We start from the raw sequence: 115343 nt of genomic DNA, 5'->3' as shown, positions 1-115343 counted from the left end.
GCCGTACCGCCACGGCATCTTCCGTTACGCTCTGGTTCATGGTCACCTGATAGGAAATAGGCTGGATACGGAAGGCAATGTCGCGGGTGATTTTTTTTGTTTGCCCCTGTACCAAAACCTTATAGTTGCCGGCCGGTAACCCTTCCAGTCTGAACCGATATCCATGTTCGCGGCTGTTGGTGAACTGATCGAAAAGTGTCTGATTTTTCTCATTCATCAGCTTGATCGTCAACCGCTCACGGTCCGGATTGCTAAAAATCAGATACAGACACGACCCGTCTTTGGAGCTGAAGGTATTTACATACAGACCAGCCGGCCGCAGCGGTAAGTCCGTTGACGGTTCCTGCACAATAGCCCCTGCTGTCAGGGCCGCCATCTCAGACCCGGCATTGACCTGCTGAGCATAGGCCGAACCTATAACAAGAGAAGCAATCACACCGGCAAGGGAGAGCGCAAGGCGTCGGAACAACAACCGGGCTTCGGCATTTGCGAACCCATGCCCGCTTACGGGCCGGTTTGTTAAGGTCTCCTGCGGAGACTGATTAGCCCGCAATAGACGGGCAGGAGGAAGGTTGAACATGCGTTTCATTGTATTTATGGATTGTGTGGTTATGCTGGTTTGTCGCGCTCAGCTCCCGTTCAGGAAACAGGGGTTTAAAAAAATTTGCTTCCTATAAAGTTTTTCCGAACTTACCTTCCTTTAAAAACCATGTATGGGCTTATTTTCCAGCCAGTTCCCGGACCAGGCTATCATCGACGGAATTAAAGCCGGCGGTACCCGGCGCCGGCAGTGTGAGACCGTGTTGTTTGACCGCTACTACTATTTAGTGCGCGACGGAAGTCGCAAACACAAGCTTTCCGGAGAAGAATGTGCCAGTGCCTATACCGACACCATTCTGTCGGTTATTGATCAGATAATTGCTGACCGCTTTGAAGGCCGCTCAGGCCTTAAAACGTATGTGTATCAGATTTTTAACAATAAATGTGTTGACCTTATCCGAAAAAACGCGACTAATCGAGGGAGTGTTCATAACACGCTTTCGCTGGACGATACCATCCTACAGGTGCCCGACGAAGCCCGCCCTGCTATTCAACGGCTGATGGACCAGTATGAGGCCGAGTTGCTGCAGCAACGAATCCGCCTGCTGAGCGAAAAATGCCGCGAGATGCTACTGGCCTGGGCCGAAGGGTATACCGACGAAGAAATAGCCGGACGCCAGGGCTATAATTCATCGGATGTGGCAAAGACCAGTCGGCTGCGCTGTATGGAACGATTACGTGATTTTTATCGGGGAAAGAAACCATGAACGAACTGGAACGAATAGATGACTATTTTAGCGGCCGGATGACCGCGCCCGAGCGTACGGCGTTTGAAGCCGATCTCCAGTCAGACCCTGGTCTGGCGGATACCACGGCCTTCTATCTGATGACCCGGCGGGCCGCCAACGCCGAAAGCCGGGAGCAACGCCGGGCCGAATGGGTTACCCGCCAAAATACGACCCCCACCCCTACCCGGCGTCTGGGAATCTGGGCCTATGCGTCTGCAGCGGCCGCCTGCCTGCTGCTCATTCTGGGCATAGGCTGGTATATCCGGCAACAGAATAGCCAACCAACCGCCACCGCCCTGGCCGAAGCCTACATCAATCGGAATTTTAGTGACCTGGGGCAGGCAATGGGCGGCACCTCAGACAGCTTGTCGATGGGTAAGGCAGCCTACAATGCCGGGAAGTTTGCCGAAGCCGGTGCCCTGTTTACAGCGGTCCTGCAACGCGAGCCTGACAATCCGGATGCGTTGACATTTGCCGGCATCGTTTCCCTGCGGACTGAAAAATACGACCAGGCTATCGGCTACTTCAATCGGCTGAGCCTACTGCCGGTTTACCCCAACACCGGGACCTTTTACGAAGCGCTGGCGCATTTGAAGCGCAATCAACCGATGGATAAAAACCAGGCTGAAAAATTGCTGCAGACGGTGATCGACAAGAACTTAGCGGGAAAGAAAGAAGCCGAAGAATTGATTAATGCCTTATAGTCTCTTAAACTTTATAACCGAACAATCATGGCAACTCCCAAACAGTATAACCCTGGAGACGGCAAAGGAGGCAAAAAGCCTGCTGATGGGAAACCCCAGGACCCTGCCGAATTTATGAACGAAATCCGGAAGGTGGTTCCGGAAGACGAAAGAGATTATCTGGCGATCGATATGGCCGGCCGAGTGATCTGCAAGAAGAAATTCATCTTAGCCGAACGACCCGAGAATGGGAAAAGTTTTCTCGATGAATTCTTCGGGAAGGAAAACCAGGAGATTACCAAAACTATAGTCATTGAAGGAGATAAAAAACTAGAAAGAGAAGTAAGGCTTACCGTGCTAAAAGCGGTACAGTGCACCCAGGATGCAAAGCAGTTTGTCTTGCTAGCCTTTGCCGACAATCAGGACATTACCTTTTTTGAACAGGAGCTACTCAGTGGGGGAACAATTCAAACCGGCGATGCGGCCGGCAGCGGAAGACAGCACGGCGACCCCAAAACCTATGGCCAATCGATAATCGGTATTGGCGTTGATAACGGTCAGACCTTGTCGGAGGCAGATAAAGCCAACCTTCAGGCGGTATACGCTCAGGCAACGCAAACCAGTAAAGACCGGAAAATTGCCGTGCTGGATACCGGTATCTGGTTTCAGGATGGTGGTGCTGACCCAACGGGCAATTGCGGGCAGGTTGGAACAGGGTGGAACTTCACCGATAATAACGCTATCCCCAAAGACGATCATCCTGATTTTCACGGAACAAAAATTTGCGCAATTATTCATTCCGTAGCCCCCGATGCCCAGATCATTCCGGTGAAAGTTACGGATCGCTTTGGGGTTGTAGACTATTTTGATACCCTGTGCGGCCTGGAGTATGCCCGCATTCATAAAGCAAGCGTCATTAATGCGAGCTGGACATTCAGCAGTGCTACCAGAAGGGCCGGCAACAACCAGCCAGGGCCATACCGCCTGCTGGATGAAGCAATGACCGAACTGGAGAATGAAGGCATTTACGTAATTGCTGCGGCCGGCAACGCCGTAAACGATACCACCCTGAATTTATCTGACTCTCCGGTATTATTTCCGGTTTGCTATCCGAACGCGAATATTATTGGGGTTACCTCGGTTATTACCAACCCCGGTGGCAGATCGCTTGCCGTTTCGGAGAACTTTTCTTCTACGCACGTAGACATTGGGGTGTTATCCAATACAACGGACAATAGTTCGCCCAGAGGCCGTCGCTCCTTTGTCATTCCTGTATTTAATACGATCGAACCAGGCACCTCATTTGCAACTCCATATGTGGCCGGCAGGGTGGCAAATACTATAACTAATGAGCGTGGGCAACCGCAGAATAGCCAGAATTTGCTTAATCAGCTCGACGGCTATTCGATAAGCAGCGATGTAAAGGACAGAATCAAAGGAGAAGGCCAGTACATTGATCTTAAACAGAAAAAACAGAAGGTAACCGTACCTGTTTTGGCGGCATCCATTCTGTTTGTTTTACTCTGTATTGCCGCCCTGCTCTTCTTCTACTAAGCATACCTGGCTCTCAGAGATACACGCCTTGCATTACCTTCTATGAAAAAGTTCGTAAAAGCATTGTGGCTTGGGTACTGTATAGTTGCTGTGGGCGTCCTTTTTCCGGCCGTTGCCCCTGCGACCTGCCCGGACCGGTCTGAATTAACCCGTTCGTTTAAGGCAAGCCTTGACTTGTCAGCAGCCGAACAGATTCAACGCATCTCTTCTATACTGGCAGGCTGGCAGACATGCGGATACCCCACTGATTCTACCGTTGCCGATATGCTTTTAAAAAGGGCCAAAGCCTATTCCAATGAAAAGATTTATGACAAGGCGATTGCGGATATAAACAACGTAATTTCGTTTTATGCCCGTCCGGGTTCCCATGTCGAATTAAAAAAAGAATCCCTGGTTGAAGCGTATTACCGATTAGGCTATAATCATGGATCGCGATTCGATTTTAAAGAGGCCTCAGACGCATTTAAGAAAGGAGTTGCCGTTGGGGAAACGTTGCCTGGTTGCCGCTGGACATCCTACTGTTACAGCATCTGGGCCTATATTACCAGTGCATCAGGTGAATACCAGCGGGCAACTGAATTGGCGGAACAGGGGATGCTCCGCGGAAAAACTGCGAATGATGTGGATGGGTATCTGGAAAACTGGTACGAAAAAGTACGGGGCTTATGTGAAATCGAAGAAAATAGTACCGCCGAGACTGAAGTGGTAGCCGCCATTGCTTTCGCCAGACAGCAACCCGGGCAGGCCTTCATATTGGCTAAACTTCTTTTATTCCAGGCCCGGCTGAGAAGCCGGCGACAGGATTTGACCGGTGTGCTACGCTGCCTGTACGAAGCCAAACGGCTGAACGAAATGGAGAAGGACACCGAAGCAATCTGTGAAAGCTATCTGAATTTAGGCTTTTACCATTTAAAGTTTAACAAACTAATCGAAGCTGAGCGCTACTCAAAACAAGCACTCAGCTTCGCAGACAATACTTATTTAAGACTTCGCATACAGAATAATCTAGGTTATATCTATCAGCGACAAAATCAGTTCCTAAAAGCTTTGGCGGCTTACCAGGCTGGTTTATCTGGTATTCTGGGCACCGGAGCGGTTTCTGGTATCGACAAGCTGCCGGAGCCACAACTGATCCGGCTTGTCTCCCACAAGGAATTTATTATTTCCATGATTCAGGATAAAGCCGAAACGTGGCTAAACTTTTATAAAACAAGCCGAAATCCGGCTCACCTGCAACAGGCAATGGACACATACCAGCTCGCCGATCGGATGATCGATTACATGCGCTGGGAGCAGACCGGGACTTTATCAAAATTATATTGGCGAAAGAAAACCCGAAAGCTGTATGAGCAGGCGATCGAGGCCTGTTATTTATCCGGCAATTCACAAAAGGCGTTTTACTTTTTTGAAAAAAGCCGGGCAGTTCTTCTCACCGATAAGCTTAACGAATTAAGTGCCCGTTTACAGTTGACCCCGGAACAGGCTACATTTGAGCAGGAGTTACGGGAACGGATAAATTATCTGCAACTAAAACTGTTTAGCGTATCCCCCAAAAGCACTGCTTACCAGAAAACCCGTACCGAGCTTATGGCCAGGCAGACGGAGTTTGAACAGGTAATTAAAACGATAGAGCGTTCAAACCCTCAGTATTACCGCTATAAATACGATAACACACCGCCGTCGCTATCAAAGCTGCAATCGTATCTGACCACGCAGGCGGCCTCGCTGCTTACGTACTTTGTGGGCGACAGTGCCTTGTATGTGATGAAAGTCACCCCAACCGAAACTAAATTAATACGCCGGCCGGTTGACCAATATGCCCAATCCATGCAGCAGTTTTTGCCGCTGCTGGAGAAAAGTTCGATGCAGCTATCCGAATATGATGCATTCCTGAAAGCATCGAATTCGCTGTACCGCCAACTGCTGGAACCCATGCTGCTACCAGGCGGACGAGTCATTGTGTCGCCGGAGGGCTTTTTTTTCCCCTTTGATGCGTTGAGCCGTTCGGCACGCCAACCGCAATTTCTGATTGATTCGTATGCGTTTAGTTATGTGTATTCAGCCAGTCTGCTGCTAAAGCAAAAACCGGTTGCGGTAACCGGTGATCAGGATTTTCTTGGGGTGGCCCCGGTAACATTCGCTTCATCTCTGGGGCAGCCTACCCTGATCGGGTCGGATGTAGCCCTGGAACAGGCTCGCAGGCTGTTCGCGTCGTCTACGCTCCTTACCCAGCAGGCCGCAACCCGGCAGGGCTTCCGCCAGCATGCCCCTACAACCCGCGTTGTTCAGTTGCTAACCCATGCCGATGCCGACAGCAGCGGTCGCGAACCGGTGTTGTACTTTGCCGACTCGTTGCTGCATCTGTCCGAACTACAGGCGGAGCAGGAGTTCCATACGCAATTGCTGGTGCTCTCGGCCTGTAAGACCGGCATCGGCACCAACCAGCAGGGCGAAGGGGTATTCAGCCTGGCCAGGGGGTTCGCGCTGCTGGGTATTCCCAGTATTCTGACTACCCTCTGGAGCGTCGAAAACAAGCCTACCTATGAGATCACCAACCTGTTTTTCAAACACCTGGCCGACGGGCTTCCAAAAGACCTGGCACTCCAAAAAGCCAAACAGGAATTTCTGGCAACGGCCGGCGATGAGCGACAACTTCCCTACCATTGGGCCGGAATCCTGCTAATTGGCAACCCTGAGCCGCTGCATTCGTCCGGGAACTGGATGTATCTGCTGCCAGGATTGGGAATTGTTCTGCTGCTGATGGGGGTCTGGGTGTACAGGAAGCAACGGAAGCAACCCCAACGCCCGCCTGCTCCGGCATATGTTTCGTTTCGTGGCCCGCTCCCAACCCTGGTTTCGGGCTTGCAGACAGCCTTCCAGTCACTGCTTCCGCACATTGGCCGTAGCCGGACTTAGCAGCGGAGTAGCCGGATCGATTACGGCCTGACCACCGTAACCGGGCATGGTGAGTTTGGGGTTCAGCACGGGACCGCTCCGGAAGAGTTTGGCAGCCCCATCCGCCGGCACCGTAAATTCGATCAGATGCGCCGTTGGTCCTGTCAGGGTTACCTCAAACACGGCCCCGTTGAGCGCTCCGCCCGATACCCGGATTCTATCCGTCCGGCGTTCACCGTGACTTTGCGGAAACGAGCCGACAATAACTACCCAGGTTTTGCCGTTGGTGGTCCAGTACCGGAGGCTATAGGCCGGTCGAACGGTTTTGCGGGATTTTCCCTGCCATTTGTACGCCTGTACGCCATCGTAAGCCTCCCAGCTTGTTTTTCCCTGTTCCATCACCTCCGGGTCCTCTACCAGGATCGAGTTGTCGATAAAGCGCTCCAGGTGCTGCATGTCTTCCCGAGCCTGCAAGCGGGCATCTACCCAGTGCAAATGCTGAGTATACCAGGAAAAACTGCCATCGAGCGATACCGTATTAGGTGCATTGAAAAAGTAATTGCCCCCGTACTTGTTCAGAAAGCGGTGCCAGATACCGATAGAGTACTGATAATCAGGCGACAAGGCCAGCTTCGGACGATCCAGGCCCGGCAAAGGAGTAATATCATCAAACGGCAGTCGTCCGTTGGCCACTCGCAGCCAGATACCCTCTTCGCTGACTATGGCAATCGACTCGTTGCCTTCCGCCTGCATCTCGGCCATATGAACAATGGGAATATCCGGATTTAACCCGTTGGCTTTCAGCTTCCGGCGGATCAACTGCCAGCGGGCTTTGATCCAGCCACCCGCGTGTGCCGGTAAGACCTTCGACCAGATATACATATTCGTCTGGGTGCCCGGCTTTTTATGAACAAAGATGTCGTTGTAGTCCGACTCCAGCATATCCACGGTATGCGGGTAGTCATAATCCCAATGGACATCCTCCCCGCTAAACAAATTATCGCCTTTGGGTATTGTCAGCGTCACCGGCTTTCCGTGGGTCGTAAATGCCAGTTTATCATCATTCCGCCCGGTCCAGTGGCGAATATTGGCGCGGGCATCCGTAAAGGGAATGGTTTTATCCGGCACCGATTCGCCGGTTGGTGAGCCCTGGTAAATAGACGTACCCATCGTATATTTCATGCCAGGCACAACGTTTTTGATAACTTCACGGACGAGGATATACCGGTTTATCCAGCGCTGGTGTATTTCGGCAATTTCGAGGCCGGCGTCGCGCAACTGCTGGTAGGTACGCGATTTTCCGTCAATCTCGCATCTGGTCGTTTGGTTCCGGATCGTATTCCAGTCGTTGGCAGGCATACCGGTCCAGGACCATATTCCAATAGTTTCGATATTTGGGATAATCAGCGAAGCCCGAGGGTCGACCTGAGAAAACTCCCAAAGGCGCTGGGCAACCACATCGATAGGGGTGTGAAAATAAGTCCAGTTGCGCAAATCGCCCGGAACTACCAGTTGCTCACCCATCAGGTATGCACATTCCTGCGCTTTTGTTCGACCAGCATCCAGGTCATCATGCACATAGGCAATATCAAAATGGTTATACCCCTGCTTTTTCCAGTCGTCTATGCTGACGCCCGGAATACCGAAGGGAATATAGAAATGGTAATTGGGCGAGTAGTAGCTGTTATCGGGTAACTGGTTGCGGCCAATTTTGCCTTTCCGGTCGGTCATGCGCCGGGTCAGGATACGGGTCATGCCGGATTGCCCGCCGGCGGGTGGCAGGTTGCCGGTTTGAGAGTAGGTCTCCTGTTTTGCCGGGCTGGGCCGCGGGTGCTTTTCGTTATCTGCCGATGTGGCAGCCGTTTGTCTGACTCCTCCGGTTGTGCAGGATAGAAACGCCAGTAGCAAACCAGCCGCCGGCAGCGTTACATTATTGCGCATATACGTGAATTAGTTAGCAGCCCCGAAGGCCCAGCGTAAAAAGTCGGGCATCACCTGAGACCAGGTTTCCGGGTTATGCCGGCCGCCCATTACCTCTACGTAACGAATATCCCGTCCCCAGCGGTATCCTTTCCGCTCCAGTTCGGCAATCAGGTCGAGCGTATCGTCAATGGAATCGATAACCCCATCGTTGTCGCGGTCGTCGGTTTCGTCCAGGGTACCGGTCTGCAGCCAGAACTTAAGTCGTTTATCGGCTTTGCCTTTACGTACCAACTCATGCATGATCCGGTCGGCATCGGTATAGCCCGCGTCCAGACCTTTTTTGCGCCACCAGAAGGAGCCGGAAAAGACACCGGCTTTGCTAAAGTGCTCAGGATGATGCCAGACCAGGTCAAAGGCGGATAGCCCTCCCAGCGAGAAACCGGCAAAGACAGACCGGGCCGGATGGGTGGTTATCCGGTAGTGCTTCCGGATATAGGGCAGCAACTCCGTCAGTATAAAATTGGTATACAAACCGGCCTTGCTGCCGCGCTGCATATAATCGGCCTGCACGGCCGTGCCATACTCCTGAATACGATCACCCGCGTGAATGGCAACTAGCACAAACGAGGGAATTGCCTGCTGCTGATAGAGGGAATCCAAAATTTCAGTCAACCGCAACCGGGGCAAATCCTGACCATCGTTGAGGTACAGCACCGGCAGATCGTCGGGCCCGCTATTATAATCGGGCGGCAGAATAATATCTAGCGTTACCGGGCGATTAAGCGGAACAGACACCAGGGCGGTGTCGCGAACAACCGTAACGGATGGTTTAGAAGGGAATATGGACGAAGAAACAGGCTCAGCCGTCGGATTGTTCATTAGACGAAAAAACAAGATAAACAGGTGGTACATATAGGTTATTGATGCCGCCAAAGGTAAAGTTTGCGTCCTATATACCGACGTACTTTTTGACTTTTTCGAAATTTACCCGTTCATTAGTCCACAGATTTTACCTAATCATACTCATTTTGCACGAAGAATACCGACGATTTTACTCGCATCATCTGGGCCGCGACATCGAACTGCTGGTGTATGGCAACTGGGGCTACCCGGTCCTGCTGTTCCCGACCACGATGGGCCGTTATTACGAATACAAGAACTTTGGGTTCATTGAAACCGCCCGCTGGTTTGTAGAAACCGGCAAAATAAAACTCATTTGCGTCGATAGCATCGACCGGGATAGCTGGTACGCCAAGCACCTGCATCCCGGTGCCCGCATCTGGAACCATGTGCTATACGACCGGTTCCTGTGCGAAGAACTGGTGCCCTCGGTGCAGCGGGAGTGTAACGTCAGCAAGGTTGGCGTAGCCGGGTGCAGCTTCGGCGGCTTTCAGGCACTGAACTTTGCCTTCCGGCACCCCGATCAGGTGGCGTATATGTTCTCGATGGGGGCGGCTTTTGACATCCGTTCCTTTATGAGCGGGTACTACGACACCAATGTGTACCTCAACAATCCGCCCGATTACATTCCGAACGCCCATAACGACCATTTTTACCAGATGAAGATCGTGCTTGGGACCTCGGCCTACGATTTCTGCCGCCCGGAAAACCACCGGATGTCTGAGATTCTGAGCCGGAAACATATTCCGCACTGGCTCGACGTGCGGCCCTGGGGCGAACATGACTGGCCCGTCTGGCGCGAAATGTTTCCCCACTACCTTTCTTTAATCTAACTTGCATCATTAATCAGCTCAATTTAGCTCATAATCACTTCTCACTATGAAGAAAATAGGAATCCTTTTCGGGCAGGAAAACACCTTCCCCCAGGCGTTTGTCGACCGCATCAACGAGAAAAAACAAAAGGATATAATCGCCGAATTTGTTAGCATTCCGCAGGTAGAACAAGCCGTGGCCACGGATTACGCCGTAATCATCGACCGCATTTCGCAGGATGTTCCGTTTTACCGCGCTTACCTGAAAAATGCTGCCATTTGCGGCACCGCCGTCATCAACAATCCGTTCTGGTGGAGCGCCGACGAAAAATTCTTCAATAACGCCGTGGCCGTGCAGGTGGGCGTACCGGTACCCAAAACGGTGCTGCTGCCCTCGAAAGACCGGCCGGACGATACCAATGAAAAATCGTTCCGCAACCTGCAGATGATGAACTGGGACGCTATTTTCCAGCATATCGGTTTTCCGGCATTTATGAAGCCCCATGCCGGCGGAGGCTGGAAACACGTCTATAAACTGCATAATGCCGAGGAATTTTTCCGGGCCTACGGCGAGACCAATCAGTTGGTAATGCTGTTTCAGGAGGCCATTGACTTCGACGATTACTTCCGGTGCTACTGCATCGGCGGCAAAGAGGTCCGGATTATGCCGTATGAGCCCCGCAACCCGCACCACCTTCGCTACGTGTCAGAAACCAAAGCGACCGGACCAGCCGCCAAAAAGCTGCTGGCGACGGTGAAAGATTACGTGATCAAGCTAAACCAGGCGCTCGGCTACGATTTCAACACGGTGGAGTTTGCCGTGCGCGACGGTATTCCGTACGCCATTGACTTCGGCAACCCGGCACCCGATGCCGATGTGTATTCGGTAGGTCAGGAGAACTTCGACTGGGTAGTGGAGACGGCCGCCAACTACGCCATTGAGCGGGCCAGAGCGCATAAACCCGGCCAGAGCAACCTCACCTGGGGTACGTTTATCCGGCACTCGGCGCAGGGGCAGGGCTTAGCACCGGCCGCAACACAGACCAATGCCGCCGACCCGGCCAAACCCAAATCCAAAAAGAAAACAACTGCCTCCTAACCGCTGCCTGTATGCCTGTTTTCACCTTAGGAATTGAAGAGGAGTTTCAGACGATCGACCCGGAGACGCGTGAACTGCGTTCCCATATGTCTAAAATCGTGGAGGGTGGTGAAATCATTCTCCAGGAGCGTGTAAAAGCCGAAATGCACCAGGCCGTAGTGGAGGTCGGCACCAACATCTGCCACAATATTCAGGAAGCCCGTCAGGAGGTGACCTATCTGCGCAAGATGATCCTGGATCTGGCCGATAAACAGAACCTGCAACTTGCGGCCGCCGGTACGCACCCTATCTCCGACTGGCAGGCGCAGCTTATCACCCCCAACGAACGCTACGATAAGCTGATCGACGAGATGCGCGATGTGGCCCGCTCCAACCTGATTTTCGGCCTGCACGTACACGTGGGCATCGAAAGCCGGAACGAGGGCGTTCAGATTATGAATGCCGTGCGGTATTTCCTGCCGCATATTTATGCCTTATCGACCAACTCACCGTTCTGGTGCGGCCGCAATACCGGTTTTAAATCGTACCGCTCCAAAGTATTCGATAAGTTTCCGCGAACGGGTATCCCCGACTTTTTCTCCTCAGCTTCGGAGTATGATGAGTACATCAACCTGCTGGTGAAAACGGGGTGTATCGATAACGGTAAGAAAATCTGGTGGGACATCCGCCTGCACCCGTTCTTCGACACCATCGAGTTCCGGATCTGCGACGTGCCCATGCGGGTCGACGAAACCATCTGCCTGGCCGCGCTGATGCAGGCGCTGGTGGCGAAAATTCACAAGCTGCACCGCCAGAACCTGAACTTCCGCCCCTACCGCCGGATTCTGATCAACGAGAACAAATGGCGGGCTGCCCGCTACGGCATCGAAGCCAAGCTGATCGACTTCGGTAAACAGCAGGAAGTGCCGTACCACCACCTGGCGCAGGAGCTGCTCGATTTTGTGGATGATGTGGTTGATGACCTCGGCAGCCGCGAGGAAGTGGAGTACCTGAACAAGATCCTGGAAATGGGAACGGGGGCCGACCGGCAGCTCAGTGTGTTCAATCAAACGCAGGACCTGACTAAAGTAGTGGACTACATTGTCCAGGAAACTTCTTTCGGACTGAGGTAGTTACCCTTGTATGAAGCCAATAAAAATCGCCGTTCTGGACATGTACAACAACGTTCCCAACGAGGGAATGCGTTGTATTCTGCAACTGATCCGGAGGGTAGAAGGCAAGGGACATTATACCCTGACCTTCCACGTATTTAACGTTCGGGCTAATAACGAGCTGCCCAGTCTGGATTACGACATCTTTATCTCGACGGGCGGACCGGGTAGCCCCCTGCCCTCCGACGAGCCCTGGGAAACCCGGTACTTCGACCTGATCGACCGGATTTTTCACCATAACCGCTGTCACGAGCAGAAAAAATATCTGTTTCTGATTTGCCACTCGTTTCAACTGGTGGCCCGGCATCTGGGTATCGGTACTGTCAGCAAGCGGAAGTCGACCTCGTTCGGTATTTTTCCGATGCACAAGACCGATGAAGGAACTGCGGAGCCTTTTTTCCAGTCGTTGCCGGAGCCGTTCTACGCGGTCGACTCCCGGGATTATCAACTGACAGAGCCTGATTTTGACCGGATCGACGAAATCGGGGCTAAGATTTTATGTCTGGAAAAGATCCGGCCACACGTCAACCTGGAACGAGCCGTGATGGCGGTTCGCTTCTCCGACGAAATCTTCGGTACGCAGTTTCACCCGGAAGCGGATGGCGAGGGTATGCTGCGGTACTTTATGACCGACGAGAAGAAGAATCAGATCATCGAAAACTACAGCGAAGAAAAGTACTACGATATGGTGCATTCGTTGCAGGACCCGAATAAGATTGAACTGACTGAGTCGGTGGTGCTGCCGACATTTTTGCGGCACGCGATTGAAGCGCTGAAAGCCCATCCCGACGAGACCCGCGTGACCCGGATTGAACCCATTATGAAGCTGGAAGACAAGCGGCACTTTGCCTGATTGTCGGTATCATTCATTTGTTACAAGAACATGATTGCAACTGTTCGTGACGCATACAATCAAGCCTTTAGCCCGGAGCAATACCGGGCTTTTTTAAACGCTGTTGAGGCCGACCTGCCTGGCCAGTTGGACTTCCGCCTTGCCGAGACGCCGGTCTTTGTACCCGCTGTGCTGAAGGAAAAACTCCTGGCTGCCTGCGAGGATATTGTGGATGTACTCACCCGCGAGGATTACAGGGAGCTGACGGACCGGGCTATTCCTGCACATCAGTTTGTGCCGAACGAAGACGAGCATCCGGCTTTTCTGGCGATTGACTTTGCCGTCTGCCGCGACGAGAACGGCGAACTTACCCCGCAATTGATCGAACTGCAGGGTTTTCCGTCGCTGTTCGGCTTTCAGCCGTACATCTCAGAAATGTACCGGAAGTTTTTCCCTATTCCGGAAGACTTCACCCACTTATTCAACGTCGACAGTAACCAGACGTACCTGGAGCACCTGCGCCGGCGAATTGTGGGCTTGTGTGATCCGGAGGAGGTTATTCTGCTGGAAATTTATCCGGAGAAACAGAAAACCCGCATCGATTTTGAACTGACGAAGCGATACCTGGGCGTGGAGCCGGTCTGCCTGACCAAAATCCGGAAAAATGGCCGGCAGCTCTACTACGAGAAGGACGGTCGGCAGATTCACATAAAAAAAATATACAACCGGCTGATATTTGACGAACTGGAGCACATGCCGGATTTGCAGACTGATTTTACGCTGACGGATGATGTGGATGTAGAATGGATCGGGCACCCGAACTGGTTTTTCCGCATCAGCAAGTTTACCCTGCCGCTGATCGACAGCCCGTACGCGCCGGCCAGTTATTACCTGCACACGCTCACGGAATACCCGGAAGACCTGAGCCAGTTTGTGCTGAAGCCGCTCTATTCGTTTGCCGGCAGTGGCGTCAAGCTCAACATTACCCCCGCCGACCTGGATGCCATTCCGGAAGCGGAACGGCCTAATTACCTGCTTCAGCGCAAAGTGCAGTATACGCCCGTGGTGCTGGCGACTGACGGCAGCCTGATCAAGTGCGAAATCAGACTGCTGTTTATCTGGCACCGTAGAGACCCCCGCCCATTGCTGCTGACCAACCTCTGCCGCCTGAGCCGGGGCGAAATGATTGGCGTCCGCTTCAACCAGGACTTCGACTGGGTCGGCGGCTCTATCTGCTATTTTGAACCCTAAGATGGAATCACTGACTCATCGACAACTTTTTTTTCAGCATCTCGCCCAGACCTCAGACTTCCCGCTGGCGCTGGAAATTGACCGGGCCGAGGGCGTTTACCTATACGGCACGGATGAGCAGCAATATATTGATCTGATCTCGGGCATTGGCGTCAGCAATGTGGGTCACCGGCATCCCAATGTGGTTGGGGCTATTCAGCAGCAGTTGGACAAATACATGCATCTGATGGTGTACGGCGAATTTGTGCAAAGCCCGCAGGTGCAACTGGCGCATGCCTTAGCGCAGACGCTCCCCTCCACCCTGAGTAATGTTTATTTCACCAACTCCGGAACGGAAGCCATTGAGGGAGCCATGAAACTGGCCAAGCGGTATACCGGCCGCACTGAACTGATTTCCTGTTTCAATTCGTATCACGGCTCTACGCAGGGAGCCCTGTCGCTAGGCAGCAGCGAAGACTTCAAGCGCAACTACCGCCCCCTCCTGCCCGACATCCGGCATATTCAGCACGGTAACCACGAGGATCTGGAACTGATTACCAGTCGTACAGCCGCCGTAATTATGGAAGTTATTCAGGGCGAAGCCGGAGTCCGGGTGCCGGAGACAGCCTACCTGCAGGCGGTTCGCCGGCGGTGTTCAGATGTAGGTGCGTTGCTGATTTTTGACGAAATACAAACCGGATTCGGTCGCACGGGTACCTTCTGGGCGTTTGAGGGATACGGGGTGGTGCCGGATGTGGTGGTCTGCGCCAAAGGCATGGGGGGCGGTATGCCTATCGGGGCCTTTATCAGTTCGCCGGCGGTAATGGGCGTTTTCAGGAACAACCCCCTTCTGGGGCACATCACCACCTTTGGCGGGCATCCGGTGAGTTGTGCCGCTTCACTGGCTACGCTACAGACCATCCAGGAGGAGCATTTGCACGAAGCCGCCGAAGCGAAAGGTCAGTTATTTCGGCAACTGCTGGTTCATCCAGCCATTAAGAACATACGGGGTAAAGGGCTGATGCTGGCAGCAGAATTTGAGTCATTCGAGATACTCAAGCCTATTATCGACCGGGCCATTGATCGGGGGCAGGCCGGCTGCGGGGTCATAACTGACTGGTTTCTGTTCTGCAACAATTCCATGCGCATAGCCCCGCCCTTAATTATTACCGAACCGCAAATACGTCAGGCCTGTGCAGTTATTCTGGAGGCAATTTAAGACGACGTACGTACTTAAACCAAAAGGCCAGACGTTTAAGCCTGGCCTTTTGCATTTATCAGTAACGTATTTTATAACGCAGCTTTCAGTTTCTGCTCCAAAACGGTCTTGGGCACGGCACCAATCACTTTATCGACCATCTGACCGTTCTTAAAAACCATCAACGTTGGGATACTGCGGATGCCAAACTGCATGGGGATACGGGCGTTCTGGTCAACGTCCATTTTAGCAACCACAGCCTGCCCATCGTACTCGTCGGCAAGTTGCTCTACTACCGGGCCAATCATCTTACAGGGACCGCACCATTCGGCCCAGAAGTCTACCAGTACGGGTTTATCGGAATTAATTAAATCGTTGAAGTTCGCGTCGGTTGCTTCAATAGCTCTTGATGCCATAACAAAACAAGTTTAAATGTTGCAGATCAAATTCTCTTCCATAAACCCGTTCGGGCCGATTAAGTTCCAAAACGTATGATGACCTTTTGAAAGGCAAAACCCTGTCTGATTAAACCTGCCGCTTAACGACCTCGACCTTCTCATGCAGGAAGCCCGACATCAGCCGCTGGCTGTCTTTAAAGTTAAAGACCTGCCCTTCGGTCCGGACGGCTTCAATCTTCGTCATGTCGAGGGTATGCGTCAGCCAGCCTTCCATTTGGGGTGTTTCAGCCGTCAGGATTCCCTCTTCCGGTAAATTGCTGTCGGGCGTGCAGTACATGGCCGCAAAGCCGTAGTTGATATCCACCGCCGGTGACCAGAGCGCGTTGCCGACGGTCTGCGAAATAATGGTATAGGCCTGATTTTCCAGCGCTCTGGCTCTGGCACCCACATGCACCCGCGTAGCGCCCCGAATAGTTTCGGTACAACTGGGGGCCAGAATAACCGATGCCCCGGCGGCACTCAAGAGTTGAGACCCCAGTGCAAACTCAATATCGTAACAAATCTGAATGCCAAAGCTGCCCCATTCCGCTTCAAAGACCGACAGTGTTTTGGGTGCACTGCGAATGCCCCACACTTCATCCTCAAACCGGGTCATGAAGAATTTATCCTGGTAGCCTGCCAGCCCTTTCGGCGAAAACACATAGGCTCGGTTAACGATATTCCCCTCTTCAGCAACCGGCAGACTGGGTGCCACAATGATGACACCACACTGCCTGGCCAGTTCAGCAAACACCCCGATGAAATCGGCACGCAGCACGTGCAGTTCCTGCACCTGCCACCGAATATCATCCCGCACCTCAGGCGAAAACAGGCTCACCAGTTCCATCGAACCATATTCCGGAAACAGCAACAATTGTGCCTTCTGATTAACAGCCTCCTCCACCCATTGGGTGATGTGCGTACGCCAGTTGGCGAAACTGGTATGCTCCGTTATAGGATATTGAGCAGTGGCAACGGTTACGTTCATAGCTAATTTAAAGAGTGAATGAGTGAACGAGCGAGGATATCACCGGATCGGCACCACTCTTTCGCTCTTTCGCTCATTCACTCTTTGAGTTTCTTCGTCCAAAATAACATCGACTTCGGCGAAGCCGTATCTTCGCCAATATCCGGCCAGGTCAGCGTAGCTTTTAGGGCTGGTTCTTTGCGGTAGCCCCGTTTCAGCCAGAACCCATCGTTCGGCCGGTAGTTGGCCGGTCTGGCCGGATGATCGTCCGGCCGATCGACCGAACAGAAACACGCCAGGGTGTACGCGTGAAAACTACGGGCGAAGGCTTCCCGTTCATCGAAAAAACGGTGCCCTATTCCCTGCCCGCGAAACTCGGGCAGCAGCAGACTCTCGCCGAAGTAAAAAATGGTAGTGAGATCGTATGGGGCTCGTTCGAACGGTTGCCGAATCTCCAGCATTTCGTCGACCAGCGGGAGGCCCGTGGTAGCCCCGACCATCTGCTGACCGTGATACACGGCAAATAAAAAGGAACGCTCCGACTGCGTATACGGCTTCAGGTAGTCCTTCTCATAGTCGAAAGACCCATCATAGAGATACGGAAAATCACGGAACACCCGAATGCGCAAAGCCGCCAGATCATCCACCACTTGCCCAATCTCTTCCCCGACTTTTGTAAGATAAATTAATGACTCCTGAGGCATTCGTTAGGAAACCCGTTTAATCCAGAGTGGCAGGTTGTAATAGGTGGTCACCCGGCTGATTTTTCCATCCGTCACTTCCAGAAAAGCAGCCGCCGGCAACACATACCGCTGGCCATTTGCTTTGGGCAAGCCCTCTCCCCCTTGCTTATAAACACCATTGACCATAAACTCAACCGCTACTCGTTGGCCAGACGGCTCTATGAAGAACACCATATCTGTTAAAGTCTCTTCGTAGGACTCATCCATATGCCGAAGAAAGTCGGTGAACTTCTCAATGCCGATTCGCGGATCACCCTGGTTCGGTTCATGGCGTACTTCTGAATGCAGCAGGGCCAGCATACCCGACCAGTCTTTGTTGTTAAAAGCACTGTAATACTGTTGGACAAGTTCCAATGACGTCATTTGATTTAAAATCAGCAGGTAAGTTAAAACGTATTTGTAATGACATAGGATCGCTAATAATGCAACGCAAATCAACCGCTTTAGGTTTTCACTTGCTTGCTGCATAGGTTGAAAAACAAAGCCTCCGGAAGCCAGGAGCCGACTTCCGGAGGCAACGATAAGAACTATTTAGTTAGGCCACCTTACAACTTACCCCGTCAATCTGCTCCAATGCCCGCACCAGTTCGTTGGCCGGGCGGACTTTTACCGTGCGTGACAACAGGCTTACTTCCACGCGCTCATCGGGATCGGCAACGGTCAGGATCAGGGTGCAGTTGCCGGGGTAGGCTTTGGTCAGTTCACCCATGCGGGCGACTACCTGCTCATTGAGGTAGCCCAGTTCCAGCGTAACCCGCAGTTCTTTGCAGAATTTATCGCGCATTTCGCTGAGCAGCCGGATGCTGGTCGGCTTAAACTCCAGCGCATCCGAGTTCCAGCGATTCTGGGTCTTGCCCGTTACGTGCAGAAAACGGCCCATTTCGACATATTGCCCCATCCGGACAAAGTCTTCGCCGAACAAGGTCATCTCCAGCGACCCGTTGTAGTCTTCCAGCTTGAAGATCAGGAAAGGGTTACCATTGCGGGCAATTTTATTGATAACCGACGTAACAATACCACCGACCTTAATTTCCGGCGATTTGGATTCGTACACCTGGTCGAGCTGACAGTTGCAGAAGGCGTCCATCTCAATGCGGAACTCATCCAGCGGGTGACCGGTGATGTAAAAGCCGACGACTTCTTTTTCAAACTTCAGCTTTTCAATCTGATTCCACGGCGGTACCGTCGGCGCTTTGGGGCGGGAAATTTCCATGACCCCGCCGACCATCGAGCCAAACAGGGAGTTCTGGGCTGCGGCTTTATCCTGGTGGTAGTTGTTGGCGTAGCGAATCAGCTTTTCCAGGAACGACGAGGTTTCGCCGGCCGGTATATCAAAGTACTGCGCCCGGTGGTACTCATCCAGGGCATCAAACCCACCGGCATAGGCCAGCGATTCGAGCGTTTTCTTGTTTACGGTGCGCAGGTTAACCCGAATCATGAAATCGAAGACATCTTTAAACGGCCCATTACTCGTACGCTCGTCAATAATGGCTTCAACGGCGGCATCACCCGCTCCTTTGATCCCCGCCAGACCGAAGCGGATTTCGCCTTTTTTGTTTACCCCAAACACCCGCTCCGATTCATTCACATCGGGGCCCAGCACCGGAATACCCAGGTTCTTACACTCTTCGAGGAAGAAGGTAATCTTTTCGATGTTGCCCAGGCAGGAGGTCAATACGGCTGCCATGTACTCGGCCGGGTAGTAGGTTTTTAGGTAGGCCGTCTGGTAAGCGACAAACGCGTAGCAGGTCGAGTGCGACTTATTAAAGGCGTACGACGCAAAGGCTTCCCAGTCGGTCCAGACTTTTTCGCAGATTTTCAGGTTCAGCCCGTTGGCTTTGCAGCCATCCATAAACTTTCCCTTCATCTTATCGAGCACGTCTTTCTGCTTCTTACCCATCGCCTTCCGCAGCACGTCGGCATCGCCTTTGGTAAAGTTACCCAGCTTTTGCGACAGTAGCATCAACTGCTCCTGGTAAACCGTAATACCGTAGGTATCAGCCAGGTACTCCTCCATTTCGGGAAGGTCGTACTTTACCTCCTCGCGGCCGTGCTTCCGATTAATAAATGTCGGTATGTACTGAATTGGGCCGGGGCGGTACAAAGCGTTCATCGCAATCAGGTCTTCAAACCGGTCGGGCTTGAGGTCCTTCATGTATTTCTTCATCCCGTCGGATTCAAACTGGAAAATAGCGTTGGTTTCACCCCGCTGAAACAGCTCATACGCCTTCGGATCATCGAGCGGAATATCGTCGATGTCTGTTTCAACCCCGTTGACAAACAGCCCCCCGTGGTTCTGCTTCACCAGCCGCAGGCACTCCTTAATGATGGTGAGGTTTCGCAACCCCAGAAAGTCCATCTTAATAACCCCTGCATCTTCAATTACTTTCCCCTCATACTGGGTGATAATGAGGTTAGTATCTTTGGAGGTTGAAACGGGTACGATATTCGACAGGTCATCGGGGGCGATGATGATACCGGCCGCGTGAACCCCTGTGTTCCGGACGGTACCTTCCAGCCGGCGCGCCTGCTGAAGCACATTCTGCACCTTCTCGGTATCAATCAGCTTCATGGCCCGCCCTACACTCTGATCACCCGCTTCCAGAGCCCGCATTCGTTTCACATTTTCAACCTCTTCGGGCTGAATCAGATTGGACAGACCACCGGGGCCGTCAATGGGATCTTCAAAAATCCGCCGGAGCGTCATGTTGTACGTCGGCTTATCGGGCACAAGTTTGGCGAGTGCATTGGCGTCGTTGAGGGGCAGGTCCATTACCCGCGAGACATCCTTGATCGCCGATTTGGCGGCCATGGTACCGTAGGTCACAATGGCGGCTACCTGCTGTTTACCGTACTTCTGCACCACATAATCAATCACCTTCTGGCGCCCTTCATCGTCGAAGTCCGTATCAATATCGGGCATCGACTTTCGGTCGGGGTTCAGGAATCGTTCAAAGAGCAGGTCGTACTTAATCGGGTCTATATTGGTAATGCCGATGCAGTAGGCTACCGCCGAGCCCGCGGCCGAACCCCGCCCCGGCCCCACCATCACACCCAAATCGCGCCCGGCTTTGATAAAGTCGGCCACGATCAGGAAGTAGCCGGCAAACCCCATGGTTTTTATGGTAAAAAGCTCAAAATCAAGGCGCTCCTGTACGTGTGACTCAATTTCGCCGTACCGTTTCCGGGCTCCCTCAAACGTCAGGTGTTTCAGGTACTCCCACTGATTGGCAACATCGTCGTCGTGAATCTGAAACGCGTTGGGGATGGGGAAGTTAGGCAGCAGAATATCCCGTTTCAGTTTAAGCGTCTCCACCTTATCGACAATCTCGTTGGTATTGTCGATAGCCTGCGGCAGGTCGTGAAACAGGTTGCTCATCTCCTGGGTGTTCTTGAAATAGAACTGATCGGAGAAAAACGCAAACCGGGTATTTTTAGGCATTGCTTCGTCGTCGCTGAATTCCTTCATCGAGGGCGTGCTCTGCTTTTCGCCGGTGTTTACGCACAACAGAATATCGTGGGCCACCCAATCGTCGCGATCCACGTAGTGCGAATCATTCGACGCAATAATTTTTACATTGTACTTGGTAGCAAACTTAACCAGTACTTCGTTAGCTTTAATCTGATCGGGTATTTCGTGCCGCTGGAGTTCTACGTAATAATCGTCTCCAAACCGGTCGAGCCACCATTTAAACTCTTTTTCGCCCTCATCCTCCCCTTTTCTCAGAATCGTTTTGGGCACAATAGCCCCGATACAGCAGGTAGTGGCAATCAGACCCTCTTTGTATTTTTCAATCAGCGCTTTGGTAACCCTGGGGTATTTACCGTAGAGGCCTTCCATATAACCCAGCGAGCAGAGCTTAACCAGGTTTTTGTAGCCGGTTGGGTTCTTGGCGAGTAGCAGTTGGTGGTACCGAATATCTTTCTGCTCCTTGGTAAACTGCTTGCGGGTGTGGTCGTCTACCACGTAAAACTCGCAGCCAACAATGGGCTTGATGCCCTGCTTGGCGGCTTCGGCCACAAACTCAAACACCCCGAACATGTTGCCGTGGTCGGTAATGGCCACGGCGGGCATGTTGTCGGCTTTCGCTTTCTTGATGAGTTTCTTAATATCGGCCTGTCCGTCGAGCAGGGAATATTGGGTGTGGCAGTGGAGGTGGGAGAATTGCATATTCGCGAACTACTATTTACCGGATTAGAAGGATTACAAGGATCGTTCTATGGGTAAAAATAGGGGAATTCCCGGTGGGATGGAAGGGGGCTGGGGAGAAATTTATGTGTGCGTAAGTAAGGTCCTGCTACCCACGCACATACTGTCTGACGGCCAGGAGTACGTGCTGTCGGATTTGCTCCCAGGTTACTTTTCGCAAACTAATAGGATCCTCCTGCAGGTCTGCATCATCAAAATAGGTTAACGAACGAATGACATAACCAATATCGCTGTTAGTGTACTTTGATGAAAACCATTCCAGCATCTGCGCCAATGAAACGTGGTTTAGCAACTCGGCAATATCCCAGAAATCTTTCTTTGCACCCCGGTTACTTACAGCGCCGAGTTTCGTGGCACTGACATCCTCGATTGACCATAGCCTAATTTTATCCTGAATCTGAAATGCCTGAACAATAGGATAACGGTGCGCTATCAAATCTACTTTTACCCCATTAATATACAAACTAAGTGTATTCTGCGCTTCATCAGTTTTGACGAGTGTTGGATAGGCTGTTAAGATTGTTTCGTAAACGGCCGCTGTGTCAAAAGAACGATTCGTGAATAGATCAAGATCAACAGAAAGCCTGTGACCGAAACGTAAAGCCAGACTGGTTCTACCGGCCAATGCAAAGGAGTCTAAGAAAGCTGCTGTAAATATATCAGTAGTTCCAGCGTACCGGGCTGGACTGTTGCCGTGTGTAGCATTTAAACTGTTCAGGTCGTAGGTCAAAAATAGCGCAACAGAACGACAGCGTCTTCTTTTTCAGATAAACAGTTTGTAAAGCTTCCTCTTTGACGCGATCTGGCCCATAAAACCGTAAAAGCTCTTTTATGTCAGTCCATAGCCCGTAATTCAGCACCTTCTCGACTACAAATCGGGCGTTCCGTTCATAATCAATCTGCTGCATGTTAACATCCCAGAAAGGAACAGGCGAAAAAGCTGGAAGTTCTGCCATAATCATTGACTAAGACAATTTACTAAAAGTATTGTATTGGGGACAACAAAAAAATTCCGGTATTTTGGCCTGATGGGACAAGCGGTACATTTCCAGTAATTGTGTAGCTGAGTTAAGGATAGGCTGTTGAATGGGTATCAAAGCAAAACCCGGCAAATCCCGCCTGATCTGACGTAAGTCGGCAGCATTTAATGCTCCCTGTAAGAATTCCATTTAGATGATGGAATTTAAAAACAGATTGCTTTTACCCACAACGGTTACAAACTCAATCACTTCTTGTCGCCGGCGCGAATAATCAATTAGCAGACATGTATCGATAAGTATCATTGCCAGTCAGTATTGCGAAGCTGGCGGACATAATCGGCGGAGTCGTCGATATGCGTGTAAGGCCGAATGTCACTCTCCGGCTCGTGAATGCCATAGTCAATGATCGTGCGGAGTGCCAAAGGATCAAGTTTACCCTGTGTTGTCTTACCCGGTCCCTCAGTATCTTTATACTCTTCAAAGGGTATGTGTAGCTGCTGAAAAAGTTGCTCCAGCATAGTCTTTTGTTCATCTGAAACAGATACAATCAGGGTAGTCATAGGCTAACAATTTGCTTCACAAAGATGAAAAAAGTCCGGTTAACATGTAACCAGCAAAATGATAACTTTATTCCAAAACTGGTCTTTCGCTACTACCTAAACGCCAAACCCCATCTTCTACTCTATAAACTTCTCAAAAACAGAAGTAGCGATATGCCCGCCGAAGCCAAAGGTGTTGCTCATGGCGTAGTTGACCGTTTTCGGTTTGGCTTTTCCGAGGGTCAAGTCCAGTAGTTCAGCAAACTCGGGCTCGGGCTGCGTGGTGTTGATAGTCGGCGGAATGCAGTTTTCCTGAATGGCTTTGATGCAGGCAATCGCTTCGATGGCACCCGCTCCGCCCAGCAGATGGCCGGTCATGGATTTGGTGGCGCTGACGGACACCGGCGAGTTAGCACCAAACACCCGGAGAATGGCCTTTAATTCACTCAGATCACCAGTCGGGGTGGAGGTGGCATGGGCGTTGACGTAGTCGATGTTGGCGGGTGAGATGCCGGCATCCTCTAAGGCCAGTTGCATGCCCAGCACAGCGCCGTCGCCGTCGGGATGGGTGGCGGTCAGGTGGTAGGCATCGGCGGCTAACCCAGCCCCAACGATTTCCGCCAGGATGGGGGCATTGCGCCGGATGGCGTGCTCGTAACTTTCCAGCACCAGCGCCCCGGCTCCTTCACCCAGCACAAATCCATCCCGGTCTGTATCGAACGGACGAGAAGCCGCTGCCGGGCTGTCGTTGCGGGTGGAGAGCGCTTTGGAGGCATTGAAACCGCCAATGGATGATTCGGTGACGGACGCTTCTGAACCACCGGTGATCATCATATCGGCTTTACCCCACCGAATGTAGTTAAAGGCTTCAATGATCGAGGTATTGCTGGCCGAGCAGGCCGAAGCCGTCGTGAAGTTTACGCCCCGCAGTCCATATTTGATAGATATTACCCCGGATGCAATATTGATAATCCGCTTAGGAATAAAGAAGGGGTTAAAGCGGGGCGTACCGTCGCCGGCCTGAAACTCGCTTACCTGCTCTTCGAAGGTAGATACCCCTCCATCGCCCGAGCCCCAGATAACGCCGATGCGGTCGCGGTTCAGTTGATCAAAATGGATACCAGCGCTGGTAATAGCTTCATCGGCGACTGCCAGCGCATACTGCGTAAACAGATCGTATTTTCTGACTTCACCCTTGCTGATGAAAGCGAGCGGATCAAAGTTCTTTACCTCGCAGGCAAACTGGGTTTTAAACTTTGCGGCATCGAATTTGGTAATCGGTGCCGCTCCGCTAACCCCGTTCACCAGCGACTGCCAGAAGGCCGGCACCGTATTCCCGATCGGCGTAAGCGCCCCCACGCCAGTTACAACGACTCGTTTCATCGGTTGGATACGTCTATTTTCATCAGGTTGGAGTAGCCTCTGGCCAGCAGCCGGCTCCGGTCTGCATTCCATACGTCGCACTGCGCATTCACAATCTGTCTGCCTTTTTTCAGCACCGACGTTTCGGCAATAATGGTGTCGTTCAGCCGCGCCGGAGCCAGGTAGTCAATCACATTGTTCACGGTGGTATAGAACCAGGGTTCCCCGTACGAGAACAGGGTAGCGCCAATGGCATCGTCGATAATAGCTGCCGTAATGCCGCCATGCAGCGTGCCGATGGGGTTAGTCATTTCGGGCCGGACGACGTATTGGAAGACCAGTTTACCTTCCTCAACCGACAACAACACCGGGTTGAGCCACCGCATCAGCGGTGATAGTGAATGAGTTGCTTCTTTCCCTAACTGGCGTTCCAGAAATTCAGTCGCAGTATTCATGTTAATGAGTTGTTTGAAGTTCCTCTAAAATGGTGTATTTAACTAACTTAAAGTCATCGTCGCCGGTGAGCCGCGATAGCTGGACAATAGCCATCATATTGGTGATGATGAGTATCGCTTTGGTCCGGACCGGTACGTCGAAGTGGAATATGCCTTGCTCCTGTCCTTCCTGTAGTATATCGGTTACCCAGTCCAGAATCTGACCAGCCAGTGTCTTTAGTTCACCCTGAATGCGTTCATCGACGGTATGCAGGTCAGTTGCCAGGGAGCCGACCAGACACACTTTGTTTTCTTTCTTCAACTGGGCGTAGATCGAGAAAAATCCTCTCAACTTCGTGATCGGATCTTTATCGGCCAGACTTTCCTTCAGGGCTGCAAACCGGTCGATGTGCTGCCGGATAACGGCGATGACCAGATCGGTTTTGGTTGGGAAATGGTAATGAATGGACGCTGTCTTGATGCCGATGGTCCTGGACAGATCATGAAAGCTGAACGCATTGAATCCTTTGTCTTTTATCAGGTGGTCGGCCAGGTTCAGAATGGTATCCCGCGTTGTCATAGTCAGATCGTTTGCGCAAACTTACCTACCAACTAGTAGATAGGCAAATTTTTCAGGTTGTTTTTGAGCAATCGGTCTGGTGATTTAACCAATTTTGGGCTGGCACCTATGCTTACCCACATGCACTCCATTGAAGAGTTGTGGATTTCGGATTTCCAAAGCCTGGTAACCGGTCAGCCGGCCACACTGTACGTCGAAGCCCTGGAAGAAACGGAAGTGCTGGAGATTGAGATAAACGACCTCCAGCAGCTCTTCATCGATATTCCTGAGTTCAACCGCTTCTTTCGCATCAAGCTACAGGGAGCCTTCATTGCCTTTCAGAACCGTATTTTCTCAACTATCAGCCACACCGCCGAGGAGCGGTACCTCGACTTTATTAAACGCTACTCGCGCATAGAGCAGCGGGTGCCCCCATACATGATTGCCTCCTTCCTGGGCTTTACCCCTGAATTTCTCAGCAAGATTCGGAAGGAGTTAGCCGCACGGGGCTAATAAGACGATTGATGAAATTTAACACGTTACACTTACTCCTTATCCGGCGCGTTCCAACCTTCATACAGCTTTTGGTATTCGGCTTCGGTTAGCAGGCTCACCTGGTAGGGCTGGGGAAACCGTTTGCTCCGGGCATTATTATATACGTAGCTGGACAGGGCGTAGACGAAATCCGAAGGCCTATAATTGTTCAGTACCGAATTTCTGACGGGCCGGTCATGAATCCAGATCGCGTATTTTTTACCGTTTTTCAAGGAAGCAAAATAGGCCGGCGAGGGTGACTTTCTGGAGGGGCGTACAGGAATTGGCGCAAACCCCCGCGCCGGTGTTGCATTCGCCTGCTGCTGTTTGGTCATTTTCCGGAAAATTTGATCGGCCACTTCCCGACCTTCGTGCCCCCAGTCATACCCATGACGAGGCAATTGGGCTTGCCGGCCGGCCGGGAGAGGCAGTTTCGCTTCCTTGACAATCCGTTCGTATTCATCCAGTTCGGCGGGTGTTGCGCCCTGACCGACCGACTCCGGTTTACCCACGTTCGTTTCCAGACGCGAAGCCGGCATTGGCTTTTCCTGTGCCTGAATTTGCTCGCTAAACAGAAAACCTACCACGAAAATAAAGGGGATCAACGCCACTTTTTTCAGAAACATAGTTGCCGGGTTGGAGGATTTGGTCATCATGGTCATTCTTTTTTTGATACCTGAGAAGTTAAAACGGCTGATCAGCCTGCCATCGCTTTGGTTACGTAGTTTGTCTACCAATAAAAGCTGATACTGTCCTGGATTTGCGTATGTCCTGTTTACAGCCTCATCAGCCAGAAATTCATGATTTAAACCGATGGCTTTTCGGTAGAGAAACAAGACGGGGTTCAGCCAACCAAAAGCCAGAACCAGTTCCATAAACAGAATATCCAGCGAGTGTTTCTGGCGAATGTGCGCTGCTTCATGCACCAGCAGTTCGTCTTCAATACGGTGATGCCGAAAGTCATTTTCGTTTACAAAAACTGTATCGTAAAACGAATAGATCGGCGTCTCCTCCCGGAGGAGTACCACGCGGGTACCGTTCCACCGGGTAACCGGATTCCGGCTTGTCTTTTTGACCAGAACGGCGAAGTTTCTCCCAAAACGGATCAGAAACCCAGCCGTAATCACGGCATATACCCAATAAAACAGGGTGAGAAAGGGCAACGATTTCCCGGCCTGCGTGGAGACCCAAAGGACCAGATCACGGTTGGCGGCAGGCGATAACGGGACCGTTGACGTTGGTTGACCGGGTTGCGCCACAACCGAATGGTTCAACAGGTCAGGCATGACAGGATTTTTGACGTCAACGGTAAGCAGCGGGACTACACCCGAAAAGACGATGGCGAATAAAAGATAAAACCGGTTGAAGCGGTGCATTTTTTCCCGCTCCAGAAAAAGGAGGTAAACGATCAGGAATACGCCTGAGCAGGCAATCGTTTTGAGCAGGTAAGCCATCATTGCTGCTTCTTTTTAGTAATCTCCTGATCCACAACTTTCCGCAACTCCTCCAGTTCCTCGGCCGTCAGATTGGTATTGGTCGCAAAAAATGAAGCAAACTGCATGGCAGAATTATTGAAGAAGTTTCTGATAATTCCATTGACGTGCCTGGCAAAGTAATCGGCCTTACTGATGAGCGGGTAGTATTGGCGGGAGTTACCGTGTACCTGGTACGCAATAATGCCTTTCTCCTGCATTCGCTTCAGCAGCGTGGCTACTGTCGTCGAAGCCGGTTTAGGATCCGGCAAACACTGCATCAGGTCTTTGAAGTAGAGTCTTTCCTGCTGCCAGATATACTCCATGAGCTGTTCTTCCGATTTAGACAACTGCATAATTCTATGGTTTTAGAATTCTTTCTACAAATGTAGAAGAAAATATCACAATTGCAAACTGGCGTTGAAGACTACGACCACCTTGGTTTTGCGCTGCTATTCAAACACCAGTGTGACTATTATCACCGGGAGTGGGGACCGAAACAGTACACGCCAATCTCGGTGCAGGAGTGGCAGGACAGCCAGATTATCCGGGAGAAATTCTAATACCTCAATTAAGCGTGATCGTCAGGCTTTCCAGCAGGGCAGCAATTGAGACACAGAAAGGGGCAGCCATCGCCAGGGCTGCCCCTTATTTACACGAAGTTTGCTTACTCCACCACCCGCTCGGCGCTGCTGACGGCCGAGCCGCCAAACCAGCCGGTGGCTTTTTTACCGCCCTGCACGGCTTTGATGTTGGAACGCACGTTGGCCGGGGGATTAGCGAACATACCGCCGTTGCGCATCTGCGTCGATAGTTCGGTCAGGAAGGCGTAGGTGTCTTCGGTAATGGAGTGGTTCTCGATCCGGACCTTATCGCCTTTGCGGAACGGCTCTAGGCCCAGATCCAGCCCTTTGAAATAGTTGCCGTCGACGTACCGGTCTTCCAGAAAGATCAGGTCGTGGGGTGAATTCAGCAGGGTATCGTTGCGGTATACCTTCAGGCGGTACGAATCACCCACGCCCAACGGCTCCCGGCCGTAAAACCTCAGGGTATACCCCTCTTTCCGGCCCATCGACTCCTTCTGGTAAACCGTTCCGATGGAATCGATCGGGAAGGTACGGCGAATGGCCGTTTCGGCGGTGTATTCCTCGCTGCCCGTCTTCACCGTCAGCGTGTACTGGTTACCCACTTTCCCCCGCAGCGATTGGGTTTGGTAGACACCCGGTGCCGTTTCTTTCAATACCTCGGTTTGGCCTTGGTTATCGCGGATGGTAACGGTTGCGCCGGTCACGACCGGTGAAGCGCCGTTGCTGAAATACGGAGCGGTGGTCTTCAGGCGGATGGTTTGCGGGCCTGGCTGATCGGTGATCCAGCCGTCGACGACCAGTACCGGTTTGCTTTTTTCGAGTTCGACATCAACGACGTCCTCACAGCTTGAGAGACTTACCCAGAGGCCCAGCAGCAGGGCCAGCACGCTATATGATTTCATGGTGTGTGAATGATTTATAAGGTGTGTATTCGTTTCGGATTAGAACTTGAAGTTGTAGGTAACCGAGGGCAGCACCGAGCCTAAGATGGCCATCCGGACAGCTTCGGTTTGCTGGGGATTGGTTTCATTCTGGCGGAAGTAAACCGAGAAGGCGTTCCGGCGGGCGTAGGCATTGTATACCGAGAACACCCACTCGCCCTGCCAGCGACGCAGCGCATTGTGCTTACCCTGCAGCGTGGCAGCCAGGTCGAGCCGGTGGTAGGCCGGTACGCGGAAGGCATTGCGGTTGCCGGTGGAGTTATACGGTACAACCATACCGTCGATCTCCACGCGGGCGTTCGGGGCGGTGGTGGCAACACCGGTGTTGTAGGTGAAGTTGGCCGACAGGCTCAGCCGCTTGCTGAGGTTGTAGATACCCACCACCGACAGCATATGCCGGCGATCGTACTTGGCCGCGTACCACTGGTTGTTGCTCAGGCCGTCGATCCGTCGCTCCGAGCGCGAGAGGGTGTAGCTTACCCAGCCGTTCAGTTTCCCCGCGTTTTTCTTCACGTACACTTCGGCACCGTAGGCCCGGCCTTCGCCGAAGAGCAGGTCACCTTCCAGGTGGTCGTTAAGCAGCACCTGCGCGCCGTCGCGGTAGTCGATCTGGTTGGTCATGGTCTTGTAGAATCCTTCGATGGAGGCCTCAATGGCGTTGTCTTTCAGGTTTCGGAAATAGCCCAGCGCGAACTGATCGGCCGTTTCGGGTTTGATGTGGTTGGTAGTCGGAAACCAGATGTCCAGGGGCGATGCGGCCGTTGAGCTGGAGATCAGGTGGATGTACTGAGCCGTGCGGTTGTAGCTGGCTTTGAGCGAGCTGTTGTCGTCCAGCGTATAGCGGACCGACGCCCGCGGCTCCACGTTGAAGTAGGTCGATACCGACTCGCCGGCTTTGTAGGTACGCGGGTTTACCGGCAGTTTCTTCTGGTTCGGTTCGCCCTGGTAGTCGTAAACCGTCAGCCCACCCAGGTAATCAAAGGCCGATACCCGTACGCCGTATTGCAGGCTCAGCCGTTTGCCCAGCGTCTGTTCGTTATCGAGGTAGACGGCGTATTCGCGGGCGTTCCGTTCGGTTAGTTTGAAGGCGTTGATAAACGAACCTTCGCCATTGGTACCGACGTTGCCGGGGGTAAAGCGGTGGTGTATGACGTTCCCGCCGAAGCTGATGGTGTTATTGGCGTTGAGGTAGTACGAGAAATCGGCTTTGCCGCTGTAGTTGTAGATGTTCGATTTCCACTCGAAGGCCTGCGCGCCCTGCGGTACCCCAATTTCGTAATCATAATCGCTGTAGACGCCGGTGAAGTTGGCAAACAGGCGGTCGGAAAACAGGTGGTTCCAGCGAACGGTGGCAGTTTTGTTGCCCCAGTTCATCTTAAAATCGCCATCGCCGAAATTCTTGGCGCTGAATACATCCTTACCCAGATAAGCCGACACAAACACCTTGTCTTTGGCGCTCAGCGTCTGGTTTACCTTCGCCGACAGGTCGTAAAAAAACATCTGGTTGTTTTTCAGATCCTCGTTGGGCGACAGCTTCAGAAACAGGTCGGCGTAGGACCGCCGTCCGGCGATGATGAACGAACTTTTGTCCTTTACAATCGGACTCTCCACCGTAAAGCGCGACGATACCGTACCGATTCCTCCCGACAAGGCCAGGCGTTTGGCGTTGCCTTCTTTCATGCGTACGTCGAGCAGCGACGACAACCGGCCGCCGTACTGCGCCGGAATCCCACTTTTCACCAGCTTTACGTCTTTCACCGCATCCGGGTTAAAGACCGAGAAAAAGCCCATCAGGTGCGACGAGTTATACACGGTGGCTTCGTCGAGCAGGATCAGATTCTGGTCGATGTTACCGCCCCGCACGTTGAAGCCCGTAGCGCCCTCGCCGACGGTGGATACGCCCGGCAGCATCTGAATACTGCGAATAACATCGACCTCGCCCAGCAGGGCCGGCATGGCTTTGATTGTCTTCATGTCGAGCTTGCTCACGCCCATCTCCAGGCTGTTGACGTTCTGCTCCGACCGGGTGGCTTTCACAACTACTTCCTGAATCAGCACATTGGCAGATTTTAACTGCATATCCAGTTTCTGGTTGTAGTTCAGCGACACGGCTTTGGTGATGGATTCGTACCCGACGTAGCTGTAGACCAGTTGGTACTCCCCTTTAGGCAGGGTCAGCGAATAAAAGCCGTACTCATTGGTCGCCACGCCGACCGGCTGTCCTTTGACCTGAACCGTGGCCCCGATCAGGCCCTCGCCGTTGGCGGCATCTTTGAGGTAGCCGCTGATCGTAAACCGCTCCTGGGCGATGGCGGCTATCGACAGCCCCAGCAGCAACATGGTGATGGATAATAACTGTTTCATAATGGATAGTGTGAATAGACTGGTGATTGGTTGACGGGACAAAGCTACCACCATCGTCTTACCCAAATCCAATTTTTGTGGATGAAGCCGCCGATACGCCGACGAAGCTGGAAAAATCGCTACCGAACCGGAAAAGTGGTGTTCCTGATCGGTAAAGACAGGACTGAATTTGACACACCAAGACAGCCATAAACCTGATTAATAACGGCTTCGTCACCGGCTTAGGCACTTTCGTCGGCCCGGATGTCGGCTTCAGCTAGATAAAAAATGCACAAACCGGTTGACCGCTGTACCTTTGACCCATCATTCGATAATACAATTTTCTCACACCAAAAAACAACCAAATCATGGAGACACTAAGCAACGTAGTCGAGTACGCAATGGAAGCCAGTGAATTTGCCTGGGAAGTAGCCCCCGGCAAAACCGTTACCGCCTGGGGCCTGAATCAGCAGGTGCCCGGTCCGGTCCTGAAAGCCCGCAAAGGGGATACGCTCGTGGTCAACGTAAAGAACAACCTGCCCGAGCCGACGATCATTCACTGGCACGGCATCCGGCTGCCGGCCTCCATGGACGGCACCGGCGAAGTACAGAAACCCATTGCACCGGGCGAGGCCTTTGAATACCGGTTTGTGGTACCCGATGCCGGCACGTTCTGGTACCATTCGCACGCCAACGAAACCGTGCAGATGGAGCGCGGTATGTACGGTGCCCTGATTGTGGAGGATGAAACCGACCCGGTACTGGATGCCGAGCGGTTACTGATGATCGACGACATGAAGCTGACACCGGCCGGTGAGTTCAAACAGGGCAATTTCTTCGGCCGCTTCACCGAACGGCACGACGGCCGCGAAGGCGATACCTTACTGATTAACGGCAAAGAAGGCTCCGTGCTGGAAATGGCCGCCGGCCAAACCGAGCGGTGGCGGTTTATCAACGCGGCCAGCGCCCGGTATTTTCTATTGTATCTGGGTGGCCGCGAGTTCAAGATCATCGGCACCGACGGTGGCCTGCTGGAAACGCCCCAGACCGTAACGGAAGTCCTGATCACACCGGGCGAACGGGTCGATATTGCAGCCGGGCCATTTGCCGAAGGTGAAAGTTTTGCCATTGAGTCGCTGCCATACAACCGCATGACCTCCTTCAAACCCAAGCGGCAGCAGTTTGCCACCGTCCAGGTGGGTGCGCCTAAGCCATCGGTGGCGTTTCTGCCCGAGCGCCTGCGCACCATTGCCCCGCTGGCTCCGCAGGATGCGCCGGTCACCCGCCAGGTTAAGTTGTCGGTAGGTCCGAGCCTGAAGCACGGACTGGATTTTCTGGTCAACAACGATGTGCATGTCAACGACGAACCGGTCAAAGTGGGTGAGTTGCAGGTGTGGGAGGTGTTCAACGCCAGTCTGATGGATCACCCCTTCCACCTGCACGGGTTCTTCTTTCAGGTGATTGAGGAAAACGGCAACCCACCGGCGTATAGGGCCTGGAAAGACACGTATAACCTGAAACCCAGAACCCGCGTCAAAATCGCCTGGATGCCCGACAACCGCCCCGGCCGATGGATGTACCACTGCCACATTCTGGAACACCATGCCGCCGGTATGATGGCGAATTTTGAGGTAATCGACGGCAGCAAACCCTACATCAAGTCCGAACAAACGCACAGTTGCCATATATAAAGATGTATAGGCAGCCCACTAACTCTCCCGGCTGGTGGATTGATTATACCTGCACTACACGCATTAATCTCTGCAACTCATGCGGAGATTAATGCGTGTAGTGCAGGTATTCACAGCTATATTTAAACCCAAATAGGCTCTGTAGCAGAGACATCAACCATTGGCCTGAGTGGCCCGCCCATTACGATGCGCTGGAAAAAACACAACGCGGAGATCCGGAAATTAACAATTGACTGATCAACCATATAATGGCCAAAACACAAAGAACATCTCGCAAGCGATCAGGTCGTATTCTCGTCATGGACGATAACCATGATATAGTCCTGCTCCTAAACCGCTTCTTTTCTAAACATGGCTACGATGTCGTTGAAGCCTTTACCGGTAAGGAAGGTCTGTAGAGGCTTAAAGAATTAGGGATCAATGTCGTCATCTGCGATTTCAAGCTTCCGGATATATACGGCTCTGAGGTACTCAAAACGATTAAAGTTTCAAATCCGGCTGTCTCGGTCATCATCTTTACCGGATATTCACACATAGAGACGGCCGTTTTATGTATGAAATATGGTGCGATGGAGTATATGACAAAATCGTCAAAACCACGTATTCAGTTGTTGAGAGAGCGTAAAATTTCCTGTTTGTTTGCAGCAAAGTATACCGAGTTTTCGATACACTTCGATAATTCAACTTATGCATCTAAAAAGTCGCTTCTGTCGGTAAACCAAAACCTCACCGGCTCAGAAAATAGGCTTTGAACTCCACCAGTTCCTCTAATTCAGCCCCAACGTACTTCAAAAATAGCTTCTCCCCTACCTGATTGCGCAGAGCGGATATACCAACGTCGATCAGGCGGATTCCCTGGTCGGTCAGCATCACATTGTCGTATTTTTCTCCGCCCTGGTCCGAAGGCCTTTTGATGTCCCGGTGTACAAATCCGGCCTTGTGGAGCTGCCGCAATTCATCGGCAAATACATCGAGCAGTAGCTCACGTTTCGAGATTTCAATGCTGCGGAAATCAAGCGGATAAATTCGTTCCATCACCAGCATATCCCACTCGTTTACCTCGTCGTAATCCAGGCGGATAAACTGCGCCACCAGATGATTGATCTGGTTGGCAAATTTGAGTTTTTCGGCCTCTGAACCTATGTCGGAACGGGTGTCGCCCCGAAATACCTTGGCCACTTCGGTAGCGGATAAGGCCACCACCAGGTTGTTGGCTCCGTACGAGAGTTGGTTGGGGTATCGCTTCGGCATGGCCAAATATACAGACGAACCATTTTGGTTTGGCGATACCTGAAAAAATGGGTACTTTTCGACAATATCGCTTCTATCCATCAGACACGATGCGTTTTCTGCTGCTGCTTTTTATTGCTGTTCTGTTCAGCGGTTTTGGGCTGGCCCAGCCTCCCCAAAAACCGAAACTGGTCGTAACGCCCCTCACCGACCGGGTATTCGTACACACCACCTACGGCATATACCAGAATGCCGCCATTCCCTCCAACGGACTCATCATCAACACTAGTGATGGCGTGGTGCTGGTGGATACCGGCTGGGATACCCCAAAGGATACCGATAACACCCGGCAACTGCTGCAATGGGTAGCCGACAACCTGCACCAGCCCGTGCGGTTCTGCATTGCCACCCATTTTCACGACGACCGCGTGGGCGGCATCAGCGAACTCCAGAAAGCCGGTGTCCGGGTCATTAGTACTCCGCTGACGGCTCAGAAATCGGTGCAAGAGGGGTACCCATCGCCCGACCCTATCTTACCGGCCGATACCACCTTTACGATTGGGCAGGTGCCCATCCGCTGCTATTTCCCCGGCGAAGGTCACACCAGCGACAACATTGTCGTCTGGCTCCCCAGCGAGCAGATTCTGCATGGCGGTTGTTTCGTGAAGAGCGTAGCCGCTTTCGGGATGGGCAATGTGGCCGATGCCAACCTGAACGAATGGGCAAATTCGGTCCGGCGGGTAATCCGGGAGTTTAGCTCGGCTAAAGTAGTGGTGCCGGGGCATGAGGAATGGGGAGATACGAAAGCGCTGGAGCATACCCTGCACTTACTGGCGAAACACGCGGCTGCTCAGCGGAAATAAGGCTCCACAATTAACCTGTTCCTAATTTTCGGCCGGCTAATTACGCCTATCTTTGTCAACCGATACCGGCACAAGCCAATGCAGACTGGTTTTAGCATGGCCGGCCGATTATTTCCTGTATGCGCATCCGTCTCAACAATCCCTGGTTCAGCGATTTCCGGCTGATTTTTAGTGTCTATCTGCTTATTACCCTGTTTGCCAGCATTAAGACCGTTTTTTTGTTTGGGTCCAACAACTACAGCATCTTCTACTATTCGCTTTACCACCTGCTCGATGGCCAGACCCTGTACGATACTTACCCGGCCTTATACAAAGATCATTACCACTACGCGCCTACGTTTGCCGCGCTTTTTGCGCCAATCTTTGCCCTGCCTTACCGGGCAGGCTTGTTTATCTGGCACTTCCTGTTTGCCGGCATATGGCTGTATGCCATTTACCGGATGCCCCTGACCCGCCGGCAGAAAGTATTTGCCTATTGGTTTTCGCTGCAGGAGTTGTTTACCTCGCTGGCCAACAGCCAGACCAATCCGTTGATTGCCGCCCTGTCGCTGTTCACGTTTATCAGCTTTGAAAAGCGACAGGTAGGCTGGGCGGCCTTCTTCATCATTCTGGGTTTTAACATCAAAATTTACAGCCTGGTAGCGGCCGCCCTGTTCCTGCTCTATCCGCAGAAAGGCCGGTTTATGCTGTACATGGTATTGTGGGGAGTGGTGCTGGCCCTGCTGCCGCTGCTGCTTACCTCACCCGCCAAACTGCTCTGGCAGTACGAGCTATGGATTCGGCAGCTGACCATCAAATCGGACGTTGACAAATGGGTGAATACCTCCATTCACCGGCTCGTTCACCAGCTTGTCTCTCCCGACATCTCCTCGTCCGTCATCATTGGCGCGGGTGTGGTGCTGTTCTGCACGGTATATGTTCACCGGCGACGATTCGCGGAACACACGTTCCGGATGCTGCTGCTGGCGTCGGTATTGATCTTCCAGGTGATTTTCAACCCGGTGGCCGAGTCGCCCACCTACATCACCGCCGTAACGGGCGTGCTTTGCTGGTGGTTTGTCTGCCCCCAAACCAGCCTCGACCGCGCCCTGCTCATCAGTTGTTTCATCTTTACCATCCTATCGGCCAGTGACCTGTGTCCGCCGGAGGTGCGTACGCAGCTAATCAAACCCTACGTGCTGAAAGCCCTGCCCTGTGTGTTGATCTGGTTCCGGGTGCTGTACCTGATGCACATTCCGGTGGCCCTGAAGCCGGTCAGGCAGCCGGCCGAAACGTATAGCTAAACAAGGCGTTAGTCAAACGTCTATTTCACCAATCACTTAAGTATTCCGTGGGTATGAGCACGACCTGGCTTGACTTCTGGCAAAATAAAAATGAATTCGACAACTCGATGTCGGCCAATTACGCGTACTTTCTGGACCGGGTCGAGATGTACATCCCCTTATCCAAAACCGCAACCGTATTGGATATTGGTTCGGGGCCGGGCAACCTGGAAGATGCCTGGCACAACCGGGTGGGCGAGATCCACGGCCTGGATATTTCCAGGCGGTACAACGAGATCGGCCGCGCCAAACATGCCCACCACCCAAACGTATTTTTTCATGACCTGCCGGCTGATGATTACCTGAATTTCAGCGCAGTTGCGGGCCAACGGTTCGACATCATTATTGTCATGAGCGTGGTCCAGTACTACCGCAATGCAGCCGAAGTAGAGCAGTTACTGGCAAACATCAGCCAGGTAGCGGCACCGGGCGCCAAAGCCCTGATCTGTGATCTGATCGTAGAGGAAGGGGTACTGAAAGATATGCTGAGTATTCTGGGTCGGTCGCTCCGGCAGGGGCAATTCCTGTCGATGCTTCGGCTCTTGTTCCGCCTGCGATTTTCGGCTTATTATACAGTCCGGCAGAAAAACGGCTTCCTCATCATTCCCCGGCAGGAGTGGCTCTCTATGTGCAAACGGCTTAATCTGAACGCCCGGTTCGTCGACGAACCAATCACCCTGCAGCAGGAGCGCCAAAGCCTGTTGATCCAGTTTTAACGGATTTGACCGATAGGGCTGCGCCTTAAATCTTTCCGGGCCGCTGCAACGCTACAGCGGCCCGGTGCGTATAAGCGCATAGTACTGAGCCATTGTTCAGTACGATTTAGCAATTTACCGAATGGATCGTAAAGAGTTCTTACAGAAAGGATTTGGCAGCCTGCTGGGCATCGCCACCATGGGCTCGATGGCCGCAGCCTGTAGCCGGTCGGACGTAAACCCCACCGGCACCACCACGCCTTCGGGCACCAGCACCTCCACCGGTTCTACCAACGGCAGTTCAGCGGGCAATTGCACCGTAACACCTACGGAAACCGAAGGCCCCTTCCCGACCAAAGTGCCCGCCAATTTTGTGCGCAAAGATATCCGCGACGATCGTAGGGGTATTCCGATGACCATGAACATCACCATCAAAAGCGCCGGCAACGGATGTGCTGCCCTGGCCGGTGCGCTGGTGGATGTCTGGCACTGCGATAAAGATGGCTACTATTCGGAGTACGGCGGCACCGGCATGCAGAGCGCTAATTTTACCAACGTAGACTTTTTGCGCGGCCGGCAAACAACCGACGCCAACGGGCTGGTCAGCTTCACCACCATTTTTCCCGGCTGGTACAGCGGGCGGACAACGCATATCCACGTGCATATCTACAACGCATCGGGCAAGTCGCTGCTGGTCACGCAGATTGCCTTTCCGTACGACATTACCAACCTGGTTTATACCACCGGCCAGTCGTACGGCTACACCAAAGGGGCGCAGGATACCAAAAACGAGCGCGACAATGTGTTCAGCGATGGCTACACTACCGAACTGGCGACCGTGTCGGGGAGTTTGTCGGGCGGCTATACGCTGACGCATACCATCGTCGTAAATGCTTGATGGCAACCTGACCACTGGCAGCCTATAGCATGAACCGGCACACCCAGATATACCTGGCCGACCAGCGCGGCTGCTCCGAAACCGACAGCTTCCGCAGCTACCACACGTTCAACTTCGGTGTCTACCAGCACGAGAGCCGCCGGCCGTTCGGTCCGTTGCACCTGCTGAACGACGACCTGCTGCGGGCTGGTGCCGGGCTGAAGCTGGAGGTCGGGCAAAACACGATCGTTCTGTTGCTTCCGGTGCTGGGAGGCCTGGAATACCGGAGTGATATAGCCTCGGGGTTTCTGGAAGCCGGGCAGTTGGGCGTGCTGTCGCTGCCGGCGGGTACGAGCTACACCATCCACAATCCATACGAAACCGAATACATTCAGTGTATTCAATGCTGGATAGCTTCGCCGGCCAGGGAATTCACTCCCGGTTTCAGCCGGAATTGCTTCGACCTTTCCCGAAAAAATACTCTTGTTCCGTTATGGCAATCAGCCTATTCGGAAACCCCTGGCCGGTGTTTTATTGGGCGGTACGATGGCCGGCAGGAAGGCAGCTTTCACATTCCGGCGGATAGGTCGGGCAGCGGTATTTTTGTCTTTAATCTTCAGGGGGTCTTTGAAGTAGCCAATTGTCTGCTTCACCAAAACGACGGACTGGCCCTGTGGGTAGAATCACCCGACGAACTGGCGTTTGAAGCCCTGGCCAACGAGTCGCTGCTGCTGGTAATCGAACTTCCGCCGACCGCAACCGACAAAGCAGTGATTACGACAGAACAGGCCTCAAAGCCATTTTGTCGGCACCGGCATCCGGCCCCTGAACAGCCTGGAGTTGCGGTATGGCCATTACACCCGAAATACCGGAGCGGGCATGACGGCCAACATCTTTACGCTGCTGGCCAAAATTAAATAAGAAAGTTTCTAATATTTTTTTAATAAACGCTGCAACACAGCTTGTCCGACTTGCGTACTGGTTATCGAACACCCATTTTTATACGATACCAGCTCGCTATGAAAAAGCTTCCTGATCCCGCTAAACTCCCGCTTTCGGTGGTCATAATCACCCTGAACGCCGAACGAACGCTCCTGCAAACCCTTACCTCCGTCATTGACTGGGCCGATGAGGTTGTTATCGTTGATTCAGGCAGCATAGACGCTACGCTGACCATTGCCCGCATAATAGGTTGCCGGATCTACCACCGGACTTTCGACGGTTACGGACCACAGAAGCAATATGCCGTGGAGCAGGCAACGCACGATTGGGTGCTGCTGCTGGATGCCGATGAGGTGGTGGACGATACCCTGCAGCGGGCGATCTGGCGGGTCATGGCGATTCCACCGAACGAAGACCAGGCCTTCAGTGTCTCCCGCCGGCTGGTATTCATGGGGCAGGCCATGCGGTACGTCGGTGAAAGCCGCAGGCCGCTGGTACGTCTTTTCAACAAAAAAACAGCGCAGGTTAGCGCTGCGCTGGTTCATGAACAGGTAACGGTTTCGGGCGATATAGTACCCCTGGCCGGAATGCTGTGGCACTACAGCTACGGCTCCCTGCACGAGTATCTGGAGAAATTAAACCGCTACACCACCCTGGGGGCCGGCGAACTGGCGAAGGCAAACCGCCGACAAACCCGGCTGCTGCTTCCCGTCCGGTTTATCTGGACGTTTTTAGCTACCTATCTGTTCAAAGGCGGCTTTCTGGATGGTTTTGCCGGGTTTATCTGGTCGCTGTTCTCGGCGATATACCCTATTGCCAAGTATGCCAAACTGCACGAATTGCGTACCGGGCAGGCGGCTGTTCACCCCGAAACGCCCAAACCTGTCGTTTCATTAGCGACACCCGATACCAGTATTGCCGCAGTAAAGGTATACTACGGCCGCAAATAGTAGCCGTTACCGGCTATACGCGCTCAGCCTGATGCGGTTGTAACAAGTGAACGAAAACAATTTACTGCACAACGGTTTGTTGCTGAAGGGGCTTCGGGTTGGGACCATACTGATTATCCCGGGGTTCTCCTTCGGTACAGGCCAGGATCAGGTTGTAAATTGGTATCAACAAGAACCAGCCGCTTTTCCCTACATCGTGCATCCGCCTAACCCCTACGGCAATGGAGGGTATGCATAGTTAATTTAGTTATTTTCTACTTTGTATACTTTTCTGGCACAGCTATCTATCAGTAAATAAAGCCGTTACGGTCCGCTATTCCAAATTCGGCTAACTCATTTGAGTAAACGGCAGATCGGGCATTTATTAAAATAATCAGCTCAGTTAGCTTCCGATTCTCTTTGTTTCAAATCAAGTGTATATTCCCGGCATGGTTTACAGAAACAGCTCAGCCTCCTGCCTATACCTGGCCCTTTTCTGGTTGCTGGCAAATGCCGGTTTGGCGCAGACACCCACCCCCTACACCTGGTGGAAACCGGCCGACAGCCCCTTCCCGGTGGTCGACGGGCAGGCCTGGCCCGGCGAAATGCCGGACACCCTACAGCGCTTACCGCCCCGCGCCAAAGCGCTGGTCCGGAAACCGGTCTGGGATTTGTCGCGGCAAACGGCCGGGCTGTCGATCCGGTTCGTGAGTAATGCGCCGGAGATTATTGTTCGCTATCAGGTAACCGGCAATGCCGCCCTGCCGCATATGCCGGCCACGGGGGTCAGTGGGGTGGATCTGTACGGTATCGACAGCGACGGCAGCTGGCATCTGGCATCCGGTAAATACAGCTTTAAAGACACGGTTCAGTATACCTTTGCCCAGCTGCGGCCCACCGATGGTTACCACAAACTCGGTCGGGAGTACCGGTTGTACCTGCCACTGTACAATGGCGTCCGTAACCTGGAAATTGGCGTACCGGCGGGCAGTAGCTTTACGGCGCTGCCGCAGCGGCCGGAGAAGCCCATTGTAGTTTACGGCACCTCCATTGCCCAGGGTGCCTGCGCATCGCGGCCCGGAATGGCCTGGCCTACCATACTGGCCCGGAAACTCGACCGCCCCGTTATCAACCTCGGCTTTTCGGGCAACGGCCGGCTGGAGAAGGAAGTAGTTGATCTGGTCAACGAGATCGACGCCAAGCTCTTTGTGCTCGACTGCCTGCCAAATCTGATTCAAACCGTAGTGGACCGGCCGGAGCTGGAAAAGCGCATCATTGATGCCGTGAGAACCCTCCGCGCCAAACACCCGCAAACGCCCATCCTGCTCACCGAACATGATGGCTACACCGAAGGCTACCTGATGCCGCACCGGCAACCCCTGTTTGAAAATGCCAACCTCGACCTGCGGGAAGCGTTTGCCAAACTTAAGGGCGAAAATATCCAGGGTATTTACCTGCTGCCAATGTCGGAGATTGGGATGGATCTGGATTGCATGGTCGACGGCACTCACCCCAACGACCTCGGCATGATGCGCTACGCCAACGCCTACGAGAAGAAGATCCGGGAGATCCTGCAACAACCCCTCGGCACCCTGACCACCCAGATACCCACCCGACAGAACCGCGAGCCCGGCAGCTACAACTGGGAAGAACGGCATACCGAGATGCTTAAGCTGAACCAGACCGAACCCACCCGAATCGTGTTCATTGGCAACTCCATCACGCACAACTGGGGCGGCAAGCCCTTAAATAACCGGATTGCAGGAGCAGGTTCCTGGGACAAGTACCTCGATCCGCTCCAGGTACGCAATTTCGGTTTCGGCTGGGATCGGGTCGAAAACGTGCTATGGCGGGTTTATAACGATGAACTGGACGATATTGCGCCCGAACAGATCATCCTGAACATCGGCACCAACAACCTCCACCTGAACACCGATGACGAAATTGTTCAGGGCCTGAAACACCTGATACACGCCATCCGGCTCCGGCAGCCTAAAGCCAGGTTAACACTGTTAGGCATTTACCCCCGCCGGGAGCAGGAAACGCGGGTAGCCGGTCTCAACAAAGGCATTCAGGCGCTGGCCCGGTCGGAGAACATTGGGTACCAGGATGTTGGCAAACGGCTGCTGTTGAAAACCGGCAAAATCAACGAACAACTGTTTTCCGACGGCCTCCACCCGAACGCGGCCGGGTATGAGGTGCTGGGAAAAGAATTGGCAACGGTCTTAAAGAGCAAAAGAGCGAAAGAGTGAATCAGCGAATTATGTAGCTGCCTGTAGGAGTGAGAAAATGGCGAAGCCATTCTCTCACTTTTCACGCCACCGCAAGCGGTCTGGACTTCAGTTTGGCATTGAGGTAATTTCGGGCGGGAACCTCCACAAAGCGGTAGGTTACCGACGAAACCAACAGCACCAGCATAACATATACCAGGCATACAATTGGCCCAACAAGCCCATATTCGACGGGTTTGGCAGGAGCCGGCTGCGCCGGTGCGTTGATAAGCTGTACGGCCAGGAACGAGAACAGAATGGGTATATGAACCATATAAATGGAATACGACCAGTCGCCCAGCCGCTGCAACGGACGGGTTTGCAAATAACCGGCAATACGTCCGTTGTTGAAGCTGGCACTCAGGATCAGCAGGGGAAAGAACCAGATGGTGATTGTATCGGGTACTAACAGGTGATAGCTTACAATCAAACAAATACCCAACACAGCGAACGTCCGGCTCCGGCCTATCCATTGCCTGCCCCACGCCCGCGTATAGGCATGGTGGGTTACCATACCCAGCAAAAAGCCGGCCAGGCAACGCAGAAAGCTTTTGGGGAAGGTAATATCGTCGATGGTATCGGGCAAGCGCCAAAGCCAGGGTTTGAGGGGCGCACCGGGCCGTACCGACTGCTCCAGATAAACATAAAGCGCGGCCACTACCAATAACAGGGCGTATCTCCCTACCGATGATAAACGCCGAAACCCAATCATTAAACCCGGAAATACCAGATATAAAAGCCATTCGCTGCCAATAGACCAGGATGGCAGGTTCCAGGTCCCGGACCTGACCGTATTGAAGCCTTGTACCATCAGGACATGCATGGGGATAGCAGACGTATCAAACACAACCTGATCTTGAGGCTTCAATGTGATACCGTATGCCTTGATTAAGCTGTACAGTCCGATAATCCAGAGCAGGGTGACCAGATGCATCGGATAAATCCGGGCGAACCGGGCAGCCATATACCGGCGGAACACCCCTCCTGCCACGCGCTCTTCAAACCAGCTTCCGTACACATAGGTAATGATGAAGCCGCTGAGGATAAAGAAGAAGTCGACCAGCAAGTACCACCGGCGATGTAGCTGGGTAACAGCCGGATCGATAACAGGCATCACCAGCATATTAAAGTGGAATACTACCACCAGCAGAGCAGCTATTCCGCGCAAAGGTGTCAGGGTGATCAGATAAGGACGGCTCATAAGAGGAGATGATGGGTTAATGGACGCAAAACAAATAAGCAGCCCCGACGCCAGAACGCCAACTAGTAGTGTATGTGATTGATTAAACGGCAAATGCCAGCAGGCTAAAACAACCTAACCCATTTTCCGCGAACGGGACTTCTTCTGTCTGGCCACCTCTTCGTCCAATATGGCCGCTTCGATCAGGAAAGGCCTCAGCACGTCGATATCTATATCCTTAAGAGACGCAAAATCCCGGACGTAAACCTGTTTACGCTTGCCTTTATCGAGGTAGCCGGCTTCGTCGGTCAGTTGATTGCCCCGCATGAAACCCAGCCGGACGCCTGTTGTATGCAAACCACCCCAGGGTACCGAACCCGGCCAGAGAAAACAGATCATGCGGTGGCGCGAGTAAACCGGCACATTGTACGACAGCTTCTCCCGGCAGTTGGGTATGCAGGTCAGGATAATTTTCCTGAGCACCTCCATCATCTTCCGCTCGTCGTCGGGCAGGTACTCGAGCAGATCATCCATGGTCCGGAAATCGACGGACTGAAATTTATTCATAGCACAGGTGAGGTTGGTGGCCCAACAAAATACGGAATTTGTGAAACGAAAAAACGCCCGACCTGAGAGCCGGGCGTTTTTTTGTTCACTATTGCTGCTCCCCGCCTTCCATGCCCTTCTTCCCCTACCGCTTCAGCACACGCTGCACGGCCCGCTGCCGGTCGGCTTCGGCGCTCAGCAGGTACACGCCCGTAGCCTGGTTAGCCAGACTGAGGCTGGTCTGTCCCTGTCCTTCCTGTAAGGCCACCGGCCACTCGCCGACTATGCGTTGCAGCACATCGTAGAGCTTCAAAGTTACCGTTTTCAGACTGGCCGGACCGGTTATGGTGACCTGCAACTCATCAGTAGTTGGGTTGGGCTGGACGGCTACGGCCAGACTAACCGGCCCTTCCGTCACCGTAGCCACCACCATCGACTCTACGGCGGCTTCCCGTGTGCCTACCTTTGCACCCCGCACCACCAGATTACCCCCCGCCAGCGTCTTTTCCAGCGTCTTCACGCCGTCCCACTCACTGGCAAACCACAGACCGCCCAACTTGTTCCACACCGTGATGGCAATGGCATCGCTGCTGCCGGGTTCGCCGTTGTCGGTCATCGTCACCTGCAGCGTGGCGTTACCGTCGACCGCCACCACCGCCAGCGGGTTAGTGATGTCCTGAATACTGGCCTTGCCGTTGTAGGCCGCCTTGCCCCCCGCCGTGGTCGGCAGGGTCGACAGCGAGGTCATGGTGTTGCCTTTGATCTGGTAGACGTGCAGCATTCCGTCCGGCTCCATCCGGCGGGTAATCACATTGACGTTGCCCTGCAGGTTGGTGGCGTTCTTGTTGTATTTGACGTTGAAGCCGAAGTTGTTGCGTGTACCGGCATCACCCGCTTTCTGGCCCGCCGACCGGCTCAGGTTGATAAACCCGCCCCCGGAGATGAAGTCATTCTGCGGGGTAGCTACGTTGACCACCACGTTGTCTTCCGGACTGTTGCGGGTGTAGTAGCCCCCCACGATTATGCCGATGGTGTAGGTGCTGTAGCCCTGGTTACTGGTGGGCAGCGAGATGGTGACCGTAGCCGTGCCGATTTTGAGGTCACCGGGGTTGACCAGCCCCACCGGTGCCGTGCCCAGTACCTTGTTGTCATCGTCGCGGTTGACGAAGGTCACCGTGGCGTTGCGAATGTCACCCGGACTGTTGTCGGTACCCGGTTGCACGGCGGTGATGTCCTGGATGGTGGAGCTCAGCGTCACCTGGGCGCTGCCGGCGTTCACACTGGTGGCCGAGGCAAACAAGGCTCCCGTGTAGGTGGCGCGGGAATCTTCGGGCAGAATGCTGAAGACCGCCGTGGTGGAGACCGGCAAGTAGATAGCGTCTCCGGCAAAGAATGCCACCAGCGTATAGGTATCCGGTTTCTGGGTCAGCACCAGATTGGGGGCCGTCACCCCGGCGGCAGTGGTGGTGCCGGTGGTCTGCTGCGCTTTGAGCGTGAAGCTGACGGGCTTGCCGGCCAGTGGAGTGGTGCCGTCGACCTCGGTGAGGAGGCTCTGCAGGGCCACCGGGTCTGAGTACTGCCCGATGTTCAAACCCTGGTAAGCCAGCACGGCCTGGCGTTTGCCGATACTCACCCCGGCGGTGGCCGTGGTGGAGTTGCCGGCGGCATCGGTGGCGGTGACCACTACCGTGTAGCTGCCGGCGGCCGTGAAGTTGGCCGGAGCTACACTGAGCGTGTAGGAGCAGTTATCCGATGCCGTGCTGACGACCTCCTCGGCCGTAATGCCGGCGGTGCCGCCCGTTGAGAGGGTTTTGCTGACGGTTTTGGTCACCAGCGTGGGGGCGGTGTTATCCAGCACCGTCACCTGCACGGTCGCCGTGGTGGAGTTTTTACTCGCATCGGTAGCCGTGACGCTGATGGGCACCGTATCCCTATCGGCGCAGGTGAAGCTGCTGCGGCCCAGACGAACGCTAACCTCCCCGCTGCAGTTATCGCTGGTCTGGATGGCCGTGGGCAGCAGCGTGGCCTGTCCCTGGGCGTTGAGCGTCAGCGAAAGGGTGGTAGTGATAATCGTCGGGCCCTGGGTGTCGGGCGTGTAGGTGAGTTGAATCTGGTTGGTGGCCAGACAGCCCTCGGCGGTGGTCAGTGTCAGCGCGTAAGCGGTGGTACTGGTGGGGCTGACGGTGATGGCGGCCGTTGTCTCTCCGGTGCTCCAGCGGTAGGTGCCCATGCCCGTTGCCGAGAGGCTGGCGGTGGGCGTGGTGCAGTTCAGAGCGGTAGTTGAGGCCGCGATAGTGGCCAGAGCGGGAGGATTGACCGTGAGGCTGAAGGCCGTGGCAGTAAGCGAGTTACAAGCCCCGGCGACCACCACCGAGTAGCTACCCGCATCAGCCACCTGCACGTTGCTCAGTTGCAGCGTAGCTGAGGTCTGGCCCGTGACCACCCCGCCATTCTTGTACCATTGGTAAGTGAGCGGGGCCGTGCCCGTGACACTCACCGCCACCGTTACACTTGCCCCGGTACAGACGGCCGAACTGCTGCTGGGCAGGGCCAGGCTAATGGCGTCGCTGCCGCTGCCACTGGCACAAAAGGCGCTGAAGTCTCCCCCGCCGGGCAAGCCCGCATTGTTCGAAAAATCGACATCAGCCTTCCCACAGAAGACTGAATAGGAAGCTGGAATGCAGCCACTCAACTGGTTGTCGTTCAAAAGAAGGCTTTGCATGTTAGCCAGGGCGCTCCAGCCCGCCGGCAGGCTCCCACCCAACTGATTTTGGAACAGATAAAGCCGTTGCAGCTTGGTCAGGGCACTCCAACTCGCCGGCAGGCTCCCACTTAACTGGTTTTGGCAAAGAAAAAGCTCTTGCAGGTTGGTCAGCGCACTCCAACTCACCGGCAGGCTCTCCGTCAATTGGTTATCGTCCAGCCGAAGGCCTCTCAGGTTGGTCAAGGCACTCCAACTCACCGGCAGGCTCCCGCTCAATTCGTTACCGAACAGCCGAAGCTGTTGCAGGCTGGTCAGGGCACTGAGGCTGCTGGGCAGGGTTCCGCTTAAGCGATTTGTATTTAAGTCTATTTGACTCACGCGGCCATCAGTGCAGGTGATACCGTACCAGCCCCCACTGCAGGGGTCGCAGCCGCTGAGCCAGTTGGTGTTGGTGCTCCAGTTGGGGCCGTTGGTGCTGTTGTAGAGGTCCACCAGCGCCTGATAGTCGGGGTGGGCTATGGTACTGCCCGTCACCGTCGCACTGGCCGTTGCCGTGCAGCCTCCTGTGCTCACCGTCACCGAGTAGGTGCCCGCCACCGTGGCGCTGATGGCATCCGTAGTGGCACCCGTGCTCCACAGGTAGCTGGTGCCGCCCATGGCCGTCAGCGTGGCATTGGGGCTGGTGCAGCTCAGCGTGGCCGTGCTGGGGCTGATGCCGGCCGTAGGGGCCGGGTTGACCGACAGGCTGAAGGCGGCACTGGTGGTACTGCTACAGCCGGTAACCACCAATTGGTAGCTGCCCGCATCAGCGGCCTGCACATTGCCCAGCGACAGCGTAGCCGTGGTCTGACCCGCCACCAATGCCCCGTTTTTGTACCACTGGTAGCTCAGCGGGGCCGTGCCCGTGACACTCACCGCCACCGTTACACTTGCCCCGGTACAGACGGCCGAACTGCTGCTGGGCAGGGCCAGGCTGATGGCGTCGCTGCCGCTGCCACTGGCACAAAAGGCGCTGAAGTCTCCCCCGCCAGGCAAGCCTGCATTGTTCGAAAAATTGACTAACTTGCCACAGAACACCGAATAGGAAGCCGGAATGCAGCCACTCAACTGGTTGTCGAACAGATAAAGAAATTGCAGGTTGGTCAGCGCACTCCAACTCGTCGGCAGGCTCCCACTCAACTGGTTATCATTCAGCCGAAGGTCAAACAGGGTAGTCAGCGCACTCCAACTATCCGGCAGGCTCCCGCTCAACTGGTTGTCATCCAGTCGAAGCAGTTGCAGGTTGGGCAGGGCGCTCCAACTCGCCGGCAGGCTCCCATTCAAATCGTTACCGAACAGCCGAAGCACTTGCAGGCTGGTCAGGGCACTCCAACTCGCCGGCAGGCTCCCGCTCAACTGGTTCTGGAACAGATTAAGAACTCGCAGGCTGGGCAACGCACTCCAACTATCCGGCAGGCTCCCGCTCAACTGGTTGTCGTTCAAATAAAGCTGTTGCAGGTTGGGCAACGCACTCCAACTCGTCGGCAGGCTCCCACTCAACTGGTTACTCTGAGCCCGAAGCAGTTGCAGCTTGGTTAACGCGCTCCAACTCGCCGGCAGGCTCCCGCTCAACTGGTTCCCGACGAGCCAAAGCTCTTGCAGGCTGGCCAGGGCGCTCCAACTTGCGGGCAGGCTCCCATTCAAATTGTTGTTGTCCAGAATAAGCACTTGCAGGTTGGTCAGCGCACTCCAACTATCCGGCAGGCTCCCACTCAACTGGTTACCCTGAGCCCGAAGGTCTCGCAGGTTGGTCAGGGCGCTCCAACTCGCCGGCAGGCTCCCACTCAAATCGTTACCGAACAGCCGAAGCACTTGAAGGCTGGTCAGGGCACTGAGGCTGCTGGGCAGTGTTCCGCTTAAGCGATTGTTCTTTAGGTCTATTAGACTCACGCGGCCATTGGTGCAGGTGATGCCAGACCAGCCCCCGCTACAGGGGTCGCAGCCGCTGAGCCAGTTGGCGTTGTTATACCAGTTGGCCCCGTTGGTGCTGTTGTAGAGGTCCACCAGCGCCTGATAGTCGGGGTGAGGGGCATTACAATCGGCGGTAGACACGGCATTGCCATCCTCGTTGCCGGTGGTGGCCCAGTCGGTGTCGACGGCGTCCGTCGAGGTTTGGGCCAACGCCAACAGGGAGAAACAGACACTCACCAGTAGGAACACAACCAACCGCCACAGAGCAGGCCGGCCCGCCAGGACGCTTGTCCGGCGCAGCGGCCGGGGTAACAAGGTAGGGGTAAATGGTAGATACATAAACACTTGCGAGTTGATTGAAAAAACAGGATTAATCTATGTTGCAAGTGTAGCGGTACGCCTTCAGAAAAAAGGTGGAGTTATGTGCGAAAAGGTGGAGTTATGTTCGGTTCTCATTTTTTTGGCGGAAACTCCCCGGTGTTTCCCCGTATTCTTCCAGAAATACCCGGCTGAAGTACTTCGGGTCCTCAAAGCCAACGGCATAGGCAACTTCCGATACCGTCAGCGCCGTCCGGCTTAGCAGGTCCTGCGCCCGGCGCAGGCGCAGGGTCCGCAGGTAGCGACTCAGCGACATACCCGTCAGCGCCCGCAGCTTGCCGTGCAGGCCAGAGCGGCTCATACCCATGGTTTGACAAATCTCCTCCACTGTAAGCTCAGAATCGCCCAGCCGCACGTCGAGTGTGCTGCGCAGCCGCCGAATAAAGAAGTTTTCGGTCTGCTCACCCGCCAACTCCATGGGGTTGGTGTCGGCCGGCTGTCGAGCAGCGGACAGGGCCGGGGCCAATGCCACCTGGCTGTAGTAGAGCTGCAGCAGACGCCGGGTCTGCAACAGGTTACTCAGCACCACCAGCAACTCCTCGCGCTGGAACGGTTTCACCAAATAATGATCGGCCCCGCGCCGTAATCCGGCAATGCGGTCGCCCACGGCAGCCCGGGCGGTGAGCAGCACAATAGGGATGTGGCTGGTGCGCTCGTCGTTTTTCAGGGTGTCGCAGAGCGCAAAGCCGTCTTTCACCGGCATCATCACATCGCTCACAATCAGATCCGGTATATGCTCCAGGGCGGCATCAATACCGGCCTGCCCGTTTCCGGCATGCATCACCTGATAGTCGGCCTGCACACAGGTCTGGATGTAGGCAGCCACGTCGTCGTTGTCTTCCACCAGCAGCAAGAGGGGCCTGTCGTCGACCTCTTCCGTCACCGTTTCTATCCAGGCGTTGCGGTCGGGGCTTACAACCAACCGTTCAGGATTCTGACGGGTATGTGCGGGCACATTATTTAGGAATACCTCTGGCCCGGCAGATACCCCGGCCTGTCCATCCGTACGGAGCAACGGCAGGCTGACCACAAACACGGAGCCCTCGCCCGGCCGGCTCCATACCGCCAATCCCCCGTGCATCAGGCTTACCAGTTCCCGCACAAACGCCAGCCCAATGCCGGTACCTTCCGCCTGCACTGTCGCCTGATTTTCTCCCGGATGGTCAGACTGCCGATAAAAGCGGTCGAAGATGCGCGGCAGACCAGCCGGCGGAATGCCGGGACCACTGTCGCTCACGCGAAGCTGTAGCCAGGGTCCGTCGAGGTGGGTCGCCGGGGTCAGTTCCTGGTGGTAGCCGGCCGGCAGCAGCGCATTCCGGTCGGGTTCTACCCGGACCTGACAGGTTACCTGACCGCCTTTAGGGGTAAACTTGACGGCGTTGGTCAGCAAATTGGCCAGCACATCCTGCAGCTTGTCTTTATCAATGTCAGCTTCGTAGGTAACCGGTTCCAGCACAGTCTGCAACGATATGCCTTTCTGACGGGCCAGGGAGTGAAACGACTCGACCACGTAAGCCGTAAACGGCACCAGGTCGGTGCGTTCCAGCTTCAGGCCCATCTCCCCCGCTTCGAGTTTCGAGAGGTCCAGAATCTGGTTGATGAGCCGCAGCAGGTTGCGGCCGTTGGACTCGATTAACTCAGCCACCTGCCCCAGCCGCTGGGGCGGCACCTCGCCCTTCAGTTCACCGGCCATGCCCAGAATCACCGTCAGCGGGGTCCGGAACTCATGCGAGATGTTGGCAAAAAACCGCGATTTGGCCTGATCCAGTTCCTGAAGGGCCTCGGCCTGCCGGGCAATGGTTTGCTTATCCTGCTCAATGCGGGCCGTCGCCAGCCTGATCTGGGTTTGCAGCCGTTGCTGTTCCTGCCGGTACACCCAGTTGCGCCGGCGTGCCCAGCCCCAGACGCCCGCTACCGCCAAAGTGCCCAGCAGCATCAGAAACCACGTACGCAGGTAAAACGGCCGCGCCACCGTCAGCGCGAACTGGAGCGTGTTGGCCGACCACTGCCCGTTGGCCGCCTGCGCCCGCACCTGTAGTTGGTAGTCGCCGTAGGGTAGCTTGGTCAATCGCAGCGTCGGTTCCGGCTGCGTCACCCAGCCCTCGTCCAGGCCCACCACCTGGTAGGCGTACACGTTGCGGTTGGCATCGTCGAAGTTCAGAAAGGCCACCTCCAGCACACTGACGGCGTCGCCGGGCGGAATCCGGATGCGGCCCGATTGCTGCACCTCGGCGGTTTTGTCGACCATTTTTCCCTGTGCGGGATCCAGTTGCCGGAAGGCCGTGAGGTACAGCGGAGGGCGCTCCGGCTGCTTTTCGTTCTCGAAATCGCGGGGGTCGAAGCTGGTGATGCCGTTCAGCCCGCCGAAGTAAATCCGCCCGTCGATGTCCTGAAAATGGGCGATGCGGTTAAACTCCACGTTGGTAATGCCTTCTTCGACCAGGTAGGTCCGGGTGGTCTGGCTGCGGGGGTCGAACCGCATAATGCCGTAGTCGCTGCTGAGCCAGAGGTCACCCCGGCGGTCGGCGTACACGGCATAGATGTTGTCGTTGGAGAGACCGTCGGCGCGTCGGATGGTGCGGGATTGTCCGCCGGCGCGGTCCCAGCACACCAGCCCCCGGTTGGCCGTCGCCAGCCAGTACAGCCCGTTGGGGTCTTGGTAAACATGCTGGATATTGTCGGCGGGGAGGTGGTAGGGACCCTTCCCTCCGCTCCAGTAGCGGGCGGTAATGCCCCGCCGGGGGTCGACGGTGTACAGCCCCGTGTTGGCGCAGACCCAGAGGGTACCCTGCCGGTCGGGGGCAATGTGCAGTACATGCGCTTCGGCCAGTTCAGGGAAGGCATTGTAGTGAGTGAAGACCGACAGCCGGCCGGTTCCGGCGTCAATCAGCCGCAGGCCCCGCTCACAACCGCCCAGCAGGTGGGTATCGCTGTAAGCATACAGCGTCCAGAGATTATACTGGTTATCGACGGGGGACAGTCTCACCGAAGACCGACTGCCGGCCGAATCGGCCCGGAGCAGATGCCCGTTGGCACCGGCATACAATCGTCCCTGCCGGTCCTGCGCGAGGGCATACATGGCCGCGTAGTTGGGCCTGGTGTAGATCGGATCGACCTGTTTTCCGGACTTGTCGGCTTTATATAGCCCTTTCCCTTCCTTGTTAACATACAAGTGGTTGCCGATAACCCGAATACCCCGAATGGCCGGTGTCTCTTCCGAATCGCCCGGATTGTAAAACAGCCGCCGGAAACGACTGGGAGCCAGTTTAACCTGACTGACGCCATAATGATTGGCCAGCCAGATTTGGCCGGCACGATCCGTATAAATAGCCCCCCGCCCACCTATCCGGGTATAGCCCTGTTTGGCGAGGTCCAGTACTACCCCCTTCCGGGGATCGATCAGGCGGGCATTCTCCCAAATCAGTCCTGTAGATTCGAGGTAGATGGGTATGGGCACCCGATACTGAGTGGCGTCACCCAGCAGTTCGTTGGCGTATTGGTGGCGGTTACCCTGTTCGTCGATACTGTAGATAGCCCGGAAGGGAAAGGGGGGTGACCCCGGCTTTTCCACGTAAAAAAAGGGGGTCGTGGGGTTGCTGCACCCCATCGTCGACGACAGGAGAATGTCTGGATGGTCGTACTGCCGGCGCACCTGCCCATCGGGCGTCAGCTCCGCCATGAGGTGATCGTCCACGATGGCCCATACCGTGTTGTGGTTGGTTGCATGGACAACGGACAGCGTGTTGGCCCTGGGCAGCACCACCCGCCGGAGACCGGTCCTGGGGTGGTACGACAGCAACACGGCGGGAGTCTCTCCCCCCGACAGGAAGATGGTTCCCTGCGGACTCGCCACCACCTGCAGGCTTTTACTCCATTGTTGTACGGGTAACCGCTGCCCAAACTGCTGCTGGAAGGTCGTAGCCCGCTCGGTCTGCGGATCGAAGATCATCACCTCCCAGGGCGGCTTCTGCATCCCCATTAGCCAAAGCTTTCCGTCGGCATCCTGGGCCATGAACTGAATATCGTCAAAGGCAAAGCCGTTGCGTTCCTGATTATAGGTCGTAAAGGTTTTCCCGTCGAAGCGGCTCAACCCACCTTTCGTGGCAAACCACATAAATCCCTGCCGGTCCTGCAAAATAGCGTTCACCTCACGGTGGGCCAGCCCCTGCTCCACTCCATAACGCTGCACGGAAACCGCGTAAGGCGACCCACCCGGCTGGGCCTGAGCCAACATCCGGCAACAAAGCAGAAGTGTGATAACAAGGACTGAGCGTTTCACAGTTGACTACCTGGTAATTTCTGATTATCTGAAACTTGCAGCAGGCTAAATATAAACAGGAAAAGCGTGTCATGGCCACTCAACTTTAATATGATTGTTTTGTACTATGTATAACTGCTAAACAGGAGGGGTTTCCCGGTCTTCATGCCGGGAAACCCCTCCTGTTATCGCCTGTATGCAGTAGGCTCTGATCAGCGTTGCTTGAGCACCCGCTGTCGGCTGAGCACACCCTCCGCCGTTTCAACCTGCAAGAGGTACAGCCCTTCGGCCAGATGGCTTACCGGGGCCTGCAACTGCCCCACGCCGGCCACCGGCCTGACCACCCACTCACCCCGCATCCGGCCCTGCACATCGTATAGATGCACCGTCGCCGGCTGAGACAGCCCCCGAATGCTGACCCGTAGCAACTCCGTTATCGGGTTGGGATGCACGACCGCCTCCACCACCTCGGCCCAGGCCGCTGCCGGCTCTCGGGTGTTGCAGGCCCGGGGTGTGAAGCTGATTTCCACTTCGGTGTAGCCGCCCGAGCTGAGGTTGCGCTGGCGTGCCCGCAGTTTCAGCTCCCGGCCGATATGATTGCTCTCCAGCACGGAGCTGCCTACGTCTTCCGCTTCTTCTTCCGGGCAGACGGAAAGAGCACGTTGTTGAGGATGAGCCGGTAGCCGGGCGAGTGCGGGTGCAGGTTCAGGTCGGTGGGGTTGCGGAAGTTGCCCCGGATGCCTTCGGGGTCGTGGCCACCGTAGAAGGTCCATTGGCCGTTGCCCATTTCGCCGTAGATGTAGCGGTCGGAAGTTTTGCTGGTACCCATCACCAGCACGTTGGGCTTAACCGTTTGCTTCCGGAAAGCGGTTGTCTGCCCGTGAAACTCCTTGATGATGTTCTCGTGGTTTTGGGTCAGCATGGCCGGGATCACATCCCACTTGGCCGAAAACTCGAACAGGGTGAAGTAGCTGCTAGGTTCGTCGTAGCTCCAGCGGCCGGAGGCACTGTTGATGTCGGAAAAAGACATACCCCGGTAGCCGTTGTCCATGTCCAGCGTAAAATTGTGGAAGGCAAAGGTCTTGCTGAAATCCAGCTTCGACTGCGCGTTGGGGTCAACGCCATCGCCGTCGAACTGACTATCCACAATATCGACGCCCTCGGCGGCCAGGGCAATATCGAAGGTTTCGGCCCCGGAGCACATGGCAAACAGGTAGCCGCCACCGGCGCAGAAGCCTTTGATGCCTTTGGCCACCGCCAGCTTCATCTGCGAGACTTTGGCGTAGCCGAACTTGCGGGCAATATCTTCCTGCGCTTTCAGGTCGGCGGCCGACATGCGCCGGATGCTGCGGCCAAACTGACCGGTAAAATCTTCGTGGTGCAGGTGCAGCCAGTCGTACTTGGCCAGGTCGCCCTTCAGAATTTCTTCGTCGTAGATGACTTCATAAGGAATTTCGGCGTAGTTGAGCACAATTAGCACGGCATCGGTATTCTCAAACTCCGAGGGGCTGACCTTTATGGGGGAGTACACGGCAATTTTAGCGGCTTTGAGCAACTTTACGGCGTCCATATTGGCATCCGGATTGGCAATCTGCCGTAAAATACCGTTCGCGTTTGCGTCGGATATGATTTCGCAGCTAACACCTCTGACCCGGCACTCCCGCTCAAAGGCCTGGTTGTGTTTGAGCATGAAACTACCGCCCCGGTAATTGAGCAGCCAGTCCAGTTCGCCCCCTTCTTTCAAAATATGGTAAGCGATACCATAGGCTTTCAGGTGATTGGCCTGCTGTTCGTCCATCGGGATAAGAATATAATTAGCCCGGCCCACAAGGGCCCATAAGACCAGCAATAGGGTAAGCGTTGCTTTCATAACCCGTTCCGTTTAAGCCGTTTGTGTAATAACCAATAAAGAAAGCATCCTATTGCTTAAATCTATGCAAAAATCGACGGTTCAGGCAAAGAAGTCTTCAGAATGGGAACTTTGGCCGATTAACTGATGGGTTGAGTGGCCCCGGATTGTAAATCCGGGTTGCGATAATCTTCCTGCCGGATTTGCAATCCGGGGTACGGGTGCGCTAATGCATCCGATCCCCCCGCACGGCCAGGGTCGCCATGATTTGGGCTTCGGTGTCGAGGAGTTCTTTCCAGCGGGTTCGGGCGCGTTCTTTGCCGCAGTATTCTTCGGCCAGTTCAATAAAGGTACGGTAGTGGCCGGCTTCGGAGATCATCAGCTCGCGGTAGAATTTCCGCAGGCCTTCATCGGCGATGTACTCCGACAGCAATTTGAACCGCTCGCAGCTCCGGGCCTCGATCAGGGCGTTCAGCAGCAGCTTTTCCATGAGTTGCTCCAGGTGGTTGCCGGACTTACGGATATGCTGTTGCAGGGCATGAACATATTCATCCCTCCGTTTGTGACTGAGTGGAATATTGCGCTTACGCAGCTCCTTCAGCACCCGCTGAAAATGCCCCCACTCCTCGGCCACCACCGGCGTGAGCACCTCTACCAGTTTTTCTTTTTCGGGGTACTGCACAATGAGCGAGATGCACGACGAAGCCGCTTTCTGCTCACAGAAAGCATGGTCGATCAGGATTTCGCCGATGTTCATTTCGGCAATGTTCACCCAGCGCGGGTCGGTGGGCAATTCCAGTCCTAACGTTGTTAAAGACATACCGCTATCGTTCAACAAAACTCAATAGGTCTTCCGCCCAGCGCAGCCGGGATTCCGGGCCGATTTCGTAGCCGCCCACCCAGCGGGGCGTTGGGCGTAACCCGGCGTTCATCTGGCGGATGTACTGCGCCACCGACCAGTCGCCGATTCCATACACCCGGTCCTGTTGCAGAAAGTGCCCGACCAGTTCAGACTCCGTCAGCGACGCTTGGTTTTGGATGGATATTAATTGTCTTTCGATAGCATTCAGGTCGGTCTGTTGAGCCGGAAATCGCCGGAGGTGATTGAGCAGCGCGGCTTTCAGGTAGCGCAGCTTTCCAAAGTCTGTACTCAACAGGTCAATCAGTTTATAAGGATCGGTTCCGGCATACGCCTGCCACACCTGAGCCGCTACGGTCAGTTCATGTGCGGTGAGTGCTTCCGCGCTGGGATAAAGGGCCGCTAATTGCGCACCGGACAGTTGCCCCAACCCTTTAAAATCCGGCACCTCCGGGTGATGGTCGATCGACACCTGCTTCAGCGTTACCGGTCCCAGATCCACCCGTGCAAAGCAGCCCAGCAGAAACACCAGGTTGATCTGGCAGAACAAATCCTGCTCAAACCAGAAAATTACCTCGTCGTAATCGGCGTATTGGCAAATGCGTTCAAACTCCCGCACGACCTTCTCGTCGTAGGTCTCCTCCGCCGGCAAGCGGTCGCCAAACTGCGCCTGAATCCAGTTCCGGCGAATCGACCAAAATTCTTCATCAGACCGCACATCGGCCTTCACCGGTCCTTCCGACAGCATTTCGCGCCAGACCGCTACATCACCCCGCAGCCCGGAATGCCGAAAGCCGTGGAGGGTAGCGTCACCATTAAGAATGTGGAGAATTTTCATACCAGATTAAGTCTTTTATACGGGGACACCCGCTATCTCACTCTTTCACTTCTAGTCAAACAAATACCAATGCACCCCAAAGCCGAAGGTACGGCGCATCTGGAGAAAGCCGGGGGCCACATAATAGCCCGGCACAAACAGGCCCTGGTTGGCGTGCGACATTTTGACGAACAGCCGCACGCGGTTGATGCGAAGGTTAGCAAACACATCGGCCAGCAGGTAACCCTCCACCGCCTGGTCGTTTTGCAAATGAAACTGCTGCATCACCGGCATGTAGGCATCGGCAAAGTACCGTGACTTGTAGTGCAGCTCCACGCCGGTCTGGATAAACAGCACTTTGGCGTACAGGAAATCGTAGGCAATCCGGGCGTTCAGGAACAGCCTCGGCACCCGCAGCAGATCGCCCCGCGAGACCAGCGTATAATACACCTGGGTCAGCGCCTGGAACTTACCCGTCCGGTACTGCGCACCCAGCCCCGCCCGTAGCATACTGAAGGCTCCGGAAAACTGCCGGGCCGTAGCCTGCGTATCGAAATAAATATAATTGTTGATCAGGTAATAATCCAGCGCCGGCTGAAACCGCCACTTCTTCACCCGCAGGTTCAGCATGCCGTAAGCGTGGTTGGTGCCCTGCAGGCCGAAGTTGTTCCGCCAGAAGAAGTTGTTACTCTGGAACCGCTCCTGAATCAGCGTCGGCGAGGAGAAGATGCTGCGGTACCCGGCCGTAAACCAGCGGCTTTCCAACTGCCCCTCCAGCCGGAAATCGCGCCCGAGCAGGTATTCCACCTCCGCCGTCACCCGCGACGTACTATCCGGAAAGTAGTAGCCCAGCCACAGGCCCACAAAGTTTTCGAGCCGCTGTATCCGGTAAGTATTGAACGTATCATCCGGCGAATCGTTGTAGCGGCCGTTCTGGCGGTAAAACCGCTGCCGGTAATAAGCCCGGTAATTGAAGCCCCGGTAAATGCCTTTCAGCCCAAAATTATTTTCAATCTCCCGGTAGCGCACATCCTGAATGGTTTTGGTGCTGTCGTACAGGATGGTCGGATAAAACGGCCGGAGGCCCTCCGCAGCCGACAGCGGCCGGTCGGTGCTGATGTTCTCGTCGGTGAAGCCGTTGATGTGCCGGCGGTAGTCGAGCCGGTGGTATAGCTGAAACCCCTGGTCGAGCACATACTGGTGGTAGAGGTGCCAGTCGTTGCGAATCTCCCGCGTGCCGGCCTGGTTGAGCCGGGCCCGGCCTTCGTAGTCGTACCGGACCCGCACCGTGTCGAAACCCACCAGCTGAATACCCGGCAGCAAACCACCCTGATCGGCGACCTGATGGTTCATGTGGTTAAAGTGCAGCAGCAGGGTGTATTTGTCGTTTTTTGAGCGGTAGTTGGTATGGCCCAGAAAACCCCAGTTCTGGGCCAGCAGCCGGAGCGGATCGCTGGTGCCGCTGGTGCCGAACTGTTTTTGTGAGGTAAACCGCTGCACGTTAAAGCCCACATTCCAGCGGGAGGTAATGTTCTGGGCCATGTCAAAATTGAGCAGGTTCTGATTACGGCCACCCAGCACCAGATACATATTGGTAAACGGCGATTTCGTGTCGTAGTACCGCACCTGTGGGGTCTGGTAGGCATAGGGGGCATACACATAATAGCCGGGCTGGGCCCCAATCTGCGCCGGCTCCTGATAAAACACCGGCCGCATAGGCGTACCCAGAGCCCCCAGATCCTGATAAAGGTTATCGTTCCGCTGCACAAAGTTATACATATGCACACCGTCGAACAGGGTATCTATGGTATACAGCCGCTTCCGGTTGTTGAACACATCCGGTTCCAGAAAAAAACGGGTGGTGGTAGGGCCGTAAATTACTTTGGTCGAGTCGTCGATGCCTCCGCCCGATCCGGAGCTGCCCGGCCGGCCTCCCCCCTGCGGCAGGCGGGGCATATTGGGAAACTGAGCGACAGCCGCTGTAGTGTATCCGAAGCAAAGAAAAAGCAATAAGTATCGCAGGTGAATTTGTTTCATCGGCCCAAAATTAACCCAAAAACGATGGAAAGCCGCCGGGGTTCTGTAACTACGAATTTACCGGCCACCCTATTGCCCTCTTGCACACTATTATGGCCGACCGCCGAAGCTGCGGTTGCCAGGCCGTACCAACTGGTGTCAGAATCGGGCGATAGCCCTGACAACCCCTAATTTTCCTTAGGAGAAATACCAAAATGTAGGTATAGGTTGACCAGTTGCCGGTAAATAATTTTACCAGATGGTCAAATAACCCGCTTACAGCCTGTTTACCCGCCGATTGCCAAAAAAATCCGGGGCGTATCCTGATAACCTTGTGCGTGTAACAGCATCAATGGACGTAAACCAAAAACTCATATGCGATCGATTGTTCTCCTGCTGGTCTGTTGCCTGTGTCTGACGTCGCTGCGGGCGCAGGACAAGCCGCTGTTCCACGTCATTCTGGTGGGTGCCACCGAAGATAAAGTCCTGGCCGGTGCCTGTCAACTGGATATTGTCAACGTCCACGACCAGTTTCGCACCATTGCGGAAAGTATCGGGTACACCTACAAGCCCGGTGCCCTGGTAAAAGAGTATTTCAGCAACGCGTACATTCAGTCGCTGGTGACCGGCCTGAGCTGTGGCCCCGACGATATCATCGTGTTTTATTATACCGGCCACGGCTACAACCTCAGCCAGTATGCGGGTAACTTCCCCATCATGATGGTCGATACCACCGGAGCCGGTAACTTCCCCTTGATGCTCATTCACCAGGAGTTGCTGAAAAAAAAGGCGCGTTTCTGCCTGACTATCGGCGACTGCTGCAACCGGGTTGTCGACGAGAAACTACCGAAAGACCGGTCGCTGGTGAAAGGTGCCGACTGCAATCCGGCAATTTACCGCCAGTTGTTTCTTCAGCAACGCGGGGGCGTCATTGCCAGCAGCAGCAAACGGGGGCAGGTATCGGGCGCGTCGCCGGGTGGCAGCTTTTACACCTGGGCCCTGCTGGAGTCGATGAATTATGCCTGCCATTATAACGAACAGGTTACCTGGGACCAACTGCTCGATGATGCCCAGAACCGGATGCGGAAGAACATTACGGCCGCCCGCCTGAGCAAACAGCAGTCGATTTATGAGCTGAATCTGGCGAACCCGGTTGCGTCGGCCGCTACCCCGGACCGGTTGCAGCCTTCTGCCGCCGATACGAGTGTAGCCGTACAACCCGAAGCCTCCCTGGGACCGCCCCCCAGTGCCGCCATGCAGACTACGGTGGCCTCCTCCGGTCAGGCAGCTACCCCTGCGCCACCAGCCTCGCCCGCAGCCGCGCCAACCCAGCGGCCTGATTTCAGCGACGTAAACAACTTCCTGAATAGCCTCGCCGATGAATCGCTCAGCTATCAGGAACGGACCTCACGGCAAACGCAGGCCAGCAATTTCTTTGTCCACAACGCCAAGGTGAGGGTATACGTCAACACCACCCAGGTTGCGCAAATGCCGCTCGAACAGCTCATGAGTCGCTACTCTTTGCTGGCAACCAGCATCCGGCAGATTAACGTTGTGGAGCGGCTTTCCAAATTAGATCCCTCGGGCCGCTTTTATACCGAAGTAGCCGTCCAGGAAATCTGGCATCCCGTCAAGTAGTCATGTCCGCCATAGCCCTTGTCAATCACGTGCGATAATCAGGAACCAAACCCGATGATACCCATGAAATTTCTGTATATCCCCGTACTGCTCGGCCTGCTCCTTGCCGGCCTTTCAACGCCCACCAGGGCCGGCCATGCGCCCGCTGCACCGGCTGATACACTTAGCCTGGACGAATTAAAAGACTTCGGCGAAGAGGCCAAAACCCGGATCAGAACCTTTGTCGATTACCTGGGCATCATAGCGGATAAAAACCGCCCTTTAACAGAACGGAATGAGGCCATTCGGACTGCCCTACAGATGTTCAAAACAGATGATGTTAAAGTCCAGGTTTCCAACATCAATACAGGGACAGTCAACGTACTACCGCTGCGTCAGTACCTGGAAAAGATTAAATCGCTGACCTACGATAAAGTGGAGATCACCAATTTCGAAAGTGTACGGCTTAGTAAATGGGAACAAAACGCCGATGGGTCCTACCAGGCTACCGGGATTTATTTCCAGGAATTCAAGGCCTGGCGAAATGGCATTCCGGTCTATAACGACAAAACAACCAAAAAGATTGACGCTGATCTGCGGGTCCGGGAAGACCCGTTCTACAATGAAAAAAACTGGATGGTTCTGTTCGGAAACATCACCGTCAACGCCACCGAACGGGTCTACAAATAAGCCTCCCTGACCATGACCTTCTGGTACCTGTTAACGCACCTCACCCTCATGCTGACGACCCGGCCCCTTACGCCCGGAGCCGGCCCCGGCGCCCGGCTCTTTATCCTGGCCGATACGCTGCCGGTGGCTACAGTACCGGACTCGCTCGCCCGAACGGTGGCCGAGCCGGACAGGCAGCCTTACCTGCGGGTAGTTGAACGACCGGCCGAGTCCTTTATGATTCACCGCATCTCGTTTGTGGGCGATTTTCTGGCCCGGCTGAACTACCAGGAAACCCCCACGCAGCAGCCTTTCGATTCGCTGAGCCGGCTGACGTATCCCCGCGACCGGTACATCCGGATGCTTTTCAACGAAGACGATCCGCGGTTGAACCCCCGCTCAGACCGTTACAATCCGACGTACCGACTCCTGGCCGACGAGTTTGTGACGACGGTCACCACCGACACGGCGGCTGTTTTTCTGCCGAAAAATACCGAACAGCTATTCGGTGAGGTAGAGTACGCTGTCCTGTACCGCAACACGCCCCAGAAAGTCCGCTTTTATCTGAAAAGGCACCAGACGGGTTCAACGTACGCCTGGACGCTGATTGACGCCGAAGCGCCTTTTCTGAAGAACGCAAAAACAGATACCCTGCCTGCGGCTTTGCCCAAACGGGATACCACCGCCCGCTACCTCAGCTCCGAAACCCACGAAACACAGTTTCTGACCCTGTATAACGAACTGAGCAGCCGGAAGAACTTATTGACGATTAGCCTGGAAGGGTACCCCGTCAGCAAAACCCTCAGCCGGGTGGCCAGGGCCTTCCGGGACGGCAGCCTTAGCGTGCAGCAGACGCAACAGGTTCATCTGTATCTGGATGTCCGCCAGGGGTGGGTGCTGAAGCTAACCGATTTTCACCGGGAGAAAGACAATGCCGGCTGGCTGATTACCGACCTCTACAATCCGGCCTTCCGCATTTTGCTGCCGGCCCCCATCGACCGGTACCGGCAATGGGCCGTAACCGCTAAAAAGTCAAACTGACCTTGCCGCCATGAAACACCTCATTGCTCTAGCCATTGCCCTTTGCGGCTGCCTGACGGCCACTGCCGGCTGGACAACGCCCCCGCAACCGGAGGGATTATACCAGCTGGATACCGCCGTTGCCAACTGGTTTAAGGCCTGGGAGAGCCGGGTCAATCAGCTAAGCAGCCGCGTGGATCAGGGGGCGACCGGTAGTCGGCAGCAGGCGGCTCTCCAGGGCTTCTTTGTGGCCGATACAGTTCAGGTACCGGATTTAAGCCAGCCGGCCCTTCTTTATCAGCACCTTACCCCCCACACTACTGCCGGGAACTGGATCGGCACGCTGCCGGGCCGGTTTTGGGAAGATGTGTTTGTGTTCCGGGTAAACCCGTACCAGTTGCGGGTGGTAGACCGGAAACGGAACCGTGTACGGCTGGAAGTGACCGCCAAAGTAGCCCTGACCGGGGTTTTCCGGGACAGCCGGCAACAGCACCACCTGCAGGACGATTGGGTGTTTCTGGTCGAAGCCAATGCTCACCAAAAAACCTACACCCAACCGCTGATTCGCAGCATTCGCCGGAGCAATCTACCGGTAGAACTTCCCGGCCTGACCGTAGCCAGAGTAGCCGGCTACCACGATCAGTTGCAGCACTGGCTGGTGCGGTTCCTGGCCGATTCGAGCGGGCGCGACGAAGCCCACACCCGGCTGAGACAGCTCATGCGCTCCGACACGATTCTGATTGCTACAAACCGGGCCATTGATACCCTGACGCTCGACGAACTGCCGGCCCTGCGGCTCCGCCCCGAAGCCCTCGCCTACTTTCGGGTTCAATCGTTCGATATGAGCTATTGCGACGAATACCTGCCCAACCCCGACCGGGTGCTGGTGGGGCGGCAAATTACGCTGGAAGGAATCACCCTCTCCATTGGCAGTCAGCAACTTTACCAACGCCGGCATACCGATGCGGTCCGCTTTCCGGAGCACCAGACCGGCCCCTGGGCGCAGGTATCGAACGTGATTATCAACTGGACCCAACCGGAAAAAACGCGATGAAACAGCTACTCCGCCTAATCGCACTGGCCGGCATTCTGGGGTTAGTTACCCTGCCGGCCCCAGCCCAGCCGACCCGCACCCTCCAGCAGTGGATGGACCTGGCCGACCGCGAAACCGATCCGCAGAAAGCCATCGGGTACTATACCGAAGTGCTGAAACTGCAGCCCGATCACCTCACGGCGGCCGAAGCCTTCAACGGCCTCGCCGTGGTACGGTCGCTGCCCGCCGTCAGAGCCTACCGCGAAGCGATGGATGACGTGAACCAGGCACTGCGCCGGAACGATAAACCCGCCAAATATTACGCCCAGCGGGCATACATCTTTATTCAGTTGAGCGAGTACGACCGGGCTGCCCTAGACTACCAGCAGGCCATTGCCCGTGCCCCCGACAAGGCGGATTACTACAGCGGCCTGAGCTACTGCCAGACCAAGCACGGCCGGTTTGACGAAGCCGAAGCTACGGCCCAGAAAGGCATCGGCCTGGATGCGCAGTCGCCGTATGCGTACCGCAACCGGGGGCGGGCGCGGTTGCGGAAGGGACAGACCGACCTGGCTATTGCCGATTTTCAGACCAGCCTCAACCTGAAACACGGTCAGCCGTTTCGGGTGTACTGCGACCTCGGCGAAGCGTATGAGCAGAAGGGAGATGCGCAGCAGGCCCTGCGCTTTTATCAGCAGGCACTGGACCTCGACTCCGACTACGCCGATGCCCTGGTAGGGAAACGGCAACTGGAGCAGCGACTCAAAATCGGGGGAACAGCCCCCTTGCCGGCCTCCAATTTTACGGGTCGGCGGGTGGCGCTGGTCCTGGGCAACTCCAGCTACCGGTACGTAACCAGCCTGGACGGACAGCCCGCCAACGACGCCAAAGCAATGGAGAAACGCCTGCGCGACCTGGGATTTGAAACCCTGCTGTCCGTTGACCAAACTTACGAAGAGAGCGGTAAAATTCTCCGCCAGTTCTACGAAAAAGCGGCCAAAGCCGACGTAGCCCTGGTGTTTTACGCCGGTCACGGGATTCAGTACCGGGGCGAAAATTACCTGATGCCCGTAGACTGCCGGCTAAAAACTGAAGAAGAAATCAGTTTGCAGGCCTATTCGGTAACCAACCTGATCGACGCCCTGCAACGACAGGAACCCCGGTACTGCATCATCATCATCGACGCCTGCCGCGACGATCCGTTCAGCCAACCGGCCGGCACGCCGGCAACCGGCGGCAAACCCACTGCCGACAAGGTGCAGCATCGGTCGGTGCAACTGCCGGCAGCGGACTGGCAGCCCCGGCCGGCGGTGCCGGGTGTGGCGCGGGGGTTCCGACCCATCCACGTCGAAAACCGGATCAAAAACTGCTACGTAGCCCTGGCTACCGCGCCCGGTGCCACCGCCCGCAATGGTCCGCAGCAGCATGGCTACTATACGGCCGCCCTGCTGGCCCACCTGAAAAAAGGACGCCGGATCGACGATGTATTCCGCGATGTACGCAACGAAGTAATCGAACAGACCCGGAAGATCGGCTTTTCGCAGCAACCCGAATACCTGGATCGTACGGTTGAATCCCTTATTCTATAACCTTAACTCCCCTTACCTATGTCCCGATTTTTAGTTGCTGTTCTGCCTCTCCTGCTCTTCGGATGGATGAACCCGTCCGTTGTTCAGGCCCAGCAGCGATTCACCAAAGGCGACAGCACCGCATTTATTAAACGCTGCCATATTGAGTTGGAAGACTACATCAGCGGTCTGAACGCGGCCGGTTTGTACTGTGGCTCCCAGGGCGAGTTTGTCCAGAAACAGCAAACGCTCATTGCTCAGTCGTTTCTGGACAAAGAAACATTCGTCTACAGCGACCTGGTTGGCGAAGGTTTCCCCGTTCAGCAGTACATCCAGCAGTTCCGGCTTTATCGAGGAGAGGCCACCGTAGATCCGGGTAAGGCCCGGTACCTGCTCAGCCGGAATAAAGCCGGAAAACCGGTGGTGATCGCCTATGTATCGCAAACGACCGAGTATGAAAAACCCGGAACAAGTCGGACCCGGAAAACCACCCCGCTGGCGATCCACTACACGTTCGACCTGGTTGCGGGCTCCACTGGTTTTGAGCCGGAGAACTACAAGATTGTGAAGATTGAAAACGCTCGGGCCATTCCGCCAAAAGCCGAATCCTTTCCGGCCGATGTAGATATCATCGCCCTGCGCGAAAAAGAGCGGAGCCTGAGCTGGACGGCGTATCGGCTGGCCCGCAGCATAGCGGAAAAGCTGCCCAATAAACAGGTGCCGCTGGTGGTCAGAAAATTCTCGTACGACAACAGCCAGTTGACCAATGCCTTCTCTGACCAACTGGCCGACGAGCTGCGGCACCGGCTTAAAAGCGACGGTATCAATGTGATAGCCGATGACCGCCCACAGGGGCAGGGCATCCGGGGGAGTTACCAACAGCGTGGCAATCAGGTGGAAATTACCACTGAACTGTTTGATCTGAGTACCGACAAAAGCATCACCACCCTGGCTCCCAACCGGGATCTGCCGGTCACCTGGGTACTACAGAAAGGGCTGAAGCTGAAGCCGGAAGACAATGATGCTGCCATAACCACCCAGCAAACGATCACGGCCGAAGCCCCGACGGTCTCTCCCGCGGCCTCTACCCCCCTGCAGATTGCCCTGAAGGCATCAGGCCGGGTCCGGAAAAGCCTGGAGTTCTGGGAAGGGGATACCATGACGGTAGGCCTTCGCGTAAACAAGCCCTGCTTTGTGCGGCTGGTCTACGTACAGACCGACGGGGCCGTTGCCTTCCTCGACGAAATGGAAATAAAGGCCGACCAGATCAACAAAGACATTCTGTTGCCCCGGCAGTTTGAGTGTGTTCCGCCGTTTGGTCAGGAAACCCTGCTTGCGGCAGCCTCCACAACCCGGTTCTGCCCCCTGCAAACCCAGGAAAACCAGTTTGGGTCGGCCATTATTGCCGGAACCCTGAAAGATGCGCTGAAAAACACGCGGTGCGTTGACCGGGGTATGCGCAACCTGCCTGAACTGACCGAAACACGCCTTGTTCTGACCACCCGGGGTGCCAAAACACTGGCACAAAAGTAGCCAATACCCGACACCCGATTTTTACGTAACCAGTAAACTTATTTAACTCAATCCTATGGAAACCATACGCAGTATACTCCTGGCAGGTCTGTTCCTGCTGCTGCCGATGACGCTCATCGCCCAGAAGAAAGACAAGAAAAAAAAGGAAGCCGACACACCGGCGGTCGTAGCTCCTAAGCCGCCGGCAGACGACAAGCCCGTCGACGAAGTCGGCCTTGATAAAACTGCCAGGGCGACAATTATCTCGTTTAAGCCCCCTTACCGCTATATGCTGGTGCTGGCGGATAAGGATGAAGAAGGGCGCTTTAGCCACGTTTTCATGACTGACTCCACCCTATTCCCCAAACGGCGGGTGACCTATGCCAAAAACAAACGGAAAGAAGTAAAACCCGGCGACCTGCTGTCTCCTTCTTCTTTCCGGCCCGGCATGGACATCAACTTTCATTTCGACCACTACCAGCGGTCGCTGCGGAACGTAGCCAAGGAAATTTACCTGGATGATGATTATTTCGGCCGGGCCAGAGTCAGTGGTATTCTGGAATTCAGAGACGGCAACCGGGCCGTAATTGATGGACATGAGGTAAAAATGGACGAAGGTGCCGTGGTAAAAGGGCTGGAGGAGTGGAAAAACAAAACGTTTACCTCCTTCAACCAAATGCAACTGGGGGCAGAGCTGACCGTAACCGGCCGCCGGGATACCAGCGGCATTGTATACATCAAACAAGGCACCATGCGACCTATCGAAATTGGAAAAGACGACCTTTTGATGCGTCGGGCCGTCAACAAATCGCTCGTTATGAACAAGGATGTATTGCAGATAGGACAGGATAAGACGTTTCGCTTCGCGACCAATCGCACCGTCTTCGCGTATGTGAATGACCTGGGTCAGAAGCTGATTCCGGCGTACATCAGCTCCCTGGACGAAAATCATCCCGACTACATCAACTTCAAGTTCTATCTGGTGCATGATGAGTCGTTCAATGCCTCTGCATATCCAAACGGCACCGTGATTATTCATACCGGTCTGCTTAAACAACTGGAAAACGAGGCCCAGTTGGCAGCCATTATCAGCCACGAAATCGCCCACGTTACCCAGCGGCACCATACCAAAAGCTACCGGACCGGCAAAGACTGGCAGCTTCTGGCCGATGTCGGCAGCGTACTGACCGGCTACCAGACCGGCAGCGACATACCCGCCCAGGTGATTCAGGCGGTTAAAGATATGTCGTTCAGCAGCTATAACCGGGAACAGGAAACCCAAGCCGACCGGGTAGGGCTCCAGTACATGGTCAAAGGCGGGTACGACCCCCGCGAAGCCGCCAAAGTATGGGAGAAGCTGGCCCGCGATGAAAAGCAGGGCGAAGAAACAGAAGCCGAAGCCGAAGCCCTGCAATACGTATTGAATTCGACCAGCGTGGGCGAACAACGGCAGGATAACCGCGAGCGGGCTACCAACCTGGCGGCTACCGGCTACGCCCTGCGCTATCCAAACTACTCTATGCAGGCATTTCGCAACGTAACCGCCAAAAAAGGAGAATCGGTATATGCTTCGCATCCCCGCTCCCGCGACCGGTTCAACCACGTCAACTTCCTGCTGTCGACTGCCTTTGCGTCTACCAGTTTCGATAACCTGGCCACCAATGAGCAAGAATTCAAGCAGGTGCAGGCCTTGCTGAAAGAAGGAGGCAGCGCCCCGGCAGCTACGCCGGCCGTTGCTCCCAATAGCCCGTCGAACGGAAATGGGCGACCAACTGGTAGAAAACCCACCACCGGCAAAACACCGGTAAAACGAAAATAAACGATTATGAGGCAGTTCGTTCAATGGATCATCCTGCTCAGTTTCATCTGCCTGCCGGCCGTTTCCGTCAGGGGGCAGGCAAAACTGCATTTTATTGTGTTCGCCGACACCGACGATCCGACCCTTAGCGAAGCTAACCGGAAAACGTTCAATTTTCTGACCGGGCGTTTCGGCCCCGATGTTGCCGGTTATGCCGGTCTGTCTTTACAGATGACCGCCTACAGCGGCAGCCAGTGCCAGTCGGCCTTGTTTGACCAGACACTAAACAAGCTGAGCGTTGGCCCCGACGACGTTGTCCTGTTTTATTTTGTAGGACACGGCTGGAACAACCGGCAAAATGAATATCCCTCCCTGATCTTTGGCCGGGCCAATGCCGACCGGGCCACGCTCGAAAGCAATTCCCGGAATCTGCTCACGATTTATGAACAGATTCGGGCAAAACAGCCCCGGCTGACCCTGGTCGTCGGCGAAGCCTGCAACAAAGAACGGAGTGATGATCCGCCAACCACCAGTAACCGCGAGGCTATCCCGATGCATCCGACCAATGCGTCGCCTGCCAAATACAAAGCACTGTTTCGGAACTACGCCGGTGGCCTGCTGCTGAGCAGTTGCCAGCGCAACCAGTTCTCCTTCAGCGATCCCAAAGGCGGCTGGATGGGCACGTCCTGGCAGGAAACCATAAACCAGTTGTTATCCGATAAGACTCCGCAAGTGCCCACCTGGGAAACATTTGTCAAAACGACGGTTCAACTGACGGAACGAGCGGCCCTGGCCAATAACCAGAAGCAGAACCCCCAATACCGGCTGGATGTGCGGCAGGTTACGCCCGGCGGTAATCAGCTGGTGCAACCGGGACCGACAAAACCACCGGGCAACCGGCTCTGCCCACCCCTGGATAGCTACGTCAATGAAACGGCCCTGGCAGGCATCCGGGAGGATCTGCCTTTTCTGAAGAAAATGGATGAGGAAATCAGCACGGATAATGCGGAGGAATTTGCCGAGACCTTCAACCGGTTCTACACCAATCAGAAAAACTTTTACGACTCGCTGGACGACATGCTCTTTTACCGCAAAGCCGACATGCCCGAGGACTGCCGGCAGGTTTTTCAGCAGGAAACCCGCTGGGTTGCCGGCAAAACGGCAGAGATTATCCGGCGCTATAAAATGGTGGTCAAACTTAGCAAGCAGCCCCAGCAACTGGTTGCCCAGGCACGCAGTGAGCTTCCTTCGCTGATTCGGCGCATGGAAGAGATTCTGGAGAAATTAGACAAATAAACAATTCACAATCTTCTTAACTGACATAAAGCATGAAACTACTGTTTACCCTGGCCGGATGGCTGTTTCTGTCTCCCCTGGCGTTTGCCCAGGTATCATCGCAACCTATAGTGAGTGTATTCCCCTTTCGGGGCCATTACAGCGAGCGGGTCACCTCTTCTGTCTTTGCTGGTCTAACGGGTTCTAAACGCGTAAAGATGGTCGACCCAACAATCCTGCATGAGATTCTCCAGCAGCAGAAAGTTGTGCTAAATGAGAACGTCAATCAGGAAACTACCATTCAGATAGGGAAGCTGGCGGGTGCCCAGTTTATGATCAGCGGAGAAGTTACAGCGCTGAACTTCAGCAATCAGCAGCTTGGCAATACGGTGTATCACAATTGCAATGTCGAAGCCAAGCTACAACTGACCGACATCGAATCCGGTACCAGCGAGTTTGTCGCTCTCCAAGGCAGTTCCAGCTCAAGCACCGGCGACCGGGAAAACCTGGTCAACATCGCCATGAATTCGCTGACCAACAAAGCCGAAAACTTCGCCCGGAGAAAATTTCCGGCTGTCATGCAAATCTTGGAGATTCTGGAGCAGAACGACAAAAAAGGGATTGTCTTGTTTCGGGTAGAAGGCGAAGGGCTGACCGCCAAAACATCGGGCGGTAGTGATTTTCTGCCCCTTCCGTTACCTCTCCCCGATTTCAACGGCCGAACGCGTATCATCATTACCAACCAGCGGGTGGTGGTTCGGCCCGACGGCTCCAAACGGATTGTTCAGGAAGAAGTTGCCTTTGCCAAAATTAAGAAAGTCGAAGACGGAGGCACGGCCTTGTGTACGATCACCGAAGGCGGTAAAAAACTGCAGGAATTGTGGGACAGGCAAGCCCGGCTGATGCTGAAAACCACCAATTAAACCATGCTGAGTCGATTAACTGTACGTTGGCTGTTTCTGTGGTGTTTGTGTGTCGGAGCCGGGCCGCTGGTTGGCTTTGCCCAACCCCCGGTGGTGGTGCAGCCAAAAGCATCGGACTACGACCTGACCCCGGCGCTGCCGGTGCTGCAAAGCCTGCTTCGCGAACGGAAACTAACGGTGCTGACGGGTACCCAGGCCGACCAGGCCGGGTGGCGCATCGAAATAAGTTGTGCTACGGACAAATGTCCACTAGACCTAACGGTACCCAGATATACGCTAAAACTGGAAGCTTATGCGGCTGCCCCGGAACCGATTGCGGTGGTCAGGGGTCCGCACTGTAGCCGCCTGCCCGCCGACCAGGCTGTTACGCAGGCGGTGCAGGTAATGTTCAGAGGAAGGGGGGCCTACGAGCGGGATCGTGAGCAATTTTTCCGGCAGATAGCGTTTTACTTTTCCGACCAGCAAGCGACCAAACCAACGGTAGCGGTGCGGGATACAACGGGCCCTGTCATTGACGTCATCAGCCCGTCGCTGCCACCACCGGCGCGGGGCATGCGGCAAGTTAGGGCTAAAAGCGGGGAAGTGACCATTATCGGCCGGGTATCCGACCCGTCAACTGTAGAGCGATTGACCTTAAACGGCCAATCGGTGCCGATTGACGACAAAGGTACGTTTCAGCCGGTGGTGCAGCTCACCGAGCACAGTGAGTATCCCGTGCTGCTCGAAGCGCGGGACGGAGCGGGTAACAGCAGCCGGCTCTCGTTTACGCTCACGCCACAGATGGCCCAGCAGATGGCTGAGAAAAAATCACTGGCCGACAAACGGCTGGCGCTGGTGATCGGGAACGGCAACTACAAAGACGTGCCGGCCCTGGCTAATCCGGTAAACGATGCCGATGCCATGGCCAGTTCGCTGAGCAGCCTGGGTTTTACGGTCATAAAACACACCGATACCGACCGTAAAAAGCTGGTAGATGCTATCAACAATTTCGGTGAGCGGCTCAGGACCGAAAAATACACTGTCGGCATGGTGTATTATGCCGGACACGGTGTACAGCGCCACGGACAAAACTACCTGGTGCCCGTGGAAGTATCCAAACAGAGCGATGTAGAGAGCGAATGCGTGGGGCTTCAGCACATTCTGAACAAAATGGAAGCGGCCAACACCCGCGTCAACATTCTAGTGATGGATGCCTGCCGGAATGATCCGTTCGTCCGGCCCGCTCAGCAGCGGACCCTTGGCGAAGCCGGCGGGCCGGCTTCGGTAAAAGCCCCTACCGGCACGCTGATTGCGTTTGCCACCGCACCCGGCAGCACAGCCGCCGACGGTACCGGCCAGAACGGCACCTATACCGAAAGCCTGCTGAAATATATTCAGACACCCAGCCTCTCCATCGAATCGGTTTTCCGGCTGGTCCGTACCGATGTGATGCAAAAAACAAACAACGAGCAGATTCCCTGGGAGTCGACCTCCTTAACCGGCGAGGAGTTTTACTTCCGGCGCTGAATTAACTAAACATACCTTACCTGACTGACTAATGAACTCAACATTACTGCGCCGGACTGGTACGTTGATTGGGTCGCTGTTTCTGGCCTCAGGCGTAGCCTTGCTAACCTACATCGGCACCGGTATTTCTATGGCGCTGACCCTGCTGGTGGTTGTCCTGCTTTTTGGCACTATCGGCTGGTTAGTTTGGCAGCAATTACCACCTTCCCGCCGAACGTTCCTTAGCCGACGACTTCGGGTGGGCGTATGGACGGGCCTGATAGCCACCCTGGCCTACGATGGTTGCCGCTTTGCGCTGATAACCCTGACGGGCATTCAGTTCTGGCCGTTTGATATTTTCCGGCTATTTGGTCAGGCACTGATCGGGCCTGATCAGCCGGCGATAATCACCGAAATAGCCGGACTGCTTTTTCATCTGCTGAATGGAGTAAGCTTTGCTATCGCGTATACGATCTGGTTTGCCCCGAGTGGCGTGCTGGCCGGTATTGGGTACGCCCTGGTTCTGGAAGCGATCATGGTCACGGTATATCCCGGCTGGCTGGGCCTGAAAGCCCTCGATGAGTTTTTGCAGGTCAGTATTGTCGGCCACCTGGTATACGGCAGTTTAGTTGGCTTTCTCACCAAGCGCTGGACAAAAACACCGGCACCTTATCCAGTATGACGCATCTTTTCTGGTGGTATAGCCTGCCCCGGCTGATGGGCCGTGTAAGCCGGTGGTGGGCGCTGGTCATGACCGACGGGTATTTTCTGATTACGTTACCGGTGACCTTTACCCGCTGGCTGTCGCCGGCCCTGCTGGTAGCCGGTTTTGCCTGCGGATGGTTCCGGCCGGGCTATGTTACAACGCCGGCAGAAGCCCCCCTCCTCTTCTGTTTGTTTCTGATTATTGGTATCCTCAGCGGGCATTTGGGCCTGTTACTGCTCATCGGCTTTGCCGCCGGTGACCTGCTTACCACACAGGTTATCTTCGAAACGACGGATGCCGCTGTCAGGGCGGAGCTGCTGGTGGCAAAAGGCCACGAATACATCATATTTGGGCTGGTGATGGTTCAGATTCCGCTGACGGCCAAACAGCTTACCGGTCTGCTGGTCCACAGCCTTCTGCCGAACGCAGGCAAACGCCTGAGCGGCCCTAACGGCCGGCTTTTGCTGCTCGGCCTCACCTCGCTACTCCAGTTGACGCTGTCGGGCTATCTGGTTTTCCTGTGGGCTCAGGCAATGGTCCTGCTGCTCAGAACCACCTACCTGCATTTCGGCTGGTTATCATCAGATACCATCGGCTTTTTTCAGATTCGGTGGCCCGTACTGGTGTGGGTTGCCGTTTCGGCCACGCTGGTGCGCCTGGCTGGTCAGTGGAGCAGTATCCTGGTACCGTCCGTTGCCCAACTGGCGGCCGCCTACGAAGCCAAGGTGAGGCCGGTGGTGTACCGATTCGGCCGGCTGGAACGGCTTCCAAAGTGGCTAACCGCCGTCTGGAACGGCCTGTTCCTCACCTTTCTGCTTTGGGGCGCTTTTCTGACAACCGGCGATATGTACCTGTTTTTTGTGGTTGCCACCTTGTTTTACGGGTTACGGGCCTACCTCACACAATTTGCTTTCTGGCCCGGCTGGATGCGGAAACTGTGGCTAAAGCCCCCCGTCTGGCGGTTGGTTGGTGCAGTTGTGCTAGCTATTATCCTGATACGACTGCTTATGCCCTACCTTTATCAGCGTGCAGACGGTACCTTTTGGCCCGTTCTGATTCCGTCTCTCCTGTGTATCCTGATTTTCGGTGCGTTACTGCCGGTCTACTCCACCAAACCCAATGCCCCATGAGAAAATGCATAACGCTTTTGTTGCTGCTGCTAATACCCTGCATTGGTCAGGCCGACAACTGTAGTGGGTTCGGCGATTGTTTCGGCACGCTTCAAATGGCGCTGACCACCGCCGTGGGGCTGGCACTCTTTGCGATTCTGACGATTGTCGCCAACGTTGATGCGCTGATTCACTCGGACAGCCTGCAACGGCTACTGGGCATTGTGCCCGCAACAGCCACCGATTCCGGGCTTGACATGGGCAGCCGGGAAGGAGCTTATGCAGGTACGGCGCACTTTCCGCCGGGAACCGTCGGGTATAGCGTACATAACAGTATTGGGTTGATCCAAACGTTGCTGCACGATTATGGACAGGCCCGAATTGGTGAGTTATTTAACAGACCGGATGTACAGGAACTACTCGGCCGGGAAAATACCCTGGAAAATAACCAGCGGGTAGCGCAGCTCGAATACGACTACTGGATGGACATTGTGCTCGACCCTACGCAAACTAGGGAGAACAGGATAGGCGGTTTGCTGGGTGTTACGTTTAATCCGGAAGTACGAACGAACGTGCAGATGCGCGTGGGCGAGGGTGCCGAATGGCTCTCCGACAATTGGAATTACGCGGTTAATTACGTAATTGATCCGGCCATACTGGCGATACAGGATGGTGTTGAGCAGGTAAACGCATTTGCCCAACACCGTATTGACTACCTGAAGCGCGTATTTCCGGCCAATGGGAATTGAGCGATGGAATGCTTTTTCCAACTGGCTAATACACAACGAATAGCAGTCCTTTTGTCAAATACAGAGAATTTAGTAGCTAGAAACATAGCAAAGAGGGCGAGAAAAATAAGGTTGAACCAGCCGCATAAGCTTGTACGTGAACAGTTGGTAACCCCTGATATTGGAAAAACCGATCAGGGGTTACTTTTTTGTTGTTCCTAATCGACCAAACGCCAAAGAAATTTCCCAAAATGCTTTATTCAAAAACAAAGGCGAACGTCGAGGATCCATACACCCATAAATACAATGAAGCACCTTCCTGACTCCAACTTTTAACATTGCCTAACAAAGATTCTAACGACACAACATTTGTCCATATCTGATCGCCTTCCTTATCTGTATAAACATTTAGGTAAGGTGAGCCTTGTGTTCGCCTTTTTTCGCTGGTTACCTGCGAATTAAACGTACAAACCGATGTCACAACATGCTGACCGTCATAGCCATAAACAGATACTTTATATGTATTATCATACACACTACTTATTATGGCATATGCCGCACTGCTCGTCCATTTAACAGGCCAACGCTCCCACGAACTTGAATATGTATTATACTTTATCGTCTTATATCGGATAAAGTTAACCCTTACGCTTTGCGCGCTGGTAGTTTCGCTTATGAAAGCAAAGAATATAACTAAGGCAAAAATTAACTTTTTCATTTGAGATAGTAGTTTAATGGTTTTATTCAACATTATCAGCAGTTTCTACATCCAATACCGATGTTACTTCCCTTCGCCAGTTCATGACGGCTGCTGCAATCAAGGAAAACCAGGATAAGTAAAAACCCAGCCTGAACCTAAAAATCAACGGCATATCACGCACATACCGATACCAGGACTCGCTAAAAAATAAGAGAAAAAACAGACAGAAGGCACCAAGAATAGCCGACCGCTTTGCCCATTTCCGCTTTTTGTCTTCGGTAATGTTCATAAAATAACTACCAAGGCCGGCTAAAGCAGCCAGTAGGGTTAGGGCAGCCCATGAACTCTGTATGGTTATATCATTATTGCGAACAACACCCCTATTCTCCGGTTTCTGAATTTGTTTGCCGACAACCAGATCAAAACCTGAGACTGTACCGATGGGTATTTTTTTGCCGTTGGCGCTACAGCTAATGTCGCAGAATGGCAGAAAAAAGCACAGAATTGATACCACAAACAACCCCGGTCTTTGTATTAACTTTTTCATACGATTGACAATTAAATGGTTTGAAAAATAAGGAACTTATGAACTTCTCTGTTTGGATACAGAAACCGAAAACTTTCTCAATCCTGAGGACAATTAACCCGGTAATTCCAGATGGTCTGGCCGGTTACCCGAACCGTTACAAACTGGCCTTTTACCCGTATTTCCTCCTGCATATATTCCGTTGACCGGCTATCTTTAATTGTACTGCCGTAGTACTGAAATAGTGATTTGGAATCTTCTTTAATATCGTCTTTACAGCCCTCAAATACTTCAATTTCATCAGGAATTCCGTCTGTATAATAATCAAACAGAAACGTTGACCCTGGCTTGCCTAGATCGTACTCCGCCAGCACAATTTTCACCTCGCGACTTTGAAAATTCTGACCATCCTGACCGCCGTTACACGACGCTACCGGAATGTTATCGATTGTTTCCTGGACAGCTTCTTTAAGCCCGGCCTCGGATAGAATCAGGCTTTCCTTTTTTACGAAGTAGTAGTAGGCAATCAGGCCGGCTACCAGCAGGCCCAGCAGCAATAACAACAGCCCCAGGTAGCGAAAGCCCCGCTTGACCGGCTTGAAGGGGTCCGAAATAATAACCGGAATCTGATAGTCTGCCTGCCCGCGTTTATGTTCATGCGTTACCACCAACGGGAGGTTTTTGTCGGCGGTATCGTAGCATTGTACCTGTTGGCCATAATACACATCGTTCAGGGCAAGCCGACCCTGGCTGTCGGCCTGCACGGCCAATTGCCGGTTTTGGTAATCGAGCCGGATGGGGTGACCGGCAACCGGTCGTCCGTGCTGGTCGACAACCGTAAAGGGCATCGGAAAGGGTAAACGCTCCAGGAAAATGTCGTACGGCTCGGCCGGATTCCGCTCGTCGATAAAAACGGTTTGCCGGTTCACCGCCTGGCCATCGGCATTCGTCTGGTACACCGTAACCTCACTCAGGTACGGCACATCTGTTACGGTGATCCGGCCATGCTCATCGGTGGTAAGCGTACCCGAATAGCCGTCAAACTCAATCTGCAACGGCTCGTTGGCGGCCGGTGACCGATCTGCCTTATACCGTGCCTGCAAGATCACCGGCGTTACGCCAAACGGAATGAGGTTCCGGATGATGTTCCGTTCCGGTTTTTCCTTTTCCGACATAAACCCCCAGTTTGTCAGGGTAAACCGAGGCCCATCGGGCGTTTGAAAAACCAGAATATTCTCGACCGAGGGCACTTCCAGGAAGCTCTCGACACTCTGCCGAAGTGTCCGGTAGCCGGCCCGGTCGTACTGCCCCGGTCCTTTTCGAATGTAGCGGATAATGTCGCGGAACAGGTAATTGACCTGATCGTTCAGCACCGGCAGTAAGCGCTGCTGTTCTTCGGGCGAGTGTGCCGGCAATTCGGTTGGCTTTCCCTGATAATCGCTGTACCAGGTAATCTCATCCCGACCGGCACCGGTAACCAGGGGTTCGGCAAACAGCCGGTCGTGGCCGTCGACAAACAAGCCCCGTACCTGCTCGTACCGCTTGACATTTTCGCCGACGTTGAAGAAAACGGGCCGGATGCGCTTTAAGGGGGTAGAGAATAATAGTTGCTTCATAAGAATTAGGATTCTTTCGGAATAGCCGGAGGCTGTATTGGCTCCGGATGCCTATTCATTCCGGGGGTTGGAAAAGGTTATCAACGGAAATTTATCAGGAACGCCGAAGGCTAAACCGGTCGACAAACACCCGTTCGCCTTCCTGGTGAGCCTCCCGCTGCCGCACGTACTGCTCATTGCCGTGCAGCACCGTCACCTCAAACGGAATGGGTGTACCTTTGGGCGACCGGCGTTTGAAGCAGACAACTTCAATGGTGTAAAATCCGGGATGCGCTTTTTCCCAGTAGGCGTTTTCCTGGGGGTCGCTGGTAGCCGTTGCCTCATCAGCATTGGCGTCCAGGTCCAGAATACCCGAACAGTCGTTGTAGGTCACTTCGCGTTGCTGAAAATTCAGGCGATTACCGCCCGGATCGGTCACGTGCAGATCCAGATCGTCGGTGGAGAACCAGCGCAGATTGACACTGAACGCCCCCCGACGCCCACGCAGGCCGGACGGGTTAAGCTCGATAGTATGCGTAGCGGCATCGGCCTCGATTTCAACACGCTCGTCGGCATACGACGGATGCGTCACATAGGCTACTGCTTTCTCCCCGGCCAGCAACAGCACCGCATCGAACGCAACGAGGCCCGCATCGGTCGTAACCTGACTATCATCAGTGTTTTCTGTTGTAAGGCGGACGGTGGCCCCGATCAGGGGTTGTCTGGTTTCCAGATCGATAACCCGCAGGCTAAAGGCTTCCCTGTCGAGCTTCGGCGCTAAGGCCAGAGTGGTGATGAGAGGGTAAAACCCATCAAACAGCAGGTCGCCAACCGTTCGTTCGGCCTTCAGCGTAGTAGCTGCGGTCGCCAGCGACGGGGCCGATGCCTCCACGGAAAACAGAAGCGGATCAACCGGCACCACAGCCTGAAAACTCGCGTTTCCCTCGCTGTTGGTCAGTAGCCGATACGTCTGTCCACCATGCCCCAGCGTTACCGTCGCGTCGGCAACCGGCGCGTGGTCGGCAACCCGCACTACCTTGACATTCACCATCAGGCGGGGAGCCGTAAACTGCTTCATCAGCCGGCGAACCAGACCGTGGGTGGCGCCGAAGTCGCTGCTCAGGAACCCCCACAAAATCAGCACCGGCCGTTTGCCGATCAGGTACAGGTGGGCGTAGTTCGGAACCTCAAAACAGTCGTCGAGCATCCGGCGCAGGTCGTCGGCCTCGTGGTACCGCTCCAGTTGGGTGTACGCCAGATCGGCATAGTAGCTGAGCACTTTTCCGGCTTTCTCCTGCCAGTCGGGCGATAGCTCAGTATAGGGCACAACCCGACCCGGCAGGTCACTAAACCAGCGGATCTGGCCACCGTCGATCACCGGCTCGGCAAATACCGCATGGGCTTCACCACCAGACAGCAGTTCCCGCAGGGTTTGGTACCGTCTCACACTTTCCCCCACGTTGGCACCAAAGACGGGCCGCAGCCCCAGGGTCGTGGTCGTGGCAATCAGTTGCCGGTTCATGGCTGCCGTTTCAGTTTGGCAATTTCCTGTTTCAGGCTGTCGATAGTCAGGGCGCAGGCATTCCTCGGCTCCCGGCGGCAGGCATCCAGGGCCTTATCCAACTGAATGAGCGGCCCTACCGGCCTACTCGTCCGGTCGATAGCCGGAAGGCCGGTACTGACCAGGATGTCGCGGATGCGGTCGGGGGCCAGGTCGGGGCGCAGCGAGCACATCAGCGCCACCCCACCGGCTACGATCGGGGTAGCCATGCTGGTACCGCTCATGTAATCGTAGCCTCCGCCCGGCACCGCATTATAAATCTTCACTCCCGGTGCCGAAACCGTAGCCAGCTCTCCGAAATTGCTGAACGGAGCCCGCTGCGATCGACCGCTCTGACCAGGTAAATCGTCGGCCGACACATTGATGGTATACCGTGTAGCGTTCATCGGATCGAAGCCGGCCGGGATATTCTCATTACCCGTAGCTTTCACAATCACGACCCCGTTCCGACTGGCTTCGCCAAAGATAGTCTCGTACAACTGCCGTTCGGTTTGGTAGGCCGGACTGTTCTGGTAAGCCGCCAGCACGGCATTTTGGTCTGCTTCCGACATGGCCGCCAGTTTTGCCGCTATATCAGGCGGAATGCTGCTGCCCAGGGACAGACTGATTACTTTGGCTCCGTTCTGAATGGCATATTGAAGGCCGAACACAATGGCCAGCGAACTCGGTTTGTCAGAACCTACCTGAACGGTCATTACCCGGCAGTTGGGTGCAATGCCGGACGTGCCGGCCTGGTTATCGGCCCGCCCGGCCACCGTGGCGGCCACGTGGGTGCCATGCCGCCCACCAGCCGGACTCAACACATTGACTTCGCCCGATTCGGAGGTCATGTTGCGCGGCTGCACAATCTGGGTCTGTAGTTCCGGATGGCCGGTATCGAAACCACCGTCCAGCACGGCCACCGTTACCAGAGCGGAGCCGCGGGTAATGTCCCAGGCTTCAAATGCCCGAATGGCCTTAAAATACCAGTTTTTATCCGGGGCGGCCAGATCCGGATCATCCGGAATACTGCCTGTCTGAAAAAGCCGCTCGTCGAAAACCAGGTATACCTCGGGCATTTTCCGGAGCCGGTCCCGCCATATGTCCCGCTGCTCGGCCGGAAACTGAATCTGAAGCGCATTCAGCAGCGTATCGAACGCCGTAATCTGCAAACTGGTATCGGTATATTGTCCTTTGAACTTGTCGGCAAAGGCTACCAGATTCACGTCTTTTTTCAGGAAGATGTTCAGTCGGTTACCCACCAATGGTTGCCGGAGCGAATCGGCCGGATCGGTCACCACCTCGGCAGAATCCACCGGCGCTACCACTCCCTGCGGACGGTCGGGCAGATTCGGGCTGATGGTTCGTCCGGTAGCAGGTATTGCTCCCTGCGCCACGCCGGGTGCCCAGACGAGCCGCCCCCATTGGGTTGGCCAAAACCAGTACAAAAAGCCCAGCAGGAGCAAAAACAGCAGCAACCCCAGCAGCCAGCCGAACCGTTGGTACCCCCCGACCGGCTGAACGACTCCGCCCGGTACCCGGCGCCACCAGACCCAGCGCCACCACCACCGCCGGTCGCCTGTCGGCTCTTTCACCGGCGGAACCACAACGGAGGGGGCTACCGGCTCCGGCCGGGAAACCGGGTTCTCCACGGGCGGGGGTACGGTTGGGGGCGAGGCCACCACCTGGTGTTTGAGGTACTGGCTCACCCGGAAGCGATCCTGACGACTACGGTCCGATTCAAAGCCCCAAAGAACCAGCACGGCCTGATCACCGCTGGTCAGGACACATTCCGGTCCGGGTACTTCGATAGCAAGCCGCAGCAGGGTTCCCAACTGTTGCGTTTCCGACTGCGGAGATCGTTCGAATTCATCGGCCAGCTGCCGAATGGCCGAGAGCTTCTCGTTGAGCAGTTGGCTGACCCGGCCGCGCTCCTGTGCCGGCAGCGCCGGCAAGGGTGTTCCCTGCCTGAAGCGTTCGGTGTACCAGCGGGCCTCGGTTCGCGTCTGTTCGTAAGGCGGAGGAATAAGGGGTTCCGTCAGCAATTGCGCGTAACTGTCGCCCAGTCGGCTGCGGAGTACATCCCGGAGTTCGTGGTAGCGGGTGTACACCGGCTGCGCCAGCCAGATAACCGGCCGGTAGGCAGAAAGCGGGGTACTGAAAATGGGAAATTGAGCGGGCATGGCGTATACGGGCTATCGGACTACCGGCACTGGTAACCCAGTTCTTTGATAATGGCATCGAGTAAGCCGTTGATCCGGGCCTTTTCGGGGTCGGTGAGGTTAGCCTCGCGCAGGACGTTGTATTCAAATGCTTTATCAAACCCGCTGAACCACTGGCTGTACAGGGACCGGGCCGGATCATCGACGGTCGGATTCAACTCGTTCTTGGCCGGCACCTGTTTTAACTGGCCATTGTAGATTGGTGTCACCTCATTGGGGGCCGGTTGGTACACAGCCTTGTTGCTGATCTTATCTTCGGCGCTCACCCGCGACCACCCCAGCGTATTCACAAAATCGTTGATGGTAGCCCGGCCCAGCGTCAGCACGACTTCCAGGTTCTCGGATTGCTGAATATAGGGGACAACCTCGTTGGCCACCCGGATTTTCAGGCTGTCCCGTTCCATACTCCGTTCCACCTCATCCGCCAGCATAGTGACTTCATTTTCCACCAGGCCAAACAGCTGCTGAAACTGCCGGTCGGTGCGCAACTGCTTTAGCTGCGCTACCCATTGCCCCAGCAGACTTTCGGCGTAGCGGGTGGCCAGCATCGTTCCGGTAGACGGTTTTGGCGCAGACACCGGGCTGACGGGTTCGAGATTCAGCAGGTCATCGATAAAGAGATCGTCGAGGTCGTCGGATGCCGCCGGCGCACCCGCAGCTTCCGACTGCTTCAGAAACAGGTCCGGCTGACTCATCACCTGGCGTACCAGCTCACGATCCCAAAAGCCTACCCCGTTTCCGTTTGTAAACTGCTCGGCCACGGTCAGCGTAGCCAGAAAACGACCAAATTTCTTTTCCCGGATCAGGCGCCCTACCGGTTTTCGAAGCTGGTCTCGGCGTTCGCGGGCGCGTATCAGCTTCTCGTCCACGGACCCGCCCTCGTAGTGATGGCATAAGGCGGCCCCGATTTCCTGCCGGATCTGGTTCAGGGCTTCCCGAATCTGTTCCTGTTTGATGGCCGGGTGGCAGGCCGGCATCAGGTATTTCAGCAGGTAATCGATGCCGTTCCGGCCGGGCCGGGTCGCTTCGTACCAGGCGGTGAGAGGGTCATGAAAGTGCCGGATAATATGTTCGCTGTTGACAAACGACTGCTCCATATCGGCAAACGCCGGCTCATACACCGGATTGTAGCTTTCTACCCCATCTACTACCTGGTACGACAGTTTGCAGTACCGGGGGTCCCGGATCATAAACGTATTCTTAAAACTTTCGCTGAGTCCACTCCAGCTTCGCGTCCACTTATCCACCGACACTTTCTCAAACTCCTTATCGAAGAACCGATCCAGCCGTTTATCCCAGATATGGTCATACAGATCGGTTCGGCCTGTCTTCTTGGGGTCACATTCATCAATCTCCACATTAATTTTTGTCAGGACCAGAAAGAACGGATTTATGCGGTCGACACCCACCCGGTACTCTTCCGGAACCAGACGTTTCAGCGTCCGCTCCCGCTTCTCCCGTTCCTCGGTTGTACGCCCCACATTCATGCTGACCCAATGGCTGATCATGCTGTTGATATTGAGCGTACCTTTCACTTCCGACTGCATATTGTGCATGCAGTACAGCAGGCTGCTGATTCCAAAGGAATCGTTGTAGGTGTTGAAGAGGTAAAACACCTTTCCCCGCAGAAAGGGGTCCATTTTTTTTGACACATCCCTTTCCTGCTGAAATACCACTTCGGGCGAACCCTCCATACTGCGGGCACCCGGAAAATCAAGGATATCAGCATGTTTCAGAAACCGGCGGTCCGGATGATTTTCCAGCGCCCTGGGCAGGGGCAGCACCAATTCGGCGGTAAGTCCTGTCAGCACGCTCCGGCTGAGCGACACCTGATTTTTTTCACTGGTTGTTACGGTTACGGTACTGCTCTGGGTATTGGCCAGGTCCATCTCGTACAGCCGCATCACATCCACAATGGTCTGCTTCTGCGGAGCTACGGCCTCCAGCCCCACCCATACCTCGGCGGTAAAATCCAGGTCGGCCAGACCCTGAGTAAGCCGGCTGAACAGATTGGTCATAAACTCATCTTCGTGCCAGAGCGGGGCAAAAAGCTGCCACCGATCACCGGGCCGCAGGTACTGCACCAGAGCGGATACTTTCTCCCAGTAACTGTACCGGCGCAGCGTGCCGATCAGGTCCATCCCCCGAAAATAGGTGGCCAGATAATCCCGCAGATCCAGAATGTCATCTTCCGACATTCCGGGTTGCCTGACCGCTTGCCGAAGGCTCTCCAGCCGGTTCAGTCGCTGATCCAGGTGCTCGGCCGTCAGTTTTTCCGGGTACGAGGAGTTGATGATGTTGTACTGGTAGCCGATGGCCATGGTCTTCACAATGTCCAGCTGGCTCAGCAGGCGTACCAGATACCCTCCCTCATTGTTCTGGTGGCTGGTGGTGAAGCGCGTAACCACGCCGGTTGCTTCGGTACCGCCCCCGACGGGGTTGATGTCGTCGATAAAACTGATGGGGCCGTCGTGGCCGATAATCTGGCGGACGGTTTCTGCTGGGATGCCGGGCGCTTCAATCTGCAGCAGCGATTGACCGGGAATCCGGGCCAGGTTAGACACCAGATACGATTTACCCACCTGGCTGATGCCGAAAGTGGCAAACGCCGGCCGCATCCGGGCCGCCTGTTCCAGCCGTTTGGCGCGTCGGCGCAGCTTGCCCAACTCATCAATCGTGCTCAGCCGCTTTTCGGGTTCTTCGTAGTGCGTCAGCCACTCGGTTCCGCGCCGTATAATATCCTGTAATTGGAGACTTTCCTGTGATAGAGTAGAAAACATAGTCGTTGGTTTCAAAACGGTTTTGGGTATTTATTCCCAGACTGCCGCTGGGGTTATCAGCGATTAGTCGGTAATGATGTCGGCATAAATCACGACCGTGCGCGACTGCCGGCGAATCACGGCAAACGAGCGGCCCTCCCGCACGGTATTCCCCCCGAGCCCCTGGATGTTGTGGATGGCCGGATCGACCTGCTGCGTCTCTTCGGGCGATACAAACACGTACTCATCGAAGTGGCCCGACGCCCACCGGGCTACCTGATCCAGCAGGGCTCGTCGTTGGGGGATGTACAGGCCCGAGAGTGCTTTTAGCAGATTGCTCAGCGCCTGATGCTGTTGCCGCACGGCATCCTGGGGTGATTCGGGCGACTGTCCGGCGAGGGTTTGCAGAGTGTTCCACTCGCCCACAAAAGCCGTCAGAAACGCGTGGAGGTCGGGCGTAGGTGATTCGGTCGCTTCAATGAGCAGATCGCGGATGCGCTCTTCGCCGGGCCGGCTAAAAAACAGCCGGACAAAATGCTCGGCCGGCAGCCGGGTAGCCAGCTCTTTGCGCAACCGAAATACTTCTATTTCGGCCTGCTCCCGACCGGTTTCGGCGGCCTGTTTCTGCGTCAGCACCTGCTGGAGCGTGCGCTGCTGCTCTTCCTGTTCCCAGCGCAGGTTTTCTATTTCCTGGAGCAGTGGGCGTTGCAGCGTGCGCGGGAGCTGCGTGATCCGCTCCCCAACGATTTTGATGTCATCGGAGGTGAGTATGGTCTGCAAACCCCGGCGCAGCCAGTCGCTGTCGGTCGTGTTCTCGTCGGCATACGGCAGAGCCAGATCGGGATTCTGCCGCAGCCGTTCGACGCCCTCGGACCCCAGCAGATCGCGGAGGTGGTTCACTAAACCATCCAGGGCGGTCGTCGACTGCTCGTACGGGGTAGAATCGGGTGGAGGAGTCATGCCTTAATAGAGGTTCAGGTAAAAATTTCCCGTATCGAGCCAGTAGCCGTGCGGGTCCGTGAGGGTACAGGCCGTTAGCTTCAGGGCCGGAATATCCCTGCCGGTTTCGGGGTCCAGCACCGTCAGGTTGTTGCGCAGAATAAGTCCTTCTTTATCGCGCAGACTGGGCCGGCCAATCCGAACCCTGAGCGGGAGCCTGGGCATGAGCAGGGTTCGGGCGCGTTCGCTGTCGAACTCGATCTTGTACAGGGGCGTGGCAATCCATTGGTCCGTCGCCATCTGCCGCATACCGAGGAAGGTATCTTTGGCACCCGTCAGCTCGAATTCGTCGAGGGGCTCAACGGCCGAATCGTCCGGTACGGCTACCACATGCTCGTTTTTCACGCGGGGCGGTTGTCCGTCGGTGAGCAGCCCGATATACTCAGCCGTAGACGACATCCGGGTTGCCAGCAGGCGCGTATCCAGCCGGAATCCGTTCAGGTGGCCCAACTCCGACAACAGCGCGATGGCGGCACCGACCGAAACGCAGGTTTTAGGATCCTTGATCGTATACTCGTGCGGGTCGCTGAACGGATACCAGAACTTCTCGCTGGTTGCTACCCGGATGCGGTTCATGGGGACAATGCGGTCGGGCGACACCGGCATGTTTTCCAGAAACATCTCCAGCACCACCGGCAAGGTCGAGGGCTTGCCCGACAGCAGCACGTAGTCGCAGTTGTACTGGGCGATAATGCCGCACAAATCCCGCAGCATCGTGCCGATTACGTTGCGGATGGCTTTGTGATTGATGTCTTCCGGGTTAACCGTCCAGCTCATCAGCCGAATATCGAAGCCATCGGCACCTTCACGCCGGAAGCCATCGTTGACGTACTGCAGGACGCTGGGAATGGGCATTTCGTGCTCCGCAAAAAACTCGTCGAAGGCAACCTGCCGGGTCTGGTGAGGATTGGCCGTAATTTGTCCCATCATACCCTGGGCCACTACGGTAGCCACCTGATTGGCAAAATGCTTTTTGAGCGTGCGTTTAGCCTCGGTATCGGTACTCTGGAATGGCCCGAACAGGGAATACAGCACCTGACCGGCCCGGCTACAGCCCAGCCGCCGGGCTTCCTCGGCAATCTGGGGCAGCACGCACTCTTCAATGAGTTTCTTGATGATATGATCGCCGGCCAGGTTAAAGCCCTCCCAGAATACCGGATTCTGGTAAAGGCTCGTGACCGCGCCCGGCTCGTATTCGTAATGGCCAATCATGAGGTCGGTGGTGCCCCCTCCAATATCCACGCTGGCAATCATCAGGGACTTATGGGCAGGGTCGAGATCGTCGGCCCGACGGCGCCCCATCGTTTCAAAAAACAGGGGGGCATTCTGCGGACCAAACCGGTGAACAATCTCATTGTACATGAACACCAGCTGGCTACAGGTGGCTTCGTCGTACCCCCACGATGTCCGCAGCCGCAGGGGATCGTGGTTTTCCCGCAGATCTTTCAGGTTTTTTGGAATCCGGTCGGCGTTGGGGTCGTTTTCGGCCAGTCGTTCGTAATCCGGGATGATTTCCAGGTCGGGCGAAATCAGCTTGTATTTATCGCCGTAGTAATTCCGCAGGGCCTGGAGGGCATCCGATGCGCACTCGCGCAGCTTCACCCGTTCGAGTTTCGGCATGGCCGTGGGGCAGGTCAGCACGATCCGGCGTAACCGACGCGGCACGCCGGCTTCTCCGCGCTCACTCCGAAACTCGAAGCTGTTGATGTAACTGAGCGTCTGGAGCAGAATTTCGGTCAGCGCAAACGTCATCAGGGCACTTCGGGCGTACAGGGGGTTCTGCCCACTCCGGTAGATAAGCCCCGAGCCGTTGGCTTGTTTGTTGGCCTTATCCACCAGCAGCCCTTCGGTGGTAAACAGATTGGCCAGGGGCAGGCCCGTTGCCGAATTCTGCATCAGTTCGGTATTTTCCGAAAAATAGCCCCAGGGTTTCTCCCGCTTTCTGGTGTCCCACAGGTAGCGTTTGGGGCTCGAAAAGGTCATTTCGTACTGGTCGTTTACGGTTGGGCTATCCCCGAAAATCACCCCGTAGCGGGTTGCCTCCGCCCCCACGCGCACCATGCTGGGCCAGCGGAACAGGTAATCGTCGGTGAGGCCCTCTTTCCGCCCGAACAGCGCTTCCATAAACGCCAGTTTCATTTCAAACGGCTTATTGCTGCTCTGGGTCGGGTTGCGGAGCTCGCGGAGCTTCAGCCGCCGGGCATCCGTCAGAGCCAGTTCGGCATCGCGCTCGCGGGCGCTGCTTTCCAGCACCAGGCCGCAGGTGCGCGAATTGCCCACATCCAGCACCAGGTTTACATCGATGCTGCGGTTCAGGGCGTCCTGCTGCAGGGTTACCACGGGCCAGCCACCTGCCTGCTCAATCAGTTTAAGCAGCGTCATGTACAGACCCAGGTGCAGCAGGTGGTAGGGCTCACTGCTGAGCTGGCGCGGAATCCGGTTTTTGCGTTTGGTAATGACTTCTTTCAGCCAGTTGTTTACCCGCTCCTGCGACAGAAAAAAGCCGTTGGTGTCTTCGTGGGTGGCACATTTGAAGCGGGTATTGCCTCCTTCAGGATCGCTGGAGTCCGGCACATCGTAATAGGTATGGTTCAGCCGCGGGTCATATTTGTCATCGCAGTGGGTATCAAAGGCCAGCACCAGTTTGTGGGTGTACGGGCTGCCGTCGGCTTTTTCCTGCGAGCTGATACGGCCCAGGTACATACGCGCCCATTTTTGCGGCCCCGGCATCAGTTTGCCGGCATCGTAATGATCGGTGCGGAAATACGGCAGCGGCAGCCACACATCTTCCAGGATATCCAGCGCATACCGCCCCTGTAAACTGATCAGGTGATCTTCCCGGATGTAGTTCAGGCTGGCCGGATTGATTTTGCTTTCGTCGATGGTGCGGTCGAGCCGGAAAGCTTCCGCGTTCAGATCCAGCCGACTTACGTACCGCCCATTTTCGAGCATGTAGGGCACAATCAGATACACCCGGTCGTTGTCGGGGTCTTCCTGCTCGGCGTATTCGAACCGCAGTCGGGGAGCGGCACTGGTGTCGCCAAGATTCAGGGGAATATCGATAAACTGGATGCCGGAATTGGCAATCAGGGAGGTCATATTCATAAAAAGGGACGCTATACGGTTAAACGTTTCGGTAAACAAGCTCAAAATGGTCGCCCGATCCGCATTTGCGGCACACGACGGCATCCAGACGGTTCAGGGAATTGCAGACCTGACCGTCTGCCAGGTTGCGGCAGATTTTGTGCTCATCAACCGGCGGAGGTACGATACTCACCGGCTTCAGCCGGACGTACTGCTGGCGCTCCTGCCAGCCGTCGAGGCCCAGCCATCGTCCGTTTTGCTCGATGGTGCAGAACGTTCCGCCCGGAAGGGGTGCAGCCCCGCCCGATTTGCCCAGGGAGATACCGGCCTTTTGCGGAATTGATTGCAGGCTGGTGAAATCGGCCTCAAACTGACCGGAATCCAGATGAATACGCACCGACTTGCCGGCGCTACCGGCCAGCTGGTTTATAATTTCTTCCTGGAGCAACTCATACTGCTGATTCAGCGGGGGAAACGTGAGCGTTACTTTTCTGAGGTTTTGGGCGGGTTGCTCCCATACGACATGTGGCATACTTTGATGGCGGTTTACTGCAGGGTTGACTGGAAAAGTTGACTTTGAACGGGGAAAATCGGCCGGCGAACGGTGACTTTTACGTAGGTCCTAAATTGCTGGGATAGGCTTTCTGTCGCAATACCATATTCCATGATTCTTTCTACGGCTTTTCATGATTTTATAATTGATATACAGGCCTTTTCGGCAGATTGTGTAATATTGACCTGCCAGACCTGTCAATTCATCCATTTATTCCAGCTACCTGATTTAGTTATCAGCCTATTCAGAAAATTTTTATATGGATCCCTCCACTACCCCGCCCAAAAAGTATAATCCCTATTATTTACCCAAGCCGGAAGGGTGCGATAAACAAACCGATTGCCCGTACCAGTCTATGCCGCAAGTGTTGCAACCCTCCGATTTTGGGAGTACTACGATGATGGAGTTTTCGGACAGTTACTGCTCCACCTGTAAGCGGGGATTCAAACCGGTACCGCCACCAGAACCTCCTAAACCAACTTTAAAAACGGAACCGGTGCCGGTTGTCCCCTGGTATCGTAAATACGCGTGGGCCCTGCTGCTGATGGTGGCCCTGCTGGCGGGGCTGCTGTACTGGTTCTGGCCCGATTCTGCTCCACCAACCGTAGCTCAGCAAACACCAACTCCCCCTTGCCCACAGGGAGAGGTGGTAGCAGGCAAAGACACCTGCGTGAATGGAATCAGCTATGCAGTGGTCTGTAACGGACGTGGCGGGTATGAAACAGGCGGGAGAATAGGTAAATGCCCCGGTTCAGATGAACCACCGATTGTAGTTGCCCGAAAAAAAACAACGAAACCAGCCGTCGTTTACAGACCGGGTGAACCGTATGTGGTAAAACGGAATGGGGAGTGTCGCATTGAAGTGTATGATGCCCAGGGCCGGCTTGCTTCGTTTGGGCCAGTTCCCCCCGAACGACTCGGCGAATGCGCCAATGCCCGCCCGGCAAAAAAGCTATAGTGCGCCTTCTGTTGATAACCAAACACCGCTACCAGTTATCAATGGGTGTTCAACGCTAACGCAACCTGCTTTACATCCATGAAAACGACGCTCTACGTACTCCTGATGCTGGCTTTGCCTTTTACCGGGGCGGCTCAATCGCCGGCCAATTACGTTCGGTCCCAAACGTTTGTGTATGAGGGAACCCGCGACACGCCCCTCACCACTAATTTTGTGGTGGAAAAAGACGAGTACGTGTATATTGAAGTCTCCGGCGATGTCTATTTAGGTCCCTTTACCCAATCTGCTGATGCCACCGGAAAAGTGGCGATGGCCGCTATACTGTATAACAAATACAGTGCGTACAACCACGGGGCGTTGGTATGCCAAATCGGCAATTGGGCTACGCCCTGCCAGGAACTGTTCCGATTTGTCGATGTTACCGATAACCTGGCGGCCAAAGTAACCATGCACACCTTGATCGATCCGAAACGGATGGTTCGGGACCGGGGTATCAATTACATTCCGGGAACGTATTTTCTATCACCTACTGCCGGCCCCCTCGTGTTTGATCTGAACGACACGGACCCCGGCAACAACAAGGGTTCTTTCCGGATTCAGGTGTACGCGATCAAAAAGAACGTGCATTACAACCGGAATTTTTTCAATGTCTGCCCCGCTACCAGACCCTCCGATTACTGGTGGATTGTGGATGCCCTGGTAGACTCGGAGAATGACGACTGGAAACGGGAAGGAACAGGAGCCTATTACCACCGGTGGTCTACCTTCCGGGGCAAAGGCAAGTTTGCGGGTTGCCAGTGCGCTTATTTTCAGGACAATTCGCTGGACACCAGCAGTCCCAAAGCCGGCTCATTTGATTTTGCGTACGCCCTCACCCAGGACATAGTTGAGGGCAATCATTTGCATGTTGTACTGGATATGCTGCCCCACGAACTGTACAAAAAACACTTCCCCGGTGAGCAATACCGGCGTCTGCCGGATGCCAACATCCTGCGCTCACCGGGTGATCAGCCCGGCCCGGGTCAGCGGTGATCGATCAGGACCAGAATGGGTACCAGATTACCACCAGCTCCCGGTTCAACGGTAAACGCAATCCGGTTTGGTTGATACGTAATCCGGGTATAGTCGATGGGACTCTCCGGCTGGAGCGCTTTCCGCAAGCGCTCCAGCCGGTTATTGCCGGTGGCGCTGCGCAGATTCCGGCTAAGCCGGCTGGTCTCTACCGGGCTGTTGGCAAACAGCAGCAGGAAATAATCGGTGCCGGTTACCTTATCGAGTTCAATGGTATTGGTGGGCGGATACGCCACCGTAGTGTTGGCCCCCAGCAAGGGGCTGTAATCGACAAGCTTACGGTCGGCCCGCTGCTCCGTATACGGAAAGAGCCGGGTGAGGTCAGACTGGGGCCGGTCGTCGGTGCCGAAGGCAAACAGGTACGCTTGCCGGTCGTTGGCGACCAGAAACTTAAATTCATCGCCCGACCGATTCGCTTTGTTCATGCGATAAACGAGCATACCGGCCGTCCGGGAAGCGGCTTCATCGATGTGTAGTCCCATTTCGCCAACCCCCTTCTGCTCAAACTGCACCGCGGCCTGAATGCCGCCGATCGGGTAGGTGTCGGTTTCGGTCATCGGCGGGTAAAGCTGCACGCCGTAGCGGGCAAAAGCAGCCAGATCCTGATAGCGCACCCAGCAAAAGCCGTTGTCGCCCCAGGCCGTTCCCCGGCTGTTGACAATCCGGAAGGCTCCCCCAAACAGCTCATCGTTGTAGCCCAACACGCAGAGGGCATGACCGGTTCCCAGCCTGCCTGTTGTCTGGCGTTCTGCAAGTTTAGCGCCCAGCAGGCTATAATCAGCGTCGCCCGGCTCCCAGATGTTTTTTGTCAGCTTGTCAAACGAAGGCGTGATAACCAGGCTGATAACAACCGGATAGCCCTCGGTCAGCACGTTTTTAAGTTTTGCCAATTTATCGGCAGCCGAATCATCGAGTTGCAGAAACCGCTGCGTTTCGGCCACCCGGTAGCGCTGCGCCTGTGCCTGAAAGCGCCGGGTATCGACCTGATTACAGGCGGGATAGGTCAACAGCCGCAGGGGTACAATGCCGCGCTGGCGAAGCACGGTAGTCGCCAAATCGATCGTGAGGCCCTTCTGACAATAGGGGTCGTTCGGGAGTTTGGCTTCTTCATACAGGTACGTTGGCGAGAACGCCAGTTTAGCGATAGCGGCCGGATTGGTGGTGTTGAGCAGGCGGGCCTCCATAATGGTCCGAAGGTAGTACCCCATTGCAAACGCCAGGCAGGTACCGTGCGGTCCCTGATCGAGCGGGCGGGGGCAGTAGGCCTCATACGATACCTGCGGAGGCAGTTGCTGTAACCCAAATTTACGGACCACCGGGGGTTTGGCTGGTATCCGCAGGTAACTCTCGTCGTCCATAAGTAGGCCATAGTTCTGGGTATCCTGGGCCACAAGGGACAGGCTTACCAGCAGGCCGGACAGAAATAACAGCAGTTTCATACACAAAGCCGGGTGGTTAGCAGGCCTGTTTATCGGGTCAGTTCGTTGCGGAGTCGCCGGGCTTCCGACTGGTACGGATGGCCATTAGTACGGGCAATACGGGTCAGGATAGCCCTTGCCTCGCTTGTCTGATTATTCTGCAGGTACGCCAGGCTCAGGTACCATTCGGCCGCAGCCCGCCAGTGGCCGGGGTAGCCTTCAAGTACCGTTTTTTGCAGAAGAGCCATAGCCTCTGCTGCTTTCTTCTGCGCGAGCAGCCGCGTACCCTGCCAGACCGCAGCCGAATCGCGGGCAATAGCGGCCGAGTCGGTAGTTGCAGCCGCATCGGCCTCATCCGGCAGGTCGGTAGCTATCGGATTCTCCTTTGGCCTGGGGCTAAAATACGCATCGGCAAGCCGCACCGCACGGTCGGTAGTGGGTATGGGAGACGGTATTGGCGTTATCCGGCTGCTGGTATCAGATGGCGTTGGGCGGTCGGTGGTGGAGTCTGTCCGGACCACCGGCGTATCAGATCGTCCGCCCCCCCCGTCGTCATCGTAAAATTTCCAGAAAAGTCCCAGGGAGAGCACTACCATAGCTGCGGCCAGCCACAGCGAAGGTTGTTGCCAGAGCGGCCGAACCGGCGTAGCTATCTCGATTGTTTCTTCCTCGGCGGTCATCTCCTGCATCGCTCTGGCAAACAAAGCCCTGGCTTCCTCCTCGAACGATAGCAGTTCCATACCCCGCCGAATGCGCTGCTGCACCAGTAATTCCTGTTGCAACGCTTCGTTCCGGCTGAGTTGCTCCTCAAAACCGGCTTTTTCGGCCGGACTCATCTGACCCGCCAGATAAGCGGCAATATCATCATGCTGTTTATCCGTTAATTCTTCCATGACCGGCAGTCGTTATAAAATTGCTGAAACAGCCTTGTAAATTCCCGTTTAGCCCGGTAATGGAGGAGTTTTCCGTAACCCTCTCCCTTCTCTTCCATTTGCTCGAAATCCGTTAGTTTAAGACCATTCACATAATGCTCCCACATCAATTTCTTCTGCACCGGCGTCAGTGTTTCATACGCTTTTCGGGCAGCCTGCCGGCGGCACAGATCTTCCTCATGGGGCTCATCGGGTTCCTCGGCCATGCCCGGGGGCGGGCCGGCCTGGTCATCGTCAAATTCCCGGAACAGCGAATCCCAGTCGACCCGGCGGGTGGTTTCTTTCTGCTGCTTTTTCCACCACCCCCGCCACTTGTTTATACAGATAGTTCCCACGTAACCGATGGGTTTATACCCCTGACAAATAAATTTTCCGGACCGGATATCATCCATAAACTGCACCAGACTCTCCTGAATCAGATCCTGAATCGCTTCCGGACTGGTGCCGTAGCTGAGCGCGTGTTTGACAAAAAGCTTGTGCAGGCGTTTGATCAGACAAGTCCAGGCCGATTCGTCGCGCGGATTTTCCCGAACTAACTGTTGACAGAACACCAGGGGGTTTGTTTCAAAAGCCTGACAGGGATCAACAGAACCGGTTGAAAAAGATTTCCGTAAAGGACTAAACATAAAACAGATGACAGAAGAGAGATCAAGTAGCGCTTAAAGCTACTAAAATCTCTCTTATAGCGAAACATAGAATGGACTCGGTCACGCACTTCGGCAAAATGGAGCCAGGTTGAACGGAATGGTTTCACGGGTTACGTACCGGCGCATTTCGGGTACGGTGAAGTTCAGAAAATCGAACCACAACTCGTCGCGGTTAGTGTAGTACTCCCAAATATGGTGAATCTGCCCCGCCACTTCTACATCGCCTTCAAACAACGGGTGCTTCATAACCTGCATCTGAAAATCGCGAAGCTGCATGTGTACCGTGCCCCCAATGAGGTAAGGCCGGTTGGTTGCGTAGGCGTCGGCCAGCATAAACAGGTACACCATCCAGCGACCAAGCCGGCCCAGCGCTTTGACATCCATCCAGATAGCGCCGATTTCGGCCACATCTTCTTCCGCTATTGCCTTTTCCTGAAGCAACCGCAGCTTGCAGTCGGCCGGAAGGACCGAGAAATAGCGGTGCGGAGGATTGGCGTTCACAAAATAGCCCGCAATCCATTCCCCCGGCTGGTTCTGATCCAGAAAAACCCGGACCGTTGCCCGCTCCAGAAATACCGGATCAACGCTGATTCCCTGGCTACGTAGGTGGTAAATCGTAACAAATTGCTGGAGGTCCGCCGGTGTTCGAAGTAACTGTGTCTGTAACATGTTCGCAGGGGTTGATAATTTTCAACCATCTATTGCGATCAGTATAAAAAGTTATCATTGGGTTTCGCTACTTTTGAATGCATGTATACAAAGAAGCCCTGATTGCATATTTAATGGTAAAAGGTAAAATAAAAGTACTACTGCTCGACGATCATAAAGTAGTCATAGACGGCCTGTTAAGTTTATTGCGCGACGATCCACAGATTGACATAGAAGCGGTTTTTACTAAAGGCGAAGAGGCTCTGCAGTTTTTCAGGAAAGGAGCCGGCAAAGAACCGCTGGTAGATGTGGTGGTGGCCGACCTGCGTATGCGCCGGGGCATTAGCGGCCTGGAGTTTGTGGTGCAGTTACGTGCCCTATCGCCCAAGACTAAAGTCCTTATCCTCAGTATGTCGGAAGATCCCAGCGACATTCATGCCGCTGTCAGGCTGGGCGTATCGGGTTATCTGTTCAAAAGTCAGGATGTCGATTTGTTCCGAAAAGCGATCTATGAAGTAATGCGCGACGACCGGCCGTTTATGAGTCAGGAAGTGCTGCGGACGTTCGTAGAATCTCAGGAAGAGCGACAACCTGAACAGATCAGGCAGCTAACCGCCCGGGAAATTGAAGTCCTGCGCTTGATTGCCCAGGAATACACCACCGCCGAAATTGCCGACAAGCTGATTATCAGTGAAGCTACCGTAGATACCCATCGCCGGAATATGATTCAGAAGCTGAAGGTGAAAAGTATAGTCGGGCTGGCCAACTTTGCCATCCGCAATGGTTTGGTATAATACCGGTACCATCAGCAAAGCCTCAGGATAAGACCGGAAACGGTACCGGCCCATTTGGTTTCTGACCAGGCACCAGGGCTGTAAAATCCGGCATGTCAATCGGAATCTGAATTTGGACCCATGTACCCCCTCCCTCCGGCAAACTGGAAATAAACACAGTGCCGTTCAACAGATTTACTCGTTCCTGAATACTGCGCAGCCCTTTACCCGATGGCATCAGATCCGGATCAAAACCGGCACCATCGTCCCGAACACTGAGTTTCAGCCATCGGCGGGTGTCGTCAACCGTAAACCGAATAGTGGCTTCACTCGCCTGAGCATGCTTTAGGATATTGGTAACCAATTCCAGGCAAACACAGTAAACATGAAATTTTGCCGATCGGTTGAGCTGATCTTCTTTCCCGCTTAGCTGTAACACAAAACTGGTTTTACCGGCCCGGTTCAGGCTACTGGTCAATTTGTTTAGACTGCTTCCTAACCCCCGTTCCTCCAGCTCCGTCGGCCAGAAGTTATGGGCAATGAGTCGGATGTCGTCGTAGGCATCCTGCACCGACTGCAGCAGCGAATGCAACGCGTTCCGGTCGATAGCGGGTTGCTTGTCGGCGGTTTTCAGTTCGCCCAGGCGGGTTCGAATACTAAAGAGTACGCTGCCCAGTTGGTCGTGCAGTTCGTCGGCCACCCGCCGTCGCTCCTGAATCTGGCCGGCCATGAGCGCTTCTTCCATTTCGACCTTTTTCCGGATCTGCTGTTCATACGCAGCCATAGCGGCTATCTCCCGCTGACGTTCGATAGACCGGCGCACCAGGCGTTCGTTCCGGATATAGGCCGCTAACCCTACAGACATGAATATGAATTCCAGCAGCGAGCCTATATTCTGCGAGTAATGGGTCAGAAAACTCATACCGGGAATAATGCCAACCCGATTCAGCACAAAGAGGATAAACCCGAAGGCATAACACATAGACGCCAGCACGTAAAACCGGGACGCCAATTGACCTTGCCGCCAGGTCAGCACACCGGCAGCAAACATCCCAACCACCAAGGGACAGGAACTCATCAGGGCAACAAACTGTAGGGACAGCGGAAATACTTCCAGCAGATTGATAATCACAAGCATGGAGCTCAGACTGCATAAAGCCCATAACGTACGATACAGGCGTGGCGTAGCAACCCGCAGGTTGAGTACTCTGGAATAAAAAACAACAAATGTCACAAAAACACCCAGTGAAAACAGCCCCAGACCATGTTCGGCCAGCCAGACAACATCCGGCCACAGATACCGGATACCCAGATTACTGCCACGGCACGCTTCATAAAATATGTACGACAATAAATAAAACCCCAGATACAGGTAATTGACAATGTGGGTAAACAGAAAAATAATAATGTGGTAAAGAAACATCAGTATCAAAACCCCCCAGTACCCCCCCCACAGTAACGCTGCCGTTTGGGCGTATTTCTGAAACTGACTTTCTTCCCAGATTATCAACGGAAAATAATTGTGAAGCTGCCGGTTATCAATCCGGATATACACGGTGTACCAGTCACCCGGTTGAAGTGGAAGCGGGAAAACATAGGTATTAAACGAAATGAGCCGACTGGCACTTCCAAATTGATCTCCAGCCTGGAAAGGATGAGCTCGTCCGTTCCGGTCAATTATATACAGGTTAATTTCTTTTATATTACCGAAGGCAATCTCCAGGTAATGCCGGCTTTCCGGCCGAAAATCCCGACTTGACACCCGAAACCGAAACCAGTAACGGCAATTTGCCGAGACCAAATTTGGTACTTCCCCCAGATTGGCATGAAATTGTTGGGCCATGGCGGGCTTTTGTACATCTTCCAGGGTCAGGTTATTCAGCGAATCAGGCAAAAATTCAACGTGTCGTCCAATGATGTATTTGGCGTGTCCCGGGCTGAGAATTACCGGTTGACTTGCGTGAAGACGGCCGGCGCAGAGGCTGACGACGATAAAGAGCATAATGAACCGGAAGCGCATACGATAGGCTTATAAACCTGGTACAGATTTGTTTGTCAGAAGTTTACATATTCTTTTTGATTAATAAATCGTTTGTACGGAGAAACAGGTGCAAAATCATGGCAGCCTTGAAGTCAACTCATCGGAAGTAGGTATGCGTTCATATTCAACCGGCAACAGTCAGCAGGCTTAGCAACTCTTCCTCCCGGTTCAGAAAGTATACCGCTACCGGCAGGTAATAGAACGGTAGGGTGGCACGCTCTTCTGCGGTTAGTAGAGCGTTGAGCTTTACCCGGTCTTTCTCGGTAGTCAGAATGGCTGCTCCCGGCGGACAAGCCTGCCGGATTTCCGCCAGGTCCGACAGTGTATACGCGTGGTGGTCGCCAAATGTCAGATGTCGGATCAGGGTAAACTGCTGGCGTACGTACGTTTCCAGGCTGACCACACTGGCAATTCCGGAAACCAGCACCACCTCCCGTATGGTGTTGTTCGGCTGGTTATTGGCGTAGGCTACCGGGGCCTCGTACCGCAGACCGGCAAAGAATACCGACGTTCCGGGCCGGGTGTAGCGTTGAATCCGGGCGGCAATCAATTGCTGATCCGAATTTGGCAGGTTGTCCGGACATTTGGTAACGATCACGGCATCGGCCCGGCGGGCACCGTGCCGCCGTTCGCGCAGCCGGCCGGCCGGAAACGGATGATCGGCGTAAAACGGCCGGTTGTAATCGTTCAGCAGCAGATTGACATGGGCCTCTACCGCGCGGTGCTGAAAGGCATCATCCAGAATGACCGTATCAATATCCGGCCGCAGCACCTGTAACTGCGCCAATGCTCCTGCCCGCTGTTCGCCAACGCATACGGTGACGGTTCTGCCAAATTTTTGGTATACTTGCAACGGCTCGTCGCCCAGGGTTTCGGCGGTATCTGCTGGTCCGGCAATCCGGAATCCCTTCGTCCGGCGACCGTAGCCACGGCTCAGCACAGCCAGCCGATGCCCCTCCGCCAGTTGCCGGATCAGGTATTCAGCCATCGGCGTTTTTCCTGTACCGCCAACTGTCAGATTACCAATATTTATGCAGTATTGCGCCGGGCGAAACGACCGTATAAACCGTTTAGTATACAGATGGTTACGTACATCTGTAAGTAACCCATAGAAAGCACCGAAGGGACGAAGGAAGGGATAAGTCAAAAAATAAGCTGGTAATATTTTCGTAATAGTTTCTTTACTTAGTGTCCAAATTTAGCGTTTTTTAAATCCTAAACCGTTCTACGGTACTTCCTTGTATGAGTCTTCGCGCCGACTACCTGAAATACACGCTGCACTTTCGATTTGAAGCAGGTACATCGCGCGGGACCCTCACCCAGAAAGATTCGTACATTATCCGGATCGCCAACGACGATGATATGTCGGTAGCCGGTTATGGCGAGTGCGGCCCGCTCAAAGGCCTGAGTCTCGACGACCGGCCGGATTTTGAAGAGCAACTGGGGCAGATCTGCCAGTATTTCAATAAGCTGGATCTGCAGCTCTTTCCGTTCAATGTACCCATAATCCTGAACCAGTTAATCAGCCAGCAGTTTCCCAGCATTCTGTTCGGGTTTGAAACGGCCATGCTCGATTACCTGTCGGGGGGGCACCGGATTATTTATTCAAACGAATTTGCCCGTGGTCAGCGTACCATCCCCATCAACGGCCTGATCTGGATGGGCAACCGCGAGTTTATGCGCCGGCAGATCGAGGAGAAACTCGCGGAAGGGTATACCACCCTAAAGCTGAAAATCGGGGCTATTGATTTCGAGCAGGAATGTGAGTTGCTGGCTTATATCCGGTCCCGCTTTTCCCCGGAACAGATCACCCTTCGGGTAGATGCCAACGGGGCTTTCTCGCCCGATGAGGTCATGCCGAAGCTTGAACGATTGGCTAATTTCCAGCTACATGCCATAGAACAGCCCATTCGGGCTAATCAGCCCGACATCCTGGCCGAGCTTTGCCGCCATACTCCGGTGCCTATTGCGCTGGATGAAGAGCTGATCGGCCATATGGAATACGTGGATAAGTTCAGGCTGCTAAAAAAGATCCAGCCCCAGTATATTGTTTTGAAACCGACACTGCTGGGTGGGCTTCGGCACTGCGACGAGTGGATCGAGCTGGCCGGCCGGCTCAACATCGGCTGGTGGATCACCTCCGCCCTCGAATCCAGCATCGGCCTGAACGCCATTGCCCAGTATACGGCTCAACTTCGGAATACCCTGCCGCAAGGCCTGGGTACCGGGCAACTCTATCATAATAATTTTGAAAGCCCCCTCCGGATAGAACATGGTCAGCTCTGTTATGACCTCGCTCATCCCTGGAACCTAAGCCTGCTTCAGGAAGAAGGGCTGTTTCGGGGGTAATCCGTACACACCCTCACAAAAAAGCCCAGCCTGTTACAGGCTGGGCTTTTTTGTGAGGGGTTAAAACAGTTTAGTTCGGATAACCCGGATTCTGGGGTGTCAGGTTCGGGTTGTTCAGCATCTCCGGCTTCGGCAGCGGCAGCAGCAGGTGCTTCTCCTGGAGTGGCTGATTAGAGCTCAGGTTGATGTGACCCACAAAGTTGTCGAACCCATTCGTTTTTTCATTATACACTTTGCGCAGCCGCACCATGTCGAACCAGGTGATGCCTTCGTAGGCGAGTTCATGCCAGCGCTCGCGCCATACGGCCTCGCGGAAGGTGGTCTGGCTGAACGTGCCCAGGGCCGGCGTGGTCAGCTGAGCCCGGTCGCGGATGCGCTTCAGGGCAGCATACGCGTCTGCGGTCGGACCACCTACTTCGTTCTGCGCTTCGGCGTAGATCAGCAGCGTTTCGGCGTAGCGAATCACGGGCACGTTCAGGTGATTCTGGCGGGTACCCGGTGCACCGGCGGTACCCAGCGCCAGCCGGTTAAAGTGCTTGAATACATACGGAGCGCCCAACTCGAACGGAGCGCCACTGCCGTTGGTGAAGTAGCTGGTATAGAAGAACCCTTCCTGATTCTTAGCCCGCAAATCACCTTTCTCGTACGAATTGTAGAACGTTAATGTCGGTACCGAGCTACCCGTACCACCCGGTCCGTTAAAGGTTACCGGCTTAAAGTTCGGGAAATAGTTATCCATTGGGTTACCCGCCACCGTGGCGTGGTATTGCAGCATAAACAGATGCTCCACCCGGTTTTCGGTAGCCTCGCGGTGCAGGTCCTCGTAGTTTGTGAACAGGTTGATAACCCCGGGGTTGGCGTTGGCGTAGGTGATCACCTCAAAGGCTTTGTCGGCCGCCAGCTTGTAATGTGATGCGCCTTTGTTCAGCGGGAAGCCCGCCATAGTCAGATACACCTTAGCCAGCAGGGTTTTGGCAGCGGCCAGCGTAACCCGGCCACTAACGTCCATCCAGGGCAGACCGGCAGCTTCGGCGGCCAACAGATCATCTACAATCAGCTTATACACCTCCTCTTTGTTGGCACGCTTCGGCAGGAAGTCTTCAGAACCGGCGGTCTGCGGCTTGGTAATTAGCGGAATATCACCCCACAACTGCACAGCGGTAAAATAAGCCTGCGCTCTCAGGTACCGGGCTTCACCCAGAATTTTCTTTTTCTGCGCTTCAGGCATCGGATTGATCGGCGGCACCCGGTCAATCACCTGGTTGGCCTGCGAAATCACTTTGAACAAGCCGTTCCAGTAGTTAACCACATGAGCGGTAAAACCGTCGTGAACCAGACTGTAGAGGTTGTTGAGATCGGAGTTCTGGGCGGTTTCGGTGGTAGAGGTACCGGTGAGGGCCTCCAGCAACTGCCAGTTCGACGAGAAGATGCCGGCCCCCCCGCCGTAGAACCGCAGGTCGGCGTACACGGAGGCCAGGGCCGCTTCGGCATGGTCCGGAATGGTATAAAAGTTATCGGGCGTCAGGTTAGAAGGTGCCTGCTCATTCAGAAAGTCGGAGCAGCCGAAGGGACTCATCAGCATAGCCCCCACCATCATCGCCTTACTTACTTTTTTTATCACTTTATAATTCATAATAACAGTCACTTTAAGGATTAGGAGTTGAATTAGAAACCAACCTGCAGACCCAGCATGTAGGTGGTCGGCTTCGGATAGTTGTGCCAGATCATACCCTGCGAGAAGGCGCTGTTCCCGTTACCCTGGTTGGTCGGCGTCACTTCCGGATCACCCACGATAGGATCTTCGACCAGCAGGAAGAAGTTCTGCACAGTGGTGTACACCCGCAGGCGGTTCAGCTTCAGCTTGCTGGTAACCTGGCTGGGGAACGTATACCCCAGCAGCACGTTGCGGCCGCGCAGGAACGAACCATTCTTGATCCACTGCGTATCTACGTTAGTTACATAGCCGGCGCGGGTATCCCGGATCTCGGCGATCATGGTATTTTGGTTCTGCGGAGTCCAGGCGTTCAGCACCGAGGTATAGCTGTTGGCCAGCGCCTGCCGGTCTTCGCTCGGGTGCAGGTTCATCAGCATGACGTCGTTGCCGTACATGTACTGGAGCTCCAGCGTGGCATCCAGATTGCCGAACTTGAAGGTGTTGGTCAGGGCACCCCAGCCTTTCGGGCTACCGTTACCGATAATGCTGCGGTCGGCATCTGTTATGGCGTAGTCGCCGTTCACATCCAGGTACTTGATGTCGCCCGGCAGAATGGTCAGACCATTCCGGTAGCTTCTGAATTTGGCCGCTTCTTCACGCTCGGCTTCGCTCCAGACACCCACACGCGTTAAACCCCAGAAAGAACCCACCGGCTCACCCACCCGGATGATGTTGGTCGGGTTGGTGAAGTTCGGACCACCCACATTGAAGATGTCGGCCGGTGTAGCCAGCGACAGCACCTTGTTGCGGTTCATGGAGATGTTGAAGTTAGTATTCCACTGGAACCGGCCGGTGTTGATGTTCACCGTATTCAGGCCCAGTTCAATCCCCTGGTTCTGCATGGAACCGATGTTCTTGCGGATGGTGGCGTAGCCGCTGGTTTGCGGTACCGGCGCATCGAGCAGCATATCGGTTGTTTTGCGGTAGTAGTAATCAGCCTCCAGCGTGACGCGGCCATTGAACAGCCCCAGTTCCACCCCAACATCGGTCTGGGCGGTTTTCTCCCAGCGCAGATCCGGGTTGGCCAGACGGCTGATACCGGTTCCGCCTACGCGAGCTTCATTGTATACGGCCGAGTAGTTAGAGCTTAACAGAGCCAGTGATGAGTACGGCGGAATTTCGGAGTTACCCGTTAAGCCGTAGCTGGCCCGTACCTTCAGGTTTGAGATCGCCGAAATATCTTTCAGGAAAGGTTCCTCCGATACGCGCCAGGCCACAGCCGCCGATGGGAAGAAGGCGAACTTGTGGTTGGCACCGAATTTTGATGAACCATCGGCCCGACCCGTAAACGTAAAAAGGTACTTATCCATCAGGGTATAATTTACCCGGCCAAAGTACGAGTTAAAGGCAAAACGTGACGCGCCTGAGCCCACATTAGGGTTCGTGGCACCCGCTCCCAGGTTGTTGAAGCCAAAGTAGTCGGTGGCGAAGTTATTCACGCTGGCGCTCATGCTGAAAGTATTGGTTTCCTGCCAGGAAATACCAGCTACGGCGTTTATCGAGTGAATATTAGCAAACTGCTTGTTGTAGGTCAGGTAATTCTCCAGCGACCAGAAGCTTTCTTTGTAGTTGCTGGTAGAGGCATTCCCGTTTCCGCCGATGTTCAGGGTCCGGGTCTGCGATTGGTTGTTCTCCTGCGTCAGCACGTTGATCCCAAATACCGTGCGCATCTCCAGCCCCTTAGCCAGGTTGATGTTCGAGTACATGCTTCCCAGCGTCGTCTGGGTATTGAGAATGTACTTTCGGCCCATCAGGCGGTGGTACGAACTCATAGTACCCTCAGCAAACGGATAATCGCGGTTGTTGGCGTAGGTACCATCCTGGTAGCGTACCGGCAGAAACGGAAAATCTTCCACGATCTGACGAGCCACGGCGTCGTTGATGTCGACCAGGTTCTCCGACTGGTTGTTATAGCTCAGCGTACCCCCAATTTTCAGCCATTTTTTCACCTGATCGTCTATCGTAAACCGGCCCGAGTACCGCTTCATGTACGAGGTCTTGATCAGCCCCTGATCGTCGCGGTAGCCCAGCGATAAGGAGTACTGGGTCCGCTCGTTACCCCCGCTGAACCCAAGCTGATGATTCTGCGACAGCTTGTTCTGAGTTGTTTCTTTGAACCAGTCGGTATCGTGCAGGGGATTCAGGTTGGCGTCGAATACACCGGGGTATCGGGACGCGAAGTCCTTCCGGCGGGCAATCGGATCCAGGTAGGCCCAGCGACCGGCAGCCCAGCCGGCGGGGTCATATTTCGCCATATTTTTCCAGGCCAGCATTTCGGTATCCAGGTATTGCTGAGCGTTCAGCACGCGGGGACGGTTGGGCCCGATGGTGTTGACGCTGAAATCGCTATTGTAGGTTACCTGCCCGTCGCCGGCTTTTCCTTTCTTGGTGGTCACCAGGATAACCCCGTTGGCACCCCGTGCCCCATAGATGGCCGTGGACGATGCATCTTTCAGCACCTCAATGGAAACAATGTCGTTGGGGTTGATGTAATCAATGGCCGAGCTGAACTGGTTGAGGGTACCCTGCGGCAGCATTACCCCATCCACCACATACAGCGGGTTATTGGAGGAGTTGATGGAGCTGAAACCCCGCACACGAATGGTGGTACGGCCACCCGGACGACCGGAGTTGGTGTTTACCTGCACCCCCGGCATACGGCCTGCCAGGTTTTGGGCCAGGGAGGGCGCCGGGCGTTCCATCAACTGATCGGCTTTTACGGAAGCGACGGAACCGGTCAGGTCACTCTTACGAGCTGTACCGTAACCGATGATGACCACCTCTTCGAGCATCTTGTTATCGGGTCTCAGGACCAGGTCAAGTGAAGTCCGGTTGCCGACCACTACCTCCTGGGAGAGGTATCCCACAAACGAGAAAATCAGCGTGCCACCGCCGTCGGGTACGCTTAAGCGGTAGCGGCCATCGGCATCGGTGCTGGTTCCTCTGGTGGTTCCTTTGAGCACCACACTCACGCCCGGCAGGCCATTGCCGCTTTCATCTTTTACCGTACCCGTCAGATCGCGGTCGGCAACTACCCGTGCAGGATTCTCAGCGGGGAAAGTACTGGGGGCCGGAGCCGCCACGGACAGGCTAACGCAGAAGAGTGCCGGCAGCAGCAAAGTGCCGGTTGTCCTGAGGTTTCGCACACCAAAGGCATTGGTTCGAAGCCAGTGCTGCGAAAGTAAAGGGTTTTGCATAGAGGTTAGAATGCCGCAAATCGGCAGTTTTGGTTGGAATTGAAATGGTGAAACACTTCTGTAGTAACAACAAAGTAAGCGAACTACCGGATTTTATACCAACAAAACCTCAAACGAGGCTAATTATACTGCTTTGTTGGTTTAGAATATTTTCATTCACAGCAGCACTTTCTGCCTATACTGTTCATTTACAGTCTATTCACCTGGGGCTACGTGCGCACTCCTATTTACCAAAGGCGGCTGCCCTACACCCAGTTAACTCCTTTCTTCAGCAGCGCCAAGGTGTGTGCTTCGGCGCTATCGGGTTTCGGCATGTAGTCGTATATCCAGTTGGCTTGCGGAGGCATGCTCATCAGGATTGATTCGGTGCGGCCATTGGTCTCCAGCCCAAATTTTGTACCCCGGTCCCAAACCAGGTTGAACTCGACATAGCGACCCCGGCGCAGCAGTTGCCAGTGTTTTTCACGCTCACCATAGGGCAGATCACGATTTTTATCCATGAAGTGGGTATAAATGGGCGCAAAGGCATTACCCACGTCCTGTACAAAGTCAAACAGGTCTTCTTTGGGTGTTTCGGCAGAGGGTTTCAGGTAATCGAAGAAAATGCCGCCCACGCCACGGGTTTCGTTCCGGTGAGGCAGAAAGAAGTAATCCTCAGCCCAGACTTTAAATTTAGGATAGTACTCCGGGTTATGCCGGTCGCAAACAGCCTTCAGTTGTTGATGAAACCAGCGGGCGTCGTCTTCAACCACATAGTGCGGAGTAAGGTCGATTCCCCCGCCGAACCAGTTATGGCCGGTACTCATTTCGAAATACCGAACGTTCATGTGAATAATGGGCATCATCGGGTTGCGCGGGTGCAGCACAATGGAGACACCCGTAGCAAAAAATTCGGCCGAGACGGTGAGGTTCAGTTGCCGCAGGGTAGCCTCCGATGCCTCGCCGTGAACAGCCGAGAACATAACCCCGCCTTTTTCGATCACGGCTCCATCCTGAATTACGCGGCTGCGCCCGCCCCCGCCACCGGGGCGCTCCCAAAGGTCTTCCCGGAAGTCTCCCCGCCCGTCGGCCTCTGCCAGCGCCTGGCAGATACGATCCTGTAGGGATTGGAAATAGTCCGTTATGAATGACGTGTCGATTCGGGTAATTAAAGTCATAGGATTGGGGATTTGGGATTTCGGGATAGTTAGGCTCCGCACAAAGCGTTTAGCCTAACGGCAAAAATAATAAATTGGAAAACGGTCCGACAGCCTAAATCCCCGATCGGTTCATTCTGAAATTTTCAGCGAGTACCGCACCGGCCGGGGGTGATCAATCATCAGTAACAGGCCCTGTTCGGCTAACTGCCGCAGCAATTTAGTGGCCCGGCTGTCGGAAATGTTGACCAGTTGAGCCAGTTTAGCGGGCGTAATGGTGTCGTTTTTCCGCAGAAACTGTAGTAATGTTCGCACCGTCGGCGATTGCAGTAATTGTGGATCAGCGATTTCCTGCGCCAGAATCAGTTTGTTCGTTGGCACGGATTTATCGCGGGAGCGCACATAAATAGTCCGATGCCCATGTTCATCTATAGCGTAATGCGGCTTATCGGCACTTTCCGATACGTCAATCACCAGTATTTGTTTCCCCTCGACAATAACGTTTTCGTAACTCACCAGAATAGAGGGGTCTACATGAAAATCAGTTGCTTTCTCAATCTTCTGCATTTCCCGGTATTCTGATTCGATACCCGACACCCGGCCGTCGTCAATTCCGATCAACAGCGTTCCCCCTGCAGTATTGGCAAAAGCTGCCAGTGTGCGGGCTATGCGGGCTGCACTTGAAATGGAGCTTTTAAATTCCAGGCGGACCCCTTCCCCCTGCGCAATCAGTTCAGTAAGGCTGCTTTTCATACACGGTTAACGTCGGGCCGACCGGCGTTGTTTACACGCGGCCGTTCGCTCCACTCATAAAATTCAGCAGGTGCTACCCCACCGGGTAACCGGCCGTTTCAGGGTCCCGACCGGTTACCCGGTGGAAAGCCATGTCGGTGTAAACCCGGAAGATTATTGCAAATGTCTTCTTTTGGCGGCAACTTGCTACTTAAAAATTGACCGAATCAGTAATCCTGACCCGTACTCATGAAAAAATGGCTAACTATGGTTGCCGTGTTCGCTTCCTGCGGATGGGCACTGGCCCAGAACCCATTCTCTCACGGACGCCTGCGTGTTTCCGACAACCAGCGGTATCTGGTTCACCAGGACGGCACCCCTTTCTTCTGGATGGGTGATACGGCCTGGGAGCTTTTCCACCGGCTCAACCGCGACGAGGCCGAGCGCTACCTGAAAAAACGCGCCGAACAGGGCTTCACTGTCGTGCAGGCGGTGGCGCTGGCAGAACTCGACGGCCTGGATACGCCCAACGCCAACGGCGACAAGCCCCTGCTGAACAACGACCCCACTAAACCCAACGAAGCCTACTTTAAACATGTCGACTACATCGTCGACAAAGCAGCCGAATACGGCATTGCTGTTGGTCTGCTGCCAAGCTGGGGCGACAAGCTGTTCAAGTCGACCTGGGGCAAAGGGCCGGAAATCTTTAACACCACCAACGCCCGCGCCTACGGCAAGTGGATCGGCAACCGCTACAAAAACCGCAACAACATCATCTGGATTATGGGGGGCGACCGCAACCCGCGCAACGACAATGATGTGGCCGTCTGGCGGGCCATGGCCGAAGGTGTGGTCGAAGGGGCCGGCGGGCACGACAAAGCCCTGCTGAGTTACCATCCGCAACCGACCGGCAACGTGCAGTACGGCGGGTCGTCGCAGTGGTTCCACAACGACCAGTGGCTCGACTTCAACATGTTCCAGAACGGCCACTGCCGCGATGTACCTGTTTACGACCGCATTGCTGCCGTGTACCAGCGCACCCCGACCAAACCGGTCATGGACGCCGAACCGATCTACGAAGATCACCCCGTCTGCTTCAACGTCAACGATTTAGGCACATCCAATGCCTATGACGTGCGCAAATACGCCTACCTCGACCTGTTTGCGGGCGCACACGGCCATACATATGGCTGCCACGACATCTGGCAGATGTACGGCCCCGGCCGGGAGCCGGTCAATGGGCCACATTTTTTTTGGTACGACGCGCTGGACCTGCCGGCCGCCAACCAGATGAAGCACGTTCGGCGGTTGCTGGAATCCCGTCCACTGCTGGACCGCGTACCCGACCAGTCACTCGTAGTGGAGAACAACCTGACTCCTGCCGAACGAATCCAGGCGACTCGTGGAAAAGATTACGCGTTTATCTATACCGCAGCCGGTAAGCCCTTTACCGTAAACCTGGATAAAATTTCCGGCAGCCAGGTCAACGCCTACTGGTTTGACCCGCGTAAAGGCGAAGCGAAATTGGTGGCTACCTATCCGAACCAGGGCCGGCAGATGTTCACGCCCCCTTCCAGCGGCTACGGGCAGGATTGGGTGCTGGTGCTGGACGATGCAGGAAAGAACTACGCTATGCCCGTGGCAGTGAAATAGGATCAGCAAGCGGTTTTACCGAATCTGCCGGGAGAGGGAATGATAACCGTTCCCGGCGGAATTAAAGTGGCCCTCAATTCATAATCCGGTCCCTGGTCGAAAGACGTTCCAGCCTACAGTCCGGAAAATGATTGAGGAGCAGCAGACGGATTATACCTACAAAGACGACCTCATCCGCAACTACATCCAGTTGATTATCCACGAAGCCCTGAAGCTACAGCCCTCAGAAAGCTACGACAAACATAAAAATGCGGCTTCGCGCATCACGTCCCCACTACCAGCATGTATGATATGTCGCGGGTGATGGCGAAAGGCTATTTTGACAAACTAACCGCCGAACAACGCACCGATATGCTGGAACAAATGAGCCGGCAGCGCTGGGCCGATGCGGAGAACGGGACACCGGCTCCGTCTACCAACAATCTGCCCGAAAAGCTGTAGGCAACGAACCTCAATTTGTGGTTGATTATTTCAACTATTATAAAACGCCACGGGGTTTTAATCCCAACTCTATTAATTCAAACAGAGCCTGGACGACTACCAATGCGCTGTCGTTCATGAATATGCCGCTGCTAACCTACATCAACGAAAAGGTAACTAGTGGACATAAAAGGAAAATGAGCCATCAACCCGTCTGGATTTGTGTACCATCACCATCGAAGATGATGTGCTGATTGGGCCTAAAGCAAACCTGATCACCGAGAACCATCCGCTGGACCCGAATGACCGGAAAACCGTTCTGCTCAAACCGATTGTGGTAAAACGCAATGCCTGCATTGGTGCCGGGGCAACCATTTTGCCCGGAGTGACCATCGGCGAAAACCCGGTAGTAGCTGCCGGGTCTGTCGTCAGCCGGGATGTGCCGGCCGACACGGTAGTAGCGGGTGTTCCGGCAAAGGTGGTCAAAACATTGTAGATTTGATTATGGAAATCACCAGAATAGGTTCACAGCCATCCGGCAAAGGGCCGGACGATTGGTTCACGGGTGCCGTGCGCATTGACCCGTTATTTGCGGCCAATGACGCCCGACGGGCAGCCGCAGCGAGTGTTACCTTTGAACCCGGTGCCCGCACGGCCTGGCATACCCATCCGCTGGGCCAGACGCTGCTGGTCACCGCCGGTTGCGGCTGGGTGCAGCGGGAAGGCGGTCCCATTGAAGAAATTCACCCGGGCGATGTGGTTTGGTTTGAGCCCAACGAAAAGCACTGGCACGGAGCTAGCCCCACAACCGGCATGACCCATATCGCCATTCAGGAAAACCTCAACGGGAAATTGGTCGACTGGCTGGAAAAAGTTGCGGATGACCAGTACCGGAAATAAGTATAATCTATCGGATATGCTCCTCTACCAGGTTTACCCAGGTATCCCGACGGGTCTCGTATCCCGGTGGGGGGTAAGCGGTTTGTGCCCATTCGCTACTATGCCCCTTTCAGCCTTAATTTTGCCTCTATTCCAAGGCAAAGGTTACCGTAACGTCACCGGCACCCAGGGCGGCCGTCAGTCCGGCCGGGTTATCGATCCGGCCCAGCCGGGAATACTTGTAGGAGGTCCGGAACGTCTTGTAGAAAAGCACCAGCGTGTTGGAACCGTACAGCATCAGATCCCCCGACTGAATCGTGCCGGGGTTCGCTGCGTTTGTGGGTAACTCGTTGGGCAGTTGAGCATACTTTTCGTTCCGGTTCAACTCCTTCATGGAGAGAGTAAGCGGTAATTGTTGTTTAAATGCGGTAACGGCAGCGTTGTTGAGGAGGGTTGCTGCGAACGTACGGGAGCCGGTTTTGATGCTGATTCGGGTGCTCATGGTATCATTCGTGTTGGTTTCAGGGCCGGCCTGCTCGGGCGCAATGCCGGTAATGGTTTTGCAGGCTACATCGCCGATAAACAGGAGCAGAAGCTGAAAAACCAAGATGAGAAGCTGTTTCATGGAGTTGAGCTGGTTATATGTACAGGACGTTAGTTGATATTAAATGCGGTAAAGCCCGCTAATGTCTTCTGGCTGATGGCTGACTAATTGACGTGTTTAAAGGTTGTGCGGAAGTTGTAGGCGACCATAACATTCCACATAAAGTCTTTGTTTTTGGGTATGTTGGATTTAAATGTCTGGTTGATGGTCGATTGAATCGTAAAGGGCGTTCCTTTCTTACCCAGAATAGCTGTTGCCGAGAAGTAACTTCCCCGGTGGCCGTCGACGTATAGCCAATACACCATCGGAACGAGGGTTAGCCGGACATTGCCCCCAAGGTTGATGTTTGAAATATTGGTGTTCAGGAAAAGAACATTGGTATGTTGCGGTCCCCACTTTTGCAGGCCGCTCCCGTGCAGATACACCGCCCCGATGCTCCAGTTGGGTGTAATCTGGTAGTTGGGTACTACTTCAGCCGCAGCAAACCGCAGCATCTCGGTGATTTCGCCATTGGTGCCGTTCTCGGTGATGGTTCGCCGGACCAGCGAAAAAGCCGGATGTACACCCACCCGCAGACTGAACTTCTTTTGCTCGATCAGGCGGTACCGGAACCAGAAAATAAACCCGCCCTTACTGGCATCAGAAACCAGGCGAATATCGGGGTCGAAACTGAACCGCTTTTTTCGCCAATAGAAATTCATGATGGCCGCCGGGCGATTCAGCGAGAACGTGGGCACAATCGAAAACCCGTTGTTGGTAAGCCCCACCGTACCCGAAAAGGTGGAGATGGTCTGGGTACTATCGGCAGATTGTCCAAAACCGGTGCGCGCTGTGAAGATACCCGCCAGGAGCAGTAAGGCAATAATAATACGTTTCATTTACAGGTATTTAGGCTGATGATTCAGTAAGTACACTGCAAAATTACGCCATATCTGTTTACTTACTTTTATACATTTTACGGTTTTATCTACCAATTTTACAGGTGCTGCCGTAATCCACGATTTTCGTGTGTAGTTTTGATCTAAACACTCAGGCTATGATCGTCTACGATACCATCAGGCATTACAGCGACACGTTCAATAACCGGACGCAGCACCCGCTCATCAACCTGGTTGATCTGAACCGATCCGCCCCGTTAAGACGGACGAAGTTCATGCTGGGCTTTTACGCCATTATCATCAAGGAAACCAACTGCGGTGATCTGCGGTACGGTAATAAATACTACGATTATGCCGAGGGCACGGTCGTCTTTTTTGCGCCGGGGCAGGTCGTTACGAGCGAACCGGAAGGGGAACTGCACCAACCGTATGGCAAGGCGCTCATTTTTCACCCTGATCTCATCAAGGGCACAAGTCTGGGCAGGCAGATTCACGAGTATTCGTTTTTCGGCTACCAGTCCAATGAGGCCCTGCATCTGTCGGACCGGGAGAGGGACATCGTAAATGCCTGTTTTGCCAATATTGCCACCGAAATCAGCCAGAACATCGACCGGCACAGCAAAAAGCTGATCGTGGCCAATCTTGAGTTACTGCTGAAGTATTGTTTGCGGTTCTACGACCGTCAGTTCATTACCCGTGAGCAGGCCAGCCAGGGCGTTCTGGAGCAGTTTGAGCAGTTGCTAACCGAGTATTTGGCGGGCGACTGCCTAAAAACAGAAGGAGTGCCAACGGTGGCCTACTTTGCCGACCAGTTGCATCTGTCGGCCAACTACTTCGGCGATCTGGTGAAAAAAGAAACCGGTAAATCGGCCCTGGAGTATATTCAGATGCACATAATCGACCTGGCCAAAGAACGGATCTTCGACACCAGCAAGTCGGTCAGCGAAATCTCTTACGAGTTAGGCTTCAAATATCCGCAGCATTTCACCCGGTTCTTCAAGCAAAAAGTAGGAGTCTCGCCTAATGAATACAGAGGATTGAATTGGCCGCCTTTCCCAAAAAGTCGACCATGAAAATCAGGCCTGTGCATCATTTGATTGTTTGGCTGGCAAAGGTCAGTGATGATCAGTACCGGAAGTATTTGGGAATTTCGACTTTACTAACCCGCTCAGGGCCTGGATCAAAGATTTCTGTCAACTACAAAGTACAGCAGGGTAAGCTGCAGGCTGAACTGAATCTGCCCCAAACACCGCCGGTAATTTTGTCTGAAAAGGCAAGACCTTCCTGCTGAAAGCCGGTAAGAATAAGCTTAGCCTGTAAGGAAACGCCAGGCCGGAACAATGTACAGGATTATGCGGATATTATCAGCCATAATCCGTCTGCCCATGCAGAGAGTAGCTTTTGCCCCTATCTCACTACTCAATCATCCGAAATAACCGGTTCCACCGGATCGTGTGCCAGATGTCTGTCGGCACCGGGTCGATCGACATCCAGACGAAGATGGCCTTGCCGACTACATGGTCTTCGGGCACAAAACCCCAATAGCGGGAGTCCTCCGAGTTATGGCGGTTGTCGCCCATCATGAAGTAGTAATCCTGCTTAAAGGTATAGGTGGTAATCGGCCGGCCGTCGATCCGGATGCCGGTTGGCGTTACCGCTACATTCTGATTTCCCTCATACCGCTGAATGACCGGGCCATAGACCGCAATTGTCTGCGGATTGATGGGTATTGTCGTCCCCCTCTTCGGAACGGTAAGCGGGCCGAAATTATCCCGGTTCCAGCGGTGAGAGGTACTGCCATATACGCCCTGCCCTGTATTTTCGGGTACGTCGGTCATCGGTTCAATACCCTTTACCCAATCCAGTTCGTTCAGCCTGGCAATGGTCTCGCGGGTGGTATTGACCTGGTAGCCGACCAACACGGAGGTTTTTAACGAGTCATTATAGATTTCAATAGGTTGCCAGTTGATGAATGGTCCCTCGGCCGATTTAAAATCATTGACGATACCGTACCGGCGAAAGAATCGGTCGTTCAGCACGTTGGTCGTTTTCACGAAATAACTTGTTTGCGAACGGGGCGGATTTGGCATGGCTTTGCCGTTGACATAAACCTGTTCCCGTCGCATGCTTACTACATCGCCCGGAATGCCGATGCACCGTTTGACGTAATACGTCTTTATGTCGACGGGATAATCCGGCTCACCCGGCTTCTGGGGCGGATAGTTGAAGACCACCACATCGCCGTTTTTCACTTGCGTAAAACCCTGCAACCGGAAAGAAGGCAGTTGAATAGCCGGACTGTACGATGGGATGTTGGTGCCCCATAACTTCTGGTGCGTCAGCGGTATCTGCAACAGCGTACTGGGCGTGCGGCTGCCGTAATGCAGCTTACTGACGAACAGAAAGTCACCGACCATCAGACTATTCTCCATCGACGGTGTCGGAATCGCAAAGGCTTCAACCGTCAGCCAGCGAATAAGCGTAGCAGCTACTACGGCAAACAGGAGGGAATCGAGCCACTCCCGGAGCGGAGATTTTTTACCGGTTGGAGAGGCACCGGCGGCTTTCTTTCTAAATCTGAACATGGCGCTAAGGGAGAAGGATATTGGCAAACGGACTGGAGGACAAGTTAAGCGGCAATTGAGCTATGCTCAACTGATATAGGATGAACGGCGGAAATAGAGGTGTGTACCATCACTACATCCGTTAACCGGCAGAAAATAAGGATTTAAATACATTGGTTGCCACTACGTGTTAATTCCTGCCGGTACGGGTTTATCTTTGTTCCGTAATCCGGCAATACCCATGAAAATGGTCATGTGTTTACTTCCTGCTGACCTTGCTACTGATGCAACATAGCGGGAAGTGGATTATTCTGGCCTGGTTCAGCATCAATCAGCCGTACCAAAATCCGGGTGCAGGCTCCGGCCGCTATCTCGATGCACCGGGAAGGCAAACCCCGGCTGGCGTTTAAAAAGGCGGCACCCTGATTGCCCCCTTTGAAAGCGATGCGGGGAAGAGTGGATGGGCGAAGGACAGGGTGCTTACCACAAAATCGGGGTTGAAACATACGGTGCGAAAGGCTAAACGGCACCCATTTACCTCACTTAGGCCGGCGAAACAGCCACGCAGCCAACCATGCCGGCTACCGGTCAGGGCGTGTTATAGGCTTATACCCGGCTACAGGGTACGGCATCTGCCCTGGTGCTTGTATATTTGAATCCGAATACAACCCATAAGTTGTAAGCGGCACCGGTCTGTACAGGTCGTGTGACGCCGACACATGACTTGTACAGCTATGACGTTTCTGTATTTCAAAGCACTGCACATCATCTTTGTTGTTACCTGGTTTGCGGGATTATTTTACATCCCCCGGCTGTTTATCTACTACACCGAAGCCACCACCCTGCCCGAAGGCGAGCGGACGGTGCTGCAACGACAACTAGCCCTGATGCAGCGTCGGCTCTGGTACGGCATCACCTGGCCCTCGGCGGTGATAACGCTCATAATGGGGCTGAGCACCTGGTATAACTACGGGGCCACACCCGGCTGGCTCATCATCAAGCTCTGTCTGGTGGCCACACTGTATCTGTATCACATCGCCTGCCATGTGATCTTCCGGCAGCAGCAGCGGGGTATTACCCGCTATACTTCTACGCAGCTTCGGATCTGGAATGAGGTGGCCACCATCTTCCTGGTCGGTATAGTTTTTCTGGTCGTGCTGAAGGATGCCGTGAGTATGTTGTGGGGAATTCTGGGGCTGATTGCCTTTACGGGTGTGCTACTTATGGCCATCCGAACCTACAAACGTATACGGGAAAGCGGCTCCTGAAGAGTCTGTATACGTCAAAAATGGGGATTACCTGAATAAATGCTACTAGGACACGTATAATTTCTAAATTTTTTATAAGCCGGCATTAGAAAATTACATTTTTTTATTGTAACTTTCGACTCCCTGCCAACTACTCTATAGGATTGGCAGGCCCAATACTTATCACCACCTCTATGAGATTCTCAACATGAATACTTTTTACTCTGTACTGGTTATCGGAGGATGCCCCGGTGACCAACGCCAACTACTGGATGAGTTTCAGACTCAGGGAGTGCCTACCCGCCATTTCTGGCCGGAAACGTATGCCGACGGCGTAAAAGGATTAGAGGATTTTCTGAAAGAGCTAAGCACCCGGCCCATTCTGATTATGGTCGATATTGACACGGCCTCCGACTACTTCCGGTCGGTCATGAACGCAATTCAGCAACATCCGCTGACGCGCCTGGTTCCCATTATTACCTACGGCAACGACAATGCCTCTTCCTGGTCAGATACGTCCCTGAACCGAACCTCCACGCCCCATCTGTTTAAACCTGACAACTGGAACCAGACAGTGCGCACGCTGGTGTCGTACTGGAGTGAGAGCATGCCGCTAACGGAAAGAGGTCTGTAACCGTCACCGGCTACAAACCTCTTTTTCCTTCCTGAACCCTCCCCTGCCTACTCGTTAAACTGAACAGACTTCAGATTGATAATTTCGGTATATGGCTTCTCCCGTCTGACCACGACAACATATACATCATGCCGGCCGGTCACCGGTTGGCTGATTTCGCCCATCACCTGTTTTACCGTTTTCCAGTCGCCCGTTGCAGTGTATGCCGTCCGGCTGATGACAGGTCCGGCGTAAGAATCAATACGCATTTCAATTTCCCCATCCTTGTTCAGCGACGCGTATTCGTATGTCAGTTTGCGAATTCCCGTCAGGTCGATATTCCTCAACAGAATATGCGC

At 54.5% G+C, this 115343-nt stretch carries 97 protein-coding genes and 1 pseudogene (2 of these 98 cut by a window edge); 46 read left to right on the top strand and 52 right to left on the bottom strand.

Annotated features, from left to right (window positions below):
- On the bottom strand, positions 1–589 hold the 5' portion of the coding sequence (locus ABD931_RS16455; RefSeq protein ID WP_345268911.1) for a hypothetical protein. 35 nt of this gene lie to the left of the window's left edge; the window shows 589 of its 624 coding nt (coding positions 1–589); the start codon lies at positions 587–589; its stop codon lies off the left edge, out of view.
- Between the two features lie 124 nt (positions 590–713).
- On the opposite strand from ABD931_RS16455, the gene ABD931_RS16450 reads away from it, so the two are divergent.
- The 4 genes from ABD931_RS16450 (at position 714) to ABD931_RS16435 (ending at position 6481) form a co-directional block, all read left to right on the top strand.
- A complete protein-coding gene (locus tag ABD931_RS16450) occupies positions 714–1307 on the top strand; it encodes an RNA polymerase sigma factor (protein ID WP_345268910.1) in 594 nt (197 codons plus the stop codon).
- Complete coding sequence (locus ABD931_RS16445) at positions 1304–2032, top strand: tetratricopeptide repeat protein (RefSeq protein WP_345268909.1); 729 nt, start codon at positions 1304–1306, stop codon at positions 2030–2032. Before ABD931_RS16450 ends, ABD931_RS16445 begins: the two co-directional genes overlap by 4 nt.
- A 27-nt stretch (positions 2033–2059) precedes the next feature.
- Positions 2060–3565, top strand: a complete 1506-nt coding sequence (locus ABD931_RS16440) for a S8 family peptidase (RefSeq protein ID WP_345268908.1) — start codon at positions 2060–2062, stop codon at positions 3563–3565.
- A 264-nt stretch (positions 3566–3829) separates the two neighbouring features.
- Entirely contained in the window at positions 3830–6481 is a 2652-nt protein-coding gene (locus tag ABD931_RS16435; RefSeq protein WP_345268907.1) for a CHAT domain-containing protein, read from the top strand.
- On the opposite strand, the gene ABD931_RS16430 is transcribed toward ABD931_RS16435, so the two are convergent.
- Both ABD931_RS16430 and ABD931_RS16425 read right to left on the bottom strand, forming a co-directional pair.
- Entirely contained in the window at positions 6446–8401 is a 1956-nt protein-coding gene (locus ABD931_RS16430) for a hypothetical protein (protein ID WP_345268906.1), read from the bottom strand. The genes ABD931_RS16435 and ABD931_RS16430 overlap by 36 nt on opposite strands.
- A gap of 9 nt (positions 8402–8410) precedes the next feature.
- A complete protein-coding gene (locus tag ABD931_RS16425) occupies positions 8411–9262 on the bottom strand; it encodes an alpha/beta hydrolase (protein WP_345268905.1) in 852 nt (283 codons plus the stop codon).
- Positions 9263–9411: 149 nt separating this feature from the next.
- Between ABD931_RS16425 and ABD931_RS16420 the strand changes: the two genes are divergently transcribed.
- The 6 genes from ABD931_RS16420 to ABD931_RS16395 are packed head-to-tail and all read left to right on the top strand — an operon-like array spanning position 9412 to position 15626.
- Positions 9412–10116 carry an esterase family protein gene (locus tag ABD931_RS16420; RefSeq protein ID WP_345268903.1) on the top strand — a complete coding sequence of 235 codons (705 nt, stop codon included), beginning with the start codon at positions 9412–9414 and terminating at the stop codon, positions 10114–10116.
- A gap of 46 nt (positions 10117–10162) precedes the next feature.
- Positions 10163–11194 carry an ATP-grasp domain-containing protein gene (locus tag ABD931_RS16415; protein WP_345268902.1) on the top strand — a complete coding sequence of 344 codons (1032 nt, stop codon included), beginning with the start codon at positions 10163–10165 and terminating at the stop codon, positions 11192–11194.
- 11 nt (positions 11195–11205) lie between these two features.
- On the top strand, positions 11206–12306 hold the full coding sequence (locus ABD931_RS16410; protein WP_345268901.1) for a carboxylate-amine ligase: 1101 nt from the start codon (positions 11206–11208) through the stop codon (positions 12304–12306).
- A 10-nt stretch (positions 12307–12316) separates the two neighbouring features.
- Positions 12317–13198 (top strand): type 1 glutamine amidotransferase, encoded by an 882-nt coding sequence (locus ABD931_RS16405; protein WP_345268900.1) that lies wholly within the window; start codon positions 12317–12319, stop codon positions 13196–13198.
- A gap of 30 nt (positions 13199–13228) precedes the next feature.
- A complete protein-coding gene (locus ABD931_RS16400) occupies positions 13229–14428 on the top strand; it encodes a hypothetical protein (RefSeq protein WP_345268899.1) in 1200 nt (399 codons plus the stop codon).
- Position 14429: 1 nt separating this feature from the next.
- Positions 14430–15626 carry an aspartate aminotransferase family protein gene (locus ABD931_RS16395; RefSeq protein ID WP_345268898.1) on the top strand — a complete coding sequence of 399 codons (1197 nt, stop codon included), beginning with the start codon at positions 14430–14432 and terminating at the stop codon, positions 15624–15626.
- Between the two features lie 71 nt (positions 15627–15697).
- Here ABD931_RS16395 and trxA read toward each other — a convergent pair whose 3' ends face one another.
- From trxA to ABD931_RS16345, 11 genes are all read right to left on the bottom strand, one after another.
- Positions 15698–16021 carry a thioredoxin gene (gene trxA, locus ABD931_RS16390; RefSeq protein ID WP_345268896.1) on the bottom strand — a complete coding sequence of 108 codons (324 nt, stop codon included), beginning with the start codon at positions 16019–16021 and terminating at the stop codon, positions 15698–15700.
- A gap of 109 nt (positions 16022–16130) precedes the next feature.
- Entirely contained in the window at positions 16131–17030 is a 900-nt protein-coding gene (locus ABD931_RS16385) for a carbon-nitrogen hydrolase family protein (RefSeq protein WP_345268895.1), read from the bottom strand.
- Positions 17031–17107: 77 nt separating this feature from the next.
- The gene (locus ABD931_RS16380) at positions 17108–17713 is read right to left on the bottom strand and encodes a GNAT family N-acetyltransferase (protein ID WP_345268894.1); all 606 of its coding nucleotides are present in this window, start codon (positions 17711–17713) and stop codon (positions 17108–17110) included.
- A gap of 3 nt (positions 17714–17716) precedes the next feature.
- The gene (locus ABD931_RS16375) at positions 17717–18115 is read right to left on the bottom strand and encodes a nuclear transport factor 2 family protein (RefSeq protein WP_345268893.1); all 399 of its coding nucleotides are present in this window, start codon (positions 18113–18115) and stop codon (positions 17717–17719) included.
- A gap of 172 nt (positions 18116–18287) precedes the next feature.
- Positions 18288–21923, bottom strand: a complete 3636-nt coding sequence (gene dnaE, locus ABD931_RS16370; protein ID WP_345268892.1) for a DNA polymerase III subunit alpha — start codon at positions 21921–21923, stop codon at positions 18288–18290.
- Between the two features lie 127 nt (positions 21924–22050).
- Positions 22051–22692: a nucleotidyl transferase AbiEii/AbiGii toxin family protein gene (locus ABD931_RS16365; protein WP_345268891.1), complete on the bottom strand. Its 642-nt coding sequence runs from the start codon at positions 22690–22692 to the stop codon at positions 22051–22053.
- Positions 22622–22918 (bottom strand): DUF6922 domain-containing protein, encoded by a 297-nt coding sequence (locus ABD931_RS29380; RefSeq protein WP_440590446.1) that lies wholly within the window; start codon positions 22916–22918, stop codon positions 22622–22624. The genes ABD931_RS16365 and ABD931_RS29380 overlap by 71 nt, the downstream gene beginning before the upstream one ends.
- 323 nt (positions 22919–23241) lie before the next feature.
- Positions 23242–23502, bottom strand: a complete 261-nt coding sequence (locus ABD931_RS16360; protein ID WP_345268890.1) for a hypothetical protein — start codon at positions 23500–23502, stop codon at positions 23242–23244.
- 117 nt (positions 23503–23619) lie between these two features.
- Entirely contained in the window at positions 23620–24864 is a 1245-nt protein-coding gene (gene fabF / locus ABD931_RS16355; protein WP_345268889.1) for a beta-ketoacyl-ACP synthase II, read from the bottom strand.
- Positions 24861–25298 (bottom strand): PaaI family thioesterase, encoded by a 438-nt coding sequence (locus ABD931_RS16350; protein WP_345268888.1) that lies wholly within the window; start codon positions 25296–25298, stop codon positions 24861–24863. Before ABD931_RS16350 ends, fabF begins: the two co-directional genes overlap by 4 nt.
- A gap of 1 nt (position 25299) precedes the next feature.
- Positions 25300–25857: a TetR/AcrR family transcriptional regulator gene (locus tag ABD931_RS16345; RefSeq protein WP_345268887.1), complete on the bottom strand. Its 558-nt coding sequence runs from the start codon at positions 25855–25857 to the stop codon at positions 25300–25302.
- A gap of 108 nt (positions 25858–25965) precedes the next feature.
- Between ABD931_RS16345 and ABD931_RS16340 the strand changes: the two genes are divergently transcribed.
- Positions 25966–26349, top strand: a complete 384-nt coding sequence (locus ABD931_RS16340; protein ID WP_345268886.1) for a Crp/Fnr family transcriptional regulator — start codon at positions 25966–25968, stop codon at positions 26347–26349.
- A 32-nt stretch (positions 26350–26381) separates the two neighbouring features.
- Here ABD931_RS16340 and ABD931_RS16335 read toward each other — a convergent pair whose 3' ends face one another.
- Entirely contained in the window at positions 26382–27827 is a 1446-nt protein-coding gene (locus tag ABD931_RS16335; RefSeq protein WP_345268885.1) for a hypothetical protein, read from the bottom strand.
- Positions 27824–28198, bottom strand: a complete 375-nt coding sequence (locus ABD931_RS16330; protein ID WP_345268884.1) for a BlaI/MecI/CopY family transcriptional regulator — start codon at positions 28196–28198, stop codon at positions 27824–27826. The genes ABD931_RS16335 and ABD931_RS16330 overlap by 4 nt, the downstream gene beginning before the upstream one ends.
- A 51-nt stretch (positions 28199–28249) precedes the next feature.
- On the opposite strand from ABD931_RS16330, the gene ABD931_RS16325 reads away from it, so the two are divergent.
- Positions 28250–28405 (top strand): hypothetical protein, encoded by a 156-nt coding sequence (locus ABD931_RS16325; RefSeq protein WP_345268883.1) that lies wholly within the window; start codon positions 28250–28252, stop codon positions 28403–28405.
- A gap of 104 nt (positions 28406–28509) precedes the next feature.
- Here the strand turns inward: ABD931_RS16325 and ABD931_RS16320 are convergent, their stop codons facing one another.
- Both ABD931_RS16320 and ABD931_RS16315 read right to left on the bottom strand, forming a co-directional pair.
- Positions 28510–29331 (bottom strand): DUF4249 domain-containing protein, encoded by an 822-nt coding sequence (locus tag ABD931_RS16320; RefSeq protein ID WP_345268882.1) that lies wholly within the window; start codon positions 29329–29331, stop codon positions 28510–28512.
- Between the two features lie 39 nt (positions 29332–29370).
- Positions 29371–31734: a TonB-dependent receptor gene (locus ABD931_RS16315; protein WP_345268881.1), complete on the bottom strand. Its 2364-nt coding sequence runs from the start codon at positions 31732–31734 to the stop codon at positions 29371–29373.
- Between the two features lie 347 nt (positions 31735–32081).
- On the opposite strand from ABD931_RS16315, the gene ABD931_RS16310 reads away from it, so the two are divergent.
- Positions 32082–33404 (top strand): multicopper oxidase family protein, encoded by a 1323-nt coding sequence (locus tag ABD931_RS16310; RefSeq protein WP_345268879.1) that lies wholly within the window; start codon positions 32082–32084, stop codon positions 33402–33404.
- Between the two features lie 413 nt (positions 33405–33817).
- Positions 33818–34156: pseudogene (locus tag ABD931_RS29250) on the top strand (response regulator); the annotation flags it as partial.
- Here ABD931_RS29250 and ABD931_RS16305 read toward each other — a convergent pair.
- A complete protein-coding gene (locus tag ABD931_RS16305) occupies positions 34131–34655 on the bottom strand; it encodes a serine/threonine-protein kinase (protein ID WP_345268878.1) in 525 nt (174 codons plus the stop codon). The pseudogene ABD931_RS29250 and the gene ABD931_RS16305 overlap by 26 nt on opposite strands.
- An 89-nt stretch (positions 34656–34744) precedes the next feature.
- On the opposite strand from ABD931_RS16305, the gene bla reads away from it, so the two are divergent.
- The 6 genes from bla (at position 34745) to ABD931_RS16275 (ending at position 40283) form a co-directional block, all read left to right on the top strand.
- Entirely contained in the window at positions 34745–35497 is a 753-nt protein-coding gene (gene bla / locus ABD931_RS16300) for a subclass B1 metallo-beta-lactamase (protein ID WP_345268877.1), read from the top strand.
- Positions 35498–35616: 119 nt separating this feature from the next.
- A complete protein-coding gene (locus tag ABD931_RS16295; RefSeq protein ID WP_345268876.1) occupies positions 35617–36780 on the top strand; it encodes a glycosyltransferase family 87 protein in 1164 nt (387 codons plus the stop codon).
- 53 nt (positions 36781–36833) lie between these two features.
- Positions 36834–37535 (top strand): methyltransferase domain-containing protein, encoded by a 702-nt coding sequence (locus ABD931_RS16290; protein WP_345268875.1) that lies wholly within the window; start codon positions 36834–36836, stop codon positions 37533–37535.
- A 121-nt stretch (positions 37536–37656) separates the two neighbouring features.
- Positions 37657–38412, top strand: coding sequence for a dioxygenase family protein (locus ABD931_RS16285; protein ID WP_345268874.1), 756 nt, complete (start codon positions 37657–37659; stop codon positions 38410–38412).
- Positions 38413–38441: 29 nt separating this feature from the next.
- Positions 38442–39308 carry a pirin family protein gene (locus tag ABD931_RS16280; protein ID WP_345268873.1) on the top strand — a complete coding sequence of 289 codons (867 nt, stop codon included), beginning with the start codon at positions 38442–38444 and terminating at the stop codon, positions 39306–39308.
- A 102-nt stretch (positions 39309–39410) separates the two neighbouring features.
- Positions 39411–40283: a glycosyltransferase family 2 protein gene (locus ABD931_RS16275; RefSeq protein ID WP_345268872.1), complete on the top strand. Its 873-nt coding sequence runs from the start codon at positions 39411–39413 to the stop codon at positions 40281–40283.
- Positions 40284–40344: 61 nt separating this feature from the next.
- Here the strand turns inward: ABD931_RS16275 and ABD931_RS16270 are convergent, their stop codons facing one another.
- Complete coding sequence (locus ABD931_RS16270; RefSeq protein ID WP_345269081.1) at positions 40345–40506, bottom strand: DUF805 domain-containing protein; 162 nt, start codon at positions 40504–40506, stop codon at positions 40345–40347.
- A gap of 205 nt (positions 40507–40711) precedes the next feature.
- On the opposite strand from ABD931_RS16270, the gene ABD931_RS16265 reads away from it, so the two are divergent.
- A complete protein-coding gene (locus tag ABD931_RS16265) occupies positions 40712–42514 on the top strand; it encodes an SGNH/GDSL hydrolase family protein (RefSeq protein WP_345268871.1) in 1803 nt (600 codons plus the stop codon).
- Between the two features lie 61 nt (positions 42515–42575).
- Here ABD931_RS16265 and ABD931_RS16260 read toward each other — a convergent pair whose 3' ends face one another.
- The 9 genes from ABD931_RS16260 to ABD931_RS16220 form a co-directional block, all read right to left on the bottom strand.
- Positions 42576–43733: an acyltransferase family protein gene (locus tag ABD931_RS16260; RefSeq protein ID WP_345268870.1), complete on the bottom strand. Its 1158-nt coding sequence runs from the start codon at positions 43731–43733 to the stop codon at positions 42576–42578.
- A gap of 114 nt (positions 43734–43847) precedes the next feature.
- Positions 43848–44279 carry a DUF1801 domain-containing protein gene (locus ABD931_RS16255; RefSeq protein ID WP_345268869.1) on the bottom strand — a complete coding sequence of 144 codons (432 nt, stop codon included), beginning with the start codon at positions 44277–44279 and terminating at the stop codon, positions 43848–43850.
- Positions 44280–44403: 124 nt separating this feature from the next.
- Positions 44404–49251: a leucine-rich repeat domain-containing protein gene (locus ABD931_RS16250; protein ID WP_345268868.1), complete on the bottom strand. Its 4848-nt coding sequence runs from the start codon at positions 49249–49251 to the stop codon at positions 44404–44406.
- 100 nt (positions 49252–49351) lie between these two features.
- Positions 49352–53524, bottom strand: coding sequence for a two-component regulator propeller domain-containing protein (locus tag ABD931_RS16245; protein WP_345268867.1), 4173 nt, complete (start codon positions 53522–53524; stop codon positions 49352–49354).
- Between the two features lie 236 nt (positions 53525–53760).
- Positions 53761–54015: a T9SS type A sorting domain-containing protein gene (locus tag ABD931_RS16240; protein ID WP_345268866.1), complete on the bottom strand. Its 255-nt coding sequence runs from the start codon at positions 54013–54015 to the stop codon at positions 53761–53763.
- A gap of 152 nt (positions 54016–54167) precedes the next feature.
- Positions 54168–55418 carry an asparagine synthetase B gene (locus ABD931_RS16235; RefSeq protein WP_345268865.1) on the bottom strand — a complete coding sequence of 417 codons (1251 nt, stop codon included), beginning with the start codon at positions 55416–55418 and terminating at the stop codon, positions 54168–54170.
- Positions 55419–55623: 205 nt separating this feature from the next.
- A complete protein-coding gene (locus ABD931_RS16230; protein WP_345268863.1) occupies positions 55624–56217 on the bottom strand; it encodes a MiaE family protein in 594 nt (197 codons plus the stop codon).
- Positions 56218–56221: 4 nt separating this feature from the next.
- Positions 56222–57094 carry a DUF1835 domain-containing protein gene (locus ABD931_RS16225; RefSeq protein ID WP_345268862.1) on the bottom strand — a complete coding sequence of 291 codons (873 nt, stop codon included), beginning with the start codon at positions 57092–57094 and terminating at the stop codon, positions 56222–56224.
- A 51-nt stretch (positions 57095–57145) separates the two neighbouring features.
- Positions 57146–59110 carry a putative porin gene (locus ABD931_RS16220; RefSeq protein WP_345268861.1) on the bottom strand — a complete coding sequence of 655 codons (1965 nt, stop codon included), beginning with the start codon at positions 59108–59110 and terminating at the stop codon, positions 57146–57148.
- A 354-nt stretch (positions 59111–59464) separates the two neighbouring features.
- Here ABD931_RS16220 and ABD931_RS16215 point away from each other — a divergent pair, with 354 nt between their 5' ends.
- From ABD931_RS16215 to ABD931_RS16155, 13 genes are all read left to right on the top strand, one after another.
- Positions 59465–60727 (top strand): caspase family protein, encoded by a 1263-nt coding sequence (locus ABD931_RS16215; RefSeq protein ID WP_345268859.1) that lies wholly within the window; start codon positions 59465–59467, stop codon positions 60725–60727.
- A gap of 63 nt (positions 60728–60790) precedes the next feature.
- Entirely contained in the window at positions 60791–61396 is a 606-nt protein-coding gene (locus ABD931_RS16210; RefSeq protein WP_345268858.1) for a hypothetical protein, read from the top strand.
- A gap of 12 nt (positions 61397–61408) precedes the next feature.
- Entirely contained in the window at positions 61409–62416 is a 1008-nt protein-coding gene (locus ABD931_RS16205) for a hypothetical protein (protein WP_345268857.1), read from the top strand.
- Positions 62417–62426: 10 nt separating this feature from the next.
- Positions 62427–63449 (top strand): hypothetical protein, encoded by a 1023-nt coding sequence (locus tag ABD931_RS16200; protein WP_345268855.1) that lies wholly within the window; start codon positions 62427–62429, stop codon positions 63447–63449.
- The gene (locus tag ABD931_RS16195; RefSeq protein ID WP_345268854.1) at positions 63446–65017 is read left to right on the top strand and encodes a caspase family protein; all 1572 of its coding nucleotides are present in this window, start codon (positions 63446–63448) and stop codon (positions 65015–65017) included. Before ABD931_RS16200 ends, ABD931_RS16195 begins: the two co-directional genes overlap by 4 nt.
- A gap of 18 nt (positions 65018–65035) precedes the next feature.
- Positions 65036–66529, top strand: coding sequence for a DUF4384 domain-containing protein (locus ABD931_RS16190; RefSeq protein WP_345268853.1), 1494 nt, complete (start codon positions 65036–65038; stop codon positions 66527–66529).
- A 55-nt stretch (positions 66530–66584) separates the two neighbouring features.
- A complete protein-coding gene (locus ABD931_RS16185) occupies positions 66585–68327 on the top strand; it encodes a M48 family metallopeptidase (RefSeq protein WP_345268852.1) in 1743 nt (580 codons plus the stop codon).
- A 6-nt stretch (positions 68328–68333) separates the two neighbouring features.
- Positions 68334–69602, top strand: coding sequence for a caspase family protein (locus ABD931_RS16180; protein WP_345268850.1), 1269 nt, complete (start codon positions 68334–68336; stop codon positions 69600–69602).
- A 32-nt stretch (positions 69603–69634) separates the two neighbouring features.
- On the top strand, positions 69635–70504 hold the full coding sequence (locus tag ABD931_RS16175; protein ID WP_345268849.1) for an LpoB-related protein: 870 nt from the start codon (positions 69635–69637) through the stop codon (positions 70502–70504).
- Positions 70505–70507: 3 nt separating this feature from the next.
- Positions 70508–72010 carry a caspase family protein gene (locus tag ABD931_RS16170; protein ID WP_345268848.1) on the top strand — a complete coding sequence of 501 codons (1503 nt, stop codon included), beginning with the start codon at positions 70508–70510 and terminating at the stop codon, positions 72008–72010.
- A gap of 31 nt (positions 72011–72041) precedes the next feature.
- Entirely contained in the window at positions 72042–72671 is a 630-nt protein-coding gene (locus tag ABD931_RS16165; protein ID WP_345268847.1) for a hypothetical protein, read from the top strand.
- Entirely contained in the window at positions 72668–73825 is a 1158-nt protein-coding gene (locus tag ABD931_RS16160; protein ID WP_345268846.1) for a hypothetical protein, read from the top strand. Before ABD931_RS16165 ends, ABD931_RS16160 begins: the two co-directional genes overlap by 4 nt.
- On the top strand, positions 73822–74553 hold the full coding sequence (locus tag ABD931_RS16155; RefSeq protein ID WP_345268845.1) for a hypothetical protein: 732 nt from the start codon (positions 73822–73824) through the stop codon (positions 74551–74553). Before ABD931_RS16160 ends, ABD931_RS16155 begins: the two co-directional genes overlap by 4 nt.
- A gap of 235 nt (positions 74554–74788) precedes the next feature.
- Here the strand turns inward: ABD931_RS16155 and ABD931_RS16150 are convergent, their stop codons facing one another.
- The 9 genes from ABD931_RS16150 to ABD931_RS16110 all read right to left on the bottom strand — a co-directional run bounded on the left by ABD931_RS16150 (position 74789) and on the right by ABD931_RS16110 (position 88489).
- Entirely contained in the window at positions 74789–75250 is a 462-nt protein-coding gene (locus ABD931_RS16150; protein WP_345268844.1) for a hypothetical protein, read from the bottom strand.
- A gap of 22 nt (positions 75251–75272) precedes the next feature.
- Entirely contained in the window at positions 75273–75779 is a 507-nt protein-coding gene (locus ABD931_RS16145) for a hypothetical protein (protein WP_345268843.1), read from the bottom strand.
- Between the two features lie 77 nt (positions 75780–75856).
- Entirely contained in the window at positions 75857–77374 is a 1518-nt protein-coding gene (locus ABD931_RS16140) for a hypothetical protein (protein WP_345268842.1), read from the bottom strand.
- 94 nt (positions 77375–77468) lie between these two features.
- Positions 77469–78875 carry a DUF2135 domain-containing protein gene (locus ABD931_RS16135; RefSeq protein ID WP_345268841.1) on the bottom strand — a complete coding sequence of 469 codons (1407 nt, stop codon included), beginning with the start codon at positions 78873–78875 and terminating at the stop codon, positions 77469–77471.
- Positions 78872–81076: a S8 family peptidase gene (locus ABD931_RS16130; protein ID WP_345268840.1), complete on the bottom strand. Its 2205-nt coding sequence runs from the start codon at positions 81074–81076 to the stop codon at positions 78872–78874. The genes ABD931_RS16135 and ABD931_RS16130 overlap by 4 nt, the downstream gene beginning before the upstream one ends.
- Positions 81077–81096: 20 nt before the next feature.
- Entirely contained in the window at positions 81097–83895 is a 2799-nt protein-coding gene (locus ABD931_RS16125) for a virulence factor SrfC family protein (protein ID WP_345268839.1), read from the bottom strand.
- A gap of 63 nt (positions 83896–83958) precedes the next feature.
- Complete coding sequence (locus ABD931_RS16120) at positions 83959–84834, bottom strand: hypothetical protein (RefSeq protein ID WP_345268838.1); 876 nt, start codon at positions 84832–84834, stop codon at positions 83959–83961.
- A gap of 3 nt (positions 84835–84837) precedes the next feature.
- The gene (locus tag ABD931_RS16115; protein WP_345268837.1) at positions 84838–87978 is read right to left on the bottom strand and encodes a virulence factor SrfB; all 3141 of its coding nucleotides are present in this window, start codon (positions 87976–87978) and stop codon (positions 84838–84840) included.
- Positions 87979–87997: 19 nt separating this feature from the next.
- Positions 87998–88489 carry a hypothetical protein gene (locus ABD931_RS16110; RefSeq protein ID WP_345268835.1) on the bottom strand — a complete coding sequence of 164 codons (492 nt, stop codon included), beginning with the start codon at positions 88487–88489 and terminating at the stop codon, positions 87998–88000.
- Positions 88490–88769: 280 nt separating this feature from the next.
- Between ABD931_RS16110 and ABD931_RS16105 the strand changes: the two genes are divergently transcribed.
- Both ABD931_RS16105 and ABD931_RS16100 read left to right on the top strand, forming a co-directional pair.
- Positions 88770–89468 carry a hypothetical protein gene (locus tag ABD931_RS16105; RefSeq protein ID WP_345268834.1) on the top strand — a complete coding sequence of 233 codons (699 nt, stop codon included), beginning with the start codon at positions 88770–88772 and terminating at the stop codon, positions 89466–89468.
- A gap of 78 nt (positions 89469–89546) precedes the next feature.
- Positions 89547–90500, top strand: a complete 954-nt coding sequence (locus ABD931_RS16100) for a hypothetical protein (RefSeq protein WP_345268833.1) — start codon at positions 89547–89549, stop codon at positions 90498–90500.
- Here ABD931_RS16100 and ABD931_RS16095 read toward each other — a convergent pair.
- The 4 genes from ABD931_RS16095 to ABD931_RS16080 form a co-directional block, all read right to left on the bottom strand.
- A complete protein-coding gene (locus ABD931_RS16095) occupies positions 90491–91978 on the bottom strand; it encodes a C1 family peptidase (protein WP_345268832.1) in 1488 nt (495 codons plus the stop codon). The two genes, ABD931_RS16100 and ABD931_RS16095, sit on opposite strands and share 10 nt — an antisense overlap.
- 29 nt (positions 91979–92007) lie before the next feature.
- The gene (locus tag ABD931_RS16090; RefSeq protein ID WP_345268831.1) at positions 92008–92850 is read right to left on the bottom strand and encodes a tetratricopeptide repeat protein; all 843 of its coding nucleotides are present in this window, start codon (positions 92848–92850) and stop codon (positions 92008–92010) included.
- Positions 92838–93440 carry an RNA polymerase sigma factor gene (locus ABD931_RS16085; protein WP_345268830.1) on the bottom strand — a complete coding sequence of 201 codons (603 nt, stop codon included), beginning with the start codon at positions 93438–93440 and terminating at the stop codon, positions 92838–92840. Before ABD931_RS16085 ends, ABD931_RS16090 begins: the two co-directional genes overlap by 13 nt.
- A 156-nt stretch (positions 93441–93596) precedes the next feature.
- Complete coding sequence (locus ABD931_RS16080; RefSeq protein ID WP_345268829.1) at positions 93597–94205, bottom strand: hypothetical protein; 609 nt, start codon at positions 94203–94205, stop codon at positions 93597–93599.
- Between the two features lie 77 nt (positions 94206–94282).
- On the opposite strand from ABD931_RS16080, the gene ABD931_RS16075 reads away from it, so the two are divergent.
- Positions 94283–94978 (top strand): LuxR C-terminal-related transcriptional regulator, encoded by a 696-nt coding sequence (locus tag ABD931_RS16075; RefSeq protein ID WP_345268828.1) that lies wholly within the window; start codon positions 94283–94285, stop codon positions 94976–94978.
- 22 nt (positions 94979–95000) lie between these two features.
- Here the strand turns inward: ABD931_RS16075 and ABD931_RS16070 are convergent, their stop codons facing one another.
- Positions 95001–96977 (bottom strand): sensor histidine kinase, encoded by a 1977-nt coding sequence (locus ABD931_RS16070; protein ID WP_345268827.1) that lies wholly within the window; start codon positions 96975–96977, stop codon positions 95001–95003.
- A 145-nt stretch (positions 96978–97122) separates the two neighbouring features.
- The gene (gene lpxK, locus ABD931_RS16065) at positions 97123–98145 is read right to left on the bottom strand and encodes a tetraacyldisaccharide 4'-kinase (protein WP_345268826.1); all 1023 of its coding nucleotides are present in this window, start codon (positions 98143–98145) and stop codon (positions 97123–97125) included.
- Positions 98146–98240: 95 nt separating this feature from the next.
- On the opposite strand from lpxK, the gene ABD931_RS16060 reads away from it, so the two are divergent.
- Positions 98241–99347 carry an o-succinylbenzoate synthase gene (locus ABD931_RS16060; RefSeq protein WP_345268825.1) on the top strand — a complete coding sequence of 369 codons (1107 nt, stop codon included), beginning with the start codon at positions 98241–98243 and terminating at the stop codon, positions 99345–99347.
- 70 nt (positions 99348–99417) lie between these two features.
- On the opposite strand, the gene ABD931_RS16055 is transcribed toward ABD931_RS16060, so the two are convergent.
- From ABD931_RS16055 to ABD931_RS16040, 4 genes are all read right to left on the bottom strand, one after another.
- Positions 99418–100980, bottom strand: a complete 1563-nt coding sequence (locus ABD931_RS16055; RefSeq protein WP_345268824.1) for a RagB/SusD family nutrient uptake outer membrane protein — start codon at positions 100978–100980, stop codon at positions 99418–99420.
- 32 nt (positions 100981–101012) lie between these two features.
- Positions 101013–104258 carry a SusC/RagA family TonB-linked outer membrane protein gene (locus ABD931_RS16050; RefSeq protein ID WP_345268823.1) on the bottom strand — a complete coding sequence of 1082 codons (3246 nt, stop codon included), beginning with the start codon at positions 104256–104258 and terminating at the stop codon, positions 101013–101015.
- Positions 104259–104503: 245 nt separating this feature from the next.
- A complete protein-coding gene (gene hemF, locus ABD931_RS16045; RefSeq protein ID WP_345268822.1) occupies positions 104504–105415 on the bottom strand; it encodes an oxygen-dependent coproporphyrinogen oxidase in 912 nt (303 codons plus the stop codon).
- A gap of 111 nt (positions 105416–105526) precedes the next feature.
- Positions 105527–106147: an RNA-binding domain-containing protein gene (locus ABD931_RS16040; protein ID WP_345268821.1), complete on the bottom strand. Its 621-nt coding sequence runs from the start codon at positions 106145–106147 to the stop codon at positions 105527–105529.
- Positions 106148–106375: 228 nt separating this feature from the next.
- Here ABD931_RS16040 and ABD931_RS16035 point away from each other — a divergent pair, with 228 nt between their 5' ends.
- The 5 genes from ABD931_RS16035 (at position 106376) to ABD931_RS16015 (ending at position 109099) form a co-directional block, all read left to right on the top strand.
- Complete coding sequence (locus ABD931_RS16035; RefSeq protein WP_345268820.1) at positions 106376–107779, top strand: glycoside hydrolase family 140 protein; 1404 nt, start codon at positions 106376–106378, stop codon at positions 107777–107779.
- A 127-nt stretch (positions 107780–107906) separates the two neighbouring features.
- The gene (locus ABD931_RS16030) at positions 107907–108083 is read left to right on the top strand and encodes a hypothetical protein (protein ID WP_345268819.1); all 177 of its coding nucleotides are present in this window, start codon (positions 107907–107909) and stop codon (positions 108081–108083) included.
- Positions 108062–108220: a hypothetical protein gene (locus ABD931_RS16025; protein WP_345268818.1), complete on the top strand. Its 159-nt coding sequence runs from the start codon at positions 108062–108064 to the stop codon at positions 108218–108220. Before ABD931_RS16030 ends, ABD931_RS16025 begins: the two co-directional genes overlap by 22 nt.
- Positions 108221–108419: 199 nt before the next feature.
- A complete protein-coding gene (locus ABD931_RS16020) occupies positions 108420–108695 on the top strand; it encodes a DapH/DapD/GlmU-related protein (protein WP_345268817.1) in 276 nt (91 codons plus the stop codon).
- Between the two features lie 8 nt (positions 108696–108703).
- The gene (locus ABD931_RS16015) at positions 108704–109099 is read left to right on the top strand and encodes a (R)-mandelonitrile lyase (protein WP_345268816.1); all 396 of its coding nucleotides are present in this window, start codon (positions 108704–108706) and stop codon (positions 109097–109099) included.
- A 127-nt stretch (positions 109100–109226) separates the two neighbouring features.
- Here the strand turns inward: ABD931_RS16015 and ABD931_RS16010 are convergent, their stop codons facing one another.
- A complete protein-coding gene (locus tag ABD931_RS16010; RefSeq protein WP_345268815.1) occupies positions 109227–109703 on the bottom strand; it encodes a cyclophilin-like fold protein in 477 nt (158 codons plus the stop codon).
- An 83-nt stretch (positions 109704–109786) separates the two neighbouring features.
- Positions 109787–110560, bottom strand: a complete 774-nt coding sequence (locus tag ABD931_RS16005) for a hypothetical protein (RefSeq protein WP_345268814.1) — start codon at positions 110558–110560, stop codon at positions 109787–109789.
- Between the two features lie 158 nt (positions 110561–110718).
- Between ABD931_RS16005 and ABD931_RS16000 the strand changes: the two genes are divergently transcribed.
- Positions 110719–111633 (top strand): helix-turn-helix domain-containing protein, encoded by a 915-nt coding sequence (locus ABD931_RS16000; protein WP_345268812.1) that lies wholly within the window; start codon positions 110719–110721, stop codon positions 111631–111633.
- Positions 111634–111975: 342 nt separating this feature from the next.
- Here ABD931_RS16000 and lepB read toward each other — a convergent pair whose 3' ends face one another.
- A complete protein-coding gene (gene lepB / locus ABD931_RS15995; protein WP_345268811.1) occupies positions 111976–113145 on the bottom strand; it encodes a signal peptidase I in 1170 nt (389 codons plus the stop codon).
- 713 nt (positions 113146–113858) lie between these two features.
- Here lepB and ABD931_RS15990 point away from each other — a divergent pair.
- Positions 113859–114392, top strand: a complete 534-nt coding sequence (locus ABD931_RS15990; RefSeq protein ID WP_345268810.1) for a CopD family protein — start codon at positions 113859–113861, stop codon at positions 114390–114392.
- A 187-nt stretch (positions 114393–114579) separates the two neighbouring features.
- Complete coding sequence (locus ABD931_RS15985) at positions 114580–115005, top strand: hypothetical protein (protein WP_345268809.1); 426 nt, start codon at positions 114580–114582, stop codon at positions 115003–115005.
- Positions 115006–115052: 47 nt separating this feature from the next.
- On the opposite strand, the gene ABD931_RS15980 is transcribed toward ABD931_RS15985, so the two are convergent.
- Positions 115053–115343 carry the final stretch of a ThuA domain-containing protein gene (locus tag ABD931_RS15980; RefSeq protein WP_345268808.1) on the bottom strand. Its footprint extends 3237 nt past the window's final position, so only the last 291 of its 3528 coding nucleotides appear in the window; its start codon lies beyond the right edge, outside the window; its stop codon occupies positions 115053–115055.

Source organism: Nibrella viscosa, from assembly GCF_039541875.1.
In the GTDB taxonomy this organism is placed as follows: domain Bacteria; phylum Bacteroidota; class Bacteroidia; order Cytophagales; family Spirosomataceae; genus Nibrella; species Nibrella viscosa.
This window is presented reverse-complemented; position numbering and strand designations above follow the sequence as displayed.

What these genes read in the sequence shown, in the direction of transcription:
- ABD931_RS16275 (WP_345268872.1), top strand. Translation starts at nt 39,411, where the DNA reads ATGAAAAAGCTTCCTGATCCCGCTAAACTCCCGCTTTCGGTGGTCATA.
- ABD931_RS16385 (WP_345268895.1), bottom strand. Translation starts at nt 17,030, where the DNA reads ATGAACGTAACCGTTGCCACTGCTCAATATCCTATAACGGAGCATACC.
- ABD931_RS16245 (WP_345268867.1), bottom strand. Translation starts at nt 53,524, where the DNA reads ATGTTGGCTCAGGCCCAGCCGGGTGGGTCGCCTTACGCGGTTTCCGTG.
- ABD931_RS16230 (WP_345268863.1), bottom strand. Translation starts at nt 56,217, where the DNA reads ATGTCTTTAACAACGTTAGGACTGGAATTGCCCACCGACCCGCGCTGG.
- ABD931_RS16150 (WP_345268844.1), bottom strand. Translation starts at nt 75,250, where the DNA reads ATGAAAAAGTTAATTTTTGCCTTAGTTATATTCTTTGCTTTCATAAGC.
- ABD931_RS16310 (WP_345268879.1), top strand. Translation starts at nt 32,082, where the DNA reads ATGGAGACACTAAGCAACGTAGTCGAGTACGCAATGGAAGCCAGTGAA.
- ABD931_RS16015 (WP_345268816.1), top strand. Translation starts at nt 108,704, where the DNA reads ATGGAAATCACCAGAATAGGTTCACAGCCATCCGGCAAAGGGCCGGAC.
- ABD931_RS16255 (WP_345268869.1), bottom strand. Translation starts at nt 44,279, where the DNA reads ATGAATAAATTTCAGTCCGTCGATTTCCGGACCATGGATGATCTGCTC.
- ABD931_RS16160 (WP_345268846.1), top strand. Translation starts at nt 72,668, where the DNA reads ATGACGCATCTTTTCTGGTGGTATAGCCTGCCCCGGCTGATGGGCCGT.
- ABD931_RS16380 (WP_345268894.1), bottom strand. Translation starts at nt 17,713, where the DNA reads ATGCCTCAGGAGTCATTAATTTATCTTACAAAAGTCGGGGAAGAGATT.
- ABD931_RS16375 (WP_345268893.1), bottom strand. Translation starts at nt 18,115, where the DNA reads ATGACGTCATTGGAACTTGTCCAACAGTATTACAGTGCTTTTAACAAC.
- ABD931_RS16215 (WP_345268859.1), top strand. Translation starts at nt 59,465, where the DNA reads ATGCGATCGATTGTTCTCCTGCTGGTCTGTTGCCTGTGTCTGACGTCG.
- ABD931_RS16210 (WP_345268858.1), top strand. Translation starts at nt 60,791, where the DNA reads ATGAAATTTCTGTATATCCCCGTACTGCTCGGCCTGCTCCTTGCCGGC.
- ABD931_RS16040 (WP_345268821.1), bottom strand. Translation starts at nt 106,147, where the DNA reads ATGAAAAGCAGCCTTACTGAACTGATTGCGCAGGGGGAAGGGGTCCGC.
- ABD931_RS16185 (WP_345268852.1), top strand. Translation starts at nt 66,585, where the DNA reads ATGGAAACCATACGCAGTATACTCCTGGCAGGTCTGTTCCTGCTGCTG.
- ABD931_RS16165 (WP_345268847.1), top strand. Translation starts at nt 72,042, where the DNA reads ATGAACTCAACATTACTGCGCCGGACTGGTACGTTGATTGGGTCGCTG.
- ABD931_RS16405 (WP_345268900.1), top strand. Translation starts at nt 12,317, where the DNA reads ATGAAGCCAATAAAAATCGCCGTTCTGGACATGTACAACAACGTTCCC.
- ABD931_RS16105 (WP_345268834.1), top strand. Translation starts at nt 88,770, where the DNA reads ATGGATCCCTCCACTACCCCGCCCAAAAAGTATAATCCCTATTATTTA.
- ABD931_RS16265 (WP_345268871.1), top strand. Translation starts at nt 40,712, where the DNA reads ATGGTTTACAGAAACAGCTCAGCCTCCTGCCTATACCTGGCCCTTTTC.
- trxA (WP_345268896.1), bottom strand. Translation starts at nt 16,021, where the DNA reads ATGGCATCAAGAGCTATTGAAGCAACCGACGCGAACTTCAACGATTTA.
- ABD931_RS16220 (WP_345268861.1), bottom strand. Translation starts at nt 59,110, where the DNA reads ATGAAACAAATTCACCTGCGATACTTATTGCTTTTTCTTTGCTTCGGA.
- ABD931_RS16260 (WP_345268870.1), bottom strand. Translation starts at nt 43,733, where the DNA reads ATGAGCCGTCCTTATCTGATCACCCTGACACCTTTGCGCGGAATAGCT.
- ABD931_RS16350 (WP_345268888.1), bottom strand. Translation starts at nt 25,298, where the DNA reads ATGAATACTGCGACTGAATTTCTGGAACGCCAGTTAGGGAAAGAAGCA.
- ABD931_RS16080 (WP_345268829.1), bottom strand. Translation starts at nt 94,205, where the DNA reads ATGTTACAGACACAGTTACTTCGAACACCGGCGGACCTCCAGCAATTT.
- ABD931_RS16195 (WP_345268854.1), top strand. Translation starts at nt 63,446, where the DNA reads ATGAAACAGCTACTCCGCCTAATCGCACTGGCCGGCATTCTGGGGTTA.
- ABD931_RS16155 (WP_345268845.1), top strand. Translation starts at nt 73,822, where the DNA reads ATGAGAAAATGCATAACGCTTTTGTTGCTGCTGCTAATACCCTGCATT.
- fabF (WP_345268889.1), bottom strand. Translation starts at nt 24,864, where the DNA reads ATGAAACGAGTCGTTGTAACTGGCGTGGGGGCGCTTACGCCGATCGGG.
- ABD931_RS16235 (WP_345268865.1), bottom strand. Translation starts at nt 55,418, where the DNA reads ATGAAAGCAACGCTTACCCTATTGCTGGTCTTATGGGCCCTTGTGGGC.
- ABD931_RS16190 (WP_345268853.1), top strand. Translation starts at nt 65,036, where the DNA reads ATGTCCCGATTTTTAGTTGCTGTTCTGCCTCTCCTGCTCTTCGGATGG.
- ABD931_RS16290 (WP_345268875.1), top strand. Translation starts at nt 36,834, where the DNA reads ATGAGCACGACCTGGCTTGACTTCTGGCAAAATAAAAATGAATTCGAC.
- ABD931_RS16395 (WP_345268898.1), top strand. Translation starts at nt 14,430, where the DNA reads ATGGAATCACTGACTCATCGACAACTTTTTTTTCAGCATCTCGCCCAG.
- ABD931_RS16320 (WP_345268882.1), bottom strand. Translation starts at nt 29,331, where the DNA reads ATGAAATCATATAGCGTGCTGGCCCTGCTGCTGGGCCTCTGGGTAAGT.
- ABD931_RS16280 (WP_345268873.1), top strand. Translation starts at nt 38,442, where the DNA reads ATGAACCGGCACACCCAGATATACCTGGCCGACCAGCGCGGCTGCTCC.
- ABD931_RS16295 (WP_345268876.1), top strand. Translation starts at nt 35,617, where the DNA reads ATGCGCATCCGTCTCAACAATCCCTGGTTCAGCGATTTCCGGCTGATT.
- ABD931_RS16050 (WP_345268823.1), bottom strand. Translation starts at nt 104,258, where the DNA reads ATGCAAAACCCTTTACTTTCGCAGCACTGGCTTCGAACCAATGCCTTT.
- ABD931_RS16010 (WP_345268815.1), bottom strand. Translation starts at nt 109,703, where the DNA reads ATGAAACAGCTTCTCATCTTGGTTTTTCAGCTTCTGCTCCTGTTTATC.
- ABD931_RS16410 (WP_345268901.1), top strand. Translation starts at nt 11,206, where the DNA reads ATGCCTGTTTTCACCTTAGGAATTGAAGAGGAGTTTCAGACGATCGAC.
- ABD931_RS16035 (WP_345268820.1), top strand. Translation starts at nt 106,376, where the DNA reads ATGAAAAAATGGCTAACTATGGTTGCCGTGTTCGCTTCCTGCGGATGG.
- ABD931_RS16435 (WP_345268907.1), top strand. Translation starts at nt 3,830, where the DNA reads ATGCTTTTAAAAAGGGCCAAAGCCTATTCCAATGAAAAGATTTATGAC.
- ABD931_RS16175 (WP_345268849.1), top strand. Translation starts at nt 69,635, where the DNA reads ATGAAACTACTGTTTACCCTGGCCGGATGGCTGTTTCTGTCTCCCCTG.
- ABD931_RS16250 (WP_345268868.1), bottom strand. Translation starts at nt 49,251, where the DNA reads ATGTATCTACCATTTACCCCTACCTTGTTACCCCGGCCGCTGCGCCGG.
- ABD931_RS16110 (WP_345268835.1), bottom strand. Translation starts at nt 88,489, where the DNA reads ATGCCACATGTCGTATGGGAGCAACCCGCCCAAAACCTCAGAAAAGTA.
- ABD931_RS16440 (WP_345268908.1), top strand. Translation starts at nt 2,060, where the DNA reads ATGGCAACTCCCAAACAGTATAACCCTGGAGACGGCAAAGGAGGCAAA.
- ABD931_RS16425 (WP_345268905.1), bottom strand. Translation starts at nt 9,262, where the DNA reads ATGAACAATCCGACGGCTGAGCCTGTTTCTTCGTCCATATTCCCTTCT.
- ABD931_RS16180 (WP_345268850.1), top strand. Translation starts at nt 68,334, where the DNA reads ATGAGGCAGTTCGTTCAATGGATCATCCTGCTCAGTTTCATCTGCCTG.
- ABD931_RS16450 (WP_345268910.1), top strand. Translation starts at nt 714, where the DNA reads ATGGGCTTATTTTCCAGCCAGTTCCCGGACCAGGCTATCATCGACGGA.
- ABD931_RS16070 (WP_345268827.1), bottom strand. Translation starts at nt 96,977, where the DNA reads ATGCGCTTCCGGTTCATTATGCTCTTTATCGTCGTCAGCCTCTGCGCC.
- ABD931_RS16305 (WP_345268878.1), bottom strand. Translation starts at nt 34,655, where the DNA reads ATGCCGAAGCGATACCCCAACCAACTCTCGTACGGAGCCAACAACCTG.
- ABD931_RS16025 (WP_345268818.1), top strand. Translation starts at nt 108,062, where the DNA reads ATGTATGATATGTCGCGGGTGATGGCGAAAGGCTATTTTGACAAACTA.
- ABD931_RS16400 (WP_345268899.1), top strand. Translation starts at nt 13,229, where the DNA reads ATGATTGCAACTGTTCGTGACGCATACAATCAAGCCTTTAGCCCGGAG.
- ABD931_RS15990 (WP_345268810.1), top strand. Translation starts at nt 113,859, where the DNA reads ATGACGTTTCTGTATTTCAAAGCACTGCACATCATCTTTGTTGTTACC.
- ABD931_RS16140 (WP_345268842.1), bottom strand. Translation starts at nt 77,374, where the DNA reads ATGAAGCAACTATTATTCTCTACCCCCTTAAAGCGCATCCGGCCCGTT.
- ABD931_RS16205 (WP_345268857.1), top strand. Translation starts at nt 61,409, where the DNA reads ATGACCTTCTGGTACCTGTTAACGCACCTCACCCTCATGCTGACGACC.
- ABD931_RS16000 (WP_345268812.1), top strand. Translation starts at nt 110,719, where the DNA reads ATGATCGTCTACGATACCATCAGGCATTACAGCGACACGTTCAATAAC.
- ABD931_RS16120 (WP_345268838.1), bottom strand. Translation starts at nt 84,834, where the DNA reads ATGACTCCTCCACCCGATTCTACCCCGTACGAGCAGTCGACGACCGCC.
- ABD931_RS16090 (WP_345268831.1), bottom strand. Translation starts at nt 92,850, where the DNA reads ATGGAAGAATTAACGGATAAACAGCATGATGATATTGCCGCTTATCTG.
- ABD931_RS16055 (WP_345268824.1), bottom strand. Translation starts at nt 100,980, where the DNA reads ATGAATTATAAAGTGATAAAAAAAGTAAGTAAGGCGATGATGGTGGGG.
- ABD931_RS16330 (WP_345268884.1), bottom strand. Translation starts at nt 28,198, where the DNA reads ATGCAGTTGTCTAAATCGGAAGAACAGCTCATGGAGTATATCTGGCAG.
- ABD931_RS16005 (WP_345268814.1), bottom strand. Translation starts at nt 110,560, where the DNA reads ATGAAACGTATTATTATTGCCTTACTGCTCCTGGCGGGTATCTTCACA.
- bla (WP_345268877.1), top strand. Translation starts at nt 34,745, where the DNA reads ATGCGTTTTCTGCTGCTGCTTTTTATTGCTGTTCTGTTCAGCGGTTTT.
- ABD931_RS16285 (WP_345268874.1), top strand. Translation starts at nt 37,657, where the DNA reads ATGGATCGTAAAGAGTTCTTACAGAAAGGATTTGGCAGCCTGCTGGGC.
- ABD931_RS16415 (WP_345268902.1), top strand. Translation starts at nt 10,163, where the DNA reads ATGAAGAAAATAGGAATCCTTTTCGGGCAGGAAAACACCTTCCCCCAG.
- ABD931_RS16115 (WP_345268837.1), bottom strand. Translation starts at nt 87,978, where the DNA reads ATGAATATGACCTCCCTGATTGCCAATTCCGGCATCCAGTTTATCGAT.
- ABD931_RS16060 (WP_345268825.1), top strand. Translation starts at nt 98,241, where the DNA reads ATGAGTCTTCGCGCCGACTACCTGAAATACACGCTGCACTTTCGATTT.
- ABD931_RS16100 (WP_345268833.1), top strand. Translation starts at nt 89,547, where the DNA reads ATGAAAACGACGCTCTACGTACTCCTGATGCTGGCTTTGCCTTTTACC.
- ABD931_RS16445 (WP_345268909.1), top strand. Translation starts at nt 1,304, where the DNA reads ATGAACGAACTGGAACGAATAGATGACTATTTTAGCGGCCGGATGACC.
- ABD931_RS16095 (WP_345268832.1), bottom strand. Translation starts at nt 91,978, where the DNA reads ATGAAACTGCTGTTATTTCTGTCCGGCCTGCTGGTAAGCCTGTCCCTT.
- ABD931_RS16130 (WP_345268840.1), bottom strand. Translation starts at nt 81,076, where the DNA reads ATGCCCGCTCAATTTCCCATTTTCAGTACCCCGCTTTCTGCCTACCGG.
- ABD931_RS16360 (WP_345268890.1), bottom strand. Translation starts at nt 23,502, where the DNA reads ATGACTACCCTGATTGTATCTGTTTCAGATGAACAAAAGACTATGCTG.
- ABD931_RS16335 (WP_345268885.1), bottom strand. Translation starts at nt 27,827, where the DNA reads ATGATGGCTTACCTGCTCAAAACGATTGCCTGCTCAGGCGTATTCCTG.
- lepB (WP_345268811.1), bottom strand. Translation starts at nt 113,145, where the DNA reads ATGTTCAGATTTAGAAAGAAAGCCGCCGGTGCCTCTCCAACCGGTAAA.
- ABD931_RS16315 (WP_345268881.1), bottom strand. Translation starts at nt 31,734, where the DNA reads ATGAAACAGTTATTATCCATCACCATGTTGCTGCTGGGGCTGTCGATA.
- ABD931_RS16125 (WP_345268839.1), bottom strand. Translation starts at nt 83,895, where the DNA reads ATGTTTTCTACTCTATCACAGGAAAGTCTCCAATTACAGGATATTATA.
- ABD931_RS15985 (WP_345268809.1), top strand. Translation starts at nt 114,580, where the DNA reads ATGAATACTTTTTACTCTGTACTGGTTATCGGAGGATGCCCCGGTGAC.
- ABD931_RS16430 (WP_345268906.1), bottom strand. Translation starts at nt 8,401, where the DNA reads ATGCGCAATAATGTAACGCTGCCGGCGGCTGGTTTGCTACTGGCGTTT.
- ABD931_RS16340 (WP_345268886.1), top strand. Translation starts at nt 25,966, where the DNA reads ATGCTTACCCACATGCACTCCATTGAAGAGTTGTGGATTTCGGATTTC.
- ABD931_RS16135 (WP_345268841.1), bottom strand. Translation starts at nt 78,875, where the DNA reads ATGAACCGGCAACTGATTGCCACGACCACGACCCTGGGGCTGCGGCCC.
- ABD931_RS16345 (WP_345268887.1), bottom strand. Translation starts at nt 25,857, where the DNA reads ATGACAACGCGGGATACCATTCTGAACCTGGCCGACCACCTGATAAAA.
- hemF (WP_345268822.1), bottom strand. Translation starts at nt 105,415, where the DNA reads ATGACTTTAATTACCCGAATCGACACGTCATTCATAACGGACTATTTC.
- ABD931_RS16145 (WP_345268843.1), bottom strand. Translation starts at nt 75,779, where the DNA reads ATGAAAAAGTTAATACAAAGACCGGGGTTGTTTGTGGTATCAATTCTG.
- ABD931_RS16170 (WP_345268848.1), top strand. Translation starts at nt 70,508, where the DNA reads ATGCTGAGTCGATTAACTGTACGTTGGCTGTTTCTGTGGTGTTTGTGT.
- ABD931_RS16030 (WP_345268819.1), top strand. Translation starts at nt 107,907, where the DNA reads ATGATTGAGGAGCAGCAGACGGATTATACCTACAAAGACGACCTCATC.
- ABD931_RS16200 (WP_345268855.1), top strand. Translation starts at nt 62,427, where the DNA reads ATGAAACACCTCATTGCTCTAGCCATTGCCCTTTGCGGCTGCCTGACG.
- ABD931_RS29380 (WP_440590446.1), bottom strand. Translation starts at nt 22,918, where the DNA reads ATGGCAGAACTTCCAGCTTTTTCGCCTGTTCCTTTCTGGGATGTTAAC.
- dnaE (WP_345268892.1), bottom strand. Translation starts at nt 21,923, where the DNA reads ATGCAATTCTCCCACCTCCACTGCCACACCCAATATTCCCTGCTCGAC.
- ABD931_RS16225 (WP_345268862.1), bottom strand. Translation starts at nt 57,094, where the DNA reads ATGAAAATTCTCCACATTCTTAATGGTGACGCTACCCTCCACGGCTTT.
- ABD931_RS16075 (WP_345268828.1), top strand. Translation starts at nt 94,283, where the DNA reads ATGCATGTATACAAAGAAGCCCTGATTGCATATTTAATGGTAAAAGGT.